Annotated in this window: 71 protein-coding genes and 1 pseudogene; 27 read left to right on the forward strand and 45 right to left on the reverse strand. The window is 56.8% G+C overall.

The window, feature by feature from the left end; genetic code table 11:
- Nucleotides 1-1901, reverse strand: a 1901-nt coding sequence (locus AC2T28_RS21270; RefSeq protein WP_486750654.1) for a methyl-accepting chemotaxis protein, incomplete at its 3' end; no start/stop codon positions are given.
- A gap of 425 nt (nucleotides 1902-2326) precedes the next feature.
- On the opposite strand from AC2T28_RS21270, the gene AC2T28_RS21275 reads away from it, so the two are divergent.
- The 8 genes from AC2T28_RS21275 (at nucleotide 2327) to AC2T28_RS21310 (ending at nucleotide 8983) form a co-directional block, all read left to right on the forward strand.
- Entirely contained in the window at nucleotides 2327-2614 is a 288-nt protein-coding gene (locus AC2T28_RS21275; protein ID WP_486750655.1) for an STAS domain-containing protein, read from the forward strand.
- Complete coding sequence (locus tag AC2T28_RS21280) at nucleotides 2611-2985, forward strand: response regulator (protein WP_486750656.1); 375 nt, start codon at nucleotides 2611-2613, stop codon at nucleotides 2983-2985. Before AC2T28_RS21275 ends, AC2T28_RS21280 begins: the two co-directional genes overlap by 4 nt.
- 1 nt (nucleotide 2986) lies before the next feature.
- Nucleotides 2987-5212 carry a chemotaxis protein CheA gene (locus AC2T28_RS21285; protein WP_486750657.1) on the forward strand — a complete coding sequence of 742 codons (2226 nt, stop codon included), beginning with the start codon at nucleotides 2987-2989 and terminating at the stop codon, nucleotides 5210-5212.
- Nucleotides 5196-5663, forward strand: coding sequence for a chemotaxis protein CheW (locus tag AC2T28_RS21290; RefSeq protein ID WP_486750658.1), 468 nt, complete (start codon nucleotides 5196-5198; stop codon nucleotides 5661-5663). Before AC2T28_RS21285 ends, AC2T28_RS21290 begins: the two co-directional genes overlap by 17 nt.
- On the forward strand, nucleotides 5660-6520 hold the full coding sequence (locus tag AC2T28_RS21295) for a CheR family methyltransferase (protein WP_486750659.1): 861 nt from the start codon (nucleotides 5660-5662) through the stop codon (nucleotides 6518-6520). Before AC2T28_RS21290 ends, AC2T28_RS21295 begins: the two co-directional genes overlap by 4 nt.
- Before the next feature lie 35 nt (nucleotides 6521-6555).
- Nucleotides 6556-6942, forward strand: coding sequence for a response regulator (locus AC2T28_RS21300; protein WP_486750660.1), 387 nt, complete (start codon nucleotides 6556-6558; stop codon nucleotides 6940-6942).
- 1 nt (nucleotide 6943) lies between these two features.
- On the forward strand, nucleotides 6944-7300 hold the full coding sequence (locus AC2T28_RS21305; protein ID WP_486750661.1) for a hypothetical protein: 357 nt from the start codon (nucleotides 6944-6946) through the stop codon (nucleotides 7298-7300).
- Nucleotides 7301-7483: 183 nt separating this feature from the next.
- The gene (locus AC2T28_RS21310) at nucleotides 7484-8983 is read left to right on the forward strand and encodes a caspase family protein (RefSeq protein WP_486750662.1); all 1500 of its coding nucleotides are present in this window, start codon (nucleotides 7484-7486) and stop codon (nucleotides 8981-8983) included.
- A gap of 21 nt (nucleotides 8984-9004) precedes the next feature.
- Here the strand turns inward: AC2T28_RS21310 and AC2T28_RS21315 are convergent, their stop codons facing one another.
- Entirely contained in the window at nucleotides 9005-9838 is an 834-nt protein-coding gene (locus AC2T28_RS21315; RefSeq protein ID WP_486750663.1) for a M15 family metallopeptidase, read from the reverse strand.
- 335 nt (nucleotides 9839-10173) lie between these two features.
- On the opposite strand from AC2T28_RS21315, the gene AC2T28_RS21320 reads away from it, so the two are divergent.
- Together AC2T28_RS21320 and AC2T28_RS21325 are read left to right on the forward strand one after the other, a co-directional pair.
- The gene (locus tag AC2T28_RS21320; protein ID WP_486750664.1) at nucleotides 10174-10605 is read left to right on the forward strand and encodes an OmpA family protein; all 432 of its coding nucleotides are present in this window, start codon (nucleotides 10174-10176) and stop codon (nucleotides 10603-10605) included.
- A gap of 45 nt (nucleotides 10606-10650) precedes the next feature.
- Nucleotides 10651-12792: a serine/threonine-protein kinase gene (locus AC2T28_RS21325; RefSeq protein WP_486750665.1), complete on the forward strand. Its 2142-nt coding sequence runs from the start codon at nucleotides 10651-10653 to the stop codon at nucleotides 12790-12792.
- A 97-nt stretch (nucleotides 12793-12889) separates the two neighbouring features.
- Here AC2T28_RS21325 and AC2T28_RS21330 read toward each other — a convergent pair whose 3' ends face one another.
- The 23 genes and pseudogenes from AC2T28_RS21330 to tssA all read right to left on the reverse strand — a co-directional run bounded on the left by AC2T28_RS21330 (nucleotide 12890) and on the right by tssA (nucleotide 44839).
- Nucleotides 12890-14440 (reverse strand): ATP-binding protein, encoded by a 1551-nt coding sequence (locus AC2T28_RS21330; RefSeq protein WP_486750666.1) that lies wholly within the window; start codon nucleotides 14438-14440, stop codon nucleotides 12890-12892.
- 517 nt (nucleotides 14441-14957) lie between these two features.
- Nucleotides 14958-15680, reverse strand: a complete 723-nt coding sequence (locus tag AC2T28_RS21335) for a PP2C family protein-serine/threonine phosphatase (RefSeq protein ID WP_486750667.1) — start codon at nucleotides 15678-15680, stop codon at nucleotides 14958-14960.
- A complete protein-coding gene (gene tagF / locus AC2T28_RS21340) occupies nucleotides 15677-16360 on the reverse strand; it encodes a type VI secretion system-associated protein TagF (protein WP_486750668.1) in 684 nt (227 codons plus the stop codon). Before tagF ends, AC2T28_RS21335 begins: the two co-directional genes overlap by 4 nt.
- On the reverse strand, nucleotides 16360-19923 hold the full coding sequence (tssM, locus tag AC2T28_RS21345; protein WP_486750669.1) for a type VI secretion system membrane subunit TssM: 3564 nt from the start codon (nucleotides 19921-19923) through the stop codon (nucleotides 16360-16362). Before tssM ends, tagF begins: the two co-directional genes overlap by 1 nt.
- A complete protein-coding gene (gene tssL, locus AC2T28_RS21350) occupies nucleotides 19920-21356 on the reverse strand; it encodes a type VI secretion system protein TssL, long form (protein ID WP_486750670.1) in 1437 nt (478 codons plus the stop codon). Before tssL ends, tssM begins: the two co-directional genes overlap by 4 nt.
- 14 nt (nucleotides 21357-21370) lie before the next feature.
- On the reverse strand, nucleotides 21371-22711 hold the full coding sequence (gene tssK, locus AC2T28_RS21355; protein WP_486750671.1) for a type VI secretion system baseplate subunit TssK: 1341 nt from the start codon (nucleotides 22709-22711) through the stop codon (nucleotides 21371-21373).
- Between the two features lie 38 nt (nucleotides 22712-22749).
- On the reverse strand, nucleotides 22750-24189 hold the full coding sequence (gene tagH, locus AC2T28_RS21360) for a type VI secretion system-associated FHA domain protein TagH (protein WP_486750672.1): 1440 nt from the start codon (nucleotides 24187-24189) through the stop codon (nucleotides 22750-22752).
- 8 nt (nucleotides 24190-24197) lie between these two features.
- Nucleotides 24198-24500 carry a PAAR domain-containing protein gene (locus AC2T28_RS21365; protein WP_486750673.1) on the reverse strand — a complete coding sequence of 101 codons (303 nt, stop codon included), beginning with the start codon at nucleotides 24498-24500 and terminating at the stop codon, nucleotides 24198-24200.
- 30 nt (nucleotides 24501-24530) lie between these two features.
- Nucleotides 24531-25127 (reverse strand): DUF6931 family protein, encoded by a 597-nt coding sequence (locus AC2T28_RS21370; protein ID WP_486750674.1) that lies wholly within the window; start codon nucleotides 25125-25127, stop codon nucleotides 24531-24533.
- A 9-nt stretch (nucleotides 25128-25136) separates the two neighbouring features.
- Nucleotides 25137-27263, reverse strand: a complete 2127-nt coding sequence (locus tag AC2T28_RS21375) for a type VI secretion system Vgr family protein (protein ID WP_486750675.1) — start codon at nucleotides 27261-27263, stop codon at nucleotides 25137-25139.
- 63 nt (nucleotides 27264-27326) lie between these two features.
- Complete coding sequence (locus AC2T28_RS21380; RefSeq protein WP_486750722.1) at nucleotides 27327-31130, reverse strand: type VI secretion system contractile sheath domain-containing protein; 3804 nt, start codon at nucleotides 31128-31130, stop codon at nucleotides 27327-27329.
- Between the two features lie 21 nt (nucleotides 31131-31151).
- A pseudogene (tssB, locus tag AC2T28_RS21385) lies at nucleotides 31152-31631 on the reverse strand (type VI secretion system contractile sheath small subunit); the annotation flags it as partial.
- On the reverse strand, nucleotides 31621-32472 hold the full coding sequence (locus AC2T28_RS21390) for an ion transporter (RefSeq protein ID WP_486750676.1): 852 nt from the start codon (nucleotides 32470-32472) through the stop codon (nucleotides 31621-31623). The gene AC2T28_RS21390 and the pseudogene tssB (AC2T28_RS21385), both read right to left, overlap by 11 nt.
- A 66-nt stretch (nucleotides 32473-32538) precedes the next feature.
- Entirely contained in the window at nucleotides 32539-34101 is a 1563-nt protein-coding gene (locus AC2T28_RS21395) for a hypothetical protein (RefSeq protein WP_486750677.1), read from the reverse strand.
- Between the two features lie 36 nt (nucleotides 34102-34137).
- On the reverse strand, nucleotides 34138-36861 hold the full coding sequence (gene tssH, locus AC2T28_RS21400) for a type VI secretion system ATPase TssH (protein ID WP_486750678.1): 2724 nt from the start codon (nucleotides 36859-36861) through the stop codon (nucleotides 34138-34140).
- Nucleotide 36862: 1 nt separating this feature from the next.
- Nucleotides 36863-37921: a type VI secretion system baseplate subunit TssG gene (gene tssG / locus AC2T28_RS21405; protein WP_486750679.1), complete on the reverse strand. Its 1059-nt coding sequence runs from the start codon at nucleotides 37919-37921 to the stop codon at nucleotides 36863-36865.
- The gene (gene tssF / locus AC2T28_RS21410) at nucleotides 37885-39762 is read right to left on the reverse strand and encodes a type VI secretion system baseplate subunit TssF (RefSeq protein ID WP_486750680.1); all 1878 of its coding nucleotides are present in this window, start codon (nucleotides 39760-39762) and stop codon (nucleotides 37885-37887) included. The genes tssG and tssF overlap by 37 nt, the downstream gene beginning before the upstream one ends.
- Nucleotides 39763-40260, reverse strand: coding sequence for a type VI secretion system baseplate subunit TssE (tssE, locus tag AC2T28_RS21415; protein ID WP_486750681.1), 498 nt, complete (start codon nucleotides 40258-40260; stop codon nucleotides 39763-39765).
- On the reverse strand, nucleotides 40253-41056 hold the full coding sequence (locus AC2T28_RS21420; RefSeq protein WP_486750682.1) for a type VI secretion system accessory protein TagJ: 804 nt from the start codon (nucleotides 41054-41056) through the stop codon (nucleotides 40253-40255). The genes tssE and AC2T28_RS21420 overlap by 8 nt, the downstream gene beginning before the upstream one ends.
- A 75-nt stretch (nucleotides 41057-41131) precedes the next feature.
- Nucleotides 41132-41632: an Hcp family type VI secretion system effector gene (locus AC2T28_RS21425; protein WP_486750683.1), complete on the reverse strand. Its 501-nt coding sequence runs from the start codon at nucleotides 41630-41632 to the stop codon at nucleotides 41132-41134.
- 65 nt (nucleotides 41633-41697) lie between these two features.
- On the reverse strand, nucleotides 41698-43191 hold the full coding sequence (gene tssC / locus AC2T28_RS21430; RefSeq protein ID WP_486750684.1) for a type VI secretion system contractile sheath large subunit: 1494 nt from the start codon (nucleotides 43189-43191) through the stop codon (nucleotides 41698-41700).
- Nucleotides 43191-43718, reverse strand: a complete 528-nt coding sequence (tssB, locus tag AC2T28_RS21435; protein ID WP_486750685.1) for a type VI secretion system contractile sheath small subunit — start codon at nucleotides 43716-43718, stop codon at nucleotides 43191-43193. Before tssB (AC2T28_RS21435) ends, tssC begins: the two co-directional genes overlap by 1 nt.
- A 68-nt stretch (nucleotides 43719-43786) precedes the next feature.
- Nucleotides 43787-44839 (reverse strand): type VI secretion system protein TssA, encoded by a 1053-nt coding sequence (gene tssA / locus AC2T28_RS21440; protein ID WP_486750686.1) that lies wholly within the window; start codon nucleotides 44837-44839, stop codon nucleotides 43787-43789.
- Nucleotides 44840-45014: 175 nt separating this feature from the next.
- Between tssA and AC2T28_RS21445 the strand changes: the two genes are divergently transcribed.
- The 6 genes from AC2T28_RS21445 (at nucleotide 45015) to AC2T28_RS21470 (ending at nucleotide 49334) form a co-directional block, all read left to right on the forward strand.
- The gene (locus AC2T28_RS21445) at nucleotides 45015-45860 is read left to right on the forward strand and encodes a hypothetical protein (RefSeq protein ID WP_486750687.1); all 846 of its coding nucleotides are present in this window, start codon (nucleotides 45015-45017) and stop codon (nucleotides 45858-45860) included.
- 26 nt (nucleotides 45861-45886) lie between these two features.
- Nucleotides 45887-46297, forward strand: a complete 411-nt coding sequence (locus AC2T28_RS21450; protein WP_486750688.1) for a hypothetical protein — start codon at nucleotides 45887-45889, stop codon at nucleotides 46295-46297.
- 2 nt (nucleotides 46298-46299) lie between these two features.
- A complete protein-coding gene (locus AC2T28_RS21455) occupies nucleotides 46300-46917 on the forward strand; it encodes a MotA/TolQ/ExbB proton channel family protein (protein ID WP_486750689.1) in 618 nt (205 codons plus the stop codon).
- Nucleotides 46918-46930: 13 nt separating this feature from the next.
- A complete protein-coding gene (locus AC2T28_RS21460; protein ID WP_486750690.1) occupies nucleotides 46931-47341 on the forward strand; it encodes an ExbD/TolR family protein in 411 nt (136 codons plus the stop codon).
- Entirely contained in the window at nucleotides 47338-47745 is a 408-nt protein-coding gene (locus tag AC2T28_RS21465) for an ExbD/TolR family protein (RefSeq protein WP_486750691.1), read from the forward strand. The genes AC2T28_RS21460 and AC2T28_RS21465 overlap by 4 nt, the downstream gene beginning before the upstream one ends.
- An 83-nt stretch (nucleotides 47746-47828) precedes the next feature.
- Nucleotides 47829-49334, forward strand: a complete 1506-nt coding sequence (locus tag AC2T28_RS21470; protein WP_486750692.1) for a DUF4384 domain-containing protein — start codon at nucleotides 47829-47831, stop codon at nucleotides 49332-49334.
- 152 nt (nucleotides 49335-49486) lie between these two features.
- Here the strand turns inward: AC2T28_RS21470 and AC2T28_RS21475 are convergent, their stop codons facing one another.
- Entirely contained in the window at nucleotides 49487-50968 is a 1482-nt protein-coding gene (locus AC2T28_RS21475) for a caspase family protein (RefSeq protein ID WP_486750693.1), read from the reverse strand.
- 188 nt (nucleotides 50969-51156) lie between these two features.
- Here AC2T28_RS21475 and AC2T28_RS21480 point away from each other — a divergent pair, with 188 nt between their 5' ends.
- Nucleotides 51157-52194 carry an OmpA family protein gene (locus AC2T28_RS21480; protein WP_486750694.1) on the forward strand — a complete coding sequence of 346 codons (1038 nt, stop codon included), beginning with the start codon at nucleotides 51157-51159 and terminating at the stop codon, nucleotides 52192-52194.
- 44 nt (nucleotides 52195-52238) lie between these two features.
- Here the strand turns inward: AC2T28_RS21480 and AC2T28_RS21485 are convergent, their stop codons facing one another.
- From AC2T28_RS21485 to AC2T28_RS21495, 3 genes are all read right to left on the reverse strand, one after another.
- Nucleotides 52239-53138, reverse strand: coding sequence for a ParB N-terminal domain-containing protein (locus AC2T28_RS21485; RefSeq protein ID WP_486750695.1), 900 nt, complete (start codon nucleotides 53136-53138; stop codon nucleotides 52239-52241).
- 192 nt (nucleotides 53139-53330) lie between these two features.
- Nucleotides 53331-54437: a ParB/RepB/Spo0J family partition protein gene (locus tag AC2T28_RS21490; RefSeq protein ID WP_486750696.1), complete on the reverse strand. Its 1107-nt coding sequence runs from the start codon at nucleotides 54435-54437 to the stop codon at nucleotides 53331-53333.
- The gene (locus AC2T28_RS21495; RefSeq protein WP_486750697.1) at nucleotides 54434-55738 is read right to left on the reverse strand and encodes an AAA family ATPase; all 1305 of its coding nucleotides are present in this window, start codon (nucleotides 55736-55738) and stop codon (nucleotides 54434-54436) included. The genes AC2T28_RS21490 and AC2T28_RS21495 overlap by 4 nt, the downstream gene beginning before the upstream one ends.
- Before the next feature lie 557 nt (nucleotides 55739-56295).
- Between AC2T28_RS21495 and AC2T28_RS21500 the strand changes: the two genes are divergently transcribed.
- The 5 genes from AC2T28_RS21500 (at nucleotide 56296) to AC2T28_RS21520 (ending at nucleotide 61940) form a co-directional block, all read left to right on the forward strand.
- The gene (locus AC2T28_RS21500) at nucleotides 56296-56979 is read left to right on the forward strand and encodes a DnaA N-terminal domain-containing protein (protein ID WP_486750698.1); all 684 of its coding nucleotides are present in this window, start codon (nucleotides 56296-56298) and stop codon (nucleotides 56977-56979) included.
- A gap of 67 nt (nucleotides 56980-57046) precedes the next feature.
- Nucleotides 57047-58321, forward strand: coding sequence for a Vi polysaccharide biosynthesis UDP-N-acetylglucosamine C-6 dehydrogenase TviB (gene tviB, locus AC2T28_RS21505; protein ID WP_486750699.1), 1275 nt, complete (start codon nucleotides 57047-57049; stop codon nucleotides 58319-58321).
- Between the two features lie 93 nt (nucleotides 58322-58414).
- A complete protein-coding gene (gmd, locus tag AC2T28_RS21510) occupies nucleotides 58415-59536 on the forward strand; it encodes a GDP-mannose 4,6-dehydratase (protein WP_486750700.1) in 1122 nt (373 codons plus the stop codon).
- Between the two features lie 3 nt (nucleotides 59537-59539).
- Nucleotides 59540-60502: a GDP-L-fucose synthase gene (gene fcl / locus AC2T28_RS21515; RefSeq protein WP_486750701.1), complete on the forward strand. Its 963-nt coding sequence runs from the start codon at nucleotides 59540-59542 to the stop codon at nucleotides 60500-60502.
- A 16-nt stretch (nucleotides 60503-60518) separates the two neighbouring features.
- Entirely contained in the window at nucleotides 60519-61940 is a 1422-nt protein-coding gene (locus AC2T28_RS21520) for a mannose-1-phosphate guanylyltransferase/mannose-6-phosphate isomerase (protein WP_486750702.1), read from the forward strand.
- Nucleotides 61941-62067: 127 nt separating this feature from the next.
- Here AC2T28_RS21520 and AC2T28_RS21525 read toward each other — a convergent pair whose 3' ends face one another.
- Both AC2T28_RS21525 and AC2T28_RS21530 read right to left on the reverse strand, forming a co-directional pair.
- The gene (locus AC2T28_RS21525) at nucleotides 62068-62970 is read right to left on the reverse strand and encodes a MurR/RpiR family transcriptional regulator (protein ID WP_486750703.1); all 903 of its coding nucleotides are present in this window, start codon (nucleotides 62968-62970) and stop codon (nucleotides 62068-62070) included.
- Between the two features lie 203 nt (nucleotides 62971-63173).
- Entirely contained in the window at nucleotides 63174-67031 is a 3858-nt protein-coding gene (locus AC2T28_RS21530) for a PEP/pyruvate-binding domain-containing protein (RefSeq protein WP_486750723.1), read from the reverse strand.
- Between the two features lie 465 nt (nucleotides 67032-67496).
- Between AC2T28_RS21530 and AC2T28_RS21535 the strand changes: the two genes are divergently transcribed.
- Nucleotides 67497-68339, forward strand: coding sequence for a PhnD/SsuA/transferrin family substrate-binding protein (locus AC2T28_RS21535; RefSeq protein WP_486750704.1), 843 nt, complete (start codon nucleotides 67497-67499; stop codon nucleotides 68337-68339).
- Between the two features lie 21 nt (nucleotides 68340-68360).
- Nucleotides 68361-70640 carry a response regulator gene (locus AC2T28_RS21540; protein ID WP_486750705.1) on the forward strand — a complete coding sequence of 760 codons (2280 nt, stop codon included), beginning with the start codon at nucleotides 68361-68363 and terminating at the stop codon, nucleotides 70638-70640.
- Between the two features lie 17 nt (nucleotides 70641-70657).
- On the opposite strand, the gene AC2T28_RS21545 is transcribed toward AC2T28_RS21540, so the two are convergent.
- Genes AC2T28_RS21545 through AC2T28_RS21555 form a run of 3 tightly spaced genes read right to left on the reverse strand, consistent with a single transcriptional unit; the run spans nucleotide 70658 to nucleotide 72686 of the window.
- The gene (locus AC2T28_RS21545; protein WP_486750706.1) at nucleotides 70658-71458 is read right to left on the reverse strand and encodes a metal ABC transporter permease; all 801 of its coding nucleotides are present in this window, start codon (nucleotides 71456-71458) and stop codon (nucleotides 70658-70660) included.
- On the reverse strand, nucleotides 71455-72207 hold the full coding sequence (locus AC2T28_RS21550; protein ID WP_486750707.1) for an ATP-binding cassette domain-containing protein: 753 nt from the start codon (nucleotides 72205-72207) through the stop codon (nucleotides 71455-71457). Before AC2T28_RS21550 ends, AC2T28_RS21545 begins: the two co-directional genes overlap by 4 nt.
- The gene (locus tag AC2T28_RS21555) at nucleotides 72204-72686 is read right to left on the reverse strand and encodes a transcriptional repressor (protein ID WP_486750708.1); all 483 of its coding nucleotides are present in this window, start codon (nucleotides 72684-72686) and stop codon (nucleotides 72204-72206) included. Before AC2T28_RS21555 ends, AC2T28_RS21550 begins: the two co-directional genes overlap by 4 nt.
- 97 nt (nucleotides 72687-72783) lie before the next feature.
- Between AC2T28_RS21555 and AC2T28_RS21560 the strand changes: the two genes are divergently transcribed.
- Nucleotides 72784-73761, forward strand: a complete 978-nt coding sequence (locus tag AC2T28_RS21560; RefSeq protein WP_486750709.1) for a zinc ABC transporter substrate-binding protein — start codon at nucleotides 72784-72786, stop codon at nucleotides 73759-73761.
- A 39-nt stretch (nucleotides 73762-73800) separates the two neighbouring features.
- On the opposite strand, the gene AC2T28_RS21565 is transcribed toward AC2T28_RS21560, so the two are convergent.
- The 4 genes from AC2T28_RS21565 to gcvT all read right to left on the reverse strand — a co-directional run bounded on the left by AC2T28_RS21565 (nucleotide 73801) and on the right by gcvT (nucleotide 79358).
- Complete coding sequence (locus tag AC2T28_RS21565) at nucleotides 73801-74799, reverse strand: helix-turn-helix domain-containing protein (protein WP_486750710.1); 999 nt, start codon at nucleotides 74797-74799, stop codon at nucleotides 73801-73803.
- Between the two features lie 100 nt (nucleotides 74800-74899).
- Nucleotides 74900-77755: an aminomethyl-transferring glycine dehydrogenase gene (gene gcvP / locus AC2T28_RS21570; RefSeq protein WP_486750711.1), complete on the reverse strand. Its 2856-nt coding sequence runs from the start codon at nucleotides 77753-77755 to the stop codon at nucleotides 74900-74902.
- A gap of 122 nt (nucleotides 77756-77877) precedes the next feature.
- A complete protein-coding gene (gcvH, locus tag AC2T28_RS21575) occupies nucleotides 77878-78243 on the reverse strand; it encodes a glycine cleavage system protein GcvH (protein WP_486750712.1) in 366 nt (121 codons plus the stop codon).
- Nucleotides 78244-78260: 17 nt separating this feature from the next.
- Nucleotides 78261-79358: a glycine cleavage system aminomethyltransferase GcvT gene (gene gcvT / locus AC2T28_RS21580; protein ID WP_486750713.1), complete on the reverse strand. Its 1098-nt coding sequence runs from the start codon at nucleotides 79356-79358 to the stop codon at nucleotides 78261-78263.
- A 276-nt stretch (nucleotides 79359-79634) separates the two neighbouring features.
- Between gcvT and AC2T28_RS21585 the strand changes: the two genes are divergently transcribed.
- A complete protein-coding gene (locus AC2T28_RS21585) occupies nucleotides 79635-80249 on the forward strand; it encodes a helix-turn-helix domain-containing protein (RefSeq protein WP_486750714.1) in 615 nt (204 codons plus the stop codon).
- Nucleotides 80250-80352: 103 nt separating this feature from the next.
- Here AC2T28_RS21585 and AC2T28_RS21590 read toward each other — a convergent pair whose 3' ends face one another.
- From AC2T28_RS21590 to prpB, 4 genes are all read right to left on the reverse strand, one after another.
- Nucleotides 80353-80865 (reverse strand): GNAT family N-acetyltransferase, encoded by a 513-nt coding sequence (locus AC2T28_RS21590; protein WP_486750715.1) that lies wholly within the window; start codon nucleotides 80863-80865, stop codon nucleotides 80353-80355.
- 27 nt (nucleotides 80866-80892) lie between these two features.
- Nucleotides 80893-81366 (reverse strand): DMP19 family protein, encoded by a 474-nt coding sequence (locus AC2T28_RS21595; RefSeq protein WP_486750716.1) that lies wholly within the window; start codon nucleotides 81364-81366, stop codon nucleotides 80893-80895.
- Between the two features lie 72 nt (nucleotides 81367-81438).
- On the reverse strand, nucleotides 81439-82575 hold the full coding sequence (locus AC2T28_RS21600; protein WP_486750717.1) for a PrpF domain-containing protein: 1137 nt from the start codon (nucleotides 82573-82575) through the stop codon (nucleotides 81439-81441).
- 54 nt (nucleotides 82576-82629) lie between these two features.
- Nucleotides 82630-83502 carry a methylisocitrate lyase gene (gene prpB, locus AC2T28_RS21605; protein ID WP_486750718.1) on the reverse strand — a complete coding sequence of 291 codons (873 nt, stop codon included), beginning with the start codon at nucleotides 83500-83502 and terminating at the stop codon, nucleotides 82630-82632.
- A 778-nt stretch (nucleotides 83503-84280) separates the two neighbouring features.
- Between prpB and AC2T28_RS21610 the strand changes: the two genes are divergently transcribed.
- Nucleotides 84281-84946 carry a GntR family transcriptional regulator gene (locus tag AC2T28_RS21610; protein ID WP_486750719.1) on the forward strand — a complete coding sequence of 222 codons (666 nt, stop codon included), beginning with the start codon at nucleotides 84281-84283 and terminating at the stop codon, nucleotides 84944-84946.
- A gap of 82 nt (nucleotides 84947-85028) precedes the next feature.
- Here AC2T28_RS21610 and AC2T28_RS21615 read toward each other — a convergent pair whose 3' ends face one another.
- The 3 genes from AC2T28_RS21615 to AC2T28_RS21625 all read right to left on the reverse strand — a co-directional run.
- On the reverse strand, nucleotides 85029-85577 hold the full coding sequence (locus tag AC2T28_RS21615; RefSeq protein ID WP_486750720.1) for a chemotaxis protein CheD: 549 nt from the start codon (nucleotides 85575-85577) through the stop codon (nucleotides 85029-85031).
- A 23-nt stretch (nucleotides 85578-85600) separates the two neighbouring features.
- The gene (locus tag AC2T28_RS21620) at nucleotides 85601-86542 is read right to left on the reverse strand and encodes a CheB methylesterase domain-containing protein (RefSeq protein ID WP_486750724.1); all 942 of its coding nucleotides are present in this window, start codon (nucleotides 86540-86542) and stop codon (nucleotides 85601-85603) included.
- A gap of 178 nt (nucleotides 86543-86720) precedes the next feature.
- Nucleotides 86721-87253 (reverse strand): methyl-accepting chemotaxis protein (locus AC2T28_RS21625; protein ID WP_486750721.1); only part of this gene is annotated, 533 nt, incomplete at its 5' end.

Consider the following 87253-nt stretch of genomic DNA (forward strand, 5'->3'; position numbering starts at 1 on the left):
TTGATCTCCATCGCCGCATCTGACGAACGCTGCGCCAAGGCGCGCACTTCGGAGGCCACAACCGCAAATCCACGACCTGCTTCACCTGCACGGGCGGCTTCAACCCCGGCGTTCAACGCCAACAGGTTGGTCTGGAAGGCGATGTCGTCAATTACGCCGATGATTTGGCTGATGTGGTTGGCAGATTCTTCGATCTCGGTCATGGCCGAAACCGCGTGCTGAACAACCTTGTCACTTTCCTCGGCCTCGACCTTGGCCTCGTTGACGATGTTTTCCACACTATGAGCCCCATCCGAAGCGGATTTGACGCTAACAGTCATTTGTTCCAACGCAGCCGCAGTCTGCTCTAGAGTGGCCGCCTGGCTTTCGGTGCGCTGCGACAGATCATCCGCAGCCTGACTGATCTCGGTGGCACCATTGCTGATGCTTTCGGCCGAGTTGACCACTTCGACAATGGTCGAGCTGAGCGTGTTCAGTGTGCGGTTAAAGTCATTGCGCAGCTGCTCGTGGTTGGCGGGGAACGGTTCAACCAGTGGCTTTGAGAAATCACCTTTGGCCATGTCGTCCAGGCCACTGGTCAGGCGGGCAACAACCTTTTCCTGTTCGTGCTGCTGTTCTGCACGTTCTTCTTCGGCGTTACGAGCCTGTTGCAGATCATCGCGCAAACTTACAAGTGTCTTGCCGATCTGCCCCAGTTCATCACCGCGCAGGGATGACGGAATGTCGCCCTGCAGATTGCCTTCGGCGACCTCATCCATGCTTACACAGATACGGGCGATCGGACGGGTAATGCTGCGTGCAAACATCCATCCGAAGAAGGACATCACGGCTGCAAGAAGAGCGGAAGCTAGCAGCAATTTATTGCGAGCGGCGTCAACCGGCGCCATAACCTCGGACCAATCCTGCTCGGCGACCAGTGCCCATTGAACATTGTGAATTTCTAGGCCGTCTGAGAACGCAATTACTCTTTGATCCTTAAGGCCAACAGCTTCGTGATAGAATTCCTTGCGACCTTCCAGGGCAGTTTCAACATGAGCATGGACGTTCATGTCATCAAGAACTTGGAATCCACCTTCGAACCGCGAGGTTGTGCGGGCTTTGTGATCAGCACCGATCAGGTAAATCTCGACACTTTCTCCCAGGCCGTCTGCATTATTTGTGATATTGGTCAGCAGGTCCACTGGGAGTTGGAACGCCAGCACACCGATAGGCTCGCCGATTTCATCCAAGACAATGCTGGAAACAAATGCGGCGGCGGCCCCATGGCTGGGAGCATAGCCCTCCATGTCAGAAAAGAACACTTCGCCGGGTTGTGCGTCGACTGCGGCCCGAAAAACTTGTGCCAGACCGGTATCCTTATAGGGGCCAGTCATCAAGTTGGTGCCATAGTCAAGCTCTTTGAACACAGTATAGATGATGTCACCTTCCAGGTTCATCATGAAGACATCATAATAACCTTTGGCTTCCATAAGTGTGCGAAGCGCAGGATGGACGCCTTCGTGATGCATATGGTACGAAGATCTGCCTTCAGCACGATCCAGCAGATGCTTTTCACCCAGTGGGTTTGGGTTGTCAGTGACATAGCCCTGACGCAGTGCTTCACCTGCATTGCCCTGATTTGCCAGGCCATTCCAGCTCATTGAGAACCGTTCAATAGCCGTTCCTGTTGAAGGCGATGCTGCAACAGACACAATGTCGGCATCTACACTGTCAAAAAAACTCTTCAAGGCCATTTCCCGGCCTGCGACGATCGCTTTGAAGCTTTCCTCCGAGCTGGCGATTGTGTTGTTTTTAAACGTGATGGTGCTGAACGTCACGAGAATGACAGTCACGAGCACACCGAAGCTGACAACAAACAATGGCAGTTTGTACGCTAACTTCATATTCATTAAAGCCTTCATCTTGTCCTCCTACGGAACGCGGCCTGGTAAGCCGTGTTTGAATTCCCTTATTCATCCACCACCGAGTGTTAATTTGAAGCTTACATCGAGCAGGTTTTTTCAAAATCTGAATATCAAGATGCCGCGCTTTATAACTACTACGGTTTGACTGGCTGGCATTTCAGCTGATCGAAGGCCGTTCAAATCCGCGCCTATAGTATAAGGAGTGTTTTCTCTTTGAATTTGCCCGGCCCGCTTTTACACAGAAGCTTGCGTCGGCAATATCGCAAAATTCGTATAAAATATTGAACAAATTGAGCCTCCAAAGACCCCTGTGAAATTGTCGGTCACATGGATTTCAGCAATCAATTGTTAAGCCCCCCGGCCTATGAATTGTGCATCGAAGTCCAACACGTCGCCGACAACGGGGGTGCGAATCGCTGCATATGACGACTGAACCACAAACACATGTTTTGGATTTGCCAAATGCATTTTCTGAGCTGACACCGCTGATCACGTTCTTGAATGGGGCACGTTCCCAGCCAATCGTGATCGACTGCAGCAAGGTGGCAATGTTGCCGTCACGCTGCTTGCAGCTGCTGCTTGGAGCGGAACAACAATGGCGATCCGAGGGACATGACTTCTCGGTCACCAATATCACCGAAGGCTGCCGCCGGGCTCTGTCCCTAATGGGGGTCGATGCCAATCGTTTTGAAGATGAGGAAACAGCATGAAAACCAAAGTTCTGGCGATAGATGATTCCCGGACCATCCGGAATTTGCTTGCAGCCTGCCTGGAAGAGGCCGGTTTTGAATATCACAGCGCCGTAGATGGCCGTGAGGGTGTAGATATCTACCCTGATGTTGCACCTGATGTGGTGATCACCGACATCAACATGCCGAACCTGGATGGTTTTGGTGTGATCGAAGAACTGCGTGGCGAAGGCATTAATTCCAAAGTGCCAATCTTGGTTCTGACCACTGAAAGCGCCGCCGACATGAAGTCTCGCGCTCGTTCTGCTGGTGCGACCGGTTGGATTACCAAGCCATTTGATGATGCTTCTCTGATCTTCGCGCTTAAGCGAGTTACAGGGGCGGCCGCATAAAATGACTGGTTCGATCATGGATACATTCTTTGAGGAGTGCGAAGAGCTCCTTGAAGCAATGGATGCGGGTCTGGCTGCCATCGAAGAGGGCGACCAGGACGCTGAGACCGTCAACGCGGTGTTTCGTGCGGTGCACTCCATTAAGGGCGGCGCTGGTGCGTTTGGCCTTGATGAACTGGTTGCCTTTGCGCACAACTTTGAAACCGTTTTTGACGATGTACGTTCAAACAAGCTGGAGCTGGACGAAAAACTGATCCAGCTACTGTTCCGCGCCAGCGACCACCTGTCTGACTTGGTGACCTGTGCACGTGACGGCGGTCAGGTGGATGAGGCACATCACAATGTGCTGATTTCCGCTCTTGCCGAGTACATCGACGAAGACGAAGAAGACTTGGTGTTTGAGCCCATGGGTGTTGGTGCGGCGTTTGAACCCGCCGCCATTGCTCCGGTGCAAGAAAAGACCTTTGAGATTCGCTTTCATCCTCTGAAAGAGATGTTCGCGACTGGCAATGAACCTTACTTCCTGTTTCAGGCTCTTTCTGATCTGGGCACCCTGTCCGTCCGCCTGGACGACAGTGAATTGCCCGGGTTTGATTCCATGGAAGATGGCGAAAGCTATATCTCCTGGGAACTGACACTGACCACGACCGAATCTCGCGAATCAGTTGATGCTGTATTTGAGTTTGTTGAAGGCTTGTGTGAGCTTTCGGTCAGCAGCGAAGGCGAGGAAGAGGAAGACGCCGATGCTTTGGCCGCTTTGAATGCTGCGTTTGGTATTCCCGCAGCTGAAGGCGCGGTTGATACTGAAAGTGCAGTGTCGCTCCCTTTAGAGCAGCCGGCGCCTGAAACTGTCGAAGCTCCCGCCCCAGTGGTGTCAGAGGTCGAAGAGGTGTCGGAACCTGCTGCTCCTATAGCCGTTGAAACGCAAGCTGCAGAACCCCAGGCCGCAGAACCTCCAGCGGCTGAAAAGTCTCCGGCTGCTAAGAAGGATGCGTCAAAATCTACGGGTCCCAAGCCGACCCTGCGGGTAGAACTGGATCGGGTTGATCGTCTGATCAATGCGGTGGGTGAGCTCATCATCAATCATTCCATGCTGGCGCAGCAAATCGCCAACCTGGATGCCAGTGACACACGCGATGTCGAAACCGAGCTTGAAGGTTTCAAAACGCTTGCGCGTGACATCCAAGAAGGCGTGATGGCCATTCGTGCACAGCCGGTGAAACCCTTGTTTCAGCGTATGGCACGTATTGTCCGCGAAGCTTCGGCGGCCACTGGTAAGACAGCCAAGTTGGTCACCGTAGGTGAAGCCACCGAAGTTGATAAAACGGTGATCGAACGCCTTGCTGATCCGTTGACCCATATTCTGCGAAACGCAGTGGACCACGGGATTGAGAATCCTGAAGTTCGCTCTGCCGCAGGCAAGGATCAAGCTGGTGAAATTCGCCTGACGGCGGCGCATCGCTCGGGTTCGGTTTGTATCGAAGTCAGGGATGACGGAGCGGGCTTGAACCGCAAGAAGATCCGTCAGATTGCCATCGACAAAGGCCTGATCCCCGAAAACGCTGAACTGAACGACAGTGAAATTGACAACCTGTTGTTCCTGCCAGGGTTCTCAACTGCCAAGGAAATCTCGAACCTGTCGGGTCGTGGTGTTGGCATGGACGTGGTGAAAAATGCGGTGACTAAACTGGGTGGTCGGGTCAATATCTCGTCTAATCCTGGGCAAGGCTCTGTGTTTTCGATCATCCTGCCGCTGACCTTGGCCGTTATGGACGGAATGGTTGTTTCGGTTGCCGGACATACCATGGTGGTGCCAATCACTGCGATTGTCGAAACCATGCGTGGCAACGACGAGATGATCAATAATCTGGGCGCCGACGGTACCCTGTTGTCCATCCGTGGCAGTTTTGTTCCGATCTGTGACGTCGCCAATACCCTTGGTTTGCGCAGTGGTGGGCAGGACGAACCTGCAGGCGTCTATCTCTTGGTGGAAACCGAAAGTGGTGATCGCTGTGCCCTGGCTGTCGACGACATCCATGATCAACGTCAAGTGGTGATCAAAAGCCTGGATGGCGTCTGTGGCAATGTCCCTGGCGTATCCGCCGCAACCATTCTGGGAGACGGCAAAATTGCCATGATCCTGGATCCTGAAAGCATCGTAACGGCGTCATCTTCGGCAGCCGTCTTTGACACCGACCGGAGGGTGAACAATGCAATTGCAAGCTGAAACCAAACACACTGAACACAGCGAGTTCGTCAGTTTCACTGTCGCGGGTCAGGCGTTCTGTCTGAAAATAACCCAGATCCGGGAAATCCGGCGGTGGCAACCGGTAACGGTACTGCCACATGCGCCAGCGGATGTGTTGGGGGTGATGAACCTGCGTGGTGCAGTGATCCCGATTTATGATCTGTCGGCTCGTTTCGGACTGGAACAAACCGAAGCCAGCGAGCGCAATGTGGTGATCGTTGTATCGGTTCACGACAAACCGGTGGGCCTGCTGGCTGAATCGGTGTCCGAAATCATCTCGATTGATCCTGATGATATCCAGGACACGCCGCATGTGGATAGCCGCAATACCATGGACTTTATCCAGGGGATCATTTCCCAGGACGACGAAATGGTGCGGATCATCAACCTCAACGCTGTAATCGCTTCAACTGAACAGGTGGCTCTGTGACAATAGCACCTTCGATAGAAACCGGTTCGGGCCAGTTTACGCTGTCAGATCAGGACTTTGATTCTGTTGCCAAGTTTGCCCACAAGAACTTTGGGCTGGCTCTGTCGAGCAACAAGAAGCCTTTGGTATCGTCGCGCCTGGCGCGACGGTTGACTAAGCTGAAGGTGCAGAATTTTGAGAGTTATCTGGCCAGCCTGGATGCCCCAGGTGGTGAGGGCGAACGTAGTGAGCTGTTGTCGCTGCTGACCACCAATGTGACACAGTTCTTTCGGGAACCGCATCACTTTGAAACTCTGCGCAATGATGTATTGCCGCCGCTGATCGAAAAAGCCCGCAAGGGTGGTCGTGTGCGGTTGTGGTCGGCAGGCTGTTCTAACGGACAAGAGCCATATACTATGGCGATGATCGTGCATAAGCTCTGCCCCGAAGCGGCCCGTTTGGATATCAAGATCCTTGGGACCGACATTGATCCTGTGGTGGTGCGGACAGCCCAGGCTGCGCAATACCCCGCTGACGAGCTGGCCCAGATTCCAGCCGACTACAGGGTCAAGGGTGACAAGGAAGACGGCAATAAAATTCCCAAGGTGCTCCGCTCGCTGGTGAGTTTTGGGGAACTGAACCTGATCGAACCCTTTCCGTTCCGCGGGAAATTCGATGCCATCTTCTGCCGCAATGTTGCGATCTATTTTGACACACCGACCCAACAGAATGTTTGGGCTGCGTTTCAGAAAACTCTTACCCCAGGTGGCTACCTGTTTATTGGCCACTCGGAACGTATGTCCGGCCCTGCAGCCTCACATCTGCAGACCTCCGGGATTACAACCTACATCAACTCTTCTGCCGGTGTTCGCACCTGATTAATCGGCAAAGCCGAACTACAAGGAACTAGAAAATGAGCCTTAAAGACTCACTGCGCGTTATGGTTGTTGATGACATGTCCACGAGCCGTGGAATCCTGACACAATGTCTGGATGAACTTGGCATCAAGAACTATATGGTTGAAAATAATGGCCAATCGGCATTTCAAAAGATTGTTGCCAGTCCGGTGCATCTTGTGCTGTCAGACTACAACATGCCGGGAATGGATGGTCTTGGGCTGCTGAAATGTCTGCGTGAAAATCGCACGACCCAGCGGACTGGCTTTATTCTGGTAACAGGTAAACCAACCCCCGAGGTGGTCGAGGTTGGACGGCGCCTGATGATGAACAACATCATCCGCAAACCGTTTACCGTCGCCACTATGAAACAAGCAATCGAACAAGTTGTAGGAAAGTTGTAAAATGAGCCTGTCGACCAGTCATTTCATAGATATGTGCGCAGTGTCTGCACGTGAAATGCGCCAGTTGCAGGCCAAAGTGTTGGAGCTTGAAGATATCGTTTTTTCCGTACTCGATAGCGATGGGAAACCGTCGAGTGCTGATATCAAAAAGCTACAGGACTTTGACCTGATCGCGCAGACACTGGGTGGGATCTCGGGATTTTTTGAGCAGCTCAACCGTCAAGTCGAAGACGATGGCAAGGCTAACCTGACCCAGGCAACCGAAGTCATTACGCTTGAGAAATTGCGCCAGCGGCTTAGCCGAACCGGAGAGATGATCGAACCCAAGGCGTCTGCCGGGACGTTTGAAGCGTTCTGATCTGCTTGAAGGTCAACGTGAGCCTGATGCAATAGATGCTTTCAGAGCAATGATCTTTTGACGCCGCCCTTTTGGGCGGCGTTTTTATGTGTCACCGCCAACCGCGGATAATTTACTTCTGCTTTGCAACCAGTGCAGGCTAGACTGGTGGTGAGTTTGTTTTGTGTGTGTTGGGTTGGTGCCATGGTTGCCTTTTTACGGATTGCCGTTGTCTTGTTTTGGGTGATGTCCCCCGCGTTGGGTCACGCTGACAGTCGACGGATTGCGCTGGTCATGGGCATGTCCGAGTATCAAACGCTTCCGCCGCTGGATAATACCAAAAATGATGCCACAGCCATCGCCGCGATGTTGGACAATATCGGGTTTGACGTCACCCTGTCGGTTGATGCTGGAACAGCCGAGGTTGAACAGTTGCTGGACGATTTTGCCTTTCGTTCAGAAGTTGCCGATCTGGCGCTGATCTATTTTGCCGGTCACGGGATCGAAGTTCAGGGCGAGAACTTCCTGATCCCGGTGGACGCAAATGTTACCAGCAATCGCGATGTCCAGCGTCAGTCGATGTCGCTGAAACGTTTGTTGTCGGCGGTAGACCGTGCCCGACAAATGCGGATCGTCATTTTGGACAGTTGTCGAAACAACCCATTGGGCGATGCAATAGCACTAGATGGCGGCAGCGAGGCGGCGACGAACACCGAAACAACCCGAGGCGCGGGTGGCGGCATGGCGGCGGCGGATCCTGATCGCGGCACTTTGGTGGCCTTTGCTGCCCGTGATGGCCAGGTGGCCTTGGACGGGATTGGTGAAAACAGCCCCTATGCCGTTGCCTTGATGGAGAAAATGGCGCAGCCGGGGTTGGAAATCAGCCTGATGTTCCGCCAAGTGCGCGACCGGGTGCTTCAGCAAACCAACAACCTGCAAGAACCTCATACCTATGGCTCGCTGACTGGTGTGCCATTTTACTTGGCCGGCGCTGCCGAGGGTCAGGTTGATGTCGCCTCGGTTGAGGCCATTGATGCCTGGTCGGCGATACGGCCAGATCAGGAAAACCAGTTGTTGGCGCTGGCGGATCAGGGCGATACCCGTTCGATGCTGGGGCTGGCCTATATGCGGCTGAATCCAAACGAAGGGCGTTTTGATCCGGCCGCAGCAGTGGCCTATTTGCAGCGCGCCGCTGACGCAGGTTCCCCCGAGGCGCAGTTTGAATTGGCCAAGCTGTATGAACGCGGAACCGGGGTGGCGGTGGACCACATCAGGGCGCTGAAGCTGTATCGCACCGCTGCGGATCAGGACTTCGCCGATGCCATCAACGATCTGGGTTTTTTACATTATCAGGGCAGTCTGGGGCTTCCGGCAGACCCACAAAAGGCGCTGACATTTTTTGAACGCGCTGCCGATCTGCGCCATCCACAGGCTCAGTTTAACTTTGCCGCGCTGATCGACGACGGGCTGATCGCCGACAAGGGCCCTAACGAGTCGGCCTATTACCTCTATCAAGCGCTGCGATCTGGCAGCTCGGATGTTTTGAACCTGCTCAGTGAACGTCCAGAGATGTTCACCAGTCAAACCCGCCGCGCCCTACAGGCGCGGTTGAAGGAAAACCAATTTTACGAGGGTGCAATCGACGGTGATTTTGGCCCTGGCACCCAGCGTGGCATTCGTCGGGCCTATGGCATCGAGGACTAGCGTGGCACGGTACAACAGGTTCTAAAGCTGCCCCTCGGCCAACCACTGGTCCAGCTGGCGACGGCTGATTTCAAAATGCATGCTGTCCTCTCGCCGGAATCCTGCACCCCAAACCCAGCCTTCATCGTTGAAAAACCCAGCAATAATCGTCAGGCCCAGTTGGGTTTTTCCATCGGTGAAATTGTCCAGCTTGCCATCAATATTCAGATCAACCGCCAGCCCGTAACTATGAGTCGACAGGGAACTCTGTGTGCCGCGGATGCGCCGCACACACAGCGCCCCGGCGGTGTTAATGCGATTATACAAGTCAGGGTCAGCGGATTGGATATTGGCAAACACCACTTTCAGACTTTCGATCGCCGGCCGCAACATGCTGACACGGATTGGCCCAACCTGCTCGGTGACCAGCTTTGCCTTTAAATCGGGGTTGGTCATGGGTTGGCATTTGTCATTCAAATCTTCGCGTGGACGGCCCAGCTTTTCAGACAAATAGGACCCGCCGGCCACACGCAAACCATTGTTCACATTTACCCGATCAGCAATCAGCACCACCTGGGCATAATCCAGATCCGCACCGGGCGTTTGTTCCCATATGGCGCGTTCCCCGTCTGCATCCGGCTCTGCCGTGATCCCCGTTCCGCCGGTCGGTAGCCGTGCCACTTCAGATCGCAACTCGGTCAGTCGGCCTTGCAGGTCTTCGATTTGCTGCCGCAACATCTCGATCTCGATGCGCGCAGTGGAATCTACAGCTGCCCCTTCAAACGCTTCTTCGGACAAAATCCATTTCAAGGCAAACCAAATGCCGGGCGTCAGCATCAAGCCAACGGCAAGGATAATTGCAGGTAAAACGCGCATGAAACCCCCTAACTTAACCACCCCAGTTCACCCTGTTCCGGTGCGCCGAGTAAAGCCCCAAGACGAATTTCTGTAAACCTCTTGGCCCCTTTAGTCTGCGCATGCTGCGTCAAAATCATTGGCAGGCCAGTGGTGGTGGTATAGGCTGAACGCTGTAACTGGTATTTTTGTATAGGGGGGGATGTGTTGTGATCCGTCTCAACGTTCTTTGTGTTAGTCTTCTAATTGTTGGTCTTGGAACCACGTCCGTATCTTTTGCGCAAACTGATGGTGAGTTGTCAGTTGATGAGCTGACTGCGGCTTTTAAAAAACAAAAGACCCGGGGCCTAGTGATAGTGCCCAGTACCACAACAGAGACAGCCGCTGACCCAACGCCTACGGAAACGGCAACAATCGCAACTGCTGCGGAGACCTACGAACCGGTTGAGCGTCAGTCGCAGATCAATGTGCAGATTTCCTTTGATTTCGACAGCGCCGCACTGCGGCCTGATCAACGGCCAAAGCTGGTCAATATGTGCAATGCGATGCAGCAGCTAACCGGCACAGTGTTTCAAATCATCGGTCACACCGACAGCTCGGGCTCCGCCACTTATAACGAGCGCCTGTCGTTGCTGCGGGCGCAAGAAGTGCGGCGTCATCTGGTCTCGGACTGTGGTCTCGATGAAGGTATGCTCAAGGCCATTGGCATGGGTGAAACTGCGCCCTATGATGACAATGATCCCCGCGCTGATGTCAATCGCCGGGTGGAATTCCAGGCCCTTGGCTAGGGGTTTGCGCGCCTTTCCAGATGCAACAGCGCCAGGGAGGGCGCCATGATGGACTCGCGTCCTGGCGATTTGTTTCAGCCTGGTGACCTGCTGAACAACACCTATCGCATTGAGCTTTTGTTGGGGCGTGGTGGCACCTCGGATGTCTACAAGGCCCGATCCGAAATCTCGGGAAATCTGGTTGCGCTCAAAGTGCTCAAGCAGGAACTGGCAGGCAACGAAGATTTCACCGTGCTGATGGCCCGCGAAGAAAACATTCGCGAAATCCGCCACGACGCTGTTGTGCGCTATTCTGAAAACCATCGCACCCCTGATGGCCATATCTACCTGCTGATGGATTTCATCGATGGTCCTGGCCTCGACAAAAAGCTGAAACAGGGCCCGATGTCGGCCGAGGATCTGTTGGTCGTGTGCCGACGGGTGGCCCAGGGGTTGCAGGCGGCACATGCCCGCAACATCGTTCACCGTGACCTGAGCCCCGACAATATCATCCTACGCGGCGGTGATCCTTCGCAGGCGGTGATTATCGATTTTGGCATCGCCAAAGACACCAATCCCGGCGCCGAAACCATTGTTGGCAATGAATTTGCCGGCAAATACTCCTATGCCGCGCCTGAGCAGCTTAGCGGCAATACCGATGCCCGCGCCGATATCTATTCGCTGGGCGCGCTTTTGCTGGCCAATTTTCGCGGCGCCCCCCCTAATCTGGGCGCAAACCCGATGGAAGTGGTCGAAAACAAGAAAAAACCACTTGATACATCGGGGGTCCCGCAGCCCCTAAAGGGGTTGATTGATCGCATGTGTGATCCCGATCCCAACCGCCGCCTGTCCAGCGCTGGCGAAGTCCTGTCTTATCTGGAAGCACCAGACTCTGTGGTTGCCAAGCCAGATAAAGACCCTGCTCCTGTTATGGATGAAGCCACAGTCATTGCCTTTCCAACACGCAAGCCCGAACCCAAACCACCTGCTGAACCCACGGGTTCCTCTCGTGGTTTTTTGCTAGCGATAGGCTTGGTTGTTTTGCTGATGGCAGCAGGCATCGGCGGCTATGTCTCAGGGGCTTTTGACAGCTTCTTTCCCAAGCCCTACCCGGTGGCTGCCCCTTTTACGCTGATCGTCGAAAAAACCAACGGCGAAGCCGCACAGGCGGTTGGCTATATGCCCTCTGAAACCACGCGCGATGCTCTGTCAGAGCTGGTGGATGACGCAGATGTCACCCTGGCTTCAGGTGAAATATCAAACACATGGGGCGAGGATGTCATCGCCAGCCTGCAACCGTTGTCAGACCTGGAACAATGGCGTTTTGTGGTCTCCAACAACAAGGCCAAACTGACCGGCTCCACGACAAATGCAGAGCTGTCGGCGCGATTGAATCAGATCTTCTCGGCGGGGCTCCCCGGAGCGCTTGAAGGCAGCGTTGATATCACATTTGTGGTGCCCATTCTGCCCCTGACCAAGGTGGAGGCCGTATTGCAGAGCACTGCCGATTGCGGCCCACTTGTGATCCCCGCCAACAGACTGACTGACGGATATGGCCCGACAGATGTTATCACCGTTACAGGTCGCGTGGCCGAAACCGCCACCCGTGTGGGTCTTTTTGATACCCTTCGCGCCATCGCAGCTGAGCGTCAGGTGGTGCTGGACCTTGAGGTTCTCAATCCCAGCCTTTGCTTGATCGAACAACACCTGCCCCGGGCGCCTGCTGGCGCAGCCCAAGTGACCTTTAGCGTCGGAGACAGTGGCGACCCCAACCCATCGGGTCGGTTTTTTGTTGGCGAAAATCCAGTGATCGACGTTGTTGTGCCCGCTGACATGACCACCGGATTTTTGACGGTATCGATTCTCGATGTCTCGGGCAATGTGTTCCACCTGCTGCCCAACATTGCACGGCCGGACAATTCGCTGGAAACCCTGCGAAACGGCCACAGTGGAGAGGTCAAAATCCGGGTTGCCTTTGGCCTGGATGAGGCCGCTGGCAAAGGCGGCATTGCCTTTCGGGTTGATGACAGCTCGCTTGGCAAAAGCAAAATCCTGGTGCTGCATTCATCCGCCCCACTGTTTGACGGCATGCGCCCCACATCCGAGAGCGCCAAGGGATTTGCCGAAGCACTGGAAGCCAGTTTTGAGGCCGACTCTGGACGAATACTGTCGCTGGACAGCCAGATTTTAGTGACGGCGCGGCCCTAGATCTTTGGTGTAATCTTGAAAGACAGGATTGGATAAAGCGAAGTGTATTAATAGATCCAAACTTCGCCTACAGCTTTTCGTGTCTCTGTTGATCTCGCTAGCCATTATTTTCGGAAAGTTCTTTCAGCGCCCGGAGCAAATTATCACGGCTTACTGGTTTCATGAGATAACGCTCTTCTGACGGATTGTTGCTTCCATGAATTGTAGCTTCGGTTGGATAGCCAGAGACAAACAGGACAGGCAGTTCCGGGAGTACTTCACGGCAACGCTTTGCAAGTTCTGGCCCCTGAGTTGAACCCGGCATTACGATATCTGTCAGCAAAATATCCGGGCAAACTCCATTTTCGACGTGGCGCATAGCGTCGTCTCCAGTCGAACAGGCTAAAATTCGATAATTCTCTTTCTGCAACTGGCGCACAACGATATTGCGAACACTCTCCTCATCTTCAACATATAGGATCAGTTCGCCTGTTTCGATGTCGCCCTCCTTAGACTGATTTTCCTCGGGTTCGAGGGTACGAGACTGTGCAGGGAAGTATAACTTTAACGTCGTGCCTACGTTTTTCTCGCTGTAAATTCGAATGGCGCCGTTAGACTGTTGTATGAAACCAAATACCATTGATAGGCCAAGTCCTGATCCCTTACCCACGGGTTTTGTGGTGAAAAATGGGTCAAAAACCTGTTCTGCCACTTCAGGCTCCATTCCTTCTCCGGAGTCCGAAATAGCCAACATCACATAGCGTCCTGGAGCTATTCCTTCGTCTGCGATGTCAATATAATCGCTGTGAATTCGTACGTTACTTGTTTCAATTGTTATACGGCCTCCATCAGGCTGCGCGTCACGTGCATTATTGACGATATTTAAAATGGCGGTTTGTAGCTGCGCGGTATCGACTTCAGAAGTCCACAAACCCGCATCCGTAACCGTGTTTAATTCTATATTTGCAGGCAACAATCTGCGGACCATGCGGTCTGAGCTTTTGACGACTACATTCAAATCTATTTCCCTAGGCGTCAGGTGCGCTTGGCGGCCATAACTGAGCAGTTGCTGTGTCAATCTGCCACCACGCAAAGCCGCGTTTATCGCATCTTCAATGAATTCCGCGCGGCTTTTGTCGTCTGGATTGTCTCTGAGAAACTCCAAGTTTCCCAAGACGATTGCCAACAAATTGTTAAAGTCATGCGCGACGCCGCCGACCAAAGCACCAATGGCTTCCATACGCTGCTTCTGATGTAGTTCAGCAGAAACACGTTTTGCTTCTGAATTGTCGAAAATGATGGCAAGCGAACGAACATGATCGCCATGTTCGTCGTATTGGGAGATTGCCGACAGCAATACAGGCAGTAGCGTTCCGTCTTTGCGTACAAAATCATACTCGACGTTGTAGATTTTTCCGGCTTTGATCACCTTTGGCTGGGCAACTTCGATGGCATATTTTCGGGATTCATCACTCAGAAAGTCGATCCCCTTTCGGCCCTCCATTTCTTCGACCGTATACCCAAGTCTGTCCGCCCAAAATTGACTGACCCGAATAAATCGCCCTGTTTCGTCTATGGTGTGCATCAAAACAGGAGCCGACTTGAATAGGGGCTCCAATGGATCATCTGTACCCAGCGATTTCCAGAAATGAAGGATATTATTTGTCATTGGGGCAAGGCCCGGACACACCACTGCGTTCAGAATGAATCGTTGTAAAGCACGCTAATTGAAACATGTGGTGCATGGTAGTTTGGTACATCTCTTTGTCCTCTAGTCTTGGCATCACTTAGATCGCTGCTAAACTAATAGAAAAGCTCGGAAATATTTCGCAGGTGAAGAACCGGTCCGCATATTGCTGTGCAGGGATGCTCAAAATGGTCACTGATCCTTTCCCGCCAAACATTTCAGCAACAAGGCGAGGTGTTCAGCGCAGTCCATGAGATTACCCCTAAAGCTATCCTTCAAGCCTGAACTGCATAATATGGTAGAACTTGGGCGATAGGTTTCCAGTCAACGAATGGTGCCGTTCGAAGTTATCGCGATACATCGAGTTGTTGCCTGGATCAGGTCGTTAGGGCGGCCTGAGAGCCTTTCAAAATTCAACTTTGCAAAGGGCATTTACTGCGCAGAGTGGGCATTGGAGAGCGTCATAATATTCAGCCCGTATCCCCGTTGTTCCACGACCCTACAACACATCCACCACAATTGCTGAGATGTTGTCGGCCCCACCACCCGCCAGCGCCACTTGTACCAGCCGCTCAACCACTGTCTCAATCGGGGTTGTCGCCAAAATGTCCTGTAACATGGCAAAGGTGGCGTATTTAGTGAGCCCGTCCGAGCAAATCAAGAACCGGTCGCCAGCCTGTGCCTCGCCGCGGATCTTGTCCAGCTCCAACTCGTCCCCGACACCCACAGCGCGGGTGATGGCGTTGGAATGGGGGTGCTGTTCGGCCTCGTCCCAGGTCATCTTTCCCGCCAGCACGTATTCGGCCACCGATGAATGGTCGGTGGTCAGCATCTCAATTGCCCCGTCCCGCAACCGGTAAATGCGACTATCGCCAGCCCACAGTCCAACAAAATGCCCATTGGCCAGCATCAGTGCCACAACAGTAGCGCCGATAACCCCGGTGCCGCGGGCATCTGCTTCGGCCAGGATCAGACGGTGGGCATTTTGGATGGCATCGCGCAGGGCATGCATGCGGGCCCTCGGGGCCAGCCCAACCGGGATCATGGCGACAGAATCCGCCACCGCACGGCTGGCATAGTCCCCGGCCTGATGCCCCCCCATGCCATCCGCGACCAGCCAGATGTCATGTTCGGGCAAAGCAAGGATCGAGTCCTCGTTGACCTTGCGCTTTAGCCCGACATGAGTTTGCACGGTATAGCGATAGTTGTGGAACTGGTTCATAGCGGTCGTGCCTCGTTCCAGATGGGGGCTGCCATGTCAAACAAGCCCAGTGCGGCGGGGCCAGCTGGTAGCCCCTGACAGATCATCATCCGCGGAACCCCATCCAGAATGGCGGTCCACAGGCTGGCACCGCTGACAGTTTTGCCCAGCAGATCCCCGGCCAACATATTGGGTAACACATCGGTGCTGCCTGCCCCTGTCATCACTATGCAGCCCTCGGCCTGGCGCAGAGGTGAATGGGCCCGTTGCGCGGGCACAGAAAATTTGGCCAAGGCCTCTGCCAGCTTGTCACGTTTCATATCATCCTCCAGCGAGGCAAGCGCCAGATCCTCAAGTTGCTCAAACAGGTCCAGTTCAGACAGATGATCCAAGGCCGCCGGCCCCGGCGTAGGTAGCGCCGCCATCAGCGTCAGCGGAAACCGTCGCCCCACTCGATCAACCGAAGGCATTAGCACGCCAATCACCTTTTCCGGGCCCGCCAATCCAGGCGACAGGGTGAACCGCCAGATCGGGGCCGACATGTAATAGCCATCCCAATACGGCCCATGCGCGCCCTGCCCGGTCAGCAACAACTGCTGCAACCAGTTATCCCAGACCGGTACAAATCCTGGCGGTGGCGTCAGCCGAAAGAAGTCTCCCACCGAGGGTATTTTGCCAAATGCGCCAAACCCCATCGTCATCACATCGACTTGGGGCAGTTGAATTTGGCCATGGCCGGCAGGGCAAACGGATTGATCACCGATCCCGATTGCAGCTCGAACAGGGCCAGCCGACCGCCCACTCGGAAATTCACCCGGCGGCGGTCTGATACATTGGTGCGCCGCACTTCGGCGGAATCCAGCAGCCGGAACCAGGCCCAAGGCCCATCCCGTGACATGATGTTTTCGTTGTCGCGTTTCTTGGGCAACAGGGTAATGCGCGCCAACCCCACCGACCCGGGCCATGTCACCGCCACCGGAGTCGGCGGTCCCGAACGATGACCATAGGCCACTTGTACGCCGTCAATTTCCAGCAGCACTTCTTTGGCTTTGGGATCCAGCGCCTTAGGGCTGATCTGAAACTGTACAGCCGGTGTTGGTCCTGCAGCAAAAAACGCATCGCGAATTTCGGCGGCATATTGCATCTGTACCAGCACCGCCGGGCTGATCCCCAGATCCACGTCGTTCACCCGTTTCCAGGTCCACGGCCGACTGCGCGTATCTACAAACTTGGCCAGGTTCTCGTTAAAGAACCCGTCAATCAACCCTCCCGGCGAGAACAGCTTGGCAAAATCGGCCATTGCCACATCCGCCCGAGCCCGTCGGTTAAACGGATATCGATTGTCCAGCGCCTGGGTGCAAAACGGCAGCACCGAAGCCTGCCAACGCGCATTGATCGACGCGCGTGTGCCCTCGGATGTGATGCCTGATGACCCTGTTGCAATCTGTGATGCCCAGCGTTGCACTGGCCCCTCGGCCCGCGCAGCGGATTGCTGGAACTGCACAAGCGCCTCGCCACCACCAGTGACACCACTAAACGACTGCTTGCTCAGGTCTTGGTACACCAATTGCAAGGTCACCATCAGATCATCAAGTTGCGAGGGCTGCCCTTCGGGCCGCAGCACCAGATTGTGCAACCACTGAAACCGGTCCTGCACATACGACCCCGGCGGTTTGGGTGGCACGCCTTCCCCCTCCCCGGCTGATTTCACCAGCGCCTCTAGCAGGATCTGCCCTTGGATTGACAGGTTTGACCGCGCCTCGATCGCCGCCACCTGCGATGCTCCGCCCGATAACGCGGTTGTATCCAGTGCAACCCGGTCCTCGGCCAGGCTGGTTTCCTTGGACACCTCGGTCAGGATGTTGACGATAGGGGATGTTGGCCCGGACAGCACATTTGTCACCTCAACCGAATGACTAAGCGATTCCAGTGGGATGATGTCCACGTCACCCAGAATGCCGTCATAGCGGGTGATATAGTCGTTGTAATACAGATCCAGCACATCCCGGCTAAGCGCCAGCAGGACGGAGTTGCTTTGCTCATCGGCGCTGCGTTGCCCCAGAACCCAGGCTTCACGCTGGACCCGTTCGGCGACACTGACCGCTTCGGGCAGGAACACATTGTGGAACCCATCATAGGTGAATATGCCCTCGATCCCATCGTTCAGCGGCTTGCCTGAACTGCGCACCAGCACCCGTTTGACAGATGGCCCACCCACATCCGTGAGCCGCCATTTGGGCAGGCTGGTGGCCTTGTTGGAGTTGATGATGCCGTTGTAAACCCGGTGCGCCAGTGGCAGCTCTGACAGGATGTCCTGCACCTGCTTGATCAGGTCGCCGTTCAGCGCCACCTCCTCCATCGGCTGTGACAACAGCGCTGTCAGATGGTCCATCAAATCGTCGCGCAACTGCTGCCGGGCAATTCCGGGATAGGCCACCAACTCCCAGTCCAACCGCATCCATTCCTTGACCAGATCGGGGTTCATCGGCCCCTGCAGCCCCAGCATCAGATAGATCTTGAGCGCTTCGTACAGCACATCAGAATTGTTGATATTGCCCTCGATCTGCTCTTCCAACCGCACCAGCAGGCGTGGCAACAGGCGCTGGTTCAGCGCCGCGCGATAGGTCTGTGCCGCCTGGGTGCCAACCACTTCGCCCTGATACAGCCCATAGGTCAATTCTCGCTCGGGCTCGGGGTCAGACAGCACCGGATTGGCGGGCAGGTCGCGCAACAGGTTCAGCGCCTCGGCAATGGGGACCAAATCGGTATCCCCCACCGGGCTGGGCGGCAGAGTTGCAGCGGCGGCTTGATAGGCCGAAACCTGTTCCTCGGCTTCTTCAATCAGCTCGGCGTTTTCCAGGTATGAGTTCACCCACAGCCCGCCAGTGGTCAGCGCCACCACAATAGTCGCCGCAATGGCAACGCGGCGAGTCCAGCGATAGCGGCGTTCCACCTTATCATCCGCTGAAACCAGCCCAGCCTCGGGGAACATCACGCCCTCAAACAGCCGGGTCAGAAAGAACGACCGGCCAGTCCCCTGCCCGGTGCCAATCGCTTGCCGACCAATGCCAAAGGTCTGCGCCATACCCAGCATCAGCCGGTCAATTGGCGTACCCTCTTGGGTGCCGGATGCAAAATAGATACCGCGCAGCATCTGCCGTTGGTCATACCGATTGTCCTGAAACACCTCGTTCAGGAAATCCCGCGCCACATTGCGCACCGAGGCAACCTGTGCAGGGAACCCCGCCACCAAGGCGCGGCGCTGATGATCTGTCTCGCCCTGCATTTTTTCCAGCAGCTGCGCATTTAGCTGCCCCAGTAACAGGGCAAATTCCTCGTCAAACCGCGCAATCGGGGGTTCCTCTTTTTTGCTTTTGGGCAATGGCAGGGTAAAGCCCCAGACCTGTTCACGGTCTTCCTTACCCAGGGTGTCGTGGAACTCGCTAAAGCCGGCAATCAGATCCGCCTTGGTAAACAGCACGTAAACCGGGAACCGCACGCCAAGCTGCTCACGCAGTTCCGACAACCGTCGCCGCACCGCCTGTGCATGCCCCTTTTGGGTGATCTCATCCTGCAACGACAGATCTGACAGTGAAATCGCAATCACCGCGCCATTGATGGGTTGCCGCTTACGGTATTTCTTGAGCAACCCAAGAAAGCCGATCCAGGCCGCATTATCCGCCTCGGCGTCACTTTCCTGCGTGGTGTAGCGGCCCGCGGTATCAATCAGCACCGCATCATTGGTGAACCACCAGTCACAGTTGCGGGTGCCGCCTACTCCGCCAATCGCCGCCTTGCCCAGCTTTTCGGCCAGGGGGAATTGCAGCCCCGAGTTCACAATCGCTGTGGTCTTGCCTGCCCCGGGCGGGCCAATCATCACGTACCACGGCAGCTCGTTCAGGTGCCGCCGCCCGTTCTTGGATTTGCGCAGCTCAATCATCGCATGTTTGAACTTGCCACGCAGCTCACCCAGCTCTTCGACCAGCACATCGTCTTCGCTGGTGTCCACAGACTCGGCAATTTCTTCGCTCATCTCGCGGTCTTTGCGGCGGCGACGCCAAAAGATGAACCCAATCAACAACAGGAAGAACACCCAGATCAGCACGATGGTGATGATCCGGGCCTTCTCGGTGTCAAAGGGGCGCCATTCCTCGCCGCCGATAAAGGGGGCAAAGAACCAGGTGCAAGCCGACAGGGTCAGCGCAAAGATAATCAGCAGCGAATAGATCGATTTGAACAGCGGTACGATATAGCGGCGGATCATTGGTCACTCTCCTGTACCAGCAAAACTTCGATGCGCCGATTGCGCGCGCGTCCCTCACGGGTGCTGTTATCGGCCAGCGGTTCCTTGTCTGCGCGACCTTCGGCGGTGAGCCGGTCGGGGTCGGTCAATACCTTGGCCATACGCGCCATCACCGACTTTGCCCGCGCCAGCGACAGGTGCATGTTGGATGGGAACCGCGAGGATCGAATGGGCACATTGTCGGAATGGCCAACTACAATCAGTTTGCCCTTTTCATCGTTCAGCGCCTGCGCCAGCCGGTCAATGCGACCCTCAAAATCAGCCTGCAACGTGTCGGACCCCGATCCAAACATACCCGACCCGGCCACGCGAATGATCAGCGTGTTGCCTTTCTGGAAAACCTCAACAATGCCCTCGGCAATCTCGGGCTCCAGAAAACCCGAAACTTTGGCCACCTGATCGACAACCTCAACCGATGGCGGCGGCGGAGGGGGCGGCGGCGCACGGCGTTCCAGTTGGGCCACCGGACCCGCATCAACAATCGACAACTGGCCAACAATCCGCTCGGTCTGGTTCGACAACGCCCAAGATAGGCCGGCAAACTGCAGCCCCAACAACAGCGCCGTCACTGTCAGTGAAATCCACACCAACCGCCAGGCCGACAAAGCCTTGAAGGGCTTCTTCAAGCCCTCCCAATGGGGGGCCAGATCGCGTTCTACCGGGCCACGCTGCCCCCGGATGATCCGCGCCAGCGCGCCACGGATCTGCATGTGCTTCTCTTGCCCGCCCTGCTCTACCCGCAACCGGCCTTCAAATCCCAGCGACATGCACATGTACAGAAATTCGAGCATATCAATATTGCCGCCGGGCTCTTTTTCCAGCCGCGCCAGCAAGTCATAGAACCGATCGCCGCCGACGGTTTCGCGGTGAAAGGTGCCCACCATCGACTGCAAGCCCCAGCTGGATTGCCCCCCCCAGGGCGTGTTCAGCACCACATCGTCCAGCGTGGCACACATGGCGTAACGGGCGATCTTAACCGTCTGCGCCGCGATCCCTGCCTGCAATGCCCGGTTTTCAAACCCACGCACCTCGGCCACGACGCTTTGGCGTAGCTTGTCCGGATCCATGTGTTGAGCGCGATTGCGAATGCGGCTGATCAGGGCAAACAGGGTCGAGGCACAGGCTGTGAGCTGGTTCATCCCCGTCACCGCCACCTGAGCGGGCTTGCCCACACCCGCACTTGCGGCTGGTTTTGCCGCCGCCGGAGCCGCCGCCTGTGGCACCCCAAAGGCATCCCCACCCGATGGCTCAGGGATGGCAGAAGGATCAGGGTTTGGCGTGGGCGTGGGGTGCGCAGACTGCGGGGTCGCAGATCGACGCCCACCCGGATTGGGCCGGATCACCGTTTTATCGGTGTCGTTTGGTTCCGCAAACGGGTCGTCGAAATCGCCCATGTCCTATTCCTGTTTCAAGTGTTGCGAATGGCCCAAAGCTCCATCTTCAGCCCAGGAAATTGCCCAGACACATGCACCGCAATGCCGCCCGAGGTGGTCATTTTACCCCAATAGGGGCTGTCGCCGTCCATTTCGAAATAGACCACACCAGCATGATAAGGGATCTGTCGCGGGGCCACTGGTAGGGGTCGCAGCGTGATCCCCGGCAGGGCCGAGTTGACCAGCTGACGGATTTCCTCGACCGGGCCAATCTTGGCCTGCCCCGCAAAATGGCGACGCACATCTTCGGCCGGAATGTCGGCATTCACCGCCAGTACAAACCCGGCATTGCCCAACAGCTTGCGATCGGCAATGACACCAACCGAAATGCCATATTTGCGCTCTTCCAGCGGGATCGAAATCGCCGTCTGTTCCAGAACCGAGCTCAGATATTGCCGCAGGGTCCGAATGACCGGCGCAAAACAGCTGGTTAGGTCGTCATGTGTATAGGGCGGAAACTCCGGCGCCTGCTTGTCTGCCGACATCAGAACCGACAGTTCTCCAGCCAGGGCTGCGCTGGTGACAAACAGGGTCTCCGGGTGCAGGTTCTCTATTCGCGCCATATGGCGCACCACCGGCAGCATCCGATTGACCACCATCAACAGCATGAAATCCGAGATCTCGGCTGCACCGCGCGTGGCCCCGCCTTCGGACAATCGCCCAGCCAGTGCCTCCATCCGATGCGCCAGCAACCCCTCAAGCTCTCGCAGGAAACCGCTCAGCGCCGGGGCGGCACGCACATCCAGGCACGACGGAATAAAGGCCTGATCCAGAATGATTTCCTTGTCCGGACGCACCTCGATGATCCGGGCCACGGGCACCGACAGGCGGTCAGCCAGATCATCCACCTGCAGCGCAAACTGCAACCGCATCTTGCCCACGTCCAGCTCAACCGGCTTGCGCTCGTTGCTCGTGATATCGCTGACCTCTTGTTTCGAGGGGCGCAATCGGCTGGCTGACATTTCCGACCCCGACAGGTCTACCTCGGTCGCGCCTTGGCGGCGCTGCGGTACGGTCAGGTAAACGATGCAATCCTTGATTGTCGTTGGCACCTCAAGTGCGGGGGGGTGGGGATCAACCATCGGCACCCGAAACACAGACCCATCATGGGTCAGACCTTCGCAGTTTTTCAGTGCAAACTGCCCCACCTTCAGCGCCTCGTGATCAATCTCAAGCCCATTGACCCCCCAGGCATAGGGGCGCATCCGGCGTGCCAGCCCGGTGACCAGAGCCTCGGTGTAACGATCCGACTGCTGGAAATGATGCGGCTGTAAAAACAGCCCCTCGGTCCAAAGCACTTTGCTGTCCCAGGACACCTGGATCTCCTTTTCCTAGTTCAACGCTTGCGCGTCGATTATTCCTTTAATCTGTCCAGTTGTTCCTTGTAGGCACGCGCAAATTCGCGGCTAAACAGATCGTGAAAATCATTTTCTGCCTGATCCGAAATCTCGGAATACAGCTGTTCGTAAACGTCCCAGTACCGGGCCTTCTTGCCTTTCAAGAGGCCGCCAATGCCTCCGTGATCTTGGATCTGAGCTTCCAGCACTTTGGGATCGAGCCGTTTCAGCACGCCCTTTAGCGCCGCCTCCATGCCCGTGAGCATCGCCACCTCATGCGCCTTGATATCTTTCAGCGCCTGTTCAGCAGCGGTTTCCGGGCTCAGGTAGCCTTTGGTTGTGGGGCGCACCATCGCCTCGATGGCTTGCTCTGGCGTGATCGAGAACTTCAGCGGGTTGTTGCCCCCAGCCGAGATCATCGTTTGTTCAATCCGAAACTCGGATTTGATCGACGCCCGTGTCATCAGAATTTCCCGCAGCCCCACGATCAAGGTCCGCATCACCCGGCCCATGCGCCCCAATGTGTTATGCTGCTCTTCGGTCTCAAGCTTCAGATCATCCGCCCCTAGCCCACTTAAAAAGGCATCAATCGCTGCGGCCTGCTCATCCGAGTCAACGGCCACTTGCGGTGCCTGTTCGGCTTTGATCGGTTCGACAACCGGGGGCGGCGCAACTGCTATGTCCGCCGCTGGTGCAGCAGGAGGTTCAGGCATTACTTCTGCTGGCGTTGGCGTTGGCGTTGGCGTTGGCGTTGAAGGCTCGCCGATATCTGTCAAAAAGTCATCATCCCAATCATCTGGAATAGTGGCCGCCTGGGCTGTTTGCGACGCAAAGGCATCATGGGCCGAGGGGCTGTGACTGGGCAGGCTGGCCCCCTCCCCTTCGCGGCCATCCGTTGGTTTTTGGAAAAATGGATCTTCGTCTTCGCCCATCGGCGGCAACAGCTCGTCAATAGGGTCCACCGGGTTAATCTGAGACGGGCCGGTTGGCGTTGGCGCACCCAGCAAGTCATCCAGAAAATCCCCCCCCGGCCCGGCGTCATCCAACAGCTTCATGGGGTCAGGCGCGTTTTCGGCAATCCCATGCGAGGCTGCGGCTTGAGCTGCCGGGGCTGCAATAAGGTCGCCAATATCCGCCAGATCACTTTGGATTTCGACCACCATTTCGTAATTGCCAACACTCAGAACATCGCCATTGTTCAACGGGGTTGGCGTGCGCCCCAGTGGAATTTTTGAGTAGTTCAGAAATGTGCCGTTCGAGCTGAGATCGACCACCACGACATTACCATTGTGATCTTCAATCACACAATGACAGCGCGACAGCAGCTGATCAGGATCTGGCAAAACCAGATCATTGCTGTCACCACGCCCTACCGTCAGGCTGGGCCCGCGCATTGGCACCGGCGCGGAATCGCCCGGAATACTGCCTGAACTTTGGAATTTCAGCGTCACTGCCATACCTGGCGTTACCCTCCCACTAGAACCGTAAACTCTCCTTTGACGATTGGCCCCATACAGACCACATTATCCCCCACCCGCGCTGCAGGCAGGCAGTTGATCAGAACTGTAACTGACCCTTTGATGATGGGATGCGGTGGTGGAACCGCGGCACATAAATCTGTCATGCGCGCCGCTGGCAACTTGCCCACCAGAACCGTCACCGCACAGGGCGGCAAGATCGGCAGGGGCACCGGCAGCACTGGCGGTGGCGGGATCGAAGGGATCGCACAGGCGTGCATATCCGTCACCCGGGCCTGGGGCATTCCCATGGCAAAACATCCTCCTCGTTACTCGTGGCGTTACTGGGCCTGAACCTTATCCAATTGCCCATTACCACCGCGCCCAATATCCAGCGCTCGCGCGACCAACACACGGCCATGCTCTTCAAACTTATCAGACAATTCCGACAAGGCTACCATATTCATGGCAAATGCTGCGGTTTCCGACGCCCCAGCCGGTGCCGGGTATTGTTTCAAATCTCCCGGCCCAAGAGTTCCGTCGCAATACAGCACCGCCAGCGCGCAGTTCACCGTGTCGTCATCCACATAGGCATTATCCAAAGTGAGCCGCGCCGCCTCACGGTTTTCTTCCGAGGGCTCATACACCCAAGCCTCTGACGCACTCAGCGACGGCGGATCCTTGTCCGATCGCGGACCAATGTAATCCCGCGCCGCCATACAGGCCCACCAAACCCGTTCGCGTGGCGGCAATAAAACCGCCAGAACCCGCAGCAAATCCACCAGCGCGCCCTTGTCATCCAGCTCTTTTAGCACCACGGATGCATCAGCTGTTGGCGGAGCTTCAAGTGGTGTTTTCAAAAGCACATTTGCCCGCGACAGCAATTTGGCCACCGGATCTGTTGGCATTTTCACCAGGTCATTAAACGTCGTCGTCATCTGTCCCACCTAGTTGATCATCGTCAGACCACCCTTCAGGGTCAGCATGGCATCACCTTTGACCGTAGTCATTGGTGCCTTTGCCTCAACCATCGCGGTGCCTTCGACCTTGATCATCATTCCCTTGATCGTCACCCCTGAATTATCGATCTTAATCGAAGATGCACCAACTTTAAGCAAAATTTCCTGCATGGCGGTCATCTCGATCTTACCAGCGGCGGCATCTACCGCGATATTGCCCAGGCTGACATCTATTGTCATGTCCCCTTGTTCAACGGTCGTAGCATCATTGCCCGTGATGGTTTTGGTGTGCTTGCCTTCGATGGTCTGGGTTTTGTCGGTCTTGATTTCAATTTCCTGACTACCGGTCTCAATCGTGAAGTAGTGGTCCCCTTCTAGCAGGGTTTCGGTCACATGCTGTTTGACCACTTTGCTTTCACAGCCGTCTTCGTCATGGGCACCGGCGTCCACTTCATCCAGACCGATGGTCACCACCGACTTGTTCTTGACCAGCCTCTGGTGATCTTTCTGCGCCTGAATTCGCATCAGTTCTTCGCCGGCCTTGTCCTCGAACATCCACTCGTTATAGCCGCCGCCCCCTTTGGATGAGTTGGTTTTGAACCCCATCTGGGTCTGATCATCCGGATATTTGTAGGGTGGCATCGTATCCTTATTGTAGAGCATGCCGGTACAAATTGGCCGGTCCGGATCGCCCTCTTCGAACTGGATCACCACCTCTTGGTCAATGCGTGGCACCGCCACCATGCCCCAGTCCTTACCCGACCAAGGCGTTACCACCCGCACCCAACACGATGATTTCTCGTCGTCATCGCCTTCCCGGTCCCAATGGAACTGCACCTTGATCTGGCCATGTTCATTGGTCCAGATCTCCTCGCCGCTGGGGCCAGTAACAATGGCAGTATGTAAGCCGGCAATCTCGGGCCATGGGGTAACCAGCGGTGCGCGATATTGCTCTTGCTTGGGAATGGCCCCAAAGGTCGATGCGTAGGCATCACCTTTTATTTCTTCCGGGAAATCCATGTTTTTGGCCTTCAGATCATGGCGCATCTCGCCACTGTCCCGCCCAGATCCGCGCCGGGTTTCCCGTTCGGAAAAATCGCCCGCCACCTGCAAGTAATGCACGGTGTCCGTAACCAGATACTCGGCATTGGCTTCTTTTTCCGGGTGGTTCTTTAGCTTGAACGTATAGCCGGTGCCCAGGGTCCGCACACTTGACGCCCCCCGCCAGCGCTTGTGCCGGATCGCCTCGGCCTCCATCCGCACCCGCGCCTGCGTGTTCCCCAGGCCCGAGTTTTTACGGTAATGGCCGGGATAGTCATACACTTCGTACTTGTTATGGGTGTGGCTGCCCGTTTCGATCTTGTTGTTGACCTCAAGCTCAGCCGTGGGCGAGAGAAAGTCAAAATCATTCAAGGTCATCTTGCCCCGGGTCAGAATCTCTTCTTTACCCCACTCCGCAATGTGGTCCTTGCGACGGCGATCCGAGTCGTCGCGGGGGTGAAATTCCACCGTCGAACTGCCGTTGATCGGAGAATGCCCGCTGATCCCATCACACAGGCACAGCTTTTCCGGCGCATTTTTATCGCTGGCGCTGTCGAAATAGTAATAGATCCCCTCTTCCTCCATCAGGCGGCAGATGAAATCATAATCGCTTTCTCGGTATTGCAGGCAGTATTCACGTTCCTCGTAGCTGCCACTGGTGCGATCGCGAAAATCGCTGAACCCGTGGTCGCTAAACAATTTTTTGATCAGATCCAGTGCTGAAATATTCTGGAACACCCGACAGTCCTGAGTGCGAGTCAGCAACCAGAACCAGGGCCGCACCTCAGCCACATAGTGACCATAGCCATCCCGCATCCCGAGATTTTCAACCGAGATACACAAGCCTGAGAATTTCTGATCGGTGCCATCTTCGGTTACAACATGCAGGTTCATGGTGTGGCCCACGATCTGCTCCAGTTTCTCAGATTTGTTCTTGGATTGGAACTCTACCGTGGTTTCGGTCAGCTTGTTGAAGCCCTCGCGCACAATCGCGCGTTTCAGCAATAACTCGCGGGCCTTATAATTGCCGGACATCCAGACAATGCTGTGTTCATGTGGTTTGCTATCAGCCATGGCGCCTCCTTTCACCGGGGAAAACCGGGCGCTGGTAATGGGTTAACTCTGTAAAATTACGCATCATAAATCATCCAATAGCGCGGCAAGTTCGTCATCCATGCCGCTGTCATCATCGTCGTCATCGTCCCCAAAACCGGCCAGCAGATCGTCCAGCCCGTCGTCATCGTCATCCTCACCCAGGTCCAGATCATCCAGATCCAAATCCATATCGTCATCACCGTCGCCGTCATCATCCACGGCCGCGGGGGCTGTGGCTGGTTTGGGATCAGGTGGCGATGGCTCGGGCGCTGGCACGCCAGTCCAGGGGCCCAGAATTTCGCCCCCGGTCAGTGAATTGAACGAGGTCAGGCGGATCTCGTCCCTGCCTTTGACCGCCGACACGGCAATGAACCCGCGTTCCTGCGCCGCGGCGATTTTATCCAGATTGATATTACGTTCGGTACAGGGCAGCGCCACCTGATCGCCAAAGCGATCATTCACATAGTGGAACGGGATGTCGCCCAGCGACATGATCTGCCCCAGCCCCATCGAGGCCCCGTTTTGTTTGAATGACCGCGCCAGCAGGATCGCCACCAGAACCACCGGGTTGGCCCAAAGCATCCCGCGCAATCCTTCGCGCTCTGTAAACTCTTCGAACTCAAACTCGTAAATCGGCTCGCTCTTGGCGCCGTAAGGTCGGCGCAGCATGAACCGGGGCGACACCAATCCCAGATGCCCGGCCTCACTCATCCCACGCAGGGCATCCCAAGCGGTTGCCACCACTCCGGGCAGTTTGTCCTTTTCGGTTTCGAGGAAAGCAGGCGATATCGCAGCAAAGAACGGCGCATCCACATGCGCCGCCACCCGCGCGATCCGCCCCAGTAATTCGGCATGGGGCGGGGTTTCTTCGAACTGATACAGCCCGATCAGGGCAGAATAACCGCCGCGTCCGTTTTCTTCGTCCAGCGGTTCCTCGGTCAGCAGTTTGACAAATCCGCTCTCGGTCAGATCCTCAACAGTCGCCAGATCTGCCGCCAGCTCTTCGGCCGACACATCATACAGCATCACGTCCAGCGTATCGTCCACCTCAACCGACCGCGCGATCAAATCCAGTGTCCGCCACTGCGCCTCAAGCGATTGGAACTCGGGGTGGTGCAGCACCATGCGCATCGCATCCGACAGCGCCTCGTCCACCGCCGTCACCATCGCCGTCACGTCCGCACCTGGTATGGCCCGAATATGCGGCCCAACCACCCGCGCCAGTAAATCCTGCACGGGTGAGGCCTCGCCCAGCTGGTTTTCACTATCGCCAATCAGCTGCTGAAACGCGCTCAGCCGCCGGTCGGCAGGCACCGCGTTGCCGCCCGACCGCGACTTCGGTGGTTTGACCCGGGTGCCGTGCTTCTCGCCCCAGGCGCGCAGGGTATTGGCAGCGTGTTCCGCCGTCCCCCCGCTCTGCAACTGCTTGCGCAGCCCCACCAGTTCCAAAAACAGTTCGACATTTTCATACAGCTCATCCGGGTGCAGATCGTCCAATTCGCCTAGCTTAACCGCCATCGCCGCACCATCTTTGCCGATGGGCAACAACAGTTCAGTGCCAAAGCTCTCGATCACATCCTCAACCGTGTCAGGATCCAGGATCACCGCCTTGCGGCTTGCCAGGTCATCGCCAGTTTCAATCAACCCCTTGGCCGCCCGGCCTGAAAAATCGCCCAGGATCGCCAGTCGGAACCGCTTGCGCTCCAGCTTTTTCGGCTCAGGGCGCGCGCCGCTCATGGTGCCATAGGCAAACTCCGGTTCCTCGCTCAGCGTTGCCCCATCTGGGGCGCTGGCCTCTGCAGAGTCATCCTCCAGATCCCCCAAAAGATCATCCAGATCACCGCCAGCCTCGCCGCCGCCATCATCCAAACCACCCAGCAGATCATCCAGATCAACCTCCTCACCGGCGTCATCATCGCCCAGAAGCGCATCCAGCCCGTCCTCATCCTCGGTCAGATCGCCAAGCAAATCATCCAGGTCATCGCCCCCTTCCGGCGCGGGTTCTGATGCGGCTTCATCCTCAAGCCCAGACAACAGCCCATCCAAGTCATCACCGTCGTCCGACCCCTCATCAGCCAGGTCGCCCAGCAGGTCATCAAGGTCGATGTCATCGTCCCCAGCCTCCAGCGAGGCGTCAGCAGCTTCGGTCTCAACAACCTCCCCGCCATCCAGATCCGCTAACAAATCGTCCAACCCGCCGTCGTCTTCCTCGGTCGGCGGTTCTTCGGTCAGGGCCTCCAGATCCAATGCGCCCTCGGCCTCATCCCCCAGCCCATCCAATAGTCCGTCCAGATCATCCCCCGCTGCAGCTTCGGGTTCAGACGCCTGGTCCTCCGGATCCTCTGCTCCTTCGTCCAGATCATCCAACAGCGCCAAAAGGTCATCTTCTTCAGCTTCGCCCGCTTCCGGTTCGGCCAAAGCCCCAAGATCACTCAGAACATCATCGCTATCGTCTTGTGGCTCGTCCTCCAGCTCAATCGCAGCCAAGGCCTCCAGCGCATCATCGGCTGCGGTGTCAGGCGCGTCTTCAACCTCCATCTCTGCAAGATCGCTTAGAATATCCGTGCCGTTGTCTTCTGGCTCATCCTCGATCTCAATGGCTGCCAGCGCCTCCAAGGCCTCATCCGCGCTGGTGTCTTCCTCTTCGGCCTCAAGGTCCAGATCCGCCAGCGCATCAAGCACATCTTCACTGTCTTCCTCGACCGTTTCTTCAACCTCAACCGATGCCAAAGATTCGAGCGCATCATCAGCCGCGGTGTCCGTTTCCTCGTCAATCTCAACCGCAGCAAGATCGCTCAATACATCGTCCGAACCATCCTCCTCGGGTATCTCGTCGATCTCAACCGCAGCAAGATCACCAAGCACGCCATCGGTGGCGTCCGCAGCCTCTTCCTCAAGCTCAATTGCCGCCAAGGCTTCCAAAGCGTCATCGGTGCTGCTGTCGTCTTCGGGCGCGTTTTCTACCTCAACTGCAGCCAAGCTCTCCAAGGCATCGTCGGCACTGGTGTCCGTTTCATCCGCAATCTCAACCCGGGCAAGATCGCTCAGCACATCATCACTGTCGTCCTCGGCCGGCTTATCCAGCTCAACCGCAGCCAAGCTTTCCAACGCCTCATCAGCACTGTTGTCAGCGGCCTCTTCAACATCCATTGCGGCAAGACTTTCAAGCGCATCGTCAGCTGCGCTATCCACCTCGTCGTCAACCTCAACTGCAGCAAGCTCACTCAACACATCCGCACTGGTATCTGCGGGTGCATCCTCCAGCTCAAACGCCGCCAGGCTTTCCAACGCGTCATCCGCGCTGGTGTCGGTCTCCTCCTCGACCTCGACGGATGCAAGATCGCTAAGGATCTCCTCTGAGCCATCCTCCTCCGGGGTCTCATCAACCTCCATCGCCGCGAGGTCGCCCAGAACACTGTCGCTCGTGTCCTCTGCCACCTCTTCAATCTCAACCACCGCCAAACTCTCCAAGGCCTCATCGGAACTGGTATCGACCTCCTCTACAATCTCCACTGCCGCCAGATTGCTCAGCACATCGACGCTATCGTCCTGCGGCGCTTCGGCAATCTCAACCTCGGCCAAACTCGCCAGCGCATCCTCGGCGCTGTTGTCCGCCTCCTCGACAACCTCTTGTGCAGCCAGTGCATCCAAAACGCCCGAGCTGTCATCTTCCACGGCTTCGGCCACCTCCACCGCCGCAAGACTAGACAGCGCCGCCCCCACGTCATCCGTTTTGGGCTGATCATCGGGGGTTTTCGCGCTCAGTGCCGCCAAGATGTCGCCGCTGGCGTCAGCCTCCTCCTCGGGCAATTCCACATCGCGCAGGCTTTCAAGCGCGGCAGCCATTCCTGCCCCCGCATCCGGCCCCTCAGCAGACAGGGCCGACAGCAAGGCCCGGTCTTCCAATATCTTCTCGATCAGCGCTTCGGCCCCGGATTTTCCATCCATATAGGCCATCAGATTGCTCAGCTGACTGCGCGCTTCAAGCAATGGCTGCAAGGCCTCGACCTTGGCGGCAATCGCCCCCGGGGAAAAATCAGACATCTTCTCAAACGTCAGATCAATCGCCAGATTGCCCTCGCCGGTCAGCGTATTGGGCACAGTAAAGGCCGCACGCGGCGCCATCGCCCGCATCCGGTCATCAAAGTTATCAACGTCGATTTCCAGAAACTTGCGATCTGCCACCGCAGGCTGCGCCACCTTGGACTTGCCCACCAGATCGCTCACCACCCCCATCACAAACGGCAGCTGCACCTTTTTCTCGGACCCATAAAGCTCGACATCATATTCGATCTGCACCCGAGGCGCGCGGTTCCGGGCGATAAATTTTTGCGAACTATCCGCCATTTGCATCTCCCCGCGCAGCAGCCAGTTCCTCGCGCAAAGCCCGAATTTCTGCGCGCAGTTCAATTACATGCTCGTCGACAATATCGGTTTCAGACCGCACCAATTCGCGCAGCTTTTCAAACTCGGCCTCAGCGTCGTCTTCCACTGCTGTTTGCATGGTGTTGACCAACAGACCGATGAACAGATTGAGCACCGAAAAAGCCGTGATAATGATAAAGGGCACAAAGAAGATCCAAGCCATCGGGAATTCGATCATCACTGGTCGAACGATCCCCATCGACCAGCTTTCCAATGTCATGATCTGGAACAACGAATACAGCGACCGGCCCAAAGTGCCGAACCATTCATCAAATGTTGGGCCATACATCAATGTCGCCATCACCGCGAACACGTAATAGACAATCGAAAGCATCACGATCACCGCGCCCATGCCGGGCAAGGCATCCAGCAGCGCCTGCACCACCGATCGCATCTGCGGCACCACCGACAACAGGCGCAAAGCCCGCACCACGCGCAGTCCCCGCAGTGCCGACAGGCCCTGTTTGTCGGGCAGCAAGCCAACCGAGACCACCAGCAGATCAAAAATATTCCAGGCCGAGGCAAAGAACCGCCAGCCATAGGCAAAAAACTTAAGCGCAAGCTCGGCGACAAAGATTGCCAGCACCGCCCGGTCGATCACCGACAACAGCCCGCCAATCTGATCGGTCACAGTGGGTGAAGTGCTAAGCCCAAGTGTGATGGCGTTAAAAATGATGACGCCAAGAATACTGTTGCGGACGATGTCACGCTCCACAAAAATGCGGGCCTTGTCCCGAAGTGTAAGATCTTGCGCTTCAATCATTGGCTTCAAGTCTTTTGACAGTGAATGGAAAGGGCGACCCCACCGCCGCCCTTTCGAGGGTTGGAATTAACCCAGGGTTTCTTCCAACTGGGTCTTGCCTTCGCTGGCGATGTCGTTGAACAGCCCCAGCCCGGTGTTGACGCTCTCCAAAACACTCTTGGCCTCCGAGAACCCAACGCCCGCATTGGCGCCGGCCAGGGTCAGGTTGACCACGGCAGGGAACACCCGATCAAAGATCTCGGCATATTTGGGGTTCTGTGCATTTAGCGCATCCAGCATCCGCTTTAGCTTGGGCATATTGGTTTCCGCATGTGACACCCGCCCCATCATGTCGGAACAGCCGTTCAGCGCCTTGTCCAAGCTGGCGCGGGCTTTCTTAAGCTTGGTCAACACCTTGCGCACCTCGGAATCCTTTGATCCTTGCAGGGTTTTATCCAGCTTGTCACATGCCTTGAGCCCCTTGACGATTTCGCCAGACAGCTTGCGCCCGCCAACCGCCAGGCCGGCAACCTTGTTGTCCCACAGGTCATAGTTCGAGGTACATTTGGGCAGTGTCGCCAAAAACGGCGCGTCGGCCCCAATGATCCCTTTGAGCACCGAGGCGCCAACTTCGGCAGCCCCTTGGGTCTTCTTCTTGGCCTCGCCTTGGGCATTCTGATAACGCTTCATCAGCGTATCCAGATCGCCCTTCAGAACCTTTTCGACCTTTTCAGCGTCTCGCGCTGCATCCTGGATCTGCTTGGCCAGTGCTGCAATGCCACGCACCAGACCAACAATACCCAGAACCAAGGACGCCCCACCGGTTGCCGCTGCGCCCGCCACGGCAACTGCGCCGCCTGCGGTCGACAGAACCCCAATGGTAATGTCCAACCCGGTTTTGATCTTGTATTGTTTGTATTGCTTTTTACTGGCGACAAATTTCTTCCAACGCGCTTCAGGGATTTTTTCGAAAACCGGCTGATACTTGGCAATCGCGGTCTTCATCTGCTTGGTCAGCAGCGCATCAATCTTGGCGACATCCTTGGGGTCGCTAACCTTGTCATAGGCGTCGTCAAATTTGGTCAGTATACCCGCGATACCAGCGATCAGCTTCTGGCCCAGTTTCTCGGCATCTTCGGCCATATAGGCCGGGGTGACCAAGTCGTCCTCGGCCTCGAGCACGTCCAGAATATCATCGTTCAGTTTCAGCTTCAGCTCATAACCTTTGAGCGCCGAGATATGCTTGGGCTTGGCTTTCTTCAGCGCTTCGACCCCCAGGTCGCGCTTCCAGATCACCACATCCTTGCCGATTTTCTGCTTAGGCGCAGGGGCCGAGGCCGCATCTTTGGCGCGGGCAATCTCGGCCTTTTGCTTGCCTTCAATCTCAACCTGTTTTTTCTGGATCACGCCGGGGTATTTCTTGAGCCCCGCAATGGTATCGGCGTGTAGCTTGGGATTGCAGCAACCAATCGCAACAACAACCTTTTTCTTGACCTCAGACAGCGCCTTGAGCGATTTGGCCCAGTCCATCTGGTCTTCAGCGGCTTCGAACAGGGTCAGCGCCTTGCCCAGCCCCGACGACTTCATCGTCTTGGCCTTGTTCTTTTTCCACCACTTGTGGCTTAACTCTGGAACAGCGTTTTTCTTCATCGTCTTACCCCTTAAAAAACAGGCCTAAACGGCCAGTCACTCATCAAAACTGTAGGCAAATTCTCCTTCTTCGATATCGATGGATACTTTGTTGACCTCTTTGCCTTCCATCAGGCGGCGCAGGAACTCGGCCGAGATGTCAGGCAGCATGGTGTTGGTCACAATGGCGTCGATCATCCGCCCGCCGCTCTCCAGCTCCTGGCAACGCTCGACGATTTTATCGACCACACCATCGGTGTATTCGAACGGCACACCATGAGATTCCATCACCCGCTTCTTGATCCGGTTCAACTGCAGCACAGTGATCTTGGCGATCATGTCCGGGCTGAGTGGATAGTACGGAATGGTCACAAGCCGCCCCAGTAACGCCGCCGGGAAGATTTTCAGCAGTGGATCCCGCAGCGCCTTGGCGATGCCTTCGGGTTCCGGCAACAGATCTGGGTCGCTGCACAGGTCCATGATCAGTTCCGACCCCGCGTTTGAGGTCAGCAGGATCAGGGTGTTCTTGAAATCAATGGTACGGCCCTCGCCGTCCTCCATCACCCCCTTGTCGAACACCTGAAAGAAAATCTCATGCACATCGGGGTGGGCTTTCTCCACCTCATCCAGCAACACCACCGAGTATGGCTTGCGCCGCACTGCCTCGGTCAGCACACCGCCTTCGCCGTAACCCACATACCCCGGAGGCGCGCCCTTTAGCGAACTAACCGTATGGGCCTCTTGGTATTCGGACATATTTATGGTGATAACGTTTTGCTCACCGCCATACAGCACTTCGGCCAGGGCTAGTGCGGTTTCGGTTTTACCCACGCCGCTGGTGCCAGCGAGCAGGAACACCCCAATGGGTTTTGATGGATTATCCAACCCGGCGCGGCTGGTCTGGATCCGCTTGGCAATCATCTTCATCGCGTGATCCTGTCCAATCACCCGTTTCGCCAGATGCTCTTCAAGGTTCAAAATGGTGTCGATTTCATCGCTGACCATGCGGCCCACCGGAATACCGGTCCAGTCCCCCACCACGCTGGCCACGGCCTGATGATCCACAATTGGCAGGATCAGTGGGCTTTCATCCTGCAGGGTTTCCAGCTCAGCGTTTTTATCCCTGAGCTGCTGCATCAACTCGGCACGGGCCTTGTCATCCAGCGGGCTGTCACTGGCGCCCTCGGCCCCGTCATCCCCCGCGTCCATGACATCATCCACGGGCGCGGCGCCCTCGCGCAGTTTCGCACGCAGGTCGAGGATTTCATCCACCACCGCCTTTTCTGCATCCCAACGCTCAGTCAGGGTGGCCAGCCGTTCTTCCTCGGCTGCTTTGGCAGTCTCTACAGCCTCACGCCGGTCGGTAACCTCGTAGCCCGCTGTTTCATCACGACCGATGATCAAAAGCTCAGTGGTCAATGCCTCGATCCGGCGTTGACAGTCATCCACTTGCGCCGGCACCGCGTGTTGGCTCACCGCCACCCGAGCACAGGCCGTATCCAACAGGCTGACCGATTTGTCCGGCAATTGCCGCGCCGGAATATAGCGGGCCGACAGGCTAACCGCCGCCTCGATCCCTTCGTCCAGCACCTGCACCCGGTGGTGTTTTTCCAACATCGAGGCAATGCCGCGCATCATTAGGATCGCCTTGGGGATATCCGGCTCATCCACCTGCACCACCTGAAAACGACGTGTGAGAGCCGGATCTTTCTCGATATACTTCTTATACTCGGCCCAGGTGGTTGCGCCGATGGTGCGCAGGGTGCCCCGCGCTAGGGCCGGTTTCAGCAGGTTGGCCGCATCGCCAGTGCCAGCCGCACCCCCTGCCCCGACCAGCGTGTGGGTTTCATCGACAAACATCACAATCGGGGTTGGGCTGGATTGCACCTCGTCAATCACTTGACGCAGGCGGTTTTCAAATTCCCCCTTCATGCTGGCCCCGGCCTGCAACAGGCCCACGTCCAGCATCAGCAGCCGCACATTATGCAGCGCGGGAGGTACGTCGCCTCGGGCAATGCGCAGCGCAAAGCCTTCGACCACGGCGGTTTTACCCACCCCGGCCTCGCCGGTCAGGATTGGGTTGTTTTGACGCCGCCGCATCAGCACATCAACAATTTGGCGGATTTCTTCATCGCGGCCAACAATGGGGTCAATCTCACCATTGCGTGCCTGTTCGGTCATGTCAGTGCAGAACTGCTCTAGCGCCTCGCCCTTGCCCATAGCCGCTGGGGCCATCGCATCGGATGCTTCACCCGGAGCCGCACCACCGCCGGTGGTCGAGCCATCCTGCGCCCCCATGGAATCTTCGGGTGAACCATCGGTGACCTCACCAAAATTGTCAGCCAGATCATCCGGCCTAATTCGGGCCAGCTCGGGCGACATCGACGACAGGATATTGCGCAAGGCCGGGGTTTTCAGCATCCCCAACAGCAGATAGCCGCTGCGCACCTGATTGGCAGAATAGAGCAGCGAGCCCCAGACCCAACCGCGCTCCATCGCATCCATCAGGTGGTCGGACAGATCCGAGATTGTCGAGGCCCCGCGCGGCAGCATATCCAACGCCCGGGTCATCTCGGCGGCGATCTTGCCGGCATCCAGATCATAATGCGCCACAATCCGGTGCAGGTCGCTGTCTTGGCCAGCTAATATCTGATGCATCCAGTGCACCAGCTCAACATAGGGGTTGCCCCGCATCTTGCAGAATACGGTTGCGCTTTCGACGGCCTGATAGCCTAGCTTGTTCAGCTTACCGAACAGAGCAACGCGGCTGATCTCGGTCATGTCAAATACCTCCCTCTACATCTTTTACCACTGCATCCCCAAGCCCGGGATACAGGTACAAATCACTCACATCTGGGCGCGCGGCATCGGGGTCAGGGCGGCTGCCAATCCAGCTGGTGTGCCCCAAACGTGTGGTCCCACCCAGACTAGAACGCGGCACCTGATCCCCGGCCAGCACCAGGTTCACATCCCAGTCCAGCACATCGCCAACATAAGACCGCACAATAGCGCGCAACCGGGTCAGCGACTCGCCCCCCGGCAACAAGCGCTCATAATCCTTTAGGGTCAGCGGCCCGATACGAAGGCGGAACTTGGCGCTGCGGCTCCAGACCTTTTCGCCGACGCTGGTCGACTGCCCCAGCCCACCGGCCATCCCCAACTGCCAGCGGTCATCCGGTTCTAGCTGAAGCCAACTGCCGATGAATTCCTGCAACTTGACCGGCACGTCGAAAAACGCCGACAGGATTGAAACCAGCCCCTCGGGGTTTCGTGCCCCCTGCCCCAGATGGCCGGCGAAATGCAGCTTGGCCAGATCTGGCATCGCATCGCGGTCCTGCATCTTGTCGCCATGATAGCCCGCCAGCGCCGCCACTTTGCGCGCCAATGGGTCATCGTTGCGGTCAAAGCTCACTGCAGGCTGGCCCTGAGTCCAGGCGCGGTACAGCAGCCCCATCATTCGGTGGGTCAGCATATCGGCAAAGCCCACCAGCGTTGGATCGCGGTGGTTGCGTTTGCGGTCACGGGCGTATTCGGTCAGGTGCAGCGGTAGTGGCCCCTGCGGGCCAAACAGGCCAAAAAACCGGTTGGTCAGGCGGGCAGGCTGATCGCCTTGGGGTGGTTTGAAATCGGCAATGGTGCTGGGAGGAAAGGCCAGTTCGGCCTCTTGTCCCAACCGCACCTTGTCCTCGCGCGGGCGGCGGCTTTCCCCCAAACGTGGCGCATCCCCGTAATGCGCCTCCAACACGCGAAGCGCTTGGAAAACATGGTGTTTTCCAGGGCTCTCGACCAATTGGTCGAAATGGCTCAGATCATCCGGCCTAGACCTGTCTCTGGTCGCCATCTGGCAATTTCCCCGCGTTTTTCCGTTGTCAGAACAGTTTCGGTAAAAGAATTGATGGTCGAATAGCGGCGCAAGAACCGCTCCAGCACTGCCCCCAGCGCATAGATGGTGCTGCCTTCAAAAAAGCTCTCGTCAAAGCCCAGCGTGATCTCTAACCCGCGCACCGCAGTTGAAAGCACTTCGTCGCTCATCCGGCGAACAATGGGCCGGGTTGAGATGGATACGATGCCTTCCAGCTGCTTTTCCGTCACCCGATTGCCCAATGGTGCATAAAGCCCGACTAGCTCGCGCAGGGCCTCGGCTGAATTGCCTTTGCCGGTTTCGGAGACCGAGACATAGTTCAGGCTGAGATGCGAAATCAGCCGCCAGGCGGTATCGCCTTGGGCCAGGGTTGGGCGCGGCCGGGTTGGCGATACTGGCAATGTGATCGAGGTCACAGGCCCACCCTCGGGCAGGTGAAACACATCGGCGTCCCCGGTGGCCAGCAGCAACGGCAAGTCGCGATTGGTGCACAGGGCTTTGATGGCCAACTGTTCCAAGTGTGGCGAGTATGGCGCCTGTTCGCGGTCAACCAGAGTCAGATAGACCTCGGATCCCAGATAGGAACTGCGCACCCCGCGCAGGCGCTCTTTTTCAGACCGCTGCCGCATGCGACGTTTCAAGGTGTAATAGGCAGGAAATGTCTCTCCGGCTGCAGAGAAATCTGTGGAGGAATAAAACGGGCGAAACATCACGTCATCCTCGCCCTCACCGCTGATGCCGGTGACACTGTTCAGGCTGTAAATCTCAAAATCCAAGCCCGCTGTCCGGTTGGGAATGACATGCTGTTCGGTGTCATGCGGCGAGATCTGCACCCGGTCACAGCGCTTTTCAAACAGGTTCACCGCAGGCACCGCATTCAGGGTAAACACCTCAGACGTGACCACCGGGGCAATCTCGCTCATGCCCTCGCGCAGCAGGATATAGATATCCACCTCGGGCCCATCGGCTTTTTCCAGCGCCGGGCGCAAACCCTGCAACTCGACAAAGCGATAGCGCTCGGGCATGGCAAAGAATTCCTGCAGCAGACGATAGCCGTCAAACACCTGCCGGGGCGTCGGCAGCAGGGCCTCGTCGGCTTCGAACCCACGCTGCAGAATTTTGCCATCCGCCAAGGGTAAATGCCAATCGGCGCGACGGTCAGTAGACCGGGCCACCATCCCCTGCACCTGGGTGCACAGCAGCTCAAGCAGTGGCCAGCTGTTCCCTGCCTTGTCACTGAGAAACAGCGTCAGCTTGTCCATCTCCAAATCACGAATGGCCTCGCCGTCACTGCGGCGCAGCCGCAGGCGGATGCCAGCGCGGGCATCAAACCCTGTTGCCACCCCGGCGGCCACCAGCTCGCCGCGCCCATCGATATACGAGGCCTCGGCAATCTCGATCGGCCACATGGTCATGTCAGACGCGGTGCGAAACTCACAAGCCGTCTGCTCGCCTTCGGTCAACCTACTGCGCAGCACCGAATGACGCGGCAGCACATAGCCGCTTTTGACGGCAGAGTTGGTGGGATCCGGCGTAAAGGCAGCAATCATCATTGATGGCGTCGGCGCCAGATAATGCGGATAGATGATTTCCAGCAGGTTCGAAGTGAAGTTCGGATATTGCAACTGCAACTCCAGCTGCACCCGCGCCGACAGAAACGCCACCCCTTCAAGCAAGCGCTCCACATAGGGGTCCAGAACCTCGACGCCTTCCATCCCTAGTCGCGAGGCAATTTTGGGATAGGCGGCAGCAAACTCTCCGCCCATGTCGCGCAGATAGTTCAGCTCGTTTTCATAGTGTTCCAGAAGCCGCGTATCCACCTACAGCCCCCTTTCCACAGCCACTTCGCCGGTGGTCAGGTCAACCTTGCTGCGCAGGTACAGCTCCAGCGGCATCGGCTGCGCCCACATGTCGGCGCGAATATCCAACCCCACGGTCATTTCCGCATCATCCGTGTCACTGCGCAGCAGCACATCAACCGAGCCTTCGATAATACGCGGCTCATATGCTGCGATGGCCAACTCAATCGAGCGCCGGATGGCCTGCGCCTTTTGATCCGTGGAATACTCGCCTGTTACCTCGGACAATCCATAGTTCAGCACCGACCCGGCCACGGTGGGGAATTTCTCGGCATCGAAATGGGATTCAGCGTTATGGGTGTTCAACAACCAAGACAGGTCCCGCTGGATGATTTCACGCAGGCGGTTCAAATCGATGACGCGGGATTCACGCGATTCCTTCAAATCACCCGGCTGCTGATCTGTCAGCCGGTCCAGCAACGAAGGTTGCAGACGTTCGGCGAGTGTTTTGTCAGCCATCACCAGCCTCAACGCCGTCCATTTTCAAGCTGCGCAGATCCATCAGGGCAAAGTCGCCCTGATCCGTGGTCAATAGCCGTTGCCCCAGCCCAACAAATGTCTCGTTCCCAGCATCCCGCCAATCGGTTGCTCGGGCCAGCATCAATGCTGGATCAGCTTTGGGCGAACCAAGGTAACGGGTCGGGATCAGCGCGGCCAACTCGCCACCATTCACCAGTGTCAGTGTGCCAGCAGTCCAAACCGCGTCCCGCAGATCACAGGGTTCTTCGACCTCCAGTACGCCGATTTGGGCAAAGGGCAGCCAATAGTATTTCCCGTTGATGATCACCTCAAGCACCGGGCCCAGCCGCATATCGGCATCGGCGATCCAGTCGAACCGCGCGCCGTTCAACTCTCCGGCACTTGCCGGGGCGCCATCAAAAGCACGGGCGCGCAGCTCGGCAGCCTCGCTTGCCTTACCCTGTGCCAGCAGTTTCTGCGCCTCGATCAACAGGGCCAGCCATTCGTCGGGTTCGCCAAAAATCAGCGGGGATTTCTCACCGGCAAAGACCTTATCCCGGTAGACTTCGCAGATGATCGCCTCGCGATAGGCCTTGGCCATCATTGTGGCGCCTTCATCCAGTTCGGCGCTCAGCTTCAACTGCGCAATTGCGCGCTTCCAATCGCCCAATACACAGAGCAGCTGAAACAGGAAAATGCGCAGCTTGGCATTTGATGGATCAGCGCGCACCAAATCTTGCAGCGCCAGCAATGCGGCACCGGGATCACCGGATTTCAGATGCTCTTCGGGTGTCATCAAAACGCGCTCCACCGTTTAATCCACTAAACCAAAGACTCCGGGCACCTGAGCGCCCGGAGCAGTTGTGCAGGACTATTCGACTTTGCCTGTCTGAACATTCCACTTAAACGTGCCTTCGGTGGTCAGCTTACCGGTTTTCTGATCGGTCGATTTGTACTCGATCTCAATCCCGGCATAGGCCAGCGCCCAAGTTTCTTCGGGAATGCCATCCTCGCTGCTGGACAGGGAATAGCTGTCGATCACAACGTCTTTGAGTTTCCAGATGCAATAGACCAACAGACCTTCGGAGGCGCTGTCACCCGAGCGGCACCAGTGCATGATGATCTCAGGGCGCACAGTGCCGTTTGCCACCGACAGCGCCAGATCATTCGAGGCCTTGCCCATCTGCGACGTCAACTCAAGCTTCCCAAAGTTAGAATTCGCATGCATCCGCTGAGTTGACCCAAGATCGGTCATTTCCACCGCCCGCTCAACATTCCAACTGGCCGATTGCACCACAATCCACTTTTTGTGAGTATCCTCGGTTGCATCACCTTCGACGTCCGATATTTCAACAAACATATTGGCAGCCATTTTCCATTCCTTTCAAAACCAACTACTCGTTACGTCTTGTGCTAGATCAGCCTAAAATTGGCGGATCAGCCTCCTTTTTCCGAGGGCAGCTTGGATACCAACCGCAGCGAGACAGAAAGGCCTTCGAGCTGGTAGTGCGGGCGCAGGAAGAATTTTGAGCTGTAATAGCCCGGATTGCCCTCGACCTCTTCAACTACCACTTCGGCAGCGGCGAGAGGCTTGCGCGCCTTTTCGTTTTCCGAGGAAATCTCGGCGTTGAAATCAACGTAATTGTTGATCCAATCCTGCAGCCAGGTTTCCATCCCCTGGCGGCTTTTGAAGGACCCGACTTTGTCGCGCACCATACATTTCAGGTAATGTGCAAACCGACAGGTGGCGAACAGATAGGGCAGTCGCGCCCCAAGATTGGCGTTCGAGGTTGCGTCGGGATCATCGTATTCGGCCGGTTTGTGAAGCGATTGTGCACCCATGAATGTTGCCACATCGGTGTTTTTGCGGTGTAGCAGCGGCATCATGCCATTCTTCGCCAATTCCGCCTCGCGCCGGTCATCAATGGCAATCTCGGTGGGACATTTCTGATCCACACCACCATCAGTGGTTGGGAAAGTGTGCGAAGGCAGACCTTCCAGTGTACCGCCACTTTCAACGCCACGAATACGCGAGCACCAACCGTAAGATTTGAACGACCGGGTGATATTCATCGCCATGCCATAGGCCGCATTGACCCATGAATAGTGACCACTATCGGCACTGCCGGTGTCTTCTTCAAAGGCAAACTCTTCGATCGGGTCGGTCTTAGACCCATATGGCATCCGCCCCAGGAACCGGGGCATCGCCAGACCGACATATTTGGAATCCTCGCTTTCCCGCAACGACCGCCAGGCGGCATATTCCGGGGTCTGGAAAATCTTGGTCAAATCACGCGGGTTCGACAGTTCCGACCAACTGTCCATCTGGAACAATGTCGGCTTGGCCCCGGTGATCAGCGGCGCATGAGCTGCGGCTGCAATCTTCGACATCTCGCCCAGCAATTCGATATCAGGTGGGGACTGGTCAAAGTGATAATCAGCCACCAACGACCCATAAGGCTCACCGCCCAACTGGCTGAATTCCTCGGTGTAGATCTTCTTGAAGATCGGCGATTGATCCCAGGCGGTGCCTTTGAATTTTTTCAGGGTCTTGTGCATCTCTTTCTTCGAGATCGGCATCACCCGGATTTTCAGCTGTTCATCAGTTTCCGTGTTGTTCACCAGATAATGCAGCCCGCGCCAGGCGCTTTCAATCTGCTGGAACTCTTCGTTGTGCAGCACCAGATTGACCTGTTCGGTCAGCTTTTTATCGATCTCGGCCACAATACTTTCGATCGACCGCAGCGCATCGTCGCTGATTAGCCCCGTATTGGCCAAAGCCTGTTCAGCCAGAGTTTTAACCGCAGATTCTACTGCTGTCTTGGCTTGGTCTGATTTGGGCCGGAATTCCTTTTGCAGCAGGTCGGCAAATTCACTGGAGCCAAAGGCTTCCTCTCCAGCAACGGCTTCCTTTTCGAGTTCGTCCACCATCATTCCCCTCCTTGCTCTTCAGCTTCACTGCTGCCACCCGGCGCCGCCTGCGCCGCGAGGGTTTTTAATAAGCTTGGATCTTGGATGATCTTGGCAATCAGATCTTCGGCCCCGGTTTTACCATCCATATAGGTCATCAGATTGGACAGCTGAGTCCGCGCCTCCAGCAGCTCGCGCAATGGGGCCACCTTCTCGGCAATGGCTGCGGGCTTGAAATCATCCATGCTTTCAAAGGTGATATCGACCGCCAGGTTGCCCTCACCGGTCAGAGTGTTGGGCACGGTGAATGCAGCACGTGGCGCCATCGACTTCATCCGGTCATCAAAATTGTCGACATCAATTTCCAGGAACTTGCGATCCGCGACTGCGGGTTGTTCCACCTCGGATTTGCCAACCAAGTCGCTGACAACACCCATCACAAACGGAAGCTGAACCTTCTTTTCTGCGCCATACAGCTCGACATCATATTCGATCTGAACGCGCGGCGCCCGGTTTCGCGCTATAAACTTCTGAGAACTACCGGCCATTTCGTACTCCTTACTCGTCAAACGTTGCACCGCACGCCCCAAACACACGAGGCAGGCGCGGCCATAACTCAATCGTCGTCGTCAATGCCCCCAATCAATTGAACATTGCTGATACCCTGCGGTGCCATATCATTCATGATGGCCATGAAATCAGCCCCCACCAAACGCTTGGCCCGTTCCAGCAAAATTGGCAGCGGGCTAGAGGGTTCAGCGCGTTGGTAGTAACCAATGATCCGATCCAGTGCGTTGACCACATCCGCAGGCGAATTGATTCCCGCTACGCCGCCAGCCACAACTGCAACCGGAGTCTGCGAAACTTCGCCTCCGGTTTCAGAATCCGTATCGGTATCAGTATCCGGCTCTGCTATCGTCAGGCTGGCATAGTCTGCCAGCCGCTTGGCCATCTGTTGCAGCAATTTGACCAAGGGATTCAAATCAGGCCCCTGCCCCGGTGTCTGTTCATCAAACACCGCAGAAATAGCCGTGACATTTGCGGCTGCGGTTTCAATCGCCGCCAATCGTGCCGCCAGATCATCTTTATCACTATCCTGAAACGCGGCGCTGACAGTCGGGGTATCGGGCACCGTCTCCATATTGGCCGGCGCCGTCATCAAGCCCTCGGCAACTTCGATATCACGCAGTGAAAAACGGCCAAACCCACGACTATCACTAAGCGGCGCACGGCGCAGCGAACGATACACAGGCGACGGGCCAGCCATGTCATCGGGTTGACCACACAGATCCTGCACCGCGTTGATCCGCATGATCGGATCGCCGTCATCTTCATCCAGTTCCGGATGACAGGTTTCCCAAAACTGCTCCAGACAGCCGCGCAAAAATGTTGTTGCGTCTGCAAACCCGGTCAGGCCCTTGGTATGCAGAATGGCATCAGCCATAAAAACAGCCGCGCGAATATCATGGCTGCGCTCCAGCACCGACAGTGCATGTTTTTCAACTTCGCGATAATCCGGATCAGACGCCTCGGTGGTTTCATCGCCCAGCACCACTTCTTCGCCGGGCTGAGCAGCCAGCTCCATTTCCGTAAACGTCGGATCATATTCAAGATTGTCGCCACTTGGGGCGTCATCTTCTTTGGACTGCAGCAGAACAGCCGGATCCATGCAAGCGACCTCCAAAAACACAGGGTCTAAGCAATCCAGACTTTCGTTCTATGGCAAAGTCGCAGCTCAGCCAGGCAAGCAGGATTGCAGTACAATAAACAAAAACTTGACCCCAAGTGAGCCTTATCGTCTTCTTAAAGTCAATTGGTTTCACTGTTTTTGTGAGTGCTAGGTTATGGTTGCTACCCGTGTTCCGGGGGATGAAGTCAAGGCTATGGTGCGCAAAGGCGCCCAAAAACGCATGTGTTTTGGCTTTTGTCTCGATAAAATAAACGACCCCATTTTGATGATCGAGCCGGGCAAAAAACCCGAGGCTTTAGGTGCGCCGATGAAAAAGGCAGGCGGTGGTCCGCCTATGATTTGGGGCACTTATGTGGTGCGATCAGATCAGATGGAGATGATTGTCGAAAAGGTATCGGGCAAGGTCATTACCCAGCTGAAAAAGTTCTTTCGCAAGAACAAGCCCAAGGTAAACGTGCTGTTTTATGACAAGGGCGGCAATCTGCTCGACAGCATGAAACCGGAGAAATCCGAGGCGGTGGTGACCGATGACAAAGTTGCCGATGTCAAGCCGCCCACGGGTAGTGGCAAGGCGGCGCAAGAGCTGGTGAAACGGCTGAAAAAGATTCGCCCCCGCATAGCGCTGGCCCCCGGCAAGCTGGAGATGAAACTGAAACGCGCGGTGGCAAAAGCGGTGAAACTGGTCAATGACGGCAAGCTGCAAGAGGCCGAAACGCTGATCACCATGATCGAAATGGCCCTCGCCAAGATCGGCAAGACTATCGAAAATGCCGAACGCACCCAAAAACGCGCCCAGCAAAGCCGGGACAAGATGTCCCTGGGGGCTGGCGTCAAACGGGCGCAGGGCCTGCGCGCCAGTGTGGCCCGCGCGCCCGGAGCCGCCCGCAGCAAACTGGACCGCGCCGTGCACAAAGCGGCCCGGCTGCTCAAATCCCGAGATCTGAACGGCGCCAACAAAATGATGGATCGAATTGAAAAAGCTCTGATGACCCTGACCTGACAATCACCGCCAAAACGGAGATGCACATGAAATTGAAATCATTGATTTTAGCTACGCTGCTGCCCCTTGCCGCACAGGCCGAAACCGGCCGCCTGGCTGTTGAACTGAACAAGGTCGAAGAGATCGACACAGGCGGATGCCGAGCGTTTTTCTTGTTCCGAAATCAAACAGACAAAAGCTTTGCCGGGTTTGAAATGTCGCTGGCCATTTTGGATGGTCAGGGGGTAATTGATCGGCTGCTCTCGATCGATGCCGCCCCCCTGCCCGTACAGCGCACCACGTTGAAGCTGTTTGAAATCCCCGAGATTGCCTGTGGCAATATCTCGGAAATCCTGTTGCACGATGTAACCTCGTGCCAGCCGCAAAATGAGGAGCAGATGGATTGTTTTCCAATCCTTGATCTGGGCTCCAAAACCGCTGCGCAGTTGGTGAAATAGCGATGACAGGTGTTTGGGAGATGCTTGGCACCGGAGGGCCGGTGATCGCGCTTCTGGCGCTGATGTCATTGCTGTCGCTGACGCTGATCGGGGTCAAGCTGACACAACTTTGGTCCGTCCGCTCGGGCGAGGAAGACCGTGGCCGGGCGCTGCGGCTTTGGCAAAAGGGCGACAGTGACGGGGCCATGGCCACCATCGCCAATGGCGCTGCCCCTGCCGACCGGGTGATGGGCTATGCCATGCATGCGCTCAGCGAGGGCCTTGCCGGCCCCCGGTTGGAAAGCGAACTGATGCGGCGCGGCAATAACGAGATCACCCAGATGAACAGCCTAATCCGGCTGCTGGAGCTGATTGCCATGGTCTCACCTCTGCTGGGGTTGCTGGGCACGGTGCTGGGGATGATCCAGTCGTTTCAGGAGTTGGAACTGGCGCAGGGGGCCGCAAATGCATCCGTTCTGGCCGGCGGGATCTGGCAAGCGTTGCTGACCACCGCCGCCGGGTTGTTGGTGGCCATCCCAGCCGCCATTGCCGCCGGTCTATTTGCCGCCCGCATCGATGGCGCTGCCCAGCTGATCGAAAACGCGGTGGGCCGGTTGTTGCTGGTAAACGAGAGCCGTTAGCGGAGGTTAGCCCATGATCCTCAGGCGGCACAGTCAACCCCGCGCGCTGATCTCGCTGGTGCCAATGATCGACGTGATGCTGATCCTCTTGGTGTTCTTCATGGTCACCTCGACCTATCTGAACCTGGATATAATCCCGGCGCTGCGCCCGTCTGAAGGTGGAAGCTCGCAGGCCCCTGCCCCGCAAGGGACCATGATGGTCCGCCTTGGGGCTGATGGATCGATGGTTGTACGCGGTGCAATTGTCGATCCGGCGGTGTTGGGCCAGCTGTTGTCACAAGAGCTGGCCGAGGAACCACTGATGCAGGTCCTAATATTGCCCTCGGGGGCGGCCCCAACACAGGCACTGATCTCGGTCATGGATGCTGCTGCTAAGGCCGGTGTTCAGCGGTTGCGGGTTTTGCGGCTAGAGGCACGACCATGAGGTTGTCTCGCCCCAAACGCGCCGTCCAGTCAGAAACCATCATCGCGCTGATCGATGTGGTGTTTTTCCTTTTGGTGTTCTTCATGCTGATCGGCCGCATGGATGCCACCGCCCCGTTTGATGTCCGCCCCCCCATGGCCCAAACAGGCAGTGACATGCCCTCTGGAGGGATCACCCTAGCGGTGGCGGCGGATGGCGCATTGGCTTTGGACGGTGATGCCATCGCGCCCGCAATGCTGGACAGTCGGCTGACCGCGCACCTTCTGCAAGACCCGGACCTGCGCCTGCGTATTAACGCCCACCGCGACGCCGAGCTGCGCCATGTGCTGCCCTATGTCACCCAAGCCGAGGCTCTGGGGATTGGCGATGTCGTTTTGGTGGTCACTCCCGAGCGCGACCAATGAAACCCGGCCCCAGCATATGGTTTGGCGGCGTCACTGGCTCGGCACTAACACACTTAGGTTTTGCCGCACTCCTGTTGTGGGCCTTGCAGCCCGATCCAGTCGACCATCAGCCCAGCCCGCAAAGTGAGTTGAAAATGCAGGCCTATCGGGTGCCCCAAAGCCAGGCCGTCCCGCAACAGGCCCAAAGTGACCCTGCCGCCCAAACCGAAGCCCGCGGAGAAGGTCTGGCCGCAGGGGCTGTGCCGCACTCAAGTGCAAACCCCATTTCGCCTCAAGGATCTCGGGTTGAGCAAATACAGCCAGAGGGCGCAGCATTGACGGCGGCGCTTGCCCCATCACCACAGGCAGAACCTGTTGAAGCACAGATGAACAAGCTCTCCCAAAGTCCTGCGTCATCGGAGAAATTATCGGCTGCACCCCAACCCGCGCTGCAAACTGCGGCTCAGACCGCCGTGCCTGTTACACAAGCCTCGGCTACGATCCAACCAGCCCCAGTGGCACTGGCCTCTGCCGCCCCTCCGCTCAGCCTGGCCCCGCCAACATCGCCCGCTGCCGAGTCGGTTGTGCCGGCTGTGTTCAACAGCACCCCAGCCCCCCAACAACCGCCAGAAGCTCCAGACCTAACCGAAACCGAGGCCACGGCAACTGCTGCTCACCAATCCCAACCAGACAGCATCCCCAGCGCTGTGCAAAACCCGGACAGCACGGTCGTGAGCCAACAGCGCCCTACCCCAGTAGCGGCTGCGCCGTCAGAACCAGAAGTGCCCCATATCACAGCCGCTCTGGCGTTCTCTGGCAAAGGCAGCGGTCAGGCTGATCCGGTCTCACTCGCGGCCTTTCAAAGCTTTATGATTCCCGGCGATGTTGCGGCCTCAGGAGATCCCCTGCGTGATGGGGTTACCGGCATCTTGGCGGCGGTGCCCTGTTCACGTTTGCAGGTGCAATTTGACCCGGATACCGCCACCCTGAACCTGCGCGGCCATCTGCCCGAGGACGGGCTGCGCGCCCCAGTGCTGGCAGCCCTGCAGGCGCAGATGGGGCCGGATATTGTGGTTTCGGACCAGATGAAGCTCCTGCCCCGCCCCCAATGCGGCGCGCTGGCCGGGATTGCAGATGTTGGGCTACCACAAAGCACCGATCAAATCACCAATCCGCTGCTAATCGGCGCCGACACCCACGCGCGGGTGCTGGATTACTCCCAAGGCGACCCGATGTTTTTTGACCTCACGGCACCGGATTATGATGCCTATGTCTATGTCGACTATTTTGATGCGGGCGGCGCTGTGCTGCATCTGTCTCCCAATGACAGAGTACCCCTGACGCTGTCGACGGCACAAAGCCGGTTGCGGGTTGGGGCCAAAAACCCCGGCGATCCTGGTTTACAAATTGTTGTGGGGCCGCCCTATGGCCAGGAAATCGCGGTTGCTTATGCCGCCTCGCACCCCTTGTATCCAGAATTACGACCAATCAGCGAGGAGGCCGCGCCCTATTTAGCGTGGCTGTCCCAACAGGTGGCCAAAGCCCGTGTGACCTATCCAGACTTCAAGGGGGAATGGGTCTATTTCTTTGTCTCAACCTCAGCCCGTTAACCCAAATGCTCCCGCGCCCACAGGTGCACCAGCTCTGCTGGTCCCCCTTGGCGGCCTTGGGCGTGGCACCGCGCTTGCGCGGTGCCACGCCCAACTGGAGGCGCTTTCGCCAGAAAGCAAACGACGGGCGGGAGAGTTTGGAAGTTGGGCGCTTATTGGCAGCCGCCTGTGGCCCAGCTTTTCAGCGCCCGTTTCATGACACCGCCAAAGGGGTGCTGTTTGGTCAGGGACCGCTGCATGGTGAGGCTCAGATAGGCATTTGCCTGAGTGCACAACCTTTCGCGATTCCATTGGTGACAGTTGGAACAAGTCTGATCCTTCCAATAGGCCTCGGGCAGGCCTTCGACCGGGGGAAAGACCGGGGATCCAGTGATCAGCTCAGCCAAGGATTTACCCGCAACGGGTTCAAGCTCGGACTCCAGTGGGCTGGCAAAGGTAACCGGGCCAGCTTCTGGCAGCTTGGGCGTAGGCTGACTGGGGGGCTCGACAACCGCTACGTCCTCTTCTCCGCCAGCGAGTGGATCGGTGCTGGTCCCCTGCCCCAGCGACACCACTTCGGCTCGCGCCATTTCTGCGTAGGTGCCATTGGGATAGCTCTGCAAATATGCCTCGTAAGCCGCGATACTGCCATCAGCCTGAGCCGCCTGGATCAGGGCGTTTTCGGCTTCACTTGGCGGCGGTGTTGGGGTCGCCGTGGCGGGGGCCAGTTCCAACTCCATTACCTCGGCCAGCAGCGACCGGGCCTGACCTGCAAATTCACCATCGGGATAGCCGCGCAGAAACAGCGTGAGCTGCACCGGATCTCGCGTTGCTTTGACGGTTTCCCAAACCTGCTGTTCGCTGGACGAGGCAGCAGTGGGTTCTGGCGGTTTTTCAACAAACAGGAAATCACTGGTCAAGGAAGAGGCATCCCAAGGCGTCTGCAATCCATTGCTTTGCTTGAGAACCGCGCGGCGCACCTGTTTGAACAATTGTTCGACAGGTTGCCCTGGCACTGCGATATGCTCCACAACGGCTTGGGTAAAGGGGCTGTTCTGCCCTAGCCCGTCCAGTGCCACCCCGCCCGGTGCCGTTGCATAGGCCAAAAAGGTGCCCGTGGGCGCCTTCATTTCAGCTAGACCATTGTCGTTCAGCTCGGGGATTTCGCTGAACGGGTTGTTGCGACAGGCATCCAGGATCACGATATTGGTGCGGTTGCGGGCCGAGGCCATCTGGCGCAGCACCGACTGAGCCTCGACCGCGACAAGGTCCAGATCAGCCGCATCCGACAGCGACACATCGACGGGCAGAAGATAGTTGTTGCCAAAGCTCTGCACCCCGTGGCCGGCATAGTAGAACAGCCCGGTGGCGTCGCCACCCGCCTTGCGCAGCTCGCGGCCAAACTGGGCGATGGCCCGTTTCATTTCAATCTGGGTGGCGTCCCTGAGCATGGTCACTTGAAACCCAACCTGTTCCAGCGCGCTGCGCATCAGATCGGCATCGTGCACTGGATTGTCTAACGGGGACACGGCCCCATAGGCGGAGTTGCCAAAGATTAGCGCCAAACGGTCTTCGGCCTTGGCGCTTTGCCCCCAGCCCAAGGGCAAGGCGACGCATAGCAACAGGATCCGACAGATCATCCAAAACCGTTTCACGGGCAACTCTCCAACCAAACAAATATCCGCCGCACCACCTGAGTTTACCGGAAAACAATATCTAAACTATCGCGCTCCTTGCCTTTTTGCGCAAGTTTCCTGTTAATAAAGGCCAGTCTCGTTGTTGTTGTGCTTTGGCCTGTTTTGCCAAAGTTTGGTTTTTAGTCTGGTTAGAAGGTGGCGTTGTTATGGCCATGATCCGTTCCCTCTCCCTTATGCTTTTGCTTAGCTTGCCCGGTGTTTTGCTGGCACAAAACCCATTTGAACATGGGTGGCAGCTGGACCAAGCAGCGTCGAATGTCACCTATATGTCGATCAAGAAAGGGCATATCGCTGAAACCAATAGCTTTGCCACTGTCAACGGCCAGATCGCCGAGGATGGCACCGCGGTGCTGACCATCGCGCTGGATTCGGTTGATACCAAGGTGGATCTGCGCAATGTTCGGATGCGGTTTTTGTTCTTTGAAACCTTCCTGCACCCACAGGCGGTGATTACCACCCATCTGGATGCCGCCGCACTGACCGATTTGCCCACATTGCGGCGTAAAGAGATTACCCTGCCGTTTTCGCTGAACCTGCATGGGGTCAAGGCCGAGATGAGCGCGCCGGTGATCATTTCACTGATCAGCAATGACCGGATCAATGTGGCCACTGTGAAGCCTATCCCGATCATGATCAAAGATTTTGGCCTGGAAGCAGGCAAGACCAAACTGGAAGAAGCGGCCGGGGTCACCATCACCCCGCTGGCCATTGTCAGCCTGAACCTGACATTTGATCGCACCGCTCCGGGTTCTGCACCTGCCGTGGCTGCCCCTGTGGTGTCTGCCTCGGCAGCGCTGGAGACCACGGGCAATTTTGATCGCGGCGAATGTGTTGGTCGGTTTGAAATCCTGTCAAAAACCGGCAGCATCAATTTTGCCCCGGCCAAGGCAAGGCTTGATCCCGGCTCTACCGCGCTGCTGGATACGTTATATGACGTAGTTGCGCGGTGCCCGGATCTGGTGATCCAGATCGCAGGCCACACCGACAGCCAGGGTCAGGCCGCCTGGAACATGAAGTTGAGCGAGCAACGGGCCGACGCGGTGTCGGACTATCTGGTGCACAAGGGTATTCCGGCGGAGCGTATGAAAGTGGCCGGCTTTGGAGAGACACAGCCGTTGGTTTCGAATAACACGGCGCAGAACCGGGCCAAGAACCGACGCATAGAATTTGCAGTGGTCAACTAAGCCCCTGCCCTCCCCTGCCAGAAAAGTCGCGGGTAACCCATGGGTTACCCCTGTTGCAAAATCCGCTCGAACGCCTGGATCGCGCGCGATAACACCGGGCTTTGAACCTTGCTAAAATCACGCTCTGATCGGATCAGGCATTCGCCCTGACGCCCGGTGACATGGGTTTTGCCCAGATAGATCTGACGCTCTGTTGGTGTGACAGAGTTTTGCTTCGCGTCTTGATTTGATAAATACACTTTAAAAACAACATATTGCTCACCTTCCGTCGTGCACCGTGCCAGCTTCTGGCGCAGGTCGGGGATCGTCTCTGGCGCTTTCTTCACCTTACGACTTACCGCAACACCTTGATTTTGTGATATTTTATGGACAAATCGCAGATCCTCGCCAAGGGCTTCAAGCAAACGAACAAAACTGCGGATGTAGGATCGCTTCATCTTGGGCAAGGCCCCATTAAGCTGGCGCACCACCTCCCCTACTCCCAGATCAAGTTCGGGATCGGCGGCGGCAGACAGGGCCAGCTGCGCCAATTCCCCAAAGCTGAGCGGTTGATGCAGCAGGTTGCTTTCTACCATGTCGATATAGAGATCAATGCGCTGCTGCCCCCTGCCCGTCAACCGCGCGGTGATGGTTGGTGTCTCGGTGCCTTGCTCGGCCGCCAACTGCTGCGGCGCTGCGTGCCGACGCCAACCTGACAGCAATTGATAGCGATGGTCCACGTCGCGAAAGACCACCACTGGCGAGCGTTGACCGCGCGTTTGCAGCGACGCTTTCAGCATCTGCATGTCTGGGCTTGTGCCCTCCCCTGCCAGGTCGAGCCGGTCGCATGGCAGGTCATCGGTGTACACCTCGTCCAGTTTCAAAACACGGGGACTGAGGATTTTATAGGCTGCCGGATCCGGTTTTTTGCGGGATGCTTCAGAACGATCAGAGGGCGTAAGCATGGATGATCCTTGGGCTGGTAACGCGCGAACCAGACCACCCTAGCCTATGGATATTTCAATGAAATGAGCAGGCCGAACGCCAAAGCGCCCAATGCGCAACACCACGGCGATTTTGCAAAGTTTTTTCGGTCGCGAGGTCAATATCAGGCTCTAACACTGAGGCTAGAGCCTGATTTTTGCCAAACGACAGTCTTAGCTGTCGGCCTCATCTTCGGCCGACAGGGCATCAAAGAAGGCGGCAATTGCGCCTTCGAGGCGTCGCTGATCAATGGTGGAGAAGTCTTTCTCCATCGCCATTTCGATGCGGCCATTGCGGGCCAGACAGCGCACTGTCCCCGCGGGGACAGTGCAGCGCAACGATGTCTTGGCGCTATCCACACGGGGGGAAGATTTGGCTGGACGGCTGCTGGGTTTGCTGAGCGCGCCGCGCAGAATCGCCAGTTCTTCCTCAGAAGATTGGGGCAGGGCGGTTTGTAGTTTTTCGCGCAATGCCACCTGATAGGCTGGGGCCTCGGCCAAGTGTTTTTTCAGATCCAGGCCAAGAGCGCGGGGGATTGCCTCGGCAAATTTCAGGTCGGCACCAATCCACTCCAGCAGCTCGGCAAAGTGGCGCACATAGCTGCGTTTCTGACGCCCGGTCGAGGCATAGAGCGTGCTGATTGCCTGATCCAAAGTTGTGGCCTCGGTGGCGTCATCCTGCACATAAGAGAGGGCGAGCTGCGCCATTTCGGCGAAAGAGATATCGCGGCGTACCAGGTTTTCGTCGACCATGCGGCGATACAGGCCCTGCAGTGTTTCACCGTTTGCAACCAAGCCCGCAGGGATGGTCGCATAGAGATCATCGCCAGTTTCCTCAAATAGGGCACGATAGGCCGACAGGCGGCGGAAGCCCTGAACCAGTTGATAACCGTCGCCGTCCTGTTCCACACGGATTGGGTTGGACAGCCCGATGTTGCGGATCGAATCAATCAGCTCAGCCAGGTCCGGGTCACGTGTCTGACTGCGGTCACGGGTGAGCTTGGTGGTTTTGATCTGGTCCAGTGGGATGCGGTCGACCACGAGGCCCAGCTTTTTAAGCCGTACAAACTCATGCGCTAGGCGATCGTTTTCAGCCCGGATTTTCTGCTCGGCATCGGCGCGCGCACGCAGGGCATCGGCGTTTTCCGAGATTGCCTTGGCCATGGGGCCGCGCCGGGTTTCGGGCGCCTCTGGCTTCTCTGTCCCCGCGGGGACAGTTGGGGCAGGGGGATCGACAGGGTCGGGTGAAAAGTTGATGTCAAAGACGCGTCGCTTGCTCATCTCTCATCCTCCAGTCCATCCCAGGCCAACAGGGCATTTGTTTTGAATTCAGCGTAGGCCTGATCAAATGACGCTCGTGCCCGACGCCAGGTTTCGCGGGTCATGTCGCGATAGTCGATTTCGTAGATCGAGCTAAGGAAGCGCCCGGATTGTTCCACCGCGCGAGTCATCTCGATCGGGTGGTCGGCCAGGCGTTCACCAAACACTTTGCCAAAGGCCTCGCGCATGGCGCGGTGCAGGTCGTTGCCGGATTCGTACCGGGTGAGCAGGAACCGCACATCCTGAAACACCTTGGGCAGGGTGGCTGTCCCCGCGGGGACAACGCCGTTGAACGCCGACAGATCCTCGAGCGCTTCGGACAGCTGGCCGATGAAGGAGGTGGTGGAATCATACTCCCAATAGCCGGGGCCGGAAGGGATATAGAGCATGTCGGCGGCAAAGACCGCGTTCATAGATTGGTACCCAATTGCCGGCGGGCAGTCGAATATCATCAGATCGTAGTCTTCGGCCGGGATCTGGTCGAGGTAACGGGACACGGCGGCAAAGAACGACCATTCCGGGTTGATGTGGCGATACTGTGCGCTGGCAAATTCGACAAAGGCGGCATTGGCACAGGAGGGAACCAGGTCGATGGTGGGCCAACTGGTGGGCTTGATGAAGTCGTTGATGCGCAGATCCTGCAGCCCCATGCCGGTGATTGCCTCGGGCAGGCGGCGGTGGGGCAGGGCCGCACCGGATTCGGCCCCCTGGGTGGTGGCATTCATCCGCTCGGTCTCGCGCACCAGATCGCGGGCCATGATACCCCAAACGGTATAGTCTTCGGTCACGTCATTCAGCCCCATGGAATGGGAGAGGGTGGCCTGGGGGTCGAAATCGACGCAGAGCACCCGGTAGCCATCAAGTGCCGCGGCATGGGCAAAGTGCAACGCCACTGTGGATTTGCCAGCGCCGCCCTTGAAGTTGGAGATCGCCACCCGCAGCGCCCGTTTGCCTGCCGGGCGGTCTGGCATCAGTGATTTTCGGTTCACCTTGATACGGCGGCGCAGCTCGTTGATTTCCTCCAGCGAGTACCAGCGCTGGCGCCCGTCTGCCTCGACCTGGCCCTGGGGCAGGGAGGGATCCGCCGCCAACCGTCCGCGCAGGGTCGACTGGTTGGCTTTGAAAATCAGCTCGGCCACTTCCCAGCTAGAGAAGCGACGCAGCTTCTTTTCCATCTCCGGTGAGAAGGTCTGCTGCCGGATCCAGCTTTGCATTTTCAGTGACTGCGCCTGCATCTGTGACAGGTCCTGGTGGGTAAACATATCTGTTCCTCATCTCTGCTCGTGGTCTTGCGCTCATTCAAGTGGACGCAAATTCCGCCGTACTTCCCATTTACGCGGAATTTGCAATAAACGCAAAAGCTATTATTGTCGGGATAAGCGTCCTGTCCCCGCGGGGACGCAGGCCAGTAGGACTGGCGCAAAGGGCGTTGTCCGATTCGGCGCACACCAGGCCAACCGATTCGAATCCCTTGATCTTGAGGGGGTATTTAGGGGGACAGTAATTTAGCCCCCACAGCATATTGGGGGACATTTTTCACCCAATAGGGGACAGCCAGCATGTCCCCCAATACCATTAATACCAATTTTTCTTTCGAAAAAGGGATTAGGGACAACAAGCAATCCACAGAGTGCTTGACAGAATCGAGCAAAAGGACGCAAATCGGTTAACAAAGACGAAAAGCGCTGAGTTGATCGGGTCTGAGCCAAACATGGCCAGGACCCTTTTGCAAAAGGACGCACCAGATCTGGGCCAGTGAAGCCGGGACACATGAGGAATAGACCTGTCGACGTGCAGGTGTGTTAACACGAGGGCAGTGATGCTTGCCAGTAAACCAACCGGGCGAAATGCGTCGGTCATCAAATATGACATCCTCACAGCCTTGGGGACACATGCTCTGTCGTTGGACAAGGGCAAGCAGCGGTTGGTGTTGCGGTTCATGACCTTGGTAACAGCCCGTTATAATTGGTCACGCGATGAACTGGCGGTGGGTCAGCGCGAGATTGCCCGGATGTGGCATGTGGACGAACGTACCGTGAAACGTGAGATGGCCAAGCTGCGAGCGATGGGCTGGCTGGTGGTCAAGCGGCAGGGATCGCGGGGCAGGGTCACCGAGTATGGAATTGATCTGGACCGCGTCCTGAGTGACACCCAACCGATCTGGGCCGCCGTTGGCACGGATTTTGAACACCGTCTCAGCACAGATGATTCGCAACCCAGCAATGTGGTGCCCATGCCTATGGCCAGCCCGGCGCCAGCACCGGATCTGTCGGACGGCTCCGAGTGGACTTTGGTCAAAGGCGTGATGCATGCCGAAGATCCGGCCAGCTATACCGCGTGGATTCAGTCCCTTACCCGGCAGGGGAGGGCAGGGGGGCGGCTTACCCTGATGGCCCCGAGCCGGTTCCATGCCACCTATGTGATGTCCCATCTGGCGACGCGCCTGCTGGCGGCCTGCCGCGATGTCGATCCGGATGTCACCGATATCGTGGTTCTGTCCTGACGGTTGCGGGTTTGGCCGGTGACTTATAGGAGAGGGGCAGGGAATGATCCCTGATCAGGAGACTAAGATGAGCGCTGTAGCGGATCAGATCTGTGTGATTGGCCTGGGCTATGTCGGGCTGCCGCTGGCGGTGGAGTTTGGCAAGACGCGCCCGGTGGTGGGCTTTGACATCAATCAGGACCGGATTGACCAGCTGAAACAGGGCCGGGATCTGACCCGCGAGATTGAACCGGATGAACTGGCGCAGGCCGAATATCTGCGCTTTGCCAGTGATGTGTCCGAGATTGCCAACTGCAACATCTATATCGTCACTGTGCCCACCCCGATTGATGCCAGCCGCCGCCCTGACATGGGACCGCTAGAGCAGGCCTCGCAACTGGTGGGGCAGGTGCTGGCGCCGGGTGATCTCGTGATATACGAATCCACCGTTTACCCCGGCGCCACCGAAGAGGATTGCGTCCCCATTCTGGAGGCGCAGTCGGGGCTGGGTTTTAATCGCGATTTCTTTGTTGGTTACAGTCCTGAGCGGATCAATCCGGGTGACAAGACCCGCAGACTGACCAATATCGTCAAAGTCACATCGGGCTCGACACCTGAAACGGCCGACCGGGTTGATGCGCTGTATAATGAGATTGTCACTGTCGGCACCCACCGCGCCGAGAGCATTCGGGTGGCCGAGGCCGCCAAGGTGATTGAAAACAGCCAACGCGACATCAACATTGCGTTGATCAACGAGCTGGCCAAGATTTTCAACCGCATGGACATAGATACCGAGGCGGTGTTGCAGGCGGCGGGCAGTAAGTGGAATTTCCTGCCCTTCCGTCCCGGTCTTGTCGGGGGGCACTGCATTGGTGTGGATCCCTATTACCTGACGCACAAGGCCGAGCAGCTGGGCTATCACCCCGAGGTACTGTTGGCGGGGCGGCGGTTGAATGACGGCATGGGCGACTATGTTGCGCAATCGATGATCAAGGCGATGCTGAAACAGCGGATCCAGGTGGCGGATGCGCGGATTCTGGTGATGGGGCTGACGTTCAAGGAAAACTGCCCCGATCTGCGCAATACACGGGTGATCGATGTGGTGCGTGGGCTCGAAGAGTTCGGCGTGGCGGTTGAGGTGCATGATCCCAATGTTGCCGCAGCCGATGCCAAGGCGGAATTTGGGCTGGATCTGGTGCAGGAGCTGCAACCGCGGTGCTATGACGGGATCGTCTTGGCGGTGGCCCATGACGAGTTCCGCGCCATGGGGGGGGAGCAAATTCGGGCTTTGGGCAAAGCGGGGGCTCTGGTTTATGACCTGAAATACATCCTGCCCGCAGATCAGTCGGACCTGCGCCTGTAAGCTGGGCAGGGGAGCGGCTATTGAACTGAACCCGCGCCAATGGCATGTCTGGGACAACTCCCAGCGCGGGACTCATTTATGATTGGCGATTAGATGACCAAGACAGCACTTATCACCGGGGTTACCGGTCAGGACGGATCCTATCTGGCAGAGTTTCTGTTGGAAAAAGGATACGAGGTTCACGGTATCAAACGCCGGGCGTCATCGTTCAACACCCAGCGGGTGGATCACATCTATCAGGATCCGCATACGGACCATGCCAATTTCAAACTGCATTATGGCGATCTGAGCGACAGTTCGAACCTGACCCGGATCATCCAAGAGGTGCAGCCGGACGAGGTCTATAACCTCGGCGCGCAGTCCCATGTGGCGGTGAGCTTCGAGGCCCCCGAATATACAGCCGACGTGGATGCCATGGGCACGCTCAGATTGCTGGAAGCGATTCGCTTTCTGGGCCTAGAGAAGAAGACCAAATTCTATCAGGCTTCGACATCGGAACTTTACGGGTTGGTGCAGGAAACGCCGCAGACCGAGACTACACCGTTCCATCCGCGCAGCCCCTATGCGGTGGCCAAGATGTACGCCTATTGGATCACAGTGAACTACCGCGAGGCCTATGGCATGTATGCCTGCAACGGCATCCTGTTCAACCACGAGAGCCCGCGCCGCGGTGAGACCTTTGTGACTCGCAAGATCACCCGGGCTTTGGCCAATATTTCGCAGGGGCTCGAGGACTGTCTGCATCTGGGCAACATCGATGCGCTGCGCGACTGGGGCCATGCCAAGGACTATGTGCGGATGCAGTGGATGATGCTGCAACAAGATACCCCTGAGGATTTTGTCATTGCCACCGGCGTGCAATATTCGGTGCGCCAATTTGTGCAGTGGTCGGCCGAAGAGCTGGGTATCACGCTAGAATTCACCGGCAGTGGTCTGGATGAGGTCGCCACCGTGGCGGCAATCAGTGGCGACAATGCCCCGGCGCTTAAGGTCGGCGATGTGGTGATGCGGATTGACCCGCGCTATTTCCGCCCGGCCGAGGTGGAGACCCTGCTGGGGGATCCAACCAAGGCCAAGGAAAAGCTGGGTTGGGTGCCGGAAATCACCGTGCAGGAAATGTGCGCTGAAATGGCGGCCGAGGATCTGAAAACGGCTCGTCGTCATGCGCTGTTGCAGCAGCATGGCATGGACGTCCCTGTGAGTGTCGAGGGTTAAGCAATGCGGATCTATGTGGCAGGTCATCGCGGCATGGTCGGCGGTGCCATCCTGCGTCAGTTACAGGCGCAGGGCGGGCATGAGTTGATCACCCGTACCTCAGCCGAGCTTGATCTGACCAATCAGGCTGCTGTTCAGGCGTTTTTTGAGGCCGAGAAACCCGATCAGGTGATTCTGGCGGCGGCCAAGGTGGGGGGGATTGTTGCCAACAACTCTTACCCGGCGCAGTTCATCTATGAAAACCTGATGATTGAATGCAACGTGATCCACGCGGCCTATCAGGCCGGGGTGACCAAGCTGCTGCAATTGGGATCGAGCTGTATCTATCCCAAACTGGCGGATCAGCCGATGGCAGAGGATGCGCTGCTGACCGGCACGCTGGAGCCGACAAACGAGCCCTATGCCATCGCCAAAATTGCGGGCATCAAGCTGTGCGAAAGCTACAACCGGCAGTATGGCACCGATTATCGCTCGGTCATGCCAACCAACCTGTATGGTCCCGGTGACAATTTCCATCCTGAGAACAGCCACGTCCTGCCTGCCTTGATCCGTCGCTTTCACGAGGCGGCGCAGTCGGGGGCCGAAGAAGTGGTGATTTGGGGATCGGGCAAGCCGATGCGCGAGTTCCTGCATGTGGATGATATGGCAGCGGCCAGCCTGTTTGTGCTGGATCTGGATGCTGAAAGTTATGCCGCCAATACCGAGCCGATGCTGAGCCACATCAATGTTGGATCGGGCACAGATGTAACCATCCGCGAGCTGGCTGAACTGGTGGCGCGGGTCACTGGCTTCACTGGTAAGATCACACAGGATACCTCGAAACCTGACGGCACCATGCGTAAGCTGATGGATGTGTCGCGGCTGGCCCAGATGGGCTGGAGCGCCAGCGTTGCGCTGGAGGCGGGGATCAAGGAAACCTATGCGTGGTTCCTGGCCCTGGATGAAACTGAATTGCGTCAGAAATAACCGTTAGGAAACCACCATGATTACCCCCATCATTATGTGCGGCGGATCCGGTACACGGCTTTGGCCTCTGTCGCGCAAGAGCTACCCCAAGCAGTTCTCGCCGCTGATTGGCGATACCACTCTGTTCCAGGCCTCGGCGCAGCGGCTGATGGGCGAGGGTTATGGTGCACCGCTGGTGCTGACCAATTCCGATTTTCGGTTCATTGTCACCGAACAGCTGGCTGAGGTGGGGATTGATCCTGGTGCGATCTTGATTGAACCCGAGGGGCGCAATACCGCGCCTGCGGTTCTGGCGGCGGCGTTGTATCTGCAAAAGTCAGACCCCGATGGGCTGATGCTGGTGGCGCCTTCGGATCACGTGGTGCCCGATGCGCCAGCGTTCCGCGCGGCCGTATCGGCGGGCGAGGCGGCTGCGCGGGATGGGCAGTTGGTGACCTTTGGCATCAAGCCGACCCATGCGGAAACCGGCTATGGTTATCTGGAGCTGGATGGCGATGCAGGCGACTTCTCGCCGCGTGCCATTGGGCTGAAGCGGTTTGTTGAGAAACCAGATATTGAGACAGCCGAAGCGATGCTGGCGGCGGGGAATTACCTGTGGAATGCCGGGATCTTCTTGTTCTCGGTCAAGACCATTGTTGATGCGTTCAAAGCCCATGCGCCCGAGTTGATGCAGCCAGTGCAGGCGGCGGTGGATCAGGGCAAGCCTGACCTTGGCTTTTTGCGGCTGGACCCGGATGCCTGGGGCGGGGCGGATGACATCTCGATCGACTATGCGGTGATGGAGCGGGCGGACAATCTGACCGTGGTGCCCTTTGCAGCCGGTTGGTCGGACCTGGGCGGTTGGGATGCGGTGTGGCGCGAGGCGGGGCCGGATGCGCGCGGGGTTGTGACCTCGGCCAATGCCACCGCGATCGATTGCGACAACAGTTTGCTGCGGTCCGAGGACGATGGGCTGGAGGTTGTTGGCATCGGGCTGAAAAACATCATCACTGTGGCGATGCCAGATGCGGTTTTGGTGGCGGATGCCAGCCGCACACAGGATGTGAAAAAGGCGGTGGCGGCGCTGAAAGAGAAGCAGGCCAAACAGGCGACAGCGTTCCCCAAGGATCACCGACCCTGGGGCTGGTTTGAAAGCCTGGTGGTGGGAGAGCGGTTCCAGGTGAAACGCATCGTGGTCCACCCCGGTGCGGCGCTGAGCTTGCAGAGCCATCACCACCGGTCAGAACACTGGATCGTGGTCGAAGGCACCGCCCGGGTGACGGTGGATGACGAGGTGAAGCTGGTGAGCGAAAATCAGTCGGTCTACATTCCGCTGGGTGCGGTGCACCGGATGGAGAACCCGGGCAAGGTTCCGATGGTGCTGATCGAGGTGCAGACCGGCAGCTACTTGGGTGAGGATGACATCATCCGCTATGAGGACGTGTATTCGCGCGACTAAGGGCTAATCGCGAAGCCGCACCAATTGTTTGGTAAACTTGAGGGCAGTGCCCGACCGAGGCGGTGCGAAAGCACCCGCCGTCGGGGCGGGCGGGTGCTGCCCGGCCTATCGTCCGGGCGAAGAGGGGCTAGCCCTCGCTGATCCGCGGCAGTTTGGGGCCGGTCCAATAGGCGCCAGTATCCCGACGTAGCGCCTCGTATTCGGCAATGCGCTGGTGGGCGTCTTTGCCGCCAGCATCGATCAGATGGCTCAGCAGGCATTCCAGCACCACCATGGCGCCGGCGTAACATCCAAAGGGGTGCAGCGAGTTGGCGGCCACGGCCAGCACATGGTCGGGGCTGATACCGGGGGCGATGACTTCGCTGTCGGAAATCACAATCAGCTTGGCGCCACGGGATTTGGCCATTTTCAGCGCCTGGATGGTTTCGGCCGAGTAGGGGGCAAAGGTAAAGGCTAGCAGGCAGTCCTCGGCCTGCATGTCTTGGAGGTCGTCCACCGCTGACCCCATGTGGCGGGGCACCAGTTCAAGGTTGGGCAGCGCCATGCGCCCCACATAGTGGAAATAATAGGCCAGAGCGTAGCTGGCGCGGGTTGCAGTGACGTAACAACGCTGAGCTGAGGTGAGGGCTGCTGTGATGGCCTGAACGCGCTCAGGGGTCATTAGACGCAGCGAGCGGGAGACAATGTTCATCTCGTTCTGGGCGACTTTGGCTTGCAACTGTCCAGTGGGGCCGGATTTGGCCATCTGATCCAGCCAGTCCTGGCCAAAATCCATGTCATGCGAGGTGAGCAGAGCGGAGCGGAATGGGTCGCGCAGGGCATCAAAGGTCTCAAACCCTAGAATTTCCGCCAGCCGTACCAGAGAATTGGCGCTGATGCCGATTTTGGCGGCCGTCACACGCACCGGATCGAGGCCAAAGTCACCGGGGTTGTCGATGATATATTTGGCGGCGCTTTTCAGCTTGGGCGGCAGGGTGTCGATACGGGTTTTGAGCACCTGCAGAATGCGGGAGGTTTGCGGCTGGTCCATAAGGGGATTGAGACCATTTGTGCGGCAAAGGGCAAGTGCAAAACAGATGGTCTGTCAGGCCTTACAACACCGGGTTCTCTGGAACCATCTAGACTTTAATGAGTGGTGTGGGGCCGTATTTGCCAATAGGGTTAAGGGTTAGCCTTCCCGGGGGGAAGGTCAGGCGCCGCCCGGCGTGCCGCCGGGCGAAACCATTGAGCTATTTAGGCCGAAACCACTTTTAGCTCGGCAACCTGCTGCAACTCGATGCTGCCGTCTTCGGAGACGGTGACACGGTTGCCGGTGTCGAGTTGATCAAGCCCCTTGCAGGCCACCTGCATCAGGATGTCCTTTTCGCGGGCGACAATTGCCATATGGCTGAGCCAGCCGCCGACCTCGGACAGGACCGCGCCAGACCGCTGTACCCAGGGCAACCAGCCTGGGTTGATCATGCGGCAGACAAGAATGTCGCCATCACAGAAGCCATCAAAGGTGGCGGGATCAATCGAGCTTTCATCCTCGACCCAGAATACCCGTCCGGTGACCGCCCCAGAGCCTGCAACGCAGGTGCCGCCAAGGGTGCCATCATCGGTTTGCGCCAGTTTGCCGAGCGATAACATTTCGCAGTCGCGCAGGGTGAGGCTGACTTCGTTGCAAGACGACTTCTTGCGCAGCTCGCCCTGATTTTTGCGTGACTGTGCCAAGTCACGCAGTACGCTCACTTTGGTCCAGTCGGCTTCAAGCACTTCGTCCAGTGTCAGGTGGAAGATCAGATCATCCAGCTTGCTGACACGGCCAAGGGCCAGAACAGCGCGGCGGATTTCGGCAACCACACGCAGGGCCTCGTGTTTGGCCTGCTCTTTGAGATCCTGGAAGGCGACGCCCAGTTCCAGCACATCGCTCAGCTCTCCGGGCAGATTGGCCGGGGGGCGTGTTGCGGTTTTGGTCTCTTCCGATCCATCCATCAGCGACCACAGCATGGTTGGCGCCTCGATATAGCGCGGCGAACTCAGTTCGTAGTCAAAGATCGACCGGTGCCCCATCAGCTGCAGCGCCTTGGTTTGTGCCGATTTACCCTTGCAGCTGGCAATCAGGCTGGACGGTGCATTAGGCAGTTCGGCCTGCATCAGGTGTTTGCGCAAGTCAGGGTCATCCTGCGCGGCGGTGTTGGCTTCGCCCATGGTGAAGCCTGCCAAGATGTTGATCTTCTCGGCTTCGACATAGATGTCCTGCACCAGTATTTGTTGCAGAGTGTCGATTGCCTCGATCAGTTTTGGGCGCGGCAGGGCAGTATAGTCGACCGCCTGCCACAGCGCCAGTTGTTCACCCAGATCAGGCATCACTGTGTTGCGGAAGTTGTCGATCATTGGCCGCGCTTTCTTGCGCAGTTGCTTGGCCTTTGACGCCGTAAGGTTCAAGGTCATGCCCTGCTTCAGCGCTACATCGACATAGGTTTTGCCAAACAGGTTGACCATATGCCCCTCGTCGCCTTCGGGCAGGCCATAGGGGACGCCCAGATCACGACAGGCCAGATCAACGCTGCCACCCGGGGACCACATGCGGCCCATCAGCGAGAAGGACAGGGGGGTTGGTCGCGGCAGAACCTCGGACATTTCGTCCTGTTCCAGAATGGTCTGATCCGGGTCGGCATCGGCAAAGCGATCCAGCACGTTGCGCCATTCACCCAGGCGGATCTGCTCTTGCTCGGTGCCCAGATTCAGGGTGGTGATGTCGCGGCTTTGCACGATTTGGAACTCGCCATTGGCGTAGGCCCATTCCACATCTTGTGGGCAGCCGAACGTTTGTTCGATCTGGCGACCCAGCTCTAGAAGTGGTGCCATGTCCAGCGTCTGGTCCTGTTCTGCATCGGCAGGCAAGTTGGTATAGCGGCCAAAGCGCAGCGAGGTGGGGGTAACACGGCCCGACACAAGGTCTTCGCCGCAGCCTTTGACCCATTCGATCATCACCATGCCCGGTGCGGTTGGATCTTGGGTAAACATGACGCCTGCGTAATCGGCCTGCACCATCTGTTGCACCAGGATATTGCCCGCGTTTTCGTCATTGGCGGCAATGTCATAGCTAGCCGCGCGTTCGGATGCGAAGCTGTCGACCACCTCGTCCAATGCGCTGCGCATGGTGTCGGCGTTGACGTCGAGTACCGATTCAAACACGCCCGCAAAGCTTTGATCGGCGCCGTCTTCGTTGCAAGCCGAGCTGCGCACGGCACAGGGTTTCTGACCCGCCAGATCCCAGACCTTGGCGGCAAAGTTTTGTTTCTGAGGCTGCGACATTTGACGATAGTCACTGATCGCGTCAGAGCGCACCACAACACCACCGGGAACCGGCAGACCTGCGTTCTTCAAAACAGACAGGCGCAGGGCCTTGTTGCCCGAGGTTTCAAGCTCTTCGGTATAGCCCATGGGGACGACACCGCGTGGTAGTTTGCGCAGGGATTGCTTATGCGCACGCTCGGTCAACGACTGGCGCAGCCTGCCAAACATGCCGGTGACATAGGCACGTTGCACCAGCAACAGGGCCAGACTGCAGCACAGATAGGCATTGGCGGCGGCGCTGAGGCTGAACACCATGGCAAACAGGACCGGCACACCCAAACCTAGCCACAGTTTGGTTTGACGCTGGGTCTTGGCCACGGCCCAGACCAGATAGATCGCGGCCAGCACGCAGAACAACACCGGCATTAGGAAGGTTGGATCCGGAACACCCAGATCAGCCATCCACAGGAACGAGGTTTGCAACGAAGCGCTGGCCTCTTGCGCGGCGGATACGCCCAGCATCATCACCGGCAGGAACAGCAGCGCGGTGAGGTTGCGCATTGGGGTCAGCCCCTTGTCGGCATAAAACGCCTGCACAGCCCGGGCCTTGCGCACCGGATCATCCGACAGCTTGGCCTTAAGCTCTTTCATTTCATCCGCGGTTTCGGCGGTGGTGATCTGATCACGTTCGGACTTCAGCGCCACCGGCAGAACCAGCAGGCGGGTCAGAAGCGACAGGCCAAACAGGCCAAGCAAGATATGGCTACGCTCGTGAACCCAGAGCAGGGCAGTGGCAACAGCCGAGATCGCCTGATCCCAGAGGCCAGAGTTCTGTGCGGCTTGCCAATCTTGGATGTGGGGTTTGGGGGCAGGGGGAATAAAGAACTCCCACGGCAGAGTATAGCGGCCCCGGAAATCAAAGTCTTTTTGCGCCAGTTCCAGCCCCAGCACCTGGCCCATGAAACAACTTCGACGGTCATAACAGGCCGCAATTGCGGGCTTGTTTGGGTCCAAAGCAGATATTCTCTGCATTAACTCATCTGTTGGGAGAGCACGAATTGGGATATTGACGGCGCCCGGTAGATGGCCAGACTCGAAGTCGCCCGGATAGCGGGTATCTACGATTTGAAGATCTTCGGTATCCAGCAGCGTTTTGAAATCATCGGTGCTTAGCAAGACGTCCTTATTGGTGTATTCAGGGATTGCGCGCAGATCTGACAGGGATTTGACCTCGGCATCGCTAAAGCCATTGCCTTCGACAATCCATTTTTCGATACCGCCCGAGATAAAGCGACAGTCGATGCCCATTGCGGCCAGTTTTTCACAAGTTTCCGAACTGCGGTTGCCGTTGTGGCAAAACAGAACAACTGAGTCGCCAGCGGAGATAGGCTGCGATTGCAGGAAATCAGGGAAGCGGATGTGGGTTGCGCCGGGCAGGGTGCCCATGGCGTTTTCACCTGTTTCACGGATATCGTAAAACGGGGTGCTGCCTTGGGCCAGCAGTGCGGCGGCTTCGGAGGTTGAGATCCCCAATGGGTGCTCGGATTGCTTGGAGAAGCTTGTTTCTTTTAGCGTTTCATCTTTGATTTCGGTGCCTGCGAACTGAGCAGGGCGCACCAATGTTGACTGCAGTCGGGCCATCTCGGCGGTGTTTTGAGTGCTATATTGCCAGTAGTTCAGCGCCAACAGCGCAAGCGTGATCCCCACCAGTGATACAATAAGCTTGACAGGATAACGGACTGCGGATCCGCCTTTTTTGGGAGAAAACCCCAGTTTGGTTGCAATGACGGCGCCAAGCCCCGAAACCATTGCGATGCCAACTGCAAACACTTGCCCCAGAGAGGAGACAGAACCAATGACCAATTCAGGCGAAGGAATTGCATTGGCCGTTGCCGGAAGTAGAAAAAGGGCCGCTGCCGATAGCAATATCGGTTGAGTCTGTTTGTTGATCCTTGGCCGGATCGCAGCATTAAAATAGCTTCTCACGTGTTTTCCCGTCGGACGGATTCGCGCCGCTTCATAAAATTTATGTCAAGTTGTCATGAAAACGCCGTAATCCTTACTGAATGGTTAACGATTCAGTAAAAAATCAGTTTTATCGTGAAAGAATGGAACCACTTAGAGTTCTGGTTAACCTTATGTTTTCATCGGTGTGATCAATCTGGGTTTGGGAACGAATTGGTTTTTGCACCAGACTTGCAACCTAAGGAAATTAAAATGACCTGCCTAATGTTGTGTTTACGAGTGATCAGTACGTACCTGCCCAAATTGGGTATGGTCTCTAAAATGAGCGCTGCGGTGGTGACCGCATCCTTATGTTTGTTGCCGATGGCAGCTATGTCTGACGTGACCCTGACTTTTGGGACTTATGCTGCGGACAAACCGACCGAGACGGTTAAAAAGTACCGTCCGTTTCTGTCGTATTTGGCCGAGCAGATGAGTGCGGAATTGGGTGAACGCGTTACTATCAAAATGAAGATCGCCAAGGAATATGAAGTTAGCATCGATCAGCTAGCCGAGGGCGAAGTAGATTTTGCTCGTTTTGGCCCTGCGTCTTATGTTCATGTCGTGGAGCAAAATCCCGGTGTGCAACTGGTGAGCATGGAGTCCAAAAAGGGCAAGAAGCGGTTCAACGGGGTTATCGTTGTTCACACGGACAGCGAAATTCAATCGCTGGAGCAATTGGCAGGGCAGAGCTTTGCGTTTGGGGACGAGTTGTCCACCATTGGCCGATATCTGGCTCAGGCCCATTTGCTGGATGCAGGTATCAGCAGCACCGATTTACAAAGCTATGAATATCTGGGGCGGCATGACCTTGTTGGTGAAGCTGTCGGCGCGGGACGGTTTGTTGCTGGCGCACTTAAGGAAAGCACCTACAAGAAATTGGTCGCCAAGGGTGTTCCGATCCGGGTGCTGATGTCCTTTAACAATGTCACCAAACCCTGGTTGGCGAGCGCCAATGTGTCACCGGCTGTTGTAGAGGCCATGCGCCGGGTGATGATGGCATCTGACAATGAAGAAATTCTACGCAAAATTTCCAAAAACGGTTTCTTGGAGGGCACGGACGCTGACTATGATTTTGTCCGCCGCGCGATGGAGAGAAGCCACCTTTTTTAATGACGTTGGAAGTCCAAACTGATGAAACGATCTGGCATTTTATTTCAAATTGTTGTGTCGATGGCCCTGGCCGCCGCTTTGGTGGCCTGGGTTGTTGGCGACCTTGCGCGCCGATATGAAACGCAGCAATTGACTCAGCAGTTGGCTGAGCAGGCAGACCTTACGGTGTCTCTGCTGAGCGGTTTGATGCTGGATGCCATTATTGTCGAAGATGTACCGGTTTTGGAAACCGGATTGAACGAGGCCATCGCCCGCAATCCCAAGCTTTTGGCCATTCAAATCCTGAGTGAGGATCGAACCATCATCGCAGAGTCCAACGCCGCGCCGACAGCGGAAAGCTCGAGCCATGTGATGTATGACCGCCCGATGGAATGGGACGGTGTTGTCTTTGGGCACATGGTGGTCAAGTGGTCGACCAGCGAAGGCCAGATTATGGTGCAGGAAAAAGTGCGACTGACGATTTGGTGGACTGTTCTGTCGGTCGCGGCTCTGTCGCTGCTGGTCTTGTTCCTGACCCATATGCTGGCAATGCGGCCGTTACAGATGATTCACCAGCGCATGTCAGACGCTATTTCAGGCCTCAAACGCCCGACTATACCTTTGCCCTGGTATGCTTCGCGTGAGTTCTGGGCGCTGAACTTTTCAGTTGGGGTGATGGAAGACACCTTTGTTGAGCGGGACGAACGTGAATACGCCCTAGAGCACGCCCGCGAGGCAGCGGATATTGCCAACGGGGCAAAATCCGAATTCCTGGCCAATATGTCCCATGAAATCCGAACCCCGATGAACGGGGTGATTGGCATGGCCGAGCTGATCCTTGAAACTGATCTGGACGAAGACCAGAAGATGTATGCCGATACCATTGCCACATCAGGGGCGGCATTGCTGACGATCATCAATGACATTCTCAATTTCTCAAAGATTGAGGCTGGCAAGATGAAGCTGGAGGCCGAGACCTTTAACCTGCAGATCGCGTTTGAGGATGTGGTGACCCTGTTGGCGCCAACAGCGGCTGACAAAGGTGTCGAAATCACGCTGCGCTATGCGCCTGATCTGCCGGCGGTGTTTGAAGGAGATGTGGGGCGAATCCGACAGGTGATTACCAACATCGTGGGCAATGCGGTCAAATTCACGATGGAAGGCTATGTCTTCATTGACGTCACTGGCAGCACCAAAGGTGAGCTGAGCGATCTGATTATCACGGTTACAGATACAGGGATTGGTATTCCTGAGGACAAGATCGATCATATCTTTAACGCGTTTGAACAAGTTGATGGTGCCGCGACACGGAACTTTGAGGGCACAGGGTTGGGGCTGGCGATTTCAACGCGTTTGCTCCGACTGATGGGCGGCGATATTTCCGCAAGAGCCAACCTCGGCGGCGGCTCGGTGTTTTCAATCAGCCTGCCACTGGCGGTCAGCGCTAAAAACTGCGAGGTCAGTCTACCGGACTTTGTTGAGCTAAAGGGTCTGCGGGTTCTGGTGGTTGATGATCTTGCCCTGAACCGTACAATTTTGTTTGAACGTCTCACAAGCTGGGGCTTGCAATGTGACTTGGCGGCCTCGGGAGAAGAAGCGCTAGCGGTTCTGGCGGAAAACCGGGCGCGTGGTGAGAGTTTTGACTTCGTTCTGCAGGACTATCAGATGCCTGGCATGGATGGCTGCGAGTTGGCCTATGCAATTCGCGCCATTCCCGACCACGCAAAACTGCCACTGGTGATCTTGTCGTCGGTTGAACAGTCACTGGACACCAAAACGCGCCAGGAACTGGGATATTGTGAGCTGGCGCTGAAACCGGTGCGTTCAACCCAGCTTCATAGTGTTATCAGCCGGAGCTTGCGCCCGGGATCTGCACGCCAATCGGGCGCGACCGCGTCTAAGCCCCGATCGCATGAACATAAGACGCTGCAAATCCTGCTGGCGGAAGATAATAAAACCAACCAGCTAGTTGTACGCAAAATGCTCAAAGATGCCTCGGCTGAAATTATTGTTGCCCAGAACGGTGTCGAGGCCGTTCAACTGTACAGGGATGAACAGCCCGATGTCATCTTGATGGATATGATGATGCCCGAGATGGATGGTCTTGAGGCGACCATGATCATTCGCGAGATGGAAGAAAATCGCAATCTGCACCATTGCCCGATCATTGCGCTGACTGCAAATGCGATGCCTGCTGACAAAGAGAGATGTCTTAAAGCGGGAATGGATAGTTTCCTGAGCAAGCCGATCAACAAAAAGGCTTTGTGGGGTGCGATTGAGGAAATGTCAGATGATGAAGACGTGCTCAGGACTGGGACCTGAGCACGTAATACTTGGTTTTAGGCACCTCGATACAGCAGGCGGCCGAGGCTGGAGACTGTAAACAGAACCGCCGCCAGGCAGACAATTGTTGGCCCGGTTGGGGTGTCAAAGGTAAAGGCGAGCTGTAATCCGCCAAGGGCTGAGGCACCGCCAACAGTCGCTGCCATCAGCGCCATGCGTTCGGGCGTGCGGGCAAAAGAGCGCGCGGTAGCGGCGGGGATAATCAACATTGCGGCGATCAGAAGGACCCCTACAACCTTGATGGCCACAGCAACAACCAGCGCTAGTGCAATGGTCAGGACCATCTGTTCACGTCGTGGATCGATACCGGCGGCATAAGCCAGATCGGGATTCAGTGTTGCCGTCAGCAGGGCCGACCAGCGCCACCATAACAGCGCCAGCACCAACAAGGCACCACCCCAGATTATCGATAAATCAAGGTGCCCAACAGCCAGAATATCACCAAATAGATAGGCCATCAGATCAATCCGGACGCCTTGCAAAAAGGACACCGCCACCAGACCAAATGCCAGCGCTGAATGGGCCATCACCCCCAGCAAAGTGTCCATAGCATAGCCGCGGCTGCTGAGTGTGGAGACCGTGGTTGCCATCAGCAGAGACACCACCAGAACGCCGGCAAAGATCGAGGTTTGAAAGCTAAGCGCCAGCGCCACGCCGAGGATTGAAGCATGGGCGGTCGCGTCGCCAAAATAGGCCATCCGACGCCAGACCACAAAACAGCCCAGGGGCGCGGCGGCAATAGCAACGCCGACACCGGCCAGCGCGGCGCGGATCATAAAGTCGTCAAGCAGGCTCATTCTGCCGCCTCGTGTGGTTCGTGGTCATGGTCACATCCGTGATCATGGGAATGGTTGTGTTCGTGCCGGTACAAGGCCAGAGCGCCATGGGTTCCAGTGCCAAACAGCGCACGGTATTCCGGGGCCGAGGCAACGTGTTCTGGTTCACCTTCGCAGCAGACATGGCCATTCAGGCAGATCACCCGATCCGAAGCGGCCATCACCACGTGTAGTTCATGGCTGACCATCAGCACCGCACAGCCAAGGTTTTGACGCACGGTTTCGATCTGCTGGTAAAACGAGGCCGAGCCAGGTTGATCCAGCCCCTGGGTGGCCTCGTCCAGGATCAGCAATTGCGGATTGCACAATAGAGCACGCGCCAACAGGACTCGCTGGAACTGTCCGCCAGATAGGCCCGCCATTTGTTGGTTGGCCAGTTGGCCAGCCCCGGCCTGTTCCAGCGCCTGCTTTGCATCTGCATCGGGCACGCGTTTAGGCAGGCTCAGGAACCGGCGCACGGTGAGTGGCAGGGTCGGGTCGATGTGCAGCTTCTGCGGGACATAGCCAATGCGCAGGCCCTTGGCCCGGATGACCTGGCCAGTGCTGGGCTGCAGGGCTCCGATGATGGCGCGCAGTAGGGTGGATTTGCCGGAACCATTGGGGCCAACAACGGTGACGATTTCACCGGGTTGAATGCTGAAGTCGACGCCGGACAACACGGGATGACCGCTGTGCCGGATGGTCAGGCCCTGCAGGGTGACAAGGCTCATGCGGCGGCCTTGTCTTGGCATTTCGGGCAGAGACCTTCGGCCTCGACTACGGTGCGTTCGATCACAAAACCAACTTCGGCGGCGAGCTTGCCCAAACGACCCTCGCTGAGGTCGGTATGGGATTCGGCCACGGCGTCACAGGTGCGGCAGATCATAAAAACGGGGGCGTGATTTTCGCCGGGGTGGGAACAGGCGATAAAGGCGTTCAGGCGCTCGATCTTATGGGCAAAGCCGTGTTTGACCAGAAAATCCAAGGCGCGATAGGCGACAGGGGGCTGCGACCCCATACCCTCTTCGCGCAGGTGGTCCAGAATTTCATAGGCGCCCAGAGCCCGGTGTTTTTGCAACAGGATTTCCAAAACGCGACGGCGCACCGGAGTCAATTGCAGCCCTTGCGCGGAACAGTGGCTGTCGGCAATGGCAACGCCATCGCTGATGCAATTGTCATGATCGTGGGCTGTAAAACCGATGGACCCCATTTGGCATGTCTCCGCTTGGTCGCTTATATTTCTGCTTGATATGTTATGTTATGACACTTATCAACCGCGTAATGTTATAAGATTACATGAGGCAGATATGCTCCGAACTACTTTTCTTTCGACCGTGGCAACCTTCACTTTGGCTGGGGCAGTACAGGCCGAGGCACCGCGTGTTGCGACCGACATCGCGCCGGTGCACGGCTTGGTGGCACGGGTGATGCAGAGCGTTGGCAGCCCCGATCTGGTGGTGCAGCCGGGGGCCTCTCCACATGGGTACTCGATGCGGCCATCCGAAGCGCGCGCGTTGGATCAGGCGGATCTGGTCATTTGGATGGGGCACAGGCTGACCCCTTGGCTGGAGGGATCCATTGAAACGCTCGCCGCAGATGCGCGTGTGATTGAGCTATTGGAGTCCGAGGGCACCAAGGTCATGGAGTTTCGTGAGGGCGCAAGATTTGCCTACCATGACGAGGAGCACGAAGACGAACATCATGAGGATCATGAGGACGAGCATCACGACGAACATGGCGAAGAGCACCATGATGACCATGATGATCACGACCATGAAGGCGCCGATCCACATGCCTGGCTTGCTCCAGAGAACGGCAAACTATGGCTGGGGCTGATTGCGGCGGAACTGGCGCAGCTTGATCCTGAAAATGCTGATCTGTACCGCGCAAATGCAGTTGCGGGGCAAGATGAGATCACGGCTGCGGTGGCAAAGGTCGACAACGTACTGGCACCGTTTCGCAGTTCCAACTTTATGGTGTTCCACGATGCCTATCAGTATTTCGAAGCCAGCTTTGGCCTTTCTGCTTCGGGTGCGATTTCACTGAGTGATGCATCGGCCCCAAGCCCCGCGCGGATTGCCGAGGTCCAAGAAACCGTGGCTGAGTTGAATGTCACTTGTGTGTTTTCCGAGCCGCAGTTCAATCCGGGCTTGGTTGCAACCGTGTTGGGGAGCCATGCCAAAACAGCGGTGATTGATCCGATGGGGACGGGCTTGCCATTGGGGCCGCAGTTTTATCCGGCATTGCTGGAAGATCTGGGCCGCCAGATGGCAAGCTGCCAATAAGGTTTCAGGCCGCGCGCAGCCTGAAATAATAACAATGCCCTATCCGCAGGCAGGCAGTGCGGATGGGGTTCCCCCGGCAAAGGACTGCTGACGCAGGCTTTGCGGGCTGGTGCCGTATCCCTTTTTCACCCAGTGGCGCAGATTAGTGCGCGACCCAAAGCCGGTTGCAACGACAATCTCGGCCAGGGGCAGGTCGGTGTGAACCAGCAATTGGTGGGCGCGCTCTACCCGCAACATGCGATAGGCCGCCAGAGGGGTGGTATCGGTTTTGTCCTGAAAGCGGCGTTCCAGTTTGCGGGTGGATACACCAACCTGCTGGGCCAATTCACGGATCTGCTTGGGTTCTTCGAGATGGTCCTGCATCAGCTGCAATGTGGTGGCGATCAGGCTGTCGCCACAGGCGCGTTGGCGCAGGTGCAGTGAGACCTTGCTCATTTCCTGTTCAGAGCTTTCAGACAGGCCAAGATACTGGCCCAGTGCATTGGAAATCTGCTGGCCGTGGTCATCGCGGATCAGTTCCAGCAGCAGGCGCAGGGCGGCAAAGCTGCTGCTGGCGCTGCTGACTTGGCCATCCGACAACACACGCTGGCTGACTGGGCAGCGGTTCAGCTGTTCTTCGTCTGCGGCGGCGGCAAAATTGGGGTGAACGGCCAGCAGCTGTGATGGCTTTTGGCCGGCTTCATGGGGCAGGAACACCGCGCCGCCCACAAGAACCACCCGGCCGGCCAGACGCAGCATCTGTTGCAAGCGACTGCGCTGTGCAGTGGGCACAATCCAGCGGGTTTGGATATCGCCTAGGAAAATAACGGTACGGCGGTGCCACAGTTGCGGATCTTCGCGCAATGGTTCCGACAGGCTGTGCATCGCAATACGATAGGGGCGAGATTGGATCAGATCATTGGCAGCACGAAACATCTCGTGAAACATCTGCGCACCTGATGGCGCGGCACCCTCGGGAATGATGATGGCAATTTCGTGAACTGGGTTTGGTACCGGCTGAATAGCGGTACTGAAAGGGGCAGCATTTTGATTGGTCATGGCTGGCTCCTTTTGGAAATTTCGGCAGGTTAGGAAAGTCGCTTGGCTAATCTTGGGGGCGGTGGCCCCGTCGCTTGGACGGGGCCACTGACGTGCCGTATCAGGCGTCGTCTTCGTAGTCTGACATTGGCGGGCAAGTGCAGATCAGGTTGCGGTCGCCGTAAGCGTTGTCGACGCGGTTGACCGGCGACCAGTACTTGTCGACACCCAGCGAGCCGGGAGGGAAGCAGGCTTCTTCGCGGCTGTAGGGGCGATCCCAGTCACCCACCAGGTCACGCACGGTGTGTGGTGCATGTTTTAGCGGGTTGTTTTCAGGGTCAACTTTACCGTCGATGATATCCTGCGCTTCACCCCGGATAGACAGCATGGCGTCGCAGAAGCGGTCCAGCTCATCCTTAGGCTCAGATTCGGTTGGTTCAACCATCAGGGTGCCCGCAACAGGCCAGGACATGGTCGGGGCGTGAAAGCCCGAGTCGACCAGACGTTTGGCGATGTCATCCACGGTCACGTTACCGGCTGCATCCAATGGACGGGTGTCCAGGATACATTCGTGCGCAACCCGGCCAGTCTCGGAGGTATACAGGATGTTATAGGCATCCTTGAGACGTGCCGCGATGTAGTTGGCGTTGAGGATCGCAACCTTGGTTGCCTGGGTCAGACCAGCGCCACCCATCAGCAGGATATAGGCCCAGCTAACAGGCAGGATCGAAGGTGAGCCAAACGGTGCGGCCGAAACCGGACCAACAGCAGAACCATACTCGGGGTGGCCGGGCAGGTGCTCGGTCAGGTGCGATTTCACACCAATTGGGCCCATGCCGGGTCCGCCACCACCGTGTGGAATGCAGAAGGTTTTGTGCAGGTTCAGGTGCGAAACGTCGCCGCCGATTTTGCCCGGCTGGGCCAGACCGACCATGGCGTTCATGTTGGCGCCGTCGATGTAAACCTGACCGCCGTGATCATGGGTGATCTGGCAGACTTCCTGTACGGTTTCTTCGAACACACCGTGGGTCGACGGATAGGTGATCATGCAGGCCGCCAGATCGTCCGAGTGCTTTTCAGCCTTGGCGCGGAAGTCTGCGACGTCGATGTTGCCGCTGTCGTCCGACTTGATCACAACAACCTTGTAGCCAACCATTTGGGCCGAAGCCGGGTTGGTACCGTGCGCCGAGGTTGGGATCAGGCAGATGTTGCGGTGTCCCTGACCGCGGGCGCGGTGATAGTTGCGGATGGTCAGCAGGCCGGCGTATTCACCCTGCGCGCCCGAGTTTGGCTGCTGGCTGATCGCGTCGTAACCGGTGATCTGACACAGCTTGTCGTTCAGATCGTCGATCATCTCGTGGTAACCCAGCGCCTGATCTTTAGGTACGAAGGGGTGCAGGTTGCCAAATTCCGGCCATGTCACTGGGATCATTTCCACAGTGGCGTTCAGCTTCATTGTGCAGGACCCCAGCGGGATCATCGAGCGATCCAGAGCCAGGTCACGATCCGCCAGACGGCGCATGTAGCGGGTGATTTCTGCCTCGGCCCGGTTCTTGTGGAAGATTGGGTGAGTCAGATACTCGCTTTCGCGCAGCGCATAGTCGGGCAGGCGATAGGCGCGGTTTGCAACGCTGTCGTCTGTCTTGTCGATGCCAAAGGCACCCCAGACGGCTTCGATGGTTTCCGGGCGGGTCTGCTCGTCCAGGCTGATGCCAACCTTGGTTCCGCCAATTTTGCGGAGGTTGATGCCTCGGGCAACGGCACCCTCCATAACCGACTTTTGCAGCGGCCCAACTTCGACAGTAATGGTGTCAAAGAACACTTCTGGCTCAACCTTAAAGCCGTTCTCTTCGAGACCAGCGGCCAGACGCGAGGTTTTGCGGTGCACCGATTGGGCAATCGCCTTGATACCATCAGGGCCGTGGTAGACGGCATACATCGACGCCATGACAGCCAGCAGCGCCTGAGCGGTACAAACGTTTGAGTTGGCTTTTTCGCGGCGGATGTGCTGTTCGCGGGTTTGCAGCGCTAGACGGTAGGCCTTGTTGCCGCGCGCATCGATTGACACACCGATGATACGGCCGGGCATGGCGCGCTTCAGCTTGTCGGTTGTGGCCATATAAGCGGCGTGTGGACCACCATAGCCCATAGGCACACCAAAACGCTGGGTCGAGCCGATGGCAATGTCGGCACCCATTTCGCCGGGTGACTTCAGCAGCGCCAGCGACAAAATGTCGGCGGCAATGATGGCCAGGCCTTTGTTTTCGTGCAGTGCGGTGATTTCAGCGGTGAAATCACGGACGTGACCATAGGTGCCAGGATACTGGAAAATCGCACCAAAGACGGTTTCTGGCTCCAGCTCATCGGGGTTGGCAACGATGACTTCGACGCCCAGAGGCTCGGCGCGGGTTTTGATGACGGCGATGGTCTGCGCGTGGCAGTTCTCGTCAACAAAGAAGGCCGCGTTGTTGGCCTTGGAGCGGCTACCGCGCTTGGCCATGGCCATAGCTTCGGCGGCGGCGGTGGCTTCGTCGAGCAGGGATGCGTTGGCAATGTCCATGCCGGTCAGGTCGCTGACCATGGTCTGGTAGTTCAGCAGCGCCTCAAGACGGCCCTGAGAAATTTCCGGCTGATATGGCGTATAGGCGGTGTACCAGGCTGGGTTTTCCAAAATGTTGCGCAGGATCGGCGCCGGGGTCGAGGTGCCGTAGTAGCCCTGGCCGATCAGCGAGGTCAGAACCTTGTTCTTGCCTGCGATCTCTTTCATGTGGAACAGCGCGTCGCGCTCGGTCATGGCCGGACCCCAGTCCAAAGCCTCGGCCTGGCGGATAGATGACGGCACGGTGGCGTCAATCATTTCGTCCAGAGTTTTGAAGCCGATGACCTGCAGCATATCCGCCATTTCGCGCGGGCTGGGGCCAATGTGACGGCGGTTGGCAAAATCATAGGCTTCGTAATCAGTTAGCTTGAAGGCCATGGGGGTGTTCCTTTGGAAAGGTCTGCGCGTGCCGGGGCTGTGTGATCCCACGGCGGGGAATTTGGGGGGAGGTAGAAACTGTCCTCTGGATCGTCTCTACCTCAAACGGGCGGAGCCCAAATTTAGCCGATAAAGGCTTTGTAGCCGTCCAGATCCATCAGATCTTCCAGCTGGTCAGCGTTGGTCAGCTTGATCTTGTAGATCCAAGCGTCGCCTTCTGGGCTTTCGTTCAGCGAACCTGGGTTTTCTTCCAGCGTTTCGTTGACTTCGGTCACTTCGCCGTCAACAGCTGCATAGATTTCCGAAGCGGCTTTGACCGATTCAATCACGCCGATGTCGTCACCTTTTTCAAAGTCGTCACCAACTTCTTTTTGCTCGACAAAAACGATCTCGCCCAGCTGGTCAGCGGCGTGTTGGGTGATGCCTACGGTGGCAGTTTCACCTTCGACGGTCAGCCATTCGTGCTCTTCGGAATAATAAGTTGTCATTGTTCGGCTCCTGGACTTTAGCGTTTGTAATTCTGGGTGACGAAAGGCATCGCAGCGATTTCAGCAGGTTGCGTCTTGCCGCGGATAAGTAGGTTGATTTTGGTGCCCGGTTCGCTGTGTTCGGTTGCGACATAGCCCATCGCAACTGGCGCGCCAACCGTTGGGCCAAAACCACCCGAGGTGATGGATCCGATGGTATTGCCATCGGCGTCTTGCACTTCGACGCCGGCGCGGGCCGGGGCGCGACCAGTTGGTTTGATGCCAACCAGTTTTTTGCTCACACCCTCGGCCAGATCGCGCTGGATGCGCTCGGCGCCGGGGAAGCCACCTTCTTCGCGGCGGCGTTTCTGCATCGCCCAAGTCAGCGAGGCCTCGACCGGCGAGGTCGAATTGTCGATGTCGTTGCCATAGAGGCACAGACCGGATTCCAGACGCAGACTGTCGCGCGCACCCAGGCCAACAGGTTCGCAGTCTTCATGGGCCAGGAATGCGCGGCAGACTTCAACGGCTTTATCTTCGGGGATGGAAACTTCGTATCCATCTTCGCCGGTGTAGCCCAGACGCGAAATGCGGCACTCAACGCCATTGATCTCGGCAACCGTGGTTTCCATGAATTTCAGATCGCGCGCGGCGGGGCACAGATCACCCACCACGTTTTCGGCTGCGGGGCCCTGAACCGCAACCAGTGCACGGTCAAAGATTTCGGTGACTTCAACACCGTCCAGATTTTCCGCCATGTGGGGGATATCCTGGTGACGCATCGAAGCGTTGACAACCAGGAACAGGTGATCGCCGGCATTGGCAACAATCAGGTCATCCATGATGCCGCCGTCGGGGTTGGTAAAGAAGGTATAGCGGGCTTTGCCTTCTTTCAGAGTGGTCAGCGCCGATGGCACCAGCGATTCCAGCTTTTCGGCAGCACCTTCGCCGCGCAGGATGACCTGACCCATGTGGCTGACGTCAAACAGACCAGCCTTGGTGCGGGTGTGGTTGTGTTCACCCATGATGCCCATGGGATATTGGACCGGCATTTCCCAGCCAGCGAAATCAACCATCTTGCCGCCGAGTTCGACGTGCAGATCATACAGCGGGGTGCGTTTGGGCGCATCAGTCATGACGGTGGCCTTTTTGTTGGGTCAGATCGGACAGGCAAAAATTTGGACATTCCTGCGCAACAGCAGGACAGGGGTGCGCTTGCAGTCCAGTGATGATCATGTGGCGGCCTCCCGTGAATGTCATTTTCAAAATTTCGAGTATGCACTTGTATACGTACACAAGACGCAATGTTCCTTTAGGAAACTTTTCCCTTATTGGCAACAAATTTCATGATAGGGTGGCTTTGACTGAAGTTTGTGACACCGTTAAGTTGTTGAAGATAGGAGAAAACCCGTATGGAACCGGTACAGACAGAAGAGACAGGCCCCGCCGCCGAGGCCCGTGAAGCACCGGATGGGCAGGTTCTGGGGCAAATGATTCGCGATGCGCGCAAGGCCAAGGGGCTGACATTGGAAGAGGCTGCCAAAGCCGCAGCCATAGGCCGGTCGACGCTGTCGAAGATCGAAAACAACCAGACTAAGCCGAGTTTTGACATCATCCGCCGCTTGATGGAGACGCTGGAGCTGAAGACGCCGCAACTGTTTGTGCAGTCGGGCAAAAGCGATATTTCAGGTCGTCGCGATTACACGCTGACCGGCAGGGGTGAGCAGCAGGAAACCGCGACATACGATCATGAGCTGTTGTGTACTGAGCTGACCAGCAAACGCATGTTGCCATACATCAGTACCATCAAGGCGCGTGATGTTACCGAGTTTGAAAGCTGGGTCCGCCATCGTGGTGAAGAGTTCATGTATGTGATCAGCGGCACGCTGACATTATATACAGAGCACTATCGGCCGTTGGAGATGACCGCCGGTGACAGTGTGTATTATGACAGCGGCATGGGCCATGGCTGTGTGTCGACCAGCGAAGAAGACGCCAAGGTGCTATGGGTGTCGCTGGAGTTGTGATGTTTCAAATAACATAACCACAATTATTGGATGATTGATGGTCGCGCTGGTGCAGATCCACGATATGTCTTGAACCTACATGAAGATGTGAGCGCGACAGCGTTTAAGTTGCGGAGCGTAATTTGCTCATAGTCATAAGGTTCCAAAACTCATCCTGATACCGCACTGACTGTCTTGCGGTTCCTTCCCCTACAAAACCTGCCCTTTCATATGCTGCAATTGCCGGGCCGTTGAAGGTGAACACGCGTAGTTCAAGGCGTTGAATGTCGGGGCGCTGAAACGCGGTGTGCTCGGCAAGGGAAAGGATGGCTTTGGCGTGTCCCTTGCCACGGTGATCAGGAGAGATGAGCACGCGACCAAGTCCTGCTTGGCCGCTTCGATCATAATAAGTTAGCTGAAATGTGCCAATAAATTCATCGTTGTCGTTGATGACAGCCCAACTCTCACGGGGCGGTCTTTCGCCCTGATGTTCGGCATTGAGTTCGGCAAGTGCGTCCATACTTAAAGGAAAGTCTAAATTCGGTCCGGCCCAGATAATGAGCGCTCGCTCGTTTGCGATCCATGTTTTTAACACCGCAGCGTCGTTTAGGTCGAGTTTTCGCAGTGTAAGGCTCATTGGGATCTACTGTTGGTCGTAAGTTGGTTAGTCAGGCTTAGCCGCATAAGCATCGGCGAGTGGCACGAACTTTGGCAATTTCCGAAAGAACGTGTCCGTATCCGCAAGTTCATAAAATGCATCGTCAAATTCGTCAAAATCAATTCCGTTATCTGGCTGTCCAACGATTTCTGCTCTTCGTGCTTTCTCATCCGGAAACGGGGTTCCGAGTTTTGACATAGCATCACTGATCACTGTGCTCACATCGGGCATTCCAATTGCCGTAAACCCCTTTACGGCTTCGGGCGCAGTGGTTCCTGTCGAGTTGAAAAAGTATTGCGAAAACCCACCATTGTAGACCTCGAGGTGAAGCCAATGAACGCAGAACAGGTGGACTGCCTTGGGCGGGATATCAGCGATGCTCTCTAACCAGGCGTCTCGGCCGTCGTAGAAGTTAAACGTGTCATAATATGGCTCATAAAAAGCTGGGTATGCCCGAGGGGCATTAAAGATATGGAACATGCTAAATTGCCTGAATAAAACTCGCTTCGTTTAACGTGGCAAAGCAAAATGGCTTTTCTTTGACTAACTATTTTAGAGCATGGACTTGGGGCACAGCACTGCCCCCTCCATAATGCGTCGCTGGGTGCGAAATGCAGTGGCTGACCGCGCGTTTGGTCCGTCTGCGCCATATGCAACATCGGCCTGAACCGGAAGTATGCCCGACGGGTTTCCTATGCGAAGAACATGGCTGTTGGGCGCAAGCTCTTGGACCAGAGACCCCTTGATTTGCGCTGCAACAGCAACACATAGCGCGCCGGTCAAAGTGATGGCGCGGTGGCAATTTTCCATCGAGATAATACGGATCGATACATCAAAGCTGTCTTGAGCATGCTCTGCGCCATCCATCGACGTGAACTGTTGTGGGTGGCCAATGATGGCGATTTTGGGGTTCGACAAGGCGGCATTCTCGGGTGTGTCCGACATGCCCATCGCAACAGATGCTGCCCGGCGGATGTGGTCAAGCTTCGCCATGGTTTCTGTTTGGGCATCCAGTTCCGAAGGGGCTTCGGCTCCGGTCAGGCCCAGATCGGTCGCGCGGATAAAAACCACCGGGTTAGAGGCGTCGACCATTGTAGCTTCAATGGCCCCTACCCCCGGAACCTGCAGGGTGTCGACGGCTGCGCCAGTGGGCAGAAGTCGGCCGGTAACTGCGCCGCCGGGGGTTAGATAGTCGAGCTGGATCTTGGCACCGGTGCCAGACACGCCGGGGATTGAAAAATCGCCTGTTTCCACCGGGCACCCGTCCTGGACGTTAAACCTGGCGTGAAAGATCTTGTCGGTATTGGTGTTGCGCACCCGAACCATTGCCGGGCCGTCGGCGCAGGATACAAGCCCCTCCTCTACCGCAAATGGCCCCACGGCGGATGACATGTTGCCACACATGCCGCTGTAGTCGGCCACGGGTTTGTCGACCGAGATTTGCACAAAAGTGTAATCGACATCCGCGTCCGGGCTTTCGGACGGGCCGACAATCACAACCTTTGACACCGACGACAGCCCGCCGCCCATGCCGTCAAGTTGGCGACCGTTGGCGTCGGGGCTACCCATGATGTGCAGAAACATCCGATCACGCGCGGCCCTGTCGGTGGGCAGGTCTCCGGCTTTGAAAATCACTGCGTTTGAAGTGCCGCCGCGATAAAACGCCGTCCTAATTCGCGTTTGCCCCATATTGCGGCCCCTGCCCTTGCGTGTGTCTGTGTTTAGACCCTGGTCACTGTTTAGTTAGCGTCCGCGAGGGTCGGGTAAAACCGTTTCCTGAATTTGATCATCCAGAGCTTCGTAATCATAATAGCGGATGGTTTCATACAGCTCGGCACGGGTTTGCATGTTGGGAATGGCAGCTTCGGCTGAGCCGTCCTGCATCAACGTGGCATAGAACTCTTCAACAGCGCGGGCGGCAATGCGCATAGAGGACACCGGCCAGATCGCCATGCTAACACCAAGCTTGGCAAAATCTGAGGCGCTCATCTGCGGTGTGCGGCCAAATTCGGTCATGTTGCCAAATATCGGAACGGTCAACGCCTCGGCAAAAATGGCGAAGTCCTGCTGCGATGGCAGCGCTTCGGGGAAGATTACGTCTGCGCCTGCTTCAACATACAATTTGGCGCGCGACATGGCGGCATCGTGCCCTTCGGACGCGGCGGCATCGGTTCGGGCAATGATGACCAGATCGCTGCGTGCACGTTTGGCGGCGGCGATCTTCGCGGCCATATCTTCGGGGGCAATCAGTTTCTTGCCATTCAGGTGGCCGCATTTCTTTGGCAAAACCTGGTCTTCCAGCTGAATCGCTGCGGCGCCTGCGTCCTCGAGCTCGTGAACCAGGCGCATCACGTTGATCGCCTCACCGTAGCCGGTATCCCCATCGACAATCAGCGGCAGCCCGCTGGCGCGGACTATTGCGCGCGTGCGCCCGATCAGTTCGTCCATGGTCAGCATTCCCAGATCAGGAAGTCCCAACGAAGCAGTAAGGGCTGCACCGGACAGGTAGATTGCCTCGAAGCCCGCTGACCGGGCCAAAAGCGCCGACATCGGGTCGTGCGCGCCGGGGATCATAACAAAGCCCTCTTTGTATAGGCGTCGAAAGATGTCGCCCATCCTATTTGCGCTTCGTTTTTCCAGCCAAAGAGGTGGTAGGTTGGTGCTCATTAAATCGCCCTTATTGCGGCATCACTTTTATCACCAAATTCATAAGGCAATCGCGAGGATGTGAAAGCCACATTTTGTGTTACCGAACGACCTTCATTGTGGCCGTCCTGCAAACGATGCCTGCCTAATGTGCCTATATAAAAGAGCGCCCGCATGAAATGTTCTTTTGTAGTACAATACCATCGATTCTTGCGTTCGTCAAGGCGCATCCATGGCGTGAAAATTGACGTAATCCTGTGTTTTTATGAGGTAATTTTACCTGCTGTGCGCTTTATCTGGCCTCTTAGGTCTGAAGGTAACCAGCGGTTGTAGGACATTGCTAGCGCAGCACCTCCCTCTAACGGAAAACAGCTTTTGTAGTGCTCGCAAAGCGGCGGTATCGGCCTGAGCGCTGCCCGAAACGTGGCGTTGCGAGCTGTCATCACGGCCCTGTATTTGAACAGTTTGCTGTTTTGGAGAAGGAAAGCGACGCCCCGTCTGATCCTGTAACCAGATAGGGTGTCGTCTGTGCAGTCCTGCCAAATGGCTGTTTCGGGATTTTCTGCTCTTTGTCTGCTTTGCCTGATGCAGATCTTATTTTGTAGTACAATACCATTGATTCTGGCCGATTGTCAAGCAGCCATCAGCAGTATCCGTTTGACGATCTATTTGTTTTTCCATATAAAATTAACAAATGAACCACAGCCGGTCAGTGCTTTGATTGTCTTGAAAAAAGGGTTGTATTACATTGCCTTCCAGCTCATCCGACCTTACCGCGCAGCGCATATATGCCAAGCTGCGCGAAGATATCTTGAATGGAGAACGCGAGCCAGGAACACGCCTTGGTGAAATGGCGTTGTGCAAAGAGTTTGACGTTAGTCGCGGACCCGTCCGGGCAGCGCTAAGTCTTTTAGCAGAAGCAGGAATTTTGACAATCGTGCCCCATAGTGGGGCCAGTGTCAGGGTGATAAGTCGCGCGGATGCGCGGGCACTTTACCAGGTCCGAGCGGCTCTGGAAGCCGAAGCTGCATCGCTTGCTGCCGATGCGATTGGCCCCGATACAGCCGAGCAACTGCGAGATTTGCTGGTGGAGCACACCAAACAGGTGACGGCTCACCCTACCGGCGCTTATGTTCAGACAAAAAAAAGCAGTGATTTTCACTTAGTTGTCGCCAGATTGTCGGACAATCCGGTTTTGCTGCATTATCTCAGCAAAGAGATGTACCCGCAGATGGCGCTGCTGCGGTCTAGGCATAAACACGTGAAGGGCCGCGGCTTGGTTGCATTGAAAGAGCATCAACGTATTGCCGTAGCGATCCTCGCTGGTGACAGAGAAGTTGCAGGTATTCTGATGCGCCGCCATATCAACATCAGCTGGGAGTCTTTTGAATCTCAGCTTGACGATGACGAATAGGAAAGATGCATTCTGAATGTATTAAAACGGCCGCAGCAAAAAATGCAGCGGCCGTTTTCCTGTCTCATCGAAACACGTGGATTTAGAACAGTGTAACTGCGCCCACATCTGCTGTAACTGGGGCTGGCGCTGCTGCTGCGCGCTCTTGTTCACCAAGACGGCGGTCATTTTCAACGCGTGTTTGTTGGGCATTTCCCGTCACAGGATGAAATCGAACCCGACGGGCCGAAGTGCCGCCAACACTGGAAGAAACAACGCGGATACCTTCGTCGCGCAGGAACTGCTGCACAAAAGTGGCGTTCGATAACCCGATATCTGACAGATTGGCCGACATCTTAGCGCCGCCAAAGACTTTGGCTCTTAGGTTGCTTCGAATAGCCCCCTTTTTGAGCACGCCGTTGATCAGCAACTCCATTGCATGAACACCATACCGGGCGCTTTTGGCGTCCTGGCCACTGGTGTTGGCCAACAGAAAGTGGTTTATGCCGCCGACCCCGGTTTCTTCGTCGTATATACACGCGGCGATACAAGAGCCCAACACGGTTGAAAACACGGTTGATGGGTCTTTGGATACACGAAATTCGCCTTGCAAAACCGTAGTTGGTTTGGATTTTCCGAATACAGAACTCAAAGTAGTTTCCTTCTTAGTTTGTATCAGGATTTGCAGGCCTGAAGTAGAGTGCCAGCCATGCGGGCCAGCGAAACTTGTTTTTGTGCGGCTCCGGTTTGCCAAGCCACGCGAGGCATGCCGTAGACAACCGAACTCGCTTCATCCTGGGCAAAGGTTGTTGCCCCAGCCTTGCGCAGTTCCAGCAGGCCTCTGGCCCCATCTTGCCCCATACCGGTTAAGATTGTTGCTACAACATTCTTCGCAAAGGGCACTGCTGAGCTAAAAAGTGCATCAACCGATGGTGTATGACCCGAGATCGGAGGGCCTTCTTTTAGGCGGGTGCGATGGGGCTTACGCGGGGTCAACCCCAGGTGTTGTTTCTGGCCGGCTGCAATATGCACTGTGCCGGGTTCCAGCTGGATGCTGTCTGACGCGGCAACAACCTTGGCGGCACAGATCCGATCCAACAGCGACACCAGTCCAGGGCCGAAATTCTTGCCGGTGTGCTGGACGATAACCGTAGGCGGGCAGTTTTGCGGAAAGCCTACCAGCAGGCTGCGCAAAGCCTCGACGCCACCTGTTGACGACCCGATCAGGATGATTTTGTCGGTGTTACCGGCTGCGGCCGCAGTTCCATTTGCCGCTGAGCGACGTTTGGTTTCCTGGCGGCGCGGCGCTTTGACCATCATGTCGAAGTACTGACTAAATTGAACCGGGTGGTCCGACTTGGTCAGTTCGAAAATCCCGGCACCACGATCCAACAATGGGTTGGATTTACGCGCAGGGGCGGCGCTATTGTCATCCATCACAGAAACCCAGCGGGTATCCAGTGCAGAGAACAAAGCCATCATCATTTCGAATTCAGGAAGTTTGGTGAACCCGTCTTCGATGAACGCAAAGGTTGGTTGTATCGATTCAGCCTGATTGTAGGCCATCATCAAGTTATTGGCCAAAAGGACCTTCATGCCGGGATAGGCCGACTCCATATGGCTCTGCAATTTGCGGGCAAAGCCGCGGTCCAGAGTTACGATCAAGACGCTTAAGGAAGACAATGATGCACCCACTTCAGTTCGCTCGGTTGAGGATCAACCGGTTTCAAGGAGCCAGAGCCGGTTTCAATTCACCTGATCTTGGTCAGGATCATGTCACCGGCTCTGGCCTATATTAAAAGTCCTGCCAAACGGCCGTAGCACCTGTGTCGTTGACCGCCATAGCACGTGGTTGGGGCTGGTTATCTTCTTCGATATCCCAGTCCATCCCATGTGCGCTTGGCGCTTCTGGTTCGGCACCCACATTGGCAACAGGCTGATGGCTGGTGTTGCCATCGATTGTGAAATGCGACACCAGTTTGGCCAGTTTTCCAGCATCGGTGTTCAGCAAGTGGCTGGCCGCAGTGGCCTCTTCCACCATGGCGGCGTTCTGCTGGGTCACTTGATCCAGCTGAGTTACACCAATGTTGATTTCACCCAGGCCTGTGGATTGTTCCGTCGACCCAACCGCGATTTCCGACACCAACTGCGAGATGTGGCCAACACGGTTTACGATGCTGTTGAGCGCCTCGCCCGCCTTGCCAACCAGATCAACGCCCTGTTCCACTTGCTTGGAACTGTCGCTGATCAACGTCTTGATCTCCATCGCCGCATCTGACGAACGCTGCGCCAAGGCGCGCACTTCGGAGGCCACAACCGCAAATCCAC

The sequence above is a fragment of the Parasedimentitalea nitratireducens genome, from assembly GCF_057444295.1.

Bases quoted from the DNA above. Each gene is read 5' to 3' on its own strand.
- AC2T28_RS21275 (WP_486750655.1), top strand. From the start codon at position 2,327: ATGACGACTGAACCACAAACACATGTTTTGGATTTGCCAAATGCATTT.
- AC2T28_RS21280 (WP_486750656.1), top strand. From the start codon at position 2,611: ATGAAAACCAAAGTTCTGGCGATAGATGATTCCCGGACCATCCGGAAT.
- AC2T28_RS21285 (WP_486750657.1), top strand. From the start codon at position 2,987: ATGACTGGTTCGATCATGGATACATTCTTTGAGGAGTGCGAAGAGCTC.
- AC2T28_RS21290 (WP_486750658.1), top strand. From the start codon at position 5,196: ATGCAATTGCAAGCTGAAACCAAACACACTGAACACAGCGAGTTCGTC.
- AC2T28_RS21300 (WP_486750660.1), top strand. From the start codon at position 6,556: ATGAGCCTTAAAGACTCACTGCGCGTTATGGTTGTTGATGACATGTCC.
- AC2T28_RS21305 (WP_486750661.1), top strand. From the start codon at position 6,944: ATGAGCCTGTCGACCAGTCATTTCATAGATATGTGCGCAGTGTCTGCA.
- AC2T28_RS21310 (WP_486750662.1), top strand. From the start codon at position 7,484: ATGGTTGCCTTTTTACGGATTGCCGTTGTCTTGTTTTGGGTGATGTCC.
- AC2T28_RS21315 (WP_486750663.1), bottom strand. From the start codon at position 9,838: ATGCGCGTTTTACCTGCAATTATCCTTGCCGTTGGCTTGATGCTGACG.
- AC2T28_RS21325 (WP_486750665.1), top strand. From the start codon at position 10,651: ATGATGGACTCGCGTCCTGGCGATTTGTTTCAGCCTGGTGACCTGCTG.
- AC2T28_RS21330 (WP_486750666.1), bottom strand. From the start codon at position 14,440: ATGACAAATAATATCCTTCATTTCTGGAAATCGCTGGGTACAGATGAT.
- AC2T28_RS21335 (WP_486750667.1), bottom strand. From the start codon at position 15,680: ATGAACCAGTTCCACAACTATCGCTATACCGTGCAAACTCATGTCGGG.
- tagF (WP_486750668.1), bottom strand. From the start codon at position 16,360: ATGACGATGGGGTTTGGCGCATTTGGCAAAATACCCTCGGTGGGAGAC.
- tssM (WP_486750669.1), bottom strand. From the start codon at position 19,923: ATGATCCGCCGCTATATCGTACCGCTGTTCAAATCGATCTATTCGCTG.
- tssL (WP_486750670.1), bottom strand. From the start codon at position 21,356: ATGGGCGATTTCGACGACCCGTTTGCGGAACCAAACGACACCGATAAA.
- tagH (WP_486750672.1), bottom strand. From the start codon at position 24,189: ATGGCAGTGACGCTGAAATTCCAAAGTTCAGGCAGTATTCCGGGCGAT.
- AC2T28_RS21365 (WP_486750673.1), bottom strand. From the start codon at position 24,500: ATGGGAATGCCCCAGGCCCGGGTGACGGATATGCACGCCTGTGCGATC.
- AC2T28_RS21370 (WP_486750674.1), bottom strand. From the start codon at position 25,127: ATGACGACGACGTTTAATGACCTGGTGAAAATGCCAACAGATCCGGTG.
- AC2T28_RS21375 (WP_486750675.1), bottom strand. From the start codon at position 27,263: ATGGCTGATAGCAAACCACATGAACACAGCATTGTCTGGATGTCCGGC.
- AC2T28_RS21380 (WP_486750722.1), bottom strand. From the start codon at position 31,130: ATGGCTGCCGCGCTTGAAAGCCTGCGCGATGTGGAATTGCCCGAGGAG.
- AC2T28_RS21390 (WP_486750676.1), bottom strand. From the start codon at position 32,472: ATGATTGAAGCGCAAGATCTTACACTTCGGGACAAGGCCCGCATTTTT.
- AC2T28_RS21395 (WP_486750677.1), bottom strand. From the start codon at position 34,101: ATGAAGAAAAACGCTGTTCCAGAGTTAAGCCACAAGTGGTGGAAAAAG.
- tssH (WP_486750678.1), bottom strand. From the start codon at position 36,861: ATGACCGAGATCAGCCGCGTTGCTCTGTTCGGTAAGCTGAACAAGCTA.
- tssG (WP_486750679.1), bottom strand. From the start codon at position 37,921: ATGGCGACCAGAGACAGGTCTAGGCCGGATGATCTGAGCCATTTCGAC.
- tssE (WP_486750681.1), bottom strand. From the start codon at position 40,260: ATGGCTGACAAAACACTCGCCGAACGTCTGCAACCTTCGTTGCTGGAC.
- AC2T28_RS21420 (WP_486750682.1), bottom strand. From the start codon at position 41,056: ATGACACCCGAAGAGCATCTGAAATCCGGTGATCCCGGTGCCGCATTG.
- AC2T28_RS21425 (WP_486750683.1), bottom strand. From the start codon at position 41,632: ATGGCTGCCAATATGTTTGTTGAAATATCGGACGTCGAAGGTGATGCA.
- tssC (WP_486750684.1), bottom strand. From the start codon at position 43,191: ATGGTGGACGAACTCGAAAAGGAAGCCGTTGCTGGAGAGGAAGCCTTT.
- tssB (WP_486750685.1), bottom strand. From the start codon at position 43,718: ATGGCCGGTAGTTCTCAGAAGTTTATAGCGCGAAACCGGGCGCCGCGC.
- tssA (WP_486750686.1), bottom strand. From the start codon at position 44,839: ATGGATCCGGCTGTTCTGCTGCAGTCCAAAGAAGATGACGCCCCAAGT.
- AC2T28_RS21445 (WP_486750687.1), top strand. From the start codon at position 45,015: ATGGTTGCTACCCGTGTTCCGGGGGATGAAGTCAAGGCTATGGTGCGC.
- AC2T28_RS21450 (WP_486750688.1), top strand. From the start codon at position 45,887: ATGAAATTGAAATCATTGATTTTAGCTACGCTGCTGCCCCTTGCCGCA.
- AC2T28_RS21455 (WP_486750689.1), top strand. From the start codon at position 46,300: ATGACAGGTGTTTGGGAGATGCTTGGCACCGGAGGGCCGGTGATCGCG.
- AC2T28_RS21460 (WP_486750690.1), top strand. From the start codon at position 46,931: ATGATCCTCAGGCGGCACAGTCAACCCCGCGCGCTGATCTCGCTGGTG.
- AC2T28_RS21465 (WP_486750691.1), top strand. From the start codon at position 47,338: ATGAGGTTGTCTCGCCCCAAACGCGCCGTCCAGTCAGAAACCATCATC.
- AC2T28_RS21480 (WP_486750694.1), top strand. From the start codon at position 51,157: ATGGCCATGATCCGTTCCCTCTCCCTTATGCTTTTGCTTAGCTTGCCC.
- AC2T28_RS21485 (WP_486750695.1), bottom strand. From the start codon at position 53,138: ATGCTTACGCCCTCTGATCGTTCTGAAGCATCCCGCAAAAAACCGGAT.
- AC2T28_RS21490 (WP_486750696.1), bottom strand. From the start codon at position 54,437: ATGAGCAAGCGACGCGTCTTTGACATCAACTTTTCACCCGACCCTGTC.
- AC2T28_RS21495 (WP_486750697.1), bottom strand. From the start codon at position 55,738: ATGTTTACCCACCAGGACCTGTCACAGATGCAGGCGCAGTCACTGAAA.
- AC2T28_RS21500 (WP_486750698.1), top strand. From the start codon at position 56,296: ATGCTTGCCAGTAAACCAACCGGGCGAAATGCGTCGGTCATCAAATAT.
- tviB (WP_486750699.1), top strand. From the start codon at position 57,047: ATGAGCGCTGTAGCGGATCAGATCTGTGTGATTGGCCTGGGCTATGTC.
- gmd (WP_486750700.1), top strand. From the start codon at position 58,415: ATGACCAAGACAGCACTTATCACCGGGGTTACCGGTCAGGACGGATCC.
- fcl (WP_486750701.1), top strand. From the start codon at position 59,540: ATGCGGATCTATGTGGCAGGTCATCGCGGCATGGTCGGCGGTGCCATC.
- AC2T28_RS21520 (WP_486750702.1), top strand. From the start codon at position 60,519: ATGATTACCCCCATCATTATGTGCGGCGGATCCGGTACACGGCTTTGG.
- AC2T28_RS21525 (WP_486750703.1), bottom strand. From the start codon at position 62,970: ATGGACCAGCCGCAAACCTCCCGCATTCTGCAGGTGCTCAAAACCCGT.
- AC2T28_RS21530 (WP_486750723.1), bottom strand. From the start codon at position 67,031: ATGGTTTCGGGGCTTGGCGCCGTCATTGCAACCAAACTGGGGTTTTCT.
- AC2T28_RS21535 (WP_486750704.1), top strand. From the start codon at position 67,497: ATGGTCTCTAAAATGAGCGCTGCGGTGGTGACCGCATCCTTATGTTTG.
- AC2T28_RS21540 (WP_486750705.1), top strand. From the start codon at position 68,361: ATGAAACGATCTGGCATTTTATTTCAAATTGTTGTGTCGATGGCCCTG.
- AC2T28_RS21545 (WP_486750706.1), bottom strand. From the start codon at position 71,458: ATGAGCCTGCTTGACGACTTTATGATCCGCGCCGCGCTGGCCGGTGTC.
- AC2T28_RS21550 (WP_486750707.1), bottom strand. From the start codon at position 72,207: ATGAGCCTTGTCACCCTGCAGGGCCTGACCATCCGGCACAGCGGTCAT.
- AC2T28_RS21555 (WP_486750708.1), bottom strand. From the start codon at position 72,686: ATGGGGTCCATCGGTTTTACAGCCCACGATCATGACAATTGCATCAGC.
- AC2T28_RS21560 (WP_486750709.1), top strand. From the start codon at position 72,784: ATGCTCCGAACTACTTTTCTTTCGACCGTGGCAACCTTCACTTTGGCT.
- AC2T28_RS21565 (WP_486750710.1), bottom strand. From the start codon at position 74,799: ATGACCAATCAAAATGCTGCCCCTTTCAGTACCGCTATTCAGCCGGTA.
- gcvP (WP_486750711.1), bottom strand. From the start codon at position 77,755: ATGGCCTTCAAGCTAACTGATTACGAAGCCTATGATTTTGCCAACCGC.
- gcvH (WP_486750712.1), bottom strand. From the start codon at position 78,243: ATGACAACTTATTATTCCGAAGAGCACGAATGGCTGACCGTCGAAGGT.
- gcvT (WP_486750713.1), bottom strand. From the start codon at position 79,358: ATGACTGATGCGCCCAAACGCACCCCGCTGTATGATCTGCACGTCGAA.
- AC2T28_RS21585 (WP_486750714.1), top strand. From the start codon at position 79,635: ATGGAACCGGTACAGACAGAAGAGACAGGCCCCGCCGCCGAGGCCCGT.
- AC2T28_RS21590 (WP_486750715.1), bottom strand. From the start codon at position 80,865: ATGAGCCTTACACTGCGAAAACTCGACCTAAACGACGCTGCGGTGTTA.
- AC2T28_RS21595 (WP_486750716.1), bottom strand. From the start codon at position 81,366: ATGTTCCATATCTTTAATGCCCCTCGGGCATACCCAGCTTTTTATGAG.
- AC2T28_RS21600 (WP_486750717.1), bottom strand. From the start codon at position 82,575: ATGGGGCAAACGCGAATTAGGACGGCGTTTTATCGCGGCGGCACTTCA.
- prpB (WP_486750718.1), bottom strand. From the start codon at position 83,502: ATGGGCGACATCTTTCGACGCCTATACAAAGAGGGCTTTGTTATGATC.
- AC2T28_RS21620 (WP_486750724.1), bottom strand. From the start codon at position 86,542: ATGGAGTCGGCCTATCCCGGCATGAAGGTCCTTTTGGCCAATAACTTG.